The organism is Psychroserpens algicola, assembly GCF_014526325.1.
Classification (GTDB): domain Bacteria; phylum Bacteroidota; class Bacteroidia; order Flavobacteriales; family Flavobacteriaceae; genus Psychroserpens; species Psychroserpens algicola.
The window spans coordinates 173015-257935 of the sequence record NZ_JACNMJ010000004.1 but is presented as its reverse complement, the minus strand read 5'-3'; the positions used below and the strand labels follow the sequence as shown (position 1 = coordinate 257935).

Below are 84921 nucleotides of genomic sequence, written 5' to 3'. Positions count from 1 at the left end.
GATTACGCCTATTCAAACTTAGTGTCAACTTGTGGTCAAGGTGGAACGATTGCTGTCATCTATACGATTACTGATGACTGCGGAAATGCAACTACTTTAGAAGCGACATTAACCCTTGAAGATACAACACCTCCAAATTTAGATAACTGTTCTGTAACTAATCAATCTATCGAATGTTCTGGTGATGATAACGAACAATTAGCTAACGATTGGAATGCGGCGAACATTGCTGCACTTGAAACTTGTGGTACTGATACTTGTGATACCGATTTTAACGGTCAGGTGACTTCTGATTATGCGTACACGAACTTGGTTTCAACTTGTGGTCAAGGTGGAACAATTGCTGTTATCTATACGATTACTGATGACTGTGGAAATGCGACTACTCTAGAAGCGACCTTAACACTTGAGGATACTGTAGTTCCTGATTTATCAGGATGTTCGGTTGAAAACACAACTTTAGAATGTTCTGACACTGATAATGAATCGCTTGCTGATGCATGGAATGCAGACAATATTGCTGCACTTGAAGCTTGTGCTGCTGATGCATGTGATACAGATTTTACTGGTCAGGTCACTTCTGACTATGACTTTAATAACTTAAATACTACATGTGGTCCTTGTGGAACATTAAATGTAACATATACCATTACAGATGACTGTGGAAACGCAACGACATTAATTGCAACATTAACCTTTGATGATGGGACGATTCCTGATTTATCTAACTGTACTGTTGAAGACATGTCAATTGAATGTTCTGGTGATGATAACGAGCAATTAGCTAACGATTGGAATGCTTCTAATATTTCAGCATTAGAAAACTGTGCGGATGATTTAGGAATTACTGTAACATCTGATTATGCATTCACAAATCTTACGTCTACTTGTGGTCAAGGTGGAACCATCACTGTAATTTATACCATTACAGATGATTGTGGTAACGCGACAACATTAACTGCAACTTTAACTCTTGAAGATACAACACCTCCAAATTTAGATAACTGCTCAGTAACTGATCAATCTATCGAATGCTCTGGTGATGATAACGAACAATTGGCTAACGATTGGAATGCAGCTAACATTGCTGCACTAGAAACTTGTGGTGCTGATACTTGTGATACTGATTTTAATGGTCAGGTCACTTCTAATTTTGCATATTCAAACTTAGTGTCAACTTGTGGTCAAGGTGGTACGATTGCTGTCATCTACACAATTACGGATGACTGCGGAAATGCGACTACTTTAGAAGCGACATTAACCCTTGAAGATACAACACCTCCAAATTTAGATAACTGTTCTGTAACTGATCAATCTATCGAATGTTCTGGTGATGATAACGAACAATTGGCTAACAACTGGAATGCTGCTAATATCGCTGCACTTGAAACTTGTGGTGCTGATACTTGTGATACCGATTTTAACGGCCAGGTGACTTCGGATTATGCATACACCAACCTGGTTTCAACTTGTGGACAAGGTGGTACGATTGCTGTCATCTATACAATTACTGATGACTGCGGAAATGCGACTACTTTAGAAGCGACGTTAACCCTTGAAGATACCACACCTCCAAATTTAGATAACTGTTCTGTAACTGATCAATCTATCGAATGTTCTGGTGATGATAACGAACAATTAGCTAACGATTGGAATGCGGCGAACATTGCTGCGCTTGAAACTTGTGGTGCTGATACTTGTGATACTGATTTTAACGGTCAGGTGACTTCGGATTATGCGTACACGAACTTGGTTTCAACTTGTGGTCAAGGTGGAACAATTGCTGTCATCTATACGATTACTGATGACTGCGGAAATGCGACTACTTTAGAAGCGACGTTAACCCTTGAGGATACTGTAGTTCCTGATTTATCGGGATGTTCGGTTGAAAACACAACTTTAGAATGTTCTGACACTGATAATGAATCGCTTGCTGATGCATGGAATGCAGACAATATTGCTGCACTTGAAGCTTGTGCTGCTGATGCATGTGATACAGATTTTACTGGTCAGGTCACTTCCGACTATGACTTTAATAACTTAAATACAACGTGTGGTTCTTGTGGAACATTAAGTGTAACATATACCATTACAGATGACTGCGGAAATACGACAACATTAACTGCTATATTAACATTTGGTGATGAAACTATTCCTGATCTATCAAACTGTTCTGTTGAAGATACAACAATGGAGTGTTTTGGTGAGGAGAATGAAACCTTAGCTAATGATTGGAATGAAAATAATATTGTTACACTTCAAAATTGTGCTGATGATATCGCTGTAACAGTGACGTCTAATTATGACTACACTAATTTTGTCTCTACTTGTGGATTAGCTGGTAGTCTGGATGTGATTTATACAATTACGGATGATTGTGGTAACGCTACAACCCTAGAAGCAACATTAACTATAGAAGATACAACACCTCCAACCTTTACAGTTCCTGCTGACATCACTATCGAATGTGACCAAGATGCAAATGACTTAACGCTAACAGGAGATGTAACAGATGAAATAGATTTATGCTCAGGTGACTTAGAAGCTACTTTTACTGATGCTGTTGCTGATGGTGCTTGTACTAATGAATCTGTTATTACCAGAACATGGACTTTAACTGATGATTGTGACAATACTACAACCTTGATACAAACGATTACTATTCAAGATACAACGGCTCCTACTTTTACAGTGCCTGAAAGTATCGCTATAGAATGTGATCAGGATCCTAGCGATTTAAGCTTAACTGGTGATGTGACTGATGAAGCGGATAATTGTTCTACTGACTTAGAAGCTACTTTTACTGACGCTGTTGCTGATGGTGCTTGTGCTAATGAATCTGTTATTACCAGAACATGGACTTTAACTGATGATTGTGACAATACTACAACTTTGGTACAAACCATTACTATTCAAGATACAACGGCGCCTACTTTTACAGTGCCTGAAAGTATCGCTTTAGAATGTGATCAGGATTCTAGCGATTTAACCTTAACTGGTGATGTGACTGATGAAGCGGATAATTGTTCTACAGACTTAGAAGCTACTTTTACTGACGCTATTGCTGATGGTGCTTGTGCTAATGAATCTGTTATTACCAGAACATGGACTTTAACTGATGATTGTGAGAATACTACAACCTTAGTACAAACCATTACTATTCAAGATACAACGGCTCCTACTTTTACAGTACCTGAAAGTATCGCTTTAGAATGTGATCAGGATGCTAGTGATTTAACCTTAACTGGTGATGTGACTGATGAAGCGGATAACTGTTCTACTGACTTAGAAGCTACTTTTACTGACGCTATTGCTGATGGTGCTTGTGCTAATGAATCTGTTATTACCAGAACATGGACATTAACTGATGATTGTGACAATACTACAACCTTGGTACAAACCATTACTATTCAAGATACAACGGCGCCTACTTTTACAGTGCCTGAAAGTATCGCTATAGAATGTGATCAGGATCCTAGTGATTTAACCTTAACTGGTGATGTGACTGATGAAGCGGATAATTGTTCTACAGGTTTAGAAGCTACTTTTACTGACGCTATTGCTGATGGTGCTTGTGCTAATGAATCTGTTATTACCAGAACCTGGACACTAACTGATGATTGTGACAATACTACAACCTTGGTACAAACCATTACTATTCAAGATACAACGGCGCCTACTTTTACAGTGCCTGAAAGTATCGCTATAGAATGTGATCAGGATCCTAGTGATTTAACCTTAACTGGTGATGTGACTGATGAAGCGGATAATTGTTCTACAGGTTTAGAAGCTACTTTTACTGACGCTATTGCTGATGGTGCTTGTGCTAATGAATCTGTTATTACCAGAACCTGGACACTAACTGATGATTGTGACAATACTACAACCTTGGTACAAACCATTACTATTCAAGATACAACGGCGCCTACTTTTACAGTGCCTGAAAGTATCGCTATAGAATGTGATCAGGATCCTAGTGATTTAACCTTAACTGGTGATGTGACTGATGAAGCGGATAATTGTTCTACAGGCTTAGAAGCTATATTTACGGATACTATTGCTGATGGTGCTTGTGCTAATGAATCTGTTATTACCAGAACATGGACTCTAACTGATGATTGTGACAATACTACAACTTTAGTACAAACCATTACTATTCAAGATACAACGGCGCCTACTTTTACAGTGCCTGAAAGTATCGCTTTAGAATGTGATCAGGATGCTAGTGATTTAAGCTTAACTGGTGATGTGACTGATGAAGCGGATAACTGTTCTACAGGCTTAGAAGCTACATTTACAGATACTATTGCTGATGGTGATTGTCCAAATGCATATGTTATTTCTAGAACCTGGACACTAACTGATGACTGCGACAATACCACGACTTTAGTGCAAACCATCACAATTGATGATACCACAACACCAACATTTACAGTGCCAGACGACATCACGATTGAATGTAATGAAGATGCAACAGATTTAACCTTGACTGGTGATGTGACTGATGAAGCTGATAACTGTTCTACAGACTTAGACGCTACTTTTGAAGATGAAATTTCTGAAGGTAGTTGTGCAAGCGAATCTATAATTACCAGAGTGTGGACTGTGACAGATGATTGTGGAAATGCAACTGCTTTAATTCAAACTATTACAATTGAAGACACTACTGCTCCAACATTTACTGTTCCAGAAAATATTACTATAGAATGTGATCAAGATGCTGGTGACTTAACACTTACTGGTGATGTGACTGATGAAGCAGATAACTGTTCTACAGACTTAGAAGCTACTTTTACGGATTCGATTGCTGAAGGTGATTGTCCGAATGAATCAACAATTTCTAGAACATGGACATTAACTGACGATTGTGAGAATACAACAACCTTAGTTCAAACCATAACTATTGTTGATACTACAGCGCCTTCTCTTGTTGGAGAGTTAGAAGAAGTTATCGATGTGGTGTGTAGTGAGATTCCTGAAGTCCCAGATTTAGTATTTGAAGATGCATGTTCAACTAATATAACTGTTGAATTCAATGAAACATCAACTTCTGATGGTACTGAAATGGATTACGTTATTATTAGAGATTGGTTTGTAAGCGATGACTGTGGTAATGAAGCTCTATATACTCAAACCATTAATGTCACTGTTGAAAGTGAAATCCCAACAACAGATACAACACTATGTATCGCTGAAGATTTTGATTTTGATTTATTTGACCTATTAATTGGTGATTATGATATAGATGGTGTATGGACTGTTACTTCAGGTAATGCAACTATAAACGGAAGTATTTTTAACCCTTCATCTTTATTAGATTTTAACGGTGAATATACCGATGATCAATTAGGAGATTATGAATTTACATACACCTATGAAGGCGAATGTCCAGGTATGGTAACAGTTACTATTACTTTAGATGATGCTTGTGTTGTATTCCCATGTGGTGAAGATGATGTCATAATTTCAAAAGCAGTAACAGCTAACTTTGATGGTATTAATGAATTTTTCACCATTACTGGAGTTGAAGATTGTGGGTTCATTTATGAATTACAAATTTTTAACCGTTGGGGAGCAAAAATATACGACAACCCTAACTACCAAAATGACTGGAATGGTACATCTTCAAATGCTTCTGTAGGAAACTCAGACTTTGTGCCAACAGGAACGTATTACTATGTCTTAAATCTAAAAAACAGTGGACTAAAACCTATTGCAGGACCAATCTATGTTTCAACAAAATAAAAAATCTTAACCTATATGAAATTAGTCAAGTTTAACATAATCGCATTTATACTATTCAGTAGCTGGATGGGTGTTGCACAGCAACTTCCGCAGTTTACACAGTATATGTACAATACTATTTCTATAAACCCGGCTTATGCAGGAAGTAGAGAAACTTTGAGTGTTGTAGGCTTGCACAGAAGTCAGTGGGTAGGTCTCGAAGGAGGTCCACAAACGCAAACACTATCTGTTCATGCTCCAATGAGAAATGAAAGGGTTGGTTTAGGCGTATCGTTCATAAATGATGAGCTTGGATATCAAAACTTTTCATATCTCTATGGCGATTTTTCTTATACAATTCCAACAGGTGAAAACAGTAAACTTGCTTTCGGAATCAAAGCTGGTTTTACTAGTTATAGTCTGGATGCCGATTTTCAGCAATCTCAGTCTAATGACCCTGTTATTTTCGGATTTGAAAACCGATGGAAACCAAATATAGGTACTGGTCTATATTGGCATAGTCAAAAATGGTATCTCGGACTTTCAGCTCCTCGTATATTAAATACAGACTATACAGGAGATGCTGAGTTTCAGGCTTTAGAGCGAATTAGTTATTATTTTACTGGTGGCTATGTGTTTGATTTGAGTGAAAATACGAAGTTAAAACCTGCAGCGCTTTTAAAAGCAACCAATGGTGCTCCATTATCTTTTGACCTTACCGCTAATTTTTTATTCTATGAAAAATTCTGGGTTGGTGCTGGGTATCGAATTGATGAACGTGCTTCGGCTTTTAGTGGTCTGGCAGATTTTCAGGTATCAAAACAGTTACGCATAGGTTATGCCTATGAATATCCTATTTCAGACTTAAGGCCTTACACTAGTGGTACACATGAAGTTTTACTGATGTTTGAAATATTTAAGAGCAAACGTATTAAATCACCAAGGTACTTCTAAAAACAAAATCAATGATGAAACGTCCTCTTCTACCAGAATTAAATAATGCGATGATAAATTATACAAGGATGTTCCATGTGACCATTGAAAATAATAAAAAGACACACATGAAATCAAAGTTTTTAATCTTATTATTTGTGCTTAGTAGCACAATTATGATAGCCCAAGAGAAACTTGCTGATAAATTTTTTAGCAACTTTGGGTATATAAAAGCCACTGAACTTTATGAAGAAGTTCTGAAAAAAGGCGATACAAGTTTACATGTTTTGACACGTTTAGGAGATTGTTATTATAACAACTCAAAATCTGAAAAAGCAGCCTATTGGTATGGAAAAGCTTTGGAAAAATATGGTGATGACGATATCAATCCAGAATATATCTATAAACACATTCAGTCGTTACGTAGTTTGGGACATTATGATGAAGCAGATACCTGGATGAAAACCTTCATGGAAATTCAAAATAATGATAGTAGAATCAAAGGTTATAATCCTGAAAACATTGCAAAGTATAATGAATTAGCAAGTACTGAGAAAAACAAAGTAGTAAAACTGCATAATTTGCCTTTCAATACTAAATATTCTGATTTTGGAGCATTTGTTCATGATGGTCAGTTGTATTTTGCTTCAGCCAGAAATACTGATGACAAAAAACTATATAGCTGGAATCAGGAGCCGTTTTTAGATATTTATCAAGTTAAAGTTGATAAAGATGTTGATACTGTAACTTATGGAACTCCTGATTTTATAACTGCTGAAAAAGTAAACACCGACTTTCATGAGGCTTCTATTGCAATTACAAACGATGGTAATACGATGTATTTTACCAGAGATAATGTGAGTAAGAGTAATAAAAAAGTTAAGTACGACAAAAAAGGAACTACACATCTCAAATTATATAAAGCCACTTTAGTTGGTGAACAATGGACTAACATTATTGAACTTCCGTTTAATGACGAAGTGTTTTCTACAGGTCATCCAACGTTGAGTCCAGATAATAAACAATTATACTTTGTGTCTGATCGCGAAGGCGGAATTGGTAATACCGATATCTATGTTGTAGACATTGAAGGTGGAAATCAATATTCTGAACCAAGAAACTTAGGAGAAACAATTAATACTGAAGGTCGTGAAATGTTTCCTTTTGTTGCTAAAGACAGCACATTCTATTTTTCTTCTGATGGTCATTTAAATTTAGGGTTTTTAGATATTTTCAAATCTAATCTTCTAAAAGATGATACTGCTGAGCCAGAAAATTTAGGTGCTCCTTACAATAGTGGTTATGATGATTTTGCCTATTTTAAAAACACATCTGAAGCTGAAAATGAACACACGGGTTACTTCTCTTCAAACCGACCAGATGGTCAAGGTGGTGATGATATTTATAGTTTTGACGCTTCTGTATGTATTCAAATGATTAAAGGTATTGCCCGAAATTTAAATACCAATGAAATTTTAACTGGAGTTACCGTAAAACTCATCAATGAAGTTGGCAAAGTCATTGCCGAAGTTGAAACAAACGATGAAGGCAGTTATGAATTTACTGCAGATTGTAATTCAACATATACAGTAATAGGTACTAAAGAAGATTATAAGGATGATCAAAAGAAAGTAACTACAGATAATGAACATGAAAAGCTTACCGAAGCCGATTTATATTTAGAGCCATTAATAAGCAACAGCCAAATCGTTATTAATCCTATATTTTTTGATTTTGATAAATCTAACATTAGAACCGATGCACAGTATGAGCTAGAAAACATTGTAGACGTTATGCGAGCACATCCTAATATGGTGATTAAAATTGAATCGCATACCGACAGTCGTGGTCGTGATAAATACAATGAAAAACTGTCAGATAGAAGAGCAAAATCTACTATGGAGTATATCATTTCCAGAGGTATCGCAAGAGAGCGTATTGAAAGCGCGATAGGATATGGAGAATATCAGTTACTTAACAAATGTTCTAATGGTGTGAAATGTACTGAAGAAGAGCATCAATTAAATAGACGTTCTTACTTCTATATTTTAAAAGAATAATACTATTACCCTCTAAACTAAACTTGAAAAAGCAGACTTGTCATGAGTCTGCTTTTTTTATGTTATAAATTATATAGTGAGATTCATGTTATAATTATTACTACTTGTAGCAAATTAAACAACCTACAAAACATGCCTTAATGAGGTCTACTATTTGCTTATTATCTTCCTCCTAAAGCTTTTTAAGCCACACGTGTACTCTATTGAGTAATCAACGACTAACTTAGGCTTAATGACAAGTTAAATATTACGTCTTATATATAGTCATCATAGACCGAAAAAAAGCCACAATTAGAAAATTCCAATTGTGGCTTAAAATAAAGATTTGCTATTAATCAATTTTTATATCATTATCGTTTTATGAAAATATTTGTGAAATACCATCGACCTTCATCGTTTTGTTCTGCGGAAATATCAAAATCGGTAAAATCACCTTCAATATTTGCTTTATGCCCTTCACTATTCAACCAAGCATTAACCACAGATTCTGCGGAACTGAATGCATAAGCCACATTCTCTGAAACTTTTGTAGCATTGGCATTATCTATCAGGCTGTTTTTACGCTGGAAAAAATTATCATGACCAACATTGTTCGATTCTACCATATAATCGGTATGTGTATAAGCAACAGCTTTTATCGTATTATGGTTGGTTAAAGGCTCTAGCCCTAAGTTAATTCTATGAGCATTAAGAAGTTCTAAAATTTCAATCTCAATTGTTTTTGCAGCTGGAGGGACTGGTAAAGACATGTTATCAATAGTCTCTTCAGGAAAGTCTTCTGTAGAACAAGAAAACGTTAACATTGCAACTAATACCAATAAAGGTAAGTACTTAGTAGGTTTCATAACGAGGGTTATTTAGGTTTGGGATTACTAAAATAGAGACCTCATTAAGTTAAAAATGTTAATAAAATGTTAAAATCGATAAACAACATGCATTTCATCGAAAATATATGTAAAACATCGATGAAATGCACATAATTAAATGTTAAAAATGCTTTTAAGCATGTGAAAAATGTATTTAGTCGATATGCTTACATGTCAGAAGATAAAAATTCTACTTGATAATTATTCTTTTTTTCGACGTTGGATTATATATTAAATACGTTACTCTTCGGGCAGATTCTGAAGTACAAACCTCTTCTGATGTTAGTTTAAGCTGAAGACTTATTGTGTCGTTTGAAGTTTCAATATTCCCTTCATAATTCCCACAAGCATTTAAAATTCGAAAGGTTGAAACATATAATATATCGTTGATATATTTGGTTTCAATGATGCCTTGTTGTTCCTTTTTTTCAATGACGTCAAATAAGTCCTCATCGGAGTCGGCTAGTGTCGTTACTTTAAATCCTAATAAATCTGGATGCTTAAGAATAGGAGTTTCCTTCTCTTTACAAGAGAATAAGATTATAAACATACATACAACTAAAAAACACTTCATATACTATTATGGTGATAAGCGATCTAGTTTCCAATTATATTCGTTATCTAATTGATAACGCAAGCGATCGTGCAGTCGGTTAGGTCGTCCTTGCCAAAATTCGATTTCGGAAGGTTTCACAATAAATCCGCCCCAAAACTCAGGTCTAGGAATATCTTTACCTTCAAATTCATTCTCAAGCTGTTGTAAACGTTCTTCTAAGATTGCTCTATTGGCAATAGTTTCACTTTGTTGAGATACTAAAGCTCCCAACTGGCTTCCTCTTGGTCGAGATTCAAAATAGCCATCACTTAAATTGTCAGCAATTTTTTCGGCCTTACCTTTTATAATAACCTGACGTTCTGCTGCTGCCCAAAAAAAGGACAAGCATACATTTGGGTTATTAAGAATTGCTTTACCCTTTTCACTATTATAATTTGTGTAAAAAATAAAGCCTTCATGGGTAAATTTCTTCAAGAGCACTACTCTACTCTTCGGAAACCCATCGAGCCCTAACGTACTTAATGTCATCGCATTAGTCTCTCCTACATCAAAATTTTCATCTACTTCATGAAACCATTTTTGAAATAATTCCAACGGATTATCACTAACATTATCTTCATGCAGTTCTTGTTTTTCGTAGGACTTTCTGTAATTGCCTAAGTCTGTATTCATTAGAATCGATTATCGCATTTAATAGGGCCTTTTTTTTTTAGCCTCAAATATTTCATATAAATTTAGGGAATAATCCCTACTAATGAAATTTGAAACCAGTAAATATTCTAAACTTTTAGAATATAAAAAAATAGAGTTTCCATATGGAACATTCTACACCACAAGGCATTTTGTTATTTCAGAATTAAACGAAGGTATTCATGTTGATTATAACCTCGTTAGTGATTTAATCAGTGCTTTTTCCGAAGAGATAAAAAAAGGCTTAAGAATTGGATATATAGCTAACCGAATCAACTCCTACTCTTTTGAACCACAGTTATGGCTCGATTTTAATAATGAATACGACTTTTTAGTGGCTAGTGCTGTTGTATCTTATAATGATTTTAGTTACCTAAACTCTTCTCTTGAAAAACATTTTTTTAAGAAAAGTTTGAAACGTTGCCATAGTTTAGATGAGGCTATCGAATGGATGATGACTCTAGATGAGTTCCAAAAAACAATAAAAAGAAATCGATAAATGAAATTATTAGAGTCCTAATTAATAGGCTTTAGTTTAGAAATTGACATATGATAAATTGATAGTTTATGTCTCTAAAACTTGAATTCATACATCTTTAAAATCGAATACTTTTCCGTCTTTTGCTAAGTTTACAGGTTTAAAAATCGTTTCTGCTTCGGTTTTAAATGCTGTTAAATCGTCATATCGGGTTGAATAATGTCCGAGAATAAGCTGCTTCACATTGGCTTTCATTGCAATTGTAGCCGCTTGTTTAGCTGTAGAATGTTTTGTAGGTAAAGCCAGACTTTCATGCTTCTCTATAAATGTTGACTCATGATATAAGATATCTACATCTTTGATAATCGGAATCATTGCTTCATTATAAGCAGTATCACTACAAAATGCATAACTTTTAGGTGGTTTTGGATCTAAAGTTACAGAAGCATTATCTATAATATTCCCTATGTTATCAGGAACATTAGCACCTTGCTTTAATTTTCGGTAATACGCCACATCAATGTCGGCATTTAAAACCGCATTCATGTCTAACTTTCGTTCTCCAAGTTTTTCTTTAAATAAAAAACCATTTGTATAAATACGATGGTCTAGAGGAATTGTATAAACTTCAACTTTGTCATCTTCAAAAATAAGCTCAGATGATGTAGAAGATAATTCATGAAAAATTAGCTGGTAGTTGGTCCAGGATTGAGACAACTTCATTTGAAGCGTAATCACTTCTTTTAAGCCTTTTGGTGCATAGATATGCAAATCGGCTTCACGAGTTAATAATCTAAACGTTGAAACTAATCCAGCCAGACCAAAGCAATGATCACCATGTAAATGCGAAATAAATATATGTTTAATTTTTCCGAATTTAACTTTATGTCTACGCAGTTCAACTTGAGTTCCTTCTCCACAATCAATTAAAAACGTATGGTTTTTAATCTCAAGAATTTGGGCTGTCGGATTGGTGTATAATTGAGGTGTAGCGCTATAGCAGCCTAGTATGGTTAATTTCATTTATATAATAAAGTTGTTTGTTGCAGAGTCGAAACAACTTATCGAAAAACGACTCAACACTTTTAATTTAAAAGCCTAAATCACGTTCCATGTCTTCCATCTCAATAATATCAAAGGCTTCCTTAGTTGTAGGTACGACGATAATTTCATCTGGCATTTCATCTAGGTTTGCACTATTTGACACAATGACGAACGAATGTTTGGCTTTACGATGCTTATTAGATAATTGTAAAAACTCAACAATATCTTGCAGTGTTACTACATCTAGTTTTGTGATATTTACAATTATATTATTGTTTTTAAAACGCTCATATAAAACGTCTATTTTCTTTACCAGCTCAATTATTGAAGCTTTTTCTTGGGTAATAATGGTTGTATTTCCGTCTTTATCAAAAATCATATGCTTAATGTTTTATTTTGGAAGCTAATAAATAAATGACAGCCATACGAATTGCAACACCATTTTGAACTTGATCTAAAATAATCGCTTGATCAGAATCTGCCACATCACTTGTAATCTCTACACCTCTATTTATTGGACCAGGATGCATAATCGTAATGTCCTTATCCAAAGAGTTTAGCAATGCTTTATTAACTCCATATTGTTGAGTGTATTCTCGAGTAGATGGAAAATAGCTAATATCCATACGTTCATTTTGAACACGCAACATATTAGCCACATCACACCAATTTAGTGCTTTACGCAAATCGGTTTCTACTGTTACACCTAAGTCTTTTATGTATTTTGGAAGCAATGTTTTTGGTCCGCAAACCATCACATTAGCCCCTTGTAATTGTAGTGCATATATATTTGAAAGTGCTACTCTACTATGTAAAATATCTCCCACAATGACTACATTTTTTCCTCCGACTTCACCTAAACGCTCTCGAATAGAATAGCTATCTAGTAAGGCTTGTGTTGGGTGTTCATGAGCTCCATCACCAGCATTAATGATACTCGCATCTACATGTTGTGATAAAAAGACACCAGCTCCAGGATTAGGATGACGCATCACAACCATATCTACTTTCATAGACAAAATGTTATTTACCGTATCAATTAAAGTTTCTCCTTTTTTTACTGAAGACTGAGAGGCTGAAAAATTAATAACATCAGCTGAGAGCCGTTTTTCAGCAAGTTCAAATGATAACTTCGTACGTGTAGAATTCTCAAAAAATAAGTTAGCAATGGTAATATCTCTAAGCGAAGGCACTTTTTTAATAGGTCTGTTGATGACTTCTTTGAAATGATCTGCCGTTTCAAAAATCAATTGAATATCTTTTTTATTCAGATATTTAATTCCCAATAAGTGATTGACACTTAATTCGCTCATTTTTTTAGTATTCAGTTTGCATCAAAAACTCAGATGCGTTTAAATTATTCACTTTTAATTATTTACGAGATATACAGAGTCTTCTCCTTCGTTTTCCACCCAATTAACTTTCACTTTTTCTTCATTGATAGCATCTACCTGCCGACCTCTATAATTGGGTTGGATAGGCAAATGTCTGCTAAATCGTCGGTCAATAAGCGTCAGTAATTCTATTTCATTAGGTCTGCCAAACGATTGTATGGCAGTTAATGCGGCTCTAATACTTCGTCCTGTATACAATACATCATCTATAAAGACAATATTTTTATTTTCAACTATAAAGTTAATGTCAGTACTATTAGCTTCAAGAATCTTTTCACCACGTCTAAAATCATCTCTAAAAAACGTAATATCCAGATGACCTAGTTTTATATTTTTAATTTTATAATCCTCTTTGAGCATTGAAGCCAAGCGATTAGCCAGGAACTTTCCTCTGGGTTGTAATCCTATTAAAACGGTATTCGAAAAATCGTTGTGATTTTCAATAAGTTGACAAGCCAAACGATGAAGAATGATGTTTACCTCTTTTGCATTAAGTAACACTTTTTGACTCATATAGTTTTCCAAACGTATTTGGTGAACAAAGTTAAGTTAAAAATTTAGGGTTTGCAATGCTTTTATAAGGCAATAAAAAAGCCTCTCATTTCTGAGAGGCTTTTGATATTTAAAAATTCAAGGAATTACTTCTTCCCGTCCATTTTATCTTTAAGCGCTTGTAAAGCATCATTAGCATCACCTAAAGTTGGTTTTGCTTCTGCTGCCTGAGCTTCTTGCTTCTTAACAGCTGCTTTTACATTTGCCATTTCTTCTTCTTTGAAGATCGCAGTATGAGAAGCTACAACTCTTTTGAATTCTTTATTGAACTCAATGATTTTGAATTCTGCAGATTCTCCTTTCTTCAATTTACTTCCATCTTCTTTCTCTAAGTGACGAGATGGTACAAAAGCAACGATATCTTCGTTGAAGTCGATTGTTGCACCTTTGTCAACAATTTCTCCAATTTCAGCAGTATGCGTTGTTCCTAAAGCAAATTCAGTTTCATACTTATCCCAAGGGTTGTCAGTTGTTTGTTTGTGACCTAAAGATAATTTACGTCCTTCAACATCTAATTCTAATACGACCACTTCTAAAGTATCACCTACGTTAGTAAACTCACTTGGATGCTTGATTTTCTTAGTCCAAGATAAATCAGAGATATAAATCAATCCGTCAATACCTTCTTCTAATTCAACAAAAACACCAAAGTTTGTAAAGTTACGTACGATACCTGAATGCTTAGAACCTACAGGATATTTAGATGTAATATCTGTCCATGGATCTGGTGTTAATTGCTTAATACCAAGAGACATTTTACGATCTTCTCTATCTAGAGTTAAGATTACTGCTTCGATTTCATCTCCAACAGATACGAAATCCTGAGCAGAACGTAAATGTGTTGACCAAGACATTTCACTTACGTGAACTAATCCTTCTACACCTTCTTCTACTTCTACGAAAGCACCGTAATCAGCAATAACTACAACTTTTCCTTTTACTTTATCGCCAACTTTTACAGTATCACCTAAAGCTTCCCAAGGATGCTTGCTCAATTGCTTAAGACCTAACTGGATTCTAGACTTGTCTTCATCGAAGTCTAAGATTACCACGTTTAATTTTTGGTCTAATTCTACGATTTCGTTTGGATGGTTAATTCTAGACCACGATAAATCTGTGATATGAACTAATCCGTCAACACCACCAAGATCGATAAACACACCGTAAGACGTAATATTCTTAACGATACCTTCTAATACCTGACCTTTTTCTAATTGACCAATGATTTCTTTTTTCTGTTCCTCAATATCGGCTTCGATAAGCGCTTTATGAGACACTACAATGTTTTTGAATTCGTGGTTGATTTTCACAACTTTAAATTCCATTGTTTTATTTACATACTGATCGTAATCTCTAATTGGTTTCACATCAATTTGAGAACCTGGTAAGAAAGCTTCAATACCAAATACGTCAACGATCATACCACCTTTAGTTCTGCATTTTACAAAACCGTTTACGATTTCGCCAGTGTCATGTGCATTGTTTACACGATCCCATGCTTTGATCACACGAGCTTTACGGTGAGATAATACTAATTGACCAGTTGCATCTTCACGAACATCAATTAATACTTCTACTTTATCACCAACTTTTAAATCTGGATTGTAACGGAACTCATTAAGAGAAATTACACCTTCAGATTTTGCGTTAATGTCAATAATAGCATCACGATCTGTAATATGAATTACTTCACCTTCTACAACTTCGTCATCTAATGTGTCAACGAAATTTTCAGATACTAATTTTTCAAATTCTTCTAATTGTTTGTCATCAACTGGATCAATTCCTTCTTCGTAATTGTGCCAATTAAAATCTTTTAAGAATTTTTCTGGATTTGCTTGAGCCTCAGAAGTTTTAGGAGCCTCAACTGTAGTAGCTTCAGTAGTTGCTACTTCAGCTTGTTTTGTTTCTTTTTCAGACATGTGCTGAATTAAAATTTGTATTCTGCATGTTTAGAAAGGATTAAGCGATAACACACAGAAGCGTTATTGATTATAGATGTTTTAGTCCTTTTATCTTTCTAAGTCTCGCTAAAAGGAGTGCAAAAATACACTTTATTTACTATATAAACAAAATAAATATAGAATTACCTAATCAGTTGAATTTCAGAAATTAAAAATGTTAAAAAATCATGGTTTACAGTTAATCATTTTGGCACATAAATTGGTATCTTTACAATAAGTATTAACACTAAATTAAAAACACATTATTATGGTCAAAGCAAAATATCAAAGCGTATTAGACTTAGGAGAAACTTTAAACATTGAAAACGGAGACGTTAAAGTTGAAGATGGAAAACTTAAAATCTGGGGAACTACAAAAACGCAATATGAAAAAGATTTACTTTGGGATGCGATTAAGGCTGTAGGTGGTGATAGCCCTTCAGATATCATGGCCGACATTAAAGTTGCTGACACGTCTGTTTATACAAGACATACGGTTAAAAGCGGAGAAACATTAGGTAAAATTGCTAAGCAATATTATGGAAATCCTGCTAAGTATCAGGCGATTTTTGAAGCGAACTCTGATATCTTGAAAAACCCGGATTTAATTCATCCAGATCAAGAATTAATTATTCCTAACTTATAAGACAGGAAATTATAGACATCAAAAAAGCGACTTAATGTCGCTTTTTTTTATGGGTTTCATTTATTTTATCTTCGGAAAGTTTTAATATAAACTCAAATTGCTCGTCTAAAGTCATATTAGAATTATCAACTTTAATGGCATCTTTAGCCATAGATAGCGGCGAATCTTCTCTGGTCGAATCGATATGGTCTCGTGATTGCACATTTTTTAATACGTCATCATAACAGACATCATCACCTCGCTCCTTTAATTCATCATAACGACGCTGTGCTCTTTTTTCTGCGGAAGCAGTCATGAATAATTTTAATTCTGCGTCTGGAAATACGACTGTTCCAATATCTCGCCCATCCATAACAACACCTTTATCTTTTCCAAAATTTTGCTGTTGTTTCACCAATTGTGCTCTTACTTCTGAAATGGTAGCCACCTGACTCACAAATTGTGATACTTCTAAAGTTCTAATAGCACTTTCTACGTTAATACCATTAAGATATACTTCGGCAAAGCCTAGGTCTTTATTAAACTTAAAGCTAATATCTATATCGTCTAGTTGAGAAATAAGACCTCTGGTATCAAAGCAATCGGTATCAATCAAACCATTCTGCATGGCATATAAAGTAACCGCTCGATACATCGCTCCAGAGTCGACATAAACATAACCCAATGCTTTCGCAAGGCGTTTAGCTACAGTACTTTTTCCTGTAGAAGAAAATCCATCGATAGCAATAGTAATTTTTGTCATTTTCTCAAATCTATTTGCAATCCAAAGAAGTTTGCATTAGAAGCTCCAGAATATCTTGCATGTGTATAACTAAATCTCATTTTATTAAGTCTGATACCTAAACCGACAGATAATCCTGAAAAATTTCGTTGTTCTAAAATACGTAATTCTTCAGCTCTTCTGAAATTGTATCCCATTCTGATGCTAAAGCCTCGCTCTGGAAATAATTCGGCAGCAATAATAGTATGACGTAACACTTCATTAAAAAAACTTACCTTTTCCTGGGTTTGGTTGCCATCTAGATCTGTTGTAGCTCGTGCTGGATTTGAAAACCCAATTGGCCAGGCTTGTAAATTTTCAAAAGTCAAATGCCAACGCAAGGGCATATTTTCTAGTGTTTGTGACAATCCTAAATTGACTTCAAAAGGTAGTTTTTCATTTAAACCTGCATAGGTTGTGATTTGAGTTCCTAGATTTCTGACGGTTAAAGCCGCTCTAAAATCTAATTTCTCATTGATGTACATCGCTCCGAAATCGGCAGCGACTCCAATAGAATTATATTGTTCAAGCTTAGATGTAATCAGTTTTAAATTAGCACCTAAATAAAAATCGGTAAACGGAATTTGGTAGGCATAACCTGCAGAAAGAGCAGCTTCATTACCTGTAAAAGTTCCAGTAGACACGCCATTTTGGTCATATCCATCAAAGCTTCCGTAGTTAATGTAAGTCATTCCCACATGTAACGTTTGTACATGTCTATCCCAAGTGTAGGCATATGCCGCAGAGCCATAACTAATACCTCCCAAATAACTAGAATAGTTAAGTGCCAGCTGATTATCCATTTCAGGGTTAATGGTTGCCGGATTAAACAAACCACCAGTTACGTCATAATCATAATTAGTGATTACTTTTCCTCCTAAAGCGGCTTGTCGAGGTGACGAAATGAGATTAAGAAATTGATACGTCGATTCACCGCCAACCTGGGCAAAAACAGAAGTTGTCATTAACAGACAAAATATCGCGGTAATTTTCTTTAGCATATAAGTGTGCAAAGTAACTAAATCTATCTTAAAACGAATGTATGTCTATTTTATTTTTTTAAAACGGTGTTTTCTATTTTAACTGAAGTTTTTGTCCTGGTAAAATTAAATTACTTTGAAGTCCGTTTAAAGCTTTTATAGCTTCTACAGTTGTGTTGTTGCGTTTAGCGATACTATATAAGGTGTCACCTTTAGAAACAGTCCAAACTGAACTATGCCGAGCATCTGCAGTTCCAAAGTTTGCTACGCGTAAATTTTGACCGACTTTAATAAGTGTTGTTTCTAAATGATTGGCATCTTTTAATTGTCCTAAGGTCGTGTTATATAATTTCGCTAGAGAATATAAGGTTTCCCCTTTTTGAACAATATGATAATTGGTAGCACTTTTTTCATATGTAGCACTATTTTGAGAATAATTAGAAGTTGTATCGTAAACCAGAGTCGTTGCTTTTTCGGCACTTTCTGTTTTATCTGGAGTTATTAATATAACATCATCTATAACCTCTGAATCATTTTTAGAATCTGTAGATGTTTCACTTTCAGAAACTAATTGTTTTTTATAATACTGACGTAATGTATCAGGTCTGTTGGTAGTAATGGCTTTAGTACTATCTACTTTTTTTCTGGTGCTGGTATTAGTAATTAAATTGGCTTGAATTACAGTTTTGGCTTTAGTAGTATCACTTTCTACTATTTTACCATTAATAGTTTTAAGTTCTACTAACTTAACCTCTCCAGTCTTAACATTTAGTTTTGCTGGTTTTCCATCTAATACAACATCTTTTTGTGTTTCAGTTTGAGCAACAGCCCCAAAACTTGAAGCTGTTACTACTAAAACTGTAGCTATCAATCTAAAGTTTTTTTGCATTTTTTACTTTTTGGTTCGTTAATGCGAGTTTTAAGACATCACTCATGTCTTTCACATAATGAAACGTAAGTCCTTTTAAATATTCTGGCTTAATTTCATCAATATCTCGTTTATTATCTTCACAAAGTAAAATCTCTTTAATTCTAGCACGTTTGGCAGCCAGAATCTTTTCTTTAATACCGCCTACTGGTAAAACTTTTCCTCTTAAAGTAATTTCTCCAGTCATTGCCAAACTATTTTTGACCTTACGTTGTGTAAACAAAGATACTAAAGAAGTTAACATAGTCACACCTGCACTAGGTCCATCTTTTGGCGTAGCTCCCTCAGGCACATGTATATGCACATTATAATTTTCAAATACTTCAGGATTGATACCAAATTCATCTGCGTTTGCTTTGATGTATTCCATGGCAATGGTAGCAGACTCTTTCATTACTTTTCCTAAGTTACCTGTAATGGTTAAATTGCCTTTTCCTTTTGATAGAATCGATTCTATAAATAAGATATCGCCTCCTACTCTAGTCCATGCTAATCCAGTAACGACACCTGCAACATTATTATTTTCATATTTATCACGCTCCAATTTAGGTGCTCCTAAAACCTCAATCACATCTTCATTTGTGACTTTCAGGTTGTAGGTTTCTTCCATAGCAATATTTTTTGCTGCATGACGTACCATTTTAGCAATTTGCTTTTCTAATCCACGAACACCAGACTCTCTGGTATACCCTTCCACAATTTTTTCAAGCTGTGGTTTAGCAATTTTAAGATGCTTATCGGTTAAACCGTGTTCTTTAAGTTGTTTTGGAAGAAGGTGACGCTTTCCTATTTCTACTTTTTCTTCGATTGTATAACCAGTAACATTAATGATTTCCATACGATCCATCAATGCAGGTTGAATACTATTTAAACTATTAGACGTAGCGATAAACATGACTTTAGATAAATCAAATCCCATTTCTAAGAAATTATCATGAAACTCGCTATTTTGTTCTGGATCTAAAACTTCTAATAAAGCTGAAGACGGGTCGCCTTGATGCGAATTGGATAGCTTATCAATTTCATCGAGTACAAATACGGGATTAGACGTCCCAGCTTTTTTGAGGTTCTGAATGATTCGTCCTGGCATGGCTCCGATATAGGTTTTACGATGTCCGCGAATTTCAGCTTCATCACGCAAACCACCCAAAGACATACGCACATACTCTCTTCCCAGCGCTTCGGCAATCGATTTTCCAAGAGACGTTTTACCAACTCCTGGAGGTCCGTAAAGACAAAGGATTGGCGATTTCATATCATTACGCAGTTTCAAAACGGCTAAATATTCAATGATACGCTTTTTTACATCATCTAATCCGTAATGATCACGATCTAAGATTTTCATCGCGCGTTTTAAATCGAATTTATCAGTACTAAATTCATTCCATGGTAAATCAAGAAATAAATCCAAATAGTTACGTTGAATAGAATACTCTGCCACCTGAGGATTCATGCGTTGCATTTTAGATAATTCTTTATCAAAGTGTTCTGCAACTTTATCATTCCATTTTTTTGACTTAGCTCTCTGGCGCATGTCTTCTATTTCTTCACCAGACGATACACCACCTCCAAGTTCTTCCTGAATAGTTTTCATTTGCTGATGTAAGAAATACTCGCGCTGTTGCTGATTCATATCACTTTGAACCTTAGATTGAATATCATTTTTTAACTCCAATTTCTGAAGTTCAATATTCATAAACTTTAAGGTGGCTAGAGCACGCTGCTTTAAATCGTTTATTTCTAACAACTCTTGTTTTTCCTTTACGGAAAGGTTCATATTTGAGGATACAAAGTTGACCAGAAAAGAACTGCTTTCTATATTTTTAATTGCAAAAGAAGCCTCAGTAGGAATGTTTGGGCTGTCTTTTATAATTTGCAACGACAGTTCTTTAATCGATTCGATAATTGCTGAAAATTCTTCATTATCGATTGCTGGTTTAGCTTCAGGAACATCTTTAACAGTTGCCGTTAGATACGGATCTTCTGAAACCACATCCTGAATTTCAAAGCGCTTTTTCCCTTGAATAATTATCGTTGTATTGCCATCTGGCATTTTGAGCACTTTTAAAATACGTGCAACTGTACCTTTCTTGAAGATATCTTTAGCTGTAGGATCTTCTACAACTTCATCTTTTTGAGAAACAACACCAATAACTTTACTTCCATTATTAGCATCTTTGATAAGTTTTATCGATTTATCTCTTCCTGCAGTAATAGGAATTACGACACCAGGAAACAAGACTGTATTACGCAATGGTAAAATTGGTAAAGATTCGGGTAAAACTTCATTATTTATTTCAGCTTCATCTTCAGGAGTCATTAAAGGAATTAATTCTGAATTTTCATCAAAATCCTGAAATGACAAACTGTCAAGCTTTAAAAAATTAGACTTCGCCATATTATTTTTTTAGTCATTCTGTCATTAAAACGACAAAACTATAGATTTATATTTATTTTAAAAATCACATTTAACATTGATTATCAATAACTTATCAAGTAAAAGTAATTATATACCTTTATATAATTTCAATAGTTATGCCATTACCTTTTAGAATATTAAAAACTTTTTTTACTAAAAGTGTAACAAAACAAAACACACTTCATCTCTATAATAAAGCATTTGTTTTTTGACACTAACCAATCAAAATATAGAGCAGTTATTACAGCTATGTAAATTAGGCAACCAGCATGCGCAAATGGAAGTCTATAATCGATATTACAAAGCGATGTATAACACAGCACACAGAATTGTAAAAGACAATTTTGAAGCTGAAGACATTATGCAAGATTCTTTTTTAACCGCTTTCACAAAGTTGGATAGTCTTAAAGAGATTAAAACATTTGGGTCATGGTTAAAACGAATAGTCATAAACAACAGCATTCATCACTATAAGAAAAGTAATAAATATCAAGAAATCGCTTTAGATGATGTGATGTATAAAGTTGAAGATAGCTCAGGCATAACCGATGATTATGAATTTAAAAATCTAAAAGCAAAACAAGTTCTGGAGACCATGAGATTGCTTAGAGATAATTATAGAATGAGTTTAACACTCCACTTAATTGAAGGTTATGATTATGACGAGATTTGTGAAATAATGAGTATTTCATCTGCAAATTGCAGAACCATGATTTCTCGTGCTAAAGAAAGCTTAAGACAAAAATTAGAACCTTTAGCACAATATTGAAGCGAAAAGTCTTAAAGACATTAAAAAACGTATTATGAATAAAAATACTATAGATGAATTGTTTAAAAACCTAGAAGGCACTTTCGATACCGAAATGCCAAATTTAGGACATGACAATCGGTTTTTAGCTAAGCTACAACAGCAGGATACTATTGTAGAAAGTCCGCCAAAAAAGACCAGTTACTGGAAACCTTTTTTAGCTGTTGCAGCATCAATTGTAATTTGTTTAAGTGTATTTACAGTATTCGAACAGCAAGAGCCCGAATTAATGGATTTGGCGAGTATATCTCCAGAATTGTCTCAAACCCAATCCTTTTTTACAATGGCTATCGAGCAAGAACTCGTAGCTCTTGAAGCACAACGTTCTCCAGAAACTGAAGACATGATTCAAAAAGCAATGAATGCTCTCAAAGTACTTGAAGATGATTACCAGGCTTTAAAAATAGATTTGACCGAAAGTGGTAATGACAAACGTGTTATTTACGCAATGATCTCAAACTTTCAAAACCGAATAGACGTCTTAAAAAACGTTATAGAACATATTGAAGAAGTTAAAAATTTTAAAAACAACCAAAATGAAAACACAACTACTATATAAACTATTATTTGTTTTTATCTTGATTCCATCTATGGCACTGGCTACAGGTCATAAAATGAAAGGTAAACACACCAAAGAAAAAACCATTACAAAGGAATATCAGGTAAATGCTAACGCAACACTTAAAGTGGATAACAGCTATGGCAACATCAATATTACAACCTACGAAGGATCTTCCATTTCATTTGAAGTTTACATCAAAACCAATGGTGATGATTTAGAAAAAGTGCAGGAAAAATTAGACGATATCACTGTTGAGTTTAATGCTTCAAATATGATGGTATCAGCTAAAACCATATTTAGTAAAAACAAATCAAAATCCTGGTGGAATTGGGGAAAAAACAATAATGTCAATATGGAAATCAATTACATTATTAAAATGCCAATCACCAATAATGTCGATTTAAATAATGACTACGGAAGTATTGATTTAGACAAGCTTGAAGGTCGCGCAGAAATTAATTGTGACTACGGAAAAATAACAACAAAAGAACTTATGGCTGATCATAATGCCATCTCATTTGACTACACAAATAACTGTTATTTTGAATACATTAAAAGCGGAAGTATCAATGCCGATTACAGTGGCTATACTGTAGGGAAAGCTAAGAGTTTAGATATTAATGCCGATTACACAAAAACCGAAATCGAAGTTGCTGAAGATATCAATTACAATTGTGATTATGGATCTATGAAAATCAACAATGCCAACAATGTTGTAGGTAATGGCGATTACCTGACACTTCGACTAGGCACGATTTATAATAACGTAAATCTTAAAGCAGATTATGGTTCGATTAAAATTGAAAAAATGGCTGCTACAGCTGGTGATATTCAAATAGAATCAGATTACAACGGGATTACTATTGGTTACGATTCTGGGTACAAATTTAATTTTGATATCGACTTAGAATATGCCTCTTTACGTGGTGCCGATGATTTTGAATTTACCAAAAGACGTATTGAATCTACAGATAAATATTATCAAGGTTACCACGGAAGTTCTACCAGCGGAAATATGATTAGAATAAAATCTGAATATGGAAGCGTCACATTTAAAAACAATTAAAAACACAATTATAAATATAAATATCATGAAAAAATCATCAATATTAGCATTAGTTGCCCTACTGAGTTTCTCATTATCTCAAGCGCAATGGAACAAAGTAAAAGGTAATGGGAAAGTCACTACAGAACATAGAACAACTTCAGATTACCATACGGTATTATGTGCAGGTAGTTTTGACTACGTACTTGTATCAGGAACCGAAGGAAAAATTACTGTTGAAGGTGAATCTAATCTTTTGCAATATATCATCACAGAGGTTAAAGACGGAAAACTGGTTATCAAAACTGAAAAAGGTAAAAGTATTAGTCCGAGTAGAAATGAAACGATTAAAATTACCATCCCGTTTCAGGATTTAGATAAAGTATCGTTATCAGGCTCTGGAGACTTATGGAGTGAAGATACCATTTCGGCCAACGACTTAGAAGTATCCTTATCAGGTTCTGGAGATGTGATATTAGATGTAAAAACTAAAAGTGTCTCAGGAAAAGTTACTGGTTCTGGTGATGTGACATTAAAAGGTTCTACCACTAACCTAACAGCACGAGTAACAGGTTCTGGTGATTTTCATGGATTTGATCTAAATTCTGTGCACACAAATGTAGCTATAACAGGTTCTGGCGATGCAAAAGTAGTTTGTAACGGAGAATTTACAGCTAGAGTAACTGGCTCAGGAGACATTGAGTACCGAGGAAAACCTACATCACACGATGCCAAAGTATCAGGTTCTGGCAGCATCGAAAACTAAATGCCTATCATTAAATAAAAAAGCCACAAACATAACATTGTTTGTGGCTTTTTTTATATCATTTAATATCTTACTGTTTAGTATAAATAAACGTTAGATCTTCTGTAACGGTTATTGATGCATCTTCGCTTATCGCGAAAAAGGCACTTGGAACCACAATAGATAATTGGTTTCCGTTTAAAGTCCATTCTGATGTCCCGTCAACATCTGTAATACTAATTATATTTCCAGATTGTTCCCAAGTTGCACTTGTATTTTCAATTTCATCAATGCAGTTTACTGTATAGTCGTAAGAGTTTGTTGTTCCAACCTCAATATACACATCAAATTCTGCATAAGATGTACTCATGGCCACAGCAGTACCATCATTACTAAAAACAATGGTTTCATTAGTGTAGCAATCCATCTCATCTAAAAAGTTGTCACTTTCGACACCGTCATTATTTAGGTCAATAGGATTTTCACCTAACCAAGAGGTTAACAACCAGGTTCCTTCGACATCTGTAGATTGCTGATTTTCATCTAAACAATCTCCTAAAGCATCAATGGCCAATTGAACACTTCCATCATCATCACCACAAGCCAATATTTGAGATTGTAAAGCATTTCGATATGCAATACACAATTGTGTGTATGTATCTGCATTTGAAGCAGAAAAATTGACAGCAGCTTGAACAGTATTTTCTATGGCTGTAGCACAAGATGGTATTTCACCACCTCCTGTTAAATCACCATCTATAGGCTCATCTTCACAGGAAATAAACATAAACAGTGTTGTACACAACAATAGCAACAGATTCTTTTTCATAATAATTTGGATAAAGTGTTTGCACAAACATACTAATTTATTTTATAGGTATAATCAAAAAACATGTTCTCTAAAACAAAAAAACCACTATTTAAATAGTGGTTCTTAAACTTGTATAAAACATATTAATCGAAATACTCATCATCTAATGAGTAGTCAAAAGTACCATTCATACATTGAAAAGGTCCTATTTCAACTCCATCACCAGATCGCATAAATGAGAACTCAAAAGTTCCTCTAATCACACGGTCTTCTAAATTAAACTCTGTAATAGTGATTGTACCTTCTTCTTCAAATGCTTGAGGATATTCATCATTATTAAAATAAACTATACCATAATGAGGCGTTGGTGTTTCTCCAGTTTCAAAAGCATCCACAACACTATCAGCTAGAGTATATGTACCAACACTCCAGCTACTTTGAGGAATCCAGATTGTAATTTCTTTTGTAAATTCTGTTGGTGAGATATTCTGGTAGGTGCTATTTCCTTGGATTCTAATATAGTCTTCATCACTAAAGTAAGAGTAAGTTACCATACCTATGGCATTATTGAATAAATTAAATCCGTTTGGTCGCATTAGATTAAATTGTTCTCCTGCAATATTAGCAGTCATCAATGCTTCAATATTTCCTGGGTTGTTTGTAAGTGTACAATCACCTAAACCATCGATTAGTGCTTGAATCTGACCATTTTCATCGCCACACGCACTTTGTAAATTCTCTAATGCAGACTTATAATCATTACATTTTTCGGTGTAATTTAGTTCATTAGCAGTATTAAAATCTGCTAAAGCTTCAGTCACTTGCTCAGTAGCAGCATCACAGTTAGCTGGATCATCTCCGTTAGAAGAATCACTATCACAGTTTAATACGAAACACAAAGCAATAAGGCTGAAAATAAAATTTAATTTTTTCATAATTTAAAATAATAGGTTGAAGCTTCAAACATAGCATTTATTTATTAGTCTTTGGCACTCTGAACAATAAAATAATTCCTATTAAAAAGAAAATGAACAAAAACAATATTGCATTTCTCATGCTCCCTGTTACCTGATCGATTGTAGCAAAAATAACCATACCGATGACAATGCCTATTTTTTCAGCAACATCATAAAAACTAAAATATGATGTGGTATCTTCAGTGTCTGGTAAAAACTTAGAATAAGTCGAACGCGCTAAAGATTGAATTCCACCCATTACTAAACCTACAAGCGAGGCAGCAATATAAAACTGAACAGGAGTTTCCATAAAATACGCATACACACATAACAGCATCCAAATGATATTAACTACGATGAGTGTTTTGATGTTTCCGAATTTAGATGACGCTAACGAAGTTAACGTAGCTCCAACTATGGCTACTAATTGAATGACTAAAATACTTACAATAAGTCCTGTAGTTTTTGCATCGTCACCTCCCCAACTGATCTCTTCTTCTCCAAAATAAACTGCAACCAACATAATTGTCTGCACAGCCATGCTAAATACAAAAAAAGCAATCAGATAGCTTTTTAAACGCAGGTTTTGTTGCATTTGATGCCATACTAACTTAAGCTCTTTTAAGCCATTAAACACTACATCTTTTGTTACTTTATGTCCGTTAGACACTCCTTTAGGAAGGACATAAAATGTATACTGACTAAATAAAATCCACCACAATCCTACAGTTATAAAAGCGATTCTCATGGCTTCAAAAGATGCCGCATCTTTGGCTTCTTTTAACGCTTGAGTAATTTGAGCTTCAGTTCCTGTTTCTTTTAAAGTTTCAGAAATACTAATATCAAAACCAAACCAATCTGGTTTCATGACCATAGCCAGGTTTAACAATAATAAAATTACACTACCAACGTAGCCCATACTAAACCCTTTAGCACTAATTCTATCTTGTTGTTCAGGATAGGCAATATCTGGCAGATAAGAGTTATAAAACACCAGACTTCCCCAATATCCGATTAAGCCCATAAAATAAAACAAAAGACTAAGGTGAATATTATCGATACTAAACCAGTAGAGTCCAATACAACCTAGACCTCCAACATAACAAAAGAATTTCATGAAATTCTTTTTGTTTCCTACATAATCTGCAATACCTGACAATATTGGCGATGTGAATGCAACGACTAAAAAGGTAAAAGCAGTGACATACGTTATAAGAGCTGTGCTTTTAAAAACCATTCCAAAAGCAGGTACTAGCTTTTCGGTTTGAGAAACAAATAATGCTGAATAAAATATTGGAAATATCGACGACGCAATAGTCAGTGTATATACAGAATTTGCCCAATCATAGAAAGCCCAAGCATTTAATAATTTAGAACTTCCTTTTTCTAGGTGTTTCATAAGATAAAATAAAAAAAGCTGTCCTTTATTGGACAGCTTCTAAATTACTATAAATTTTAATCTTTACAATTAAAAATTACCTAAAGGTCTAAATGAGTCGACACCAAATTTCTTTGCTTCAGCTTTAGCTTTAGGTGCCCAACTTTGTAAGTTCTTAATTCTTGTATCGTTAGAAGGGTGAGTACTTAAAAACTCTGGTGGTGCTTGTCCGCCACTATTAGCCTTCATACGCTTCCACAGTTCAGCAGCTTCATCAGGATTGTATCCTGCAATTGCCATAAGGTATAGTCCGATTTCATCAGATTGAGTTTCATGGCTTCTACTAAAAGGCAGCATCACTCCTACCTGACTTCCAACACCATAGGCCTGATTAAATAAATTTCTAGACTGTTCATCTTTAATTGCAACATTTCCGGCTACAGCACCAATTTGCTGCAACATACCTGCACTCATACGTTGCTGGCCATGATTTGCTAAGGCGTGAGCAACTTCATGTCCCATGATTGCTGCAATTCCTGTTTCGTTTTGCGCTATTGGCAAAATTCCGGTATAGAATACAATCTTTCCTCCTGGCATACACCATGCATTAACGGTTTTGTCGTTTACAAGATTGTATTCCCATTGGTAATCATCTAAATATCCCTGATGTCCATTAGCATTTAACCAGCGCTCTGCAGCTACAGCTATACGTTGACCAACACGTTGTATCATGTCGGCATCTGATGTACCTGTAATGACGTTATTTTCAGTTAAAAACTGATCATATTGTGCAAATGCCGTTGGAAATAATTGTGAATTTGGCACTAATGCTAAGGTTTTATTTCCTGTAAACGGGTTTGTTGTACAAGACAAAAACAAGGCTATAACTCCTGCTGCAACAATGTTATTTTTAATTCTCATAGTTAATAGTTTTTTGTGTAAGCTAAATTTACGAAATGAATCTTTATAATTTTGACACAAAAGCGTAATATTTTGTCACATTTGAACTAAAAAAATTATTTCCCTATTAAATGAAGTTCAGAAAACTCTTTATCAATTGTCATAATTGAAATGCCATTAGTATGAACATGATCAAGAGGAATGATGACATTATCCAGCTGGATTTCCTTAATTTCAAAAGGTAAACCGTGAATTCTAAGTTCGAAAGTTTTATAATCTGCATTAAACTTTCCTTCTTTATGTTGCTGAATGATAAGTTCATTAGATTTCCCTAATAATTTAAATGTGCGATAGCTATAACGACCTTTAGTGTAATCATAACCATCATGCGCATCATCAAATAATTGTGAACGCTCTTTACCTTCTTTGAAATAGGTATCTAAAATCACAGATTCAATAACCTTCTCACCTACATATTGTTGTTTTGGGTACTTTGGAATTATAGCACCTTCTTTAACAAAAATCGGCATGCTATCAATATCTGCATCAACCCACATTTCTTTACCACCTTTTACAATCTCATCTGTCCAGAAATCGTACCAGTTTCCTTTAGGAATATACATACGACGCCCTTTTGCATTTGGTTCAAGAACCGGACAAGCCAAAATTTGATTTCCAAAGATAAATTCATCTGTTCTATAATGTGTGTGAACATCTTCTTGATCATATAACACCAATGATTTTAATAAAGGTGTTCCTTGCTCTACATAGTGCCAAAATGCGGTATATAAGTAAGGTAATAATTCATAGCGAATTTCAATAAACTTACGAACGACATCAGTCACATCTGTTCCAAATGTCCAAGGTTCTTGATCACCATGATCTCCAGAAGAATGCACTCTAAAAAATGGATGAAATATGCCTAATTGAATCCAGCGTGTGAACAATTCGCCTTGCGGTTGCTCAGCAAATCCACCAATATCACTTCCTGCAAAGCTAAATCCAGACATTGCCATACGTTGTGCCTGCACATTGGCAATCCATAAATGTTCCCAAGTTGCTACATTATCACCTGTCCAAGTCGATGTATAACGTTGTGTTCCCGAGTATGCTGAACGCGTAATCACGAATGGACGCTTTGGATAGGAGAACTTTTTAAGACCTTGATAAGTGGCTCTTGCCATCTGCATTCCATAAATATTATGTGCTTTTCTATGACTGCATGGATTACCATCATAATCATGTCTTACATCATCAGGAAACGTTTTATTAGGCACCTCCATTACTGCAGGTTCGTTCATGTCATTCCACACTCCTTTTACTCCAATGTCTTCAATAAGTTCTTTAAACAATCCTGACCACCAGTCTCTTACTTCGGGTTTAGTGAAGTCAGGAAAATAGCATTCACCTGGCCATACTTTACCTTTCATATAAGGTCCATCTGCACGTTTACAGAAATAATCTTTATCTAAAGCTTCTTTAAATACACTGTATTCTTTATCGATTTTAATTCCTGGATCGATAATAACAACCGTTTTAAATCCATCATCAGCCAGTTCCTTCACCATACGTTTCGGATCAGGAAAGTAGTCTTTATTCCATGTAAAACAACGGAATCCTTCCATGTAATCTATATCTAAATAAATTGCATCACAAGGAATTTTAAGCTTTCTAAAAGTAGCTGTTATGTCTTTAACTTTACTTTCAGGATAATAACTCCACTTGCACTGATGGAAACCTAAAGCCCATAATGGTGGTAATAAATGAGGCTTCCCTGTTAAATCGGTATAACTTTCTACGACCTCTGTCATTTCTGGTCCGTAAATGAAATAATAATTCATTTCACCGCCTTGAGCCCAAAAACTAGTTACATTTCTGCGTTCGTGCGCAAAATCAAAAAAGGAACGGAACGAATTGTCAAAAAAGATGCCGTAAGCTCTACCATGGTGTAAACCTGTATAAAACGGAATCGCTTTATAAATTGGATCTGTATCTTTTCCGTAGGCATACGAATCAGTAACCCAGTTTTCATAACGCTTCCCTTTAAGGTTTAAATGGTTGGGTTTGTCACCTAAACCGAAATAACTTTCACCATCATTAGAGGTCTTGCTCATTTTCACGATGTCACCACCATGCTCATAACTTTCCTCCCAATGAAATCCAATTTCATCCTGATTAATCGCTAAGCCATCTGTAGCATCAAATAGCTGAACTTTTAAAGTCTCCTTATCTATGTGGCAAATAAGCTTTGAAGTTAAAATTTTATAATGCGTACTTAAATCTTCAATTTCTAATTTGTTGTACCCTCGATTAGCATATTTGGTAATCGCATATGAAAAATCGTTTTCAAATTTTCCCGTCGTTGTATATCTAAAGCGCAACACACTATCTCTTACAACGGTGAGTTGTAAAATCACATCATTTTCGGTAGTGAAATATAAGGTGTCAACATCTTTTTTAAAATCTATTATTTTGGAAGGAAATAAATTCCCTTTACTTTCTAATTCCGTATTTACAATCATATAGCATTCTTTTATAGAAATGTATGTAAAAAAACGGAAAAAATAGGACGTAAAAAAACAATGTAATTAGTAATTACAACGAATTATCAACTACAACGTTTTCGAAAATGAATATTAAGAAAATCGGAAAAATACACCTTATATTTTAAGAAAATCTACACGTATTTAAACGCTACCATACCTAAAGGTGGAATAGTAATTTCGGCAGAGTGATCTCTAAATTGCCAAGCCTTTTTTTGAGATGTTAAAGGTTTGTTCTGAAATTCACCACTTCCAAAATACGTTTTTTGATCACTGTTAAACACTTCTTTGAGTTTTCCTTTCTTCGGAAGCCCAATTCTGTAATTTTCTCTAGAAATTGGCGTCATATTACACGCTACGATAATATCGTCTTTTCGCTTCTCTCCTTTTCGTATATAGACTAAAACCGAATTTTCGGCATCATTATAATCTATCCATTCAAAGCCTTCAGCTGAAAATTGCTTTTCATATAAAGCAGGTTCTGAAGCATAAAAAGCGTTTAAATCTTTAAGTAATTCCTGGACTCCTTTGTGTGGCTCATATTCAAGTAAGTGCCAATCCAAACTCTGTTGAAAGTTCCATTCTTCACTCTGACCAAATTCTGAGCCTTGAAATAACAAATTAGTTCCGGGATGCGTAAACATATAACTATATAGTAAACGTAAGTTGGCAAAGCGTTGCCATTCATCACCTGGCATTCTACCTAATAAGGAATGTTTACCATAAACCACTTCATCATGGCTTAAAGGCAACATAAAATTCTCGGTAAACGCATAGGTCATTGAGAATGTTAAATCATTCTGATGGTGTTTTCTGTAAATAGGCTCTTTAGCAAAATACTGTAAGGTATCGTGCATCCATCCCATCATCCATTTCATACCAAAGCCTAAACCTCCTAAAAACGTAGGTTTTGAGACCATTGGAAACGACGTTGATTCTTCGGCAATAGTTTGCACGTCTGGAAACATGCCGTACACAGCTTCGTTCATTTCTCTTAAAAATGACATGGCTTCAAGGTTTTCGCGGCCACCATACATATTAGGTTCCCATTCGCCTTCATCTCTACTATAATCTAAAAACAGCATTGATGCTACAGCGTCAACCCGTAAACCATCGGCATGGTATTGATCTAACCAAAAGATGGCATTACTAATTAAAAAGGACTTGACTTCATTTCTTCCGTAGTTAAAAATAAGACTCTTCCAGTCTGGATGATAACCTTTCCGCTTATCGGGATGCTCATACAAACATGAGCCATCAAAAAATCCTAATCCGTGTGCATCTTCTGGGAAATGGGAAGGTACCCAATCCAGAATGATTCCAATATCATTTTGATGTAACTTATCAACTAGTAATTTGAACGCTTCAGGATAACCAAATCGAGAGGTTGGCGCAAAGTAACCAGTGAGCTGATAGCCCCAACTTGGATCGTAAGGATACTCCATTACTGGCATTAATTCGACATGTGTAAAATTCATGTCTTTGACATAATTTACCAAGTCATTAGATAACTCTTCATAAGTCAAAAAAGTGTTGTCCTCTAGTTTGCGTTTCCATGATCCTAAATGTACTTCATATACTGAATAAGGCGCATTTAAAGCATTATGCTTTTTACGCTTTTTCATCCATTTGCTATCCTTCCATTTGTAGGGTTCGTCCCAAACAATAGAAGCTGTTTTAGGCGGATGTTCACAACGTCTTGCGTAAGGATCTGCTTTTTCAGTTTTTATATCATTATTATGGCTTTGTATTTTATATTTATAGGTACTTCCTTTACCAACATTTGGAATAAAGCCTTCCCAGATACCACTCTCATCCCAGCGCACATTAAGTTTGTGTTCGCCTTCAATCCAGTAGTTAAAATCTCCAATAACAGAGACCATTTTTGCACTTGGTGCCCAAACTGCAAAATAAGTGCCTTCAACACCATTTAAGGTCATCATGTGTGACCCCATTTTTTCATACAGTTTATAATGTTTTCCTGATTTAAATAAATTAATATCAAAATCAGTAAAAAGACTGTGTGCAATTACATTTGCCATAAGTTAGTTATTAATAATATTTGAAATTCCTTTTAAAGGAATTACTGCCCAACGCGGACGAGAATTTAGTTCGTAGCCTAATTCATAGACTGCTTTTTCGAGCATTGCATATTTCAGTAAAAATATACGCTCTTGATTATAACCAATATTTAAATTGGCTTCTTGAATTTTAATAATATAAGTTCCTAAAAAGACTCCTTTTAAGTATTGATATAAAACTTCACCAGCCTCAAAAAGGTGATTTTGTTCTTGTTTATACAATTCTATATTGTTGAAAATTGTGGCATAAATCGCATAGTGAAATGATCGAAACAAACCTGCGACATCCTTTAATGGCGGCTGTTTTACTTTACGGTCGCGTATGGTGCTTTCGGGCTCGCCTTCAAAATCTAGGATATAAAAATCATCATCCTTAACCAATACTTGTCCTAAGTGATAATCGCCATGAACACGTATGCGTTCTCCTTTTAATTTGGTCCAGTCGAAATTAACAAACCGCTTTCTAATTTCATTTTTCTTATCCAAAAATTCGTGAGCCAACTCTAAAGCAAGGCCATCGAGTTTATGCAAACTATTCTCTATGGTATTTAATCTGTTTTGAAATTGATAGAGCAACCTATTTTTTAACCAAACCGTATAATCGCCATTAAAATGTGTTGGTGTAAAGGCTGTATCTTCAAACTCACTGCCTAATGCAATGTGCATTTCTGCTGTACGCTCTGCCAGTGTTTGAATCTTAGTAAATACATTTAGTCCAACCCAGTCAATAATTTCTGGAGGCACATCGGTAATTTGTAAGCGTCCAAAGTCTTCAGTACGTGGAAGCTTGGAAATGTCTATTTTTTTATACTCTAAATTTGAAAATACTTTATGGAATTCGGTTAGCATATATTCCCAGGCGTCTCCTTGATTTTCTACCATTTCCTGCATCAAACCAATAGTAATATTGATATTCTCCTGGTCTTTTATTTGAATACTTCCCAGATAGGCTGGTGTGTTTTTAAAGTCTTTTTTATCTGATAAAAACCGACTCATTTCATAATCCGGATTTCGGTCGGCATAAATACGTCTAAAAAACTTCAACACATATTTTTCGTTATAAACAATCGAAGTATTGCTTTGCTCCATTCCCATGAATCGTGAAGACTCGTACTTGCAATCTTTAAACAGTTCGCTCTTGTGATATCGCACTCTGGTTTTATCTTTAGGAACCGCTGTTAAAATACGTTCGAACACAACTTTTCTAAAAGCTTCCAGATTTATAGCATCTATAATAAATCCTTGCTGGTCTTGAATACTAATTGGTAAAATTCGATCATCTTGAGCAAAATTCTCATCTGAAACGAAAGCTATTGGTAAAAAGTAATGCTGATAAAAAGCTTCGGTAAAATTAACTTCTAAAATAAGTCCATAATACACTTCACCATGTTGCTGAATCCTAAAATATTCAGCCAGTTCTATATATTTAAGCTGACTAGCTTTTCCGCCATACCAACGTTGTTTGATAATGTAATCTTCCAAAACATCAGACAAAAACACCTTAATAAAATTCTCATTATCAAGAAGTTCCTCCCATTTATCAGTAAAATTAAAAGGAGGTTGTAAAGCCGTTTGTTTGGAAGGTATTTTTGTCATTCCTATTTATTTATCTTAAAGATATGAAAAGGAAGTGTTGGATGCAACTCTACAAAATTCCATTCACTGTGCCAGTTATAGCTACTTCCGGTTACCAAATCTTCAACACGAAGTTGCTGTCCATGATGAATTCCTAAATCATGCATTGGTAATTGTACATTAGCTTGTTGCGAATAGTATTGATCAAGGCTTATGATGATTAACAACTCATTTGTACGGTTTTGATTCCACTTATAAAATGCGAGTAGATTATCATTTTCAACTGTACAGAACTTAATGTTATTGGTTTGCTGTAAAGCTTCATTTTCATGTCGAATAGCATTGATTTTAGATATCAATAAGGTCAGTTTATTGTCCTTGAACCAATCGTAATGTTTGAGTTGAAACTTCTCAGACATGTAATACTCTTCTTTCCCAGGAATCGCATCACTAATCATTTGCTCAAATACTGGTCCGTAAATACCAATACTAGAACTCAGTGTCGCTGCCAAAGCATAACGCTGAAGGTACTTAGACTCGTTAGCACCTTGTAAATGAAACGGATTAATATCTGGAGTATTTGGCCAGAAATTAGGTTGCATATAGTCACGCATTTCGGTTTGAGTCAACTCATTCATATAAGTAATCAACTCATGCTTGTTATCTCTCCAAGTAAAATAGGTATACGACTGCGAATATCCTTCTTTAGCTAGACGTTGCATCACTTTAGGCTTGGTAAATGCTTCTGCCAGAAAAATCACATCTGGATGTTTTTTCTTGACTTCGGAAATGAGCCAGTTCCAGAAATAGTAAGGTTTTGTATGTGGATTATCAACACGAAACACATGAATTCCACAATCAATCCAATAGAGCATTGTATCTAAACACTCTTTCCAGAGGTTTTTGTAATCTTTACTTTCCCAGTAAATAGGCAAAATATCCTGATATTTTTTTGGTGGATTTTCAGCATATTGAACAGTACCATCAGGACGCCATTTAAACCAATCGGGATGCGACGTAACCCAAGGATGATCAGGAGCTGCTTGCAAAGCGTAATCCATTGCTATTTCAATATTGAGATCTTTGGCTTTTTTAATCAGACGTTTAAAATCTTTAACCGATCCTAATTGTGGATGCAAATCTTTATGACCACCATGTTTAGAACCAATTCCCCAAGCAGAACCAACATCGCCATCATGAGCTTCGGTTGTATTGTTTTTTCCTTTTCGGTTTACTTCTCCAATGGGATGTACTGGCGGAAAATACAAAGTATCAAACCCCATTTGTGCCACTCTAGGCAATACACGCTCACAGTCTTTAAAGGTTCCGTGTTGTCCTTCCACTTCCGAAGCAGAACGCGGAAAAAATTCATACCAAGTACTAAACCTTGCTTTTTTTCTATCGACATAAATCTCAAACGTTTTTGATTCATTCGCAAGATGCTTTTCAGGGTATTTCACGAAAATCTGATGAAGTTCCTGACTTTTCGCTGCACTGACAGCGGCATTATAATTGGCTTCAGAAGCAAAATCATTTATACAGGATTGCAAAAAATCCTTTTCTTCTTTAGAGGCTTTATTTAATAAAGGTTCTAAAAGCGTTATCCCTTCTAAAAGTTCAGATTTCACATGTTGATTATCGTCAATCTTGCGTTCTATACCATGTTGCCAGTTGAGTGCATAATCAACCCAACCTTGTACTTTGTAAGCATAAAATCCTTGTTTCTCTACAGAAAAAGTTGCCTTCCACTCATCATTTTCAATATGCTGCATTCGTACCTCATTCCATTTACGCTGACTCTCATGTTTGTACAAAACAGATGCAGCAATCACATCATGTCCGTCAACTAAAACGTGAGCATCTACGTTAACAATTTCATTTACTACGCGTTTGATAAAAAACTCTCCTCCATTGATTTGAGGAGAAACCGCATCAATGACTACTCGACTTTGGTTTTGCATATTGTTGGTTAATTAGTATTTAGAATGTGAAATTAATAAATTTAGTGGCAACTCGCATTAATATCGTATGATATTTGAATTTACAACGTTTTCGTAAGTTATCTTTTTTTATTCCGACTTATAATATTCAAAAAACACCTTATTTTTATACCATGAAAAAGATAATAGCACTACTCACCATTGGTTTATTTTTTAGTTGCAATTCGTCAGCTCAAAAAAAGGAAACTAAAAGCGAAAAAGTATTTCCTGTAACAAAAACTGAAACAGAATGGAAAAATGAATTAACTGCAGAGCAATATTATGTTCTGCGAGAAGCCGGAACTGAACGTCCTTTTACGAGTGCGTTAAACAAAGAATATCGTGAAGGCACTTTCCATTGTGCAGCCTGCAATACTCCATTATTTAAAAGTGAACATAAATTTGATTCTGGTACAGGCTGGCCGAGTTTTGACAGAGAAATTAATGGTAATGTAGATTTTTCTACAGATTATAATTTGGGTTATGCTAGAACAGAAGAACACTGTGCGACTTGTGGCGGACATCTAGGACATGTGTTTAATGATGGTCCCAGACAAACCACAGGAAAGCGTCATTGTATTAATGGTGTAGCGCTAAAATTTGTACCTGAAAAGTAAGCGCTAGTTAAAAATTATATAATAGCATTATAAAATCTAACTATCGTTTAGCATAGTTTTTAAGGTATTGTAATGCTATTTTTATGCTTATAAATTAAGTGTTATGGAAAATTCTTACCTAACGAGCGTCATTAAACAATTTGAATATTATAAGTCTCTCGGAGATAAAACTATTGATGCTTTATCTTTTGATGAAATTAAGAATGAGTTTGCTGAAGACTCCAACTCTATTGCCATTATTGTAAAGCATATTGGAGGAAATATGTTAAGCCGATGGACCAATTTTTTAACTGAAGATGGTGAAAAAGAATGGCGACAACGCGATGCTGAATTTGAAAACACCTTTAAAGACAAATTAGAAGTACTACAGCATTGGAACCATGGATGGGATTGCTTATTCAGTGCCATAACACCATTAACCACAGATGATTTGGAGCGCATCATATATATAAGAAATCAAGGACACACGGTTACTGAAGCGATTAATAGACAATTAGCACATTACGCATATCATGTAGGACAATTGGTGTTTTTAGGAAAGTTATGCAAAGGAAAAAATTGGAAATCATTGTCTATTCCTAAAGGAAAATCAGCAACTTATAACCAAGAAAAATTCAGTAAAGAAAAAGGTCGTAGACATTTTACCGATGACCTTTAATATTACAATTAGGTTTTGTAACTTCGTAACCTTAAAATTAAGACAATAAAAAGACTCATGAGTAAATACGATATTATAGTACTTGGTAGTGGTCCTGGAGGCTACGTTGCAGCAATTAGAGCATCTCAATTAGGATTTAAAACAGCCGTTATTGAGAAAGAGAGTTTAGGTGGTGTTTGTCTAAATTGGGGTTGTATCCCAACGAAGGCCTTACTTAAATCTGCTCAGGTTTTTGAATATTTAAAACATGCTGAAGATTACGGATTATCTGTTAAAGAATATGATAAAGATTTTACTGCAGTAGTTAAACGTAGTCGTGGTGTTGCTGAAGGGATGAGTAATGGTGTGAAGTTTTTAATGAAAAAGAATAAGATTGATGTCATTGAAGGTTTCGGAACACTTAAAACCGGAAAAAAAGTTGAAGTCGACGGAAAAGATTACAGTGCAGATCATATCATCATTGCGACTGGAGCGCGCTCTCGTGAATTACCTAGCTTACCTCAAGATGGCAAAAAAGTAATTGGTTACAGACAAGCCATGTCTCTGGAGAAACAACCAAAGAAAATGATTGTTGTAGGTTCTGGAGCTATTGGTGTTGAGTTTGCCTATTTCTATAATTCTATAGGTACTGAAGTCACTATCGTTGAATATTTACCTAGTATAGTTCCTGTTGAAGATGAAGATGTATCTAAGCAATTAGAACGTTCATTTAAGAAAAGTGGAATTAAAATCATGACTTCAGCAGAAGTAACTTCAGTTGATACTTCAGGAAAAGGTGTTAAAGCAACTGTTAAAACTAAAAAAGGAGAAGAAATTTTAGAAGCTGATTTGGTATTATCTGCTGTAGGCATCAAGTCTAACATCGAAAATATTGGATTAGAAGACGTTGGTATTGCTGTAGACAGAGATAAAATTTTAGTCAATGATTACTATCAAACGAATATACCTGGTTACTATGCGATTGGTGATGTAACACCAGGACAAGCTTTAGCTCACGTTGCTTCGGCTGAAGGTATTTTATGCGTTGAAAAAATAGCAGGACAGCATGTTGAAGCTATTGACTACGGAAATGTACCAGGTTGTACCTATTGTACGCCAGAAATTGCAAGTGTAGGTTTAACCGAAAAGCAGGCTAAAGAGCAAGGTCTTGATATTAAAGTCGGAAAATTTCCATTCTCTGCATCTGGAAAAGCCAGTGCTGGAGGAAATAAAGAAGGTTTTGTTAAAGTTATCTTTGATGCCAAATATGGGGAATGGTTAGGATGCCATATGATTGGCGCAGGTGTAACCGATATGATTGCTGAAGCCGTATTAGGCCGTAAGCTTGAGACTACTGGACATGAAGTTTTAAAAGCAATACATCCTCACCCAACCATGAGTGAAGCGGTTATGGAAGCTGTTGCAGATGCCTATGATGAAGTGATTCACTTATAAACAAATTATAATATATATTGATAAAGAAATGCGATTCTCACAGAGTCGCATTTTTTATTGAGTTTATAAACCTCAGGAAAGCATCATTAAGGCTTTAAAACCGATAACCGACTCCAAAGAATAAACCATTAGGAGAAATCACTTCAAAGCCAAGCGTGTATTTGATATGCAAATCAAATAGTTTTGAAATATGATAAGCTGTGCTTATATCACCACGCACCTTAAATTTGTTAGAGAAAAAATCAAAAAAATAATTTAGACTGGGTCCAACCATGATGTCGAAGTTTTTAGCCACCATATATTTTGTATGAATGGGCAGATTGACGAACTTAAAATCCCCAAGACCAATATACAACACCTCAGGCTGTAAAGACAAGGCTTCATCTATATAAAAATCGACAAACATACCACCATAATAACTGGTTTGAGTTTTAGGATTCGGACCGAAATTAGCTTGCTCAACATTAAAAAAAGTTAAGTTTAGTCCGCCTTTAACACCAAAAGTCGTATTAGATTGTGCTTTTAAGCTTGTACTCACTATCAGGAAGACTACTAAAGTGTTTGCAAGATGTTTGCGTATAAACATTAATTTAAAATGATTTCAATAGCTCTATTTATATAAAAATTAATCTATAAAACTACGTATTGCTAATTCATAGCTCTTTAATCCAAAACCTAAAATAACACCTTTAGCATTGCCAGAGATATACGACTGATGTCTAAATGCTTCTCGACCAAAAGTGTTAGAGATATGAACTTCAATTACTGGTGTTTCGATAGCTTTAACGGCATCGCCTATTCCTACTGAGGTATGCGTATAGGCAGCAGCATTTAAAATAATACCATCATAAGTATAGCCAACATCTTGTAATTTGTTTATGAGCTCACCTTCAATATTTGACTGATAGTGCTCAATGCTATGCTTAGGAAAGGTATTCTTTAAAGTTTCAAAAAAGTCTGCAAAAGTTACATTTCCGTAGATATTCGTTTCACGTTTACCAAGCAAATTGATATTGGGTCCATTAATAATGATAAGCTTTTTCATAAAGTAAATATATTAAAAAATGGTCATAAAAAAAGGAAGCTAAATTAGCCTCCTTTTTTTATATATGGAATTAGATATTATAATCCAAATTCAACACCTAGAGTTAAGAAACTAGCTGTAAATCCATCATCGCTAACATTTCTGTAAGCTAAAACAATATCAAGTGCATCACTTACACCATATTGAACTCTTGGATTGTAGTAGAATCCTCCTTCAGAACCATCACCTAGACCTAAAGCGTATCCTAAATCTGCACCGATTGTGAAATCATCAGAAACTGAATAACGTCCAGTTGCTCCAATTGGAATGTACTGAAAATCGTCAACTTCGATAGTTCCAAAACCACCTAAGTCAATTTCATCTCCAAATGCATGACCATATCCTGTTACAGGTCCTGCATGAAAATCTTCAGATACTTCAAATAAGTAAGCTAAGTCAACAGCAATAGCAAAAGTTGTTAAATCACCTGCATCACCTACAGGAATACCTGCATTGATACCAGCTTTGAATTCTTGAGCATTTACATTAGCAAAAGCTAAAACTGCAATAGCAGCTAAAAAAAATTTTTTCATAATAAAAGTTTTAAAATTGATTAGTACAAACTAAATACTTTTTTTTTAGATAATGAACATTTTTTAGCATCTTATTAACAATTTTATAAACAAAAAAATATAAATAATTGATTATCAATTAATTAAAATCAAATGTTATTAACATTTTTTAAGAAAATACGACAAATGACGTATATTCAAAATATGTTATTTGACAAAATTTTATAGTACTTTTAAGCTTCAAAATATAGAACTATTTGTTATAGTATACTTATGAAATGGTTAAATGCAGTTAATGATTTTAAATATTATCTTAAAATTGAGAGAGCTTTGTCTGATAACTCTATTGCAAATTACGAATTAGATGTCGAAAAACTCATTAAATATTTAGAAACTCATAATATCACAATATCTCCTATTGACATTGACTATGAACATATACAGTCCTTTATATATGAAACTTCTAAACAACTGAATTCTAGGTCGCAGTCTCGGTTAATATCTGGCCTCAGAAGCTTTTTTAGTTACTTAGTTTTTGAAGATTACAGAATAACAAATCCGTTAGACCATGTAGAGTCCCCAAAAATTGGAAGAAAATTACCAGATACTCTCGCTATCGAAGAGATTGATGCGCTCATAAATGCCATAGACTTAAGTAAAGAATTTAATGGTGTTAGGATTGGAGAACGCAACAGAGCGATTCTTGAAACCTTATATAGTTGTGGACTTCGTGTTAGTGAACTTATCAATTTAAAACTGTCTGATTTATTTTTTGACGAAGGTTTTATTAAAGTTACTGGAAAAGGTGACAAACAACGTTTTGTTCCTATTGGTGGTACAACACAAAAATATATCAACATATGGAAAGACATCAGAGCACATATTAATGTAAATCCAGCAGATAAAGACACGCTTTTTTTAAATAACAGAGGGAAACAATTAACCAGAGCTATGATTTTTACTATTATCAAAAATCTGGCAAAAGATATCCATCTTAATAAAGTAATCTCTCCACATACCTTCAGACATTCTTTTGCTACTCACCTATTAGAAAACGGAGCCGATTTAAGAGCCATTCAATTAATGCTAGGTCATGAAAGCATTACCACTACTGAAATATATATGCATGTAGATCGTTCGCATTTAAAAGATGTGCTTTTAAAACATCATCCAAGACAATAATCTTATTTTTTTGTAAGACTTAAGTGACAGATTGAAAAAAAAAGGGTCTTAATAAAAAAGCGTATTTATGAAAATGTTGTTGGAAAAATTATTTAACTACAAACCAAACACTTATAAAAAATCAAAAAAAGAAAAACCTCTTGATGATTTAAAATGGAAAATTGCTTTAGAAAATTCTGAAGTAGGCCTTTGGGATTATAATGTAGCATCAGATTATGTCTTTTACTCTAAAGAATCTAAGAACATTCTCGGCTATAAAGATCATGAATTAGAAAATTCAGCTATAGAATGGAACAAGCGTGTTCATCCTGAAGATTTAGAATCGTATTTTAAAGATTTTAATGCGCACATAAATGGTGACAATGAGAGTTATAGAAATGAGCATCGCGTACTTTGTAAGGATGGTACTTATAAATGGGTTCTTGACAAAGGAAAAATAGTAGAAAAAGATAATAATGGAAAGCCCACTCGTATTATAGGCACACACACTGATATTACCTATCGGAAACAAAAAACTGAGCAGTCTGATAAATACCTTCAATTAGTGACAACTCAAAATAAAAGGCTTCATAATTTTACTCATATCGTATCTCATAATTTAAAAACGCATATAGGAAACTTCAAAAATATACTAGAGTTTTATGACCAGTCAAATTCCGAAGAAGAAAAAACAGAACTTATCGAGCATTTAAATACAATTTCTAAATCGCTTACAAGCACCATTATTGACTTAGATGACATTATTAGTATTAAATCAAAGTCGAATGTCCAAGAACTTAATGAACGTGTCAATATATTTACATGTGTTGAAAAAATCATTGATAGTCTCGAAATAGAAATTGCCCATAATGAAGTTGCTATTTACAATTCTATTCGAAAAGATGATTTTATAATCGCTAACAGATCTTATTTAGAAAGCATCATTTACAATTTGATTTCTAACGGATTAAAATACAAATCTGATAAGCGTAAATCGAAAATTATATTACAATCTATACATTCTAAAAATGAGCTTAAAATATTAGTTGCTGATAATGGTATAGGTATCGACATCGATAAATATGAAAATAAGTTATTTGAAATGTACCAAACATTTCACGGAACTAACAGAACCGACTCAAGAGGCGTAGGTTTATATATTACTAAAACCCAGATTGAGGCGCTAGGAGGCACTATTGCTGTAGAGAGCAAACTAGATGAAGGCACAACATTTATACTTAGCTTTAAAAAAACAAAAGCACTCTAAATAGAGTGCTTTTTCTTTTATATGTTTTGAACGACATTACTTGGCAATATTTACAGCTCTTGTTTCTCTGATTACTGTAACCTTAACTTGTCCAGGATAAGTCATGTCTGTCTGAATTTTTTGTGATATTTCAAACGACAAGTTTGCAGCTTGTTCATCTGATACTTTTTCACTTTCAACCATCACACGTAATTCGCGTCCGGCTTGTATAGCATAAGCTTTGTTAACACCATTAAACCCAAAAGCAACATCTTCTAGGTCTTTTAGTCTTTGGATGTAAGAATCTAACACTTGGCGTCTTGCACCAGGTCTTGCACCTGAAATTGCATCACACACCTGAATAATTGGTGATAACAAGGTGGTCATTTCAATTTCATCGTGATGGGCTCCAATAGCATTGCAGACCTCAGGTTTTTCACCATGTTTTTCTGCCCATTGCATTCCAAGAATAGCATGAGGTGTTTCCATATCAGCTTCAGATGAAGGTACTTTTCCAATATCATGCAACAAACCAGCTCGCTTAGCTAATTTTGGATTTAATCCAAGTTCGGCTGCCATAACACCACATAATTTAGCAACTTCACGTGAGTGCTGCAATAAGTTTTGTCCGTAAGACGAACGATATTTCATACGTCCCACAAGTTTGATCAATTCGGGATGTAAACCATGAATACCCAAATCGATGACTGTACGTTTACCAACTTCAACAATTTCTTGTTCAATTTGCTTTTGTGTCTTTTTAACGATTTCTTCGATACGAGCAGGATGGATTCTCCCGTCGGTTACCAATTTGTGTAATGATAAGCGGGCAATTTCACGTCTTACCGAATCAAAGCAAGATAAAATAATAGCTTCAGGCGTATCATCTACGATGATTTCTACTCCTGTTGCTGCTTCAATGGCACGAATATTTCGTCCTTCACGACCAATAATACGTCCTTTAACATCATCAGATTCGATATTAAAAACAGACACACAGTTGTCAATTGCTTCTTCAGTACCAATTCGCTGAATGGTATTGATGATTACTTTTTTTGCTTCTTGTTGTGCTGTGAGTTTAGCTTCTTCTAAAGTATCCTGAATATAGCTCATAGCATCTGTTTTGGCTTCACCTTTAAGAGATTCTACAAGTTGCGTTTTAGCGTCTTCAGCAGATAAACCAGAAATAACTTCTAATTGCTTTATTTGACTTTTGTGCGCTTTTTCGACTTCTTCTTTTTTCTTTTCTAAAAACTCAAGACGGAAATCATAATCCTTGATTTTATCCTCTAAAGACTGGTTCGCCTTTTTGTTTTTGGCTAATTCGCTAGAAATTTGTGACTCCTTATCTCGGGTTCTCTTTTCGGCTTCAGCCATCTTTTTATCTCGAGACAAAATAACTTTTTCGTGCTCAGATTTGAGTTCAATGAATTTTTCTTTAGCCTGAAGGATTTTATCTTTTTTGATAGCTTCACCTTCACTTTTAGCTTCCTTTAAAATTGAGTTTGCTTCGCTTTTAGCGTTTTTTATGAGTTTAGACGCATTGTTTTTTTCCAATGCTTTTGCGATAATATATCCAAGTACTATGCCTAGTACTACGCCTCCAACAATCATTAAAATTGTATTCGTATCCATGTTTAGTTAGTGTTTATATATAAAAAAAGCCTACATCAGTTTTGGATTCTGTATAAACTCCTTAAAAACAAGTTTAGGGCTAACAAGCTGATCAAAAATCTGCCCAAATACTAAAACAAATTAGTATAGCAGCACGGTTTTACAACTTAAACTCACCCTTTTTAAAGAATTAACGTTGAGTTTATCAAAAAATAATAACTAATGTAGGCAGTAACCTATTGTTTATTTAAAAGAACGTTATGCACTTAAATGTGTGTGAAGCAATTGATTTAAAGCATTTAGCTTTTCTTCGACGTCTTCACTTACACTGGCTTTATCTATTGTTTTCTGTTCTACTTGAGATGCAAATTGTAAAGCACACATGGCCAGTACATCTTGTTTATCTCGCACAGAATAGTTTTGCTCAAACTGACTTATCATGGCTTCAATCTTCTTAGCTGCTTTTCGTAGACCTTCTTCTTGACTTGGTACAATGGTTAAAGGATATACTCTATTTGCTATCGATAGCTTTATTTTAAGCTGTTCTGCCATGCTTTGAAATTAACATTATTCAGATAATTGAGCAATACAATGATCAATATCTCTAATTAATGTATTTATTTTGAGCTTTGTTTCTCTGTTATTCTCGTCACTGCCCAGTAATGAATTTGCCATTTTGAGTGTTTCATATTTTTCAATCCAAGAACTAATGTCTTCTTGTTGCTGAATATTTTTCTGTTGTTGTATTGCTAATTCTTGAGAAATCTTAGCGTTGGTCTGTTTTAAAACTTCCATTTTATGCAAAACCTTACTGATTTTGTTCTCTAGTGAATCTACAATATCTTCAATTTTACTCATTTACAAATTTCAATACTGATGAAACAAAGTTAACATACTAACTGAAAAATAACAATTGTTTTTCTATTAATTTTAAAATTTATAATACTTCCTCAGTGATAATCGCTAATGGTAAAGCTGTTAGCTTTATACTTTGTCTCTTTTTAATAAGTTTTTGTTTGTTATTTTAGGTTTTTTACTAATATTGACTTCTATATGTTCAAATGAACTTATATAGAATATTTTCTATATTAAATTAAAATCAATATTTTTACGTTAATAACATTAACGTAGTCTATTATGAATATGAAATATCTTTTTGCCTTAGTCTTTATCGGTCAATTTTGTTATAGTCAATCACCATATCCACAAGATTATTTTAGAAATCCTCTGGACGTAACTTTAGTTCTTTCTGGTTCTTTTGCCGAATTACGTTCCAATCATTTTCATTCTGGTCTAGATATCAAAACACAACAGCGAACAGGTTTAAACGTATATACAGCTGCCGAAGGCTATGTTAGCCGCATCAAGGTTTCTCATTATGGCTACGGAAAAGCGCTTTACATAACACATCCAAACGGTTATGTGAGTGTGTATGCGCATTTAAAAAAGTTTGCTCCTGAAATTGAAAAATATGTTAAGGCCTGTCAATATGAAAAAGAAAGTTATGAGGTAGAAATGTTTCCTTCTCCTAACGAATTACCTGTAGCTGCTGATGAGGTTGTTGCGTTTTCTGGAAACAGTGGGAGTTCTGGTGGACCACACTTACACTTTGAAATTAGAGATAATGAAGAGCGCCCTATCAATCCTATGCTCTTTGGAATTGATATTAAAGATACTAAACGCCCTTTTATTTCTGCCGTTTATGCCTATCCTAAAAACCGAAATTCACACGTCGAAGATTCAAAGACGCGCAAAGAATTACGTTTAATCCCTTTAAAAAACGGCGATTATAATACCGAACCCATTGAAGCTCTTGGTGAGATAGGTTTCGGAATTGTAAGCTATGACCAGCAAGATCTGGCACATAATAAAAACGGACTCAACAATATTCAAACCTTTTACAATGGTAATAAGAGTTTTGAAATGGATTTTAAACGTTTCAGTTTTAATGAAACCAGACATCTTAATCGTTATATCGATTTTGAAATTTTCAAAGAAAAAAAATCCAGAGTACAAAAATTATTCGTTCAGTCTGGCAACACTTTGAGCATGCTAAAAGATGTTGATAATCATGGGTATATTAAAGTTGAAGACAGTACAAATTCAGTATACAAAGTACGTTTGCGTGATTTTAAAGGTAATGAAACCTGGCTTTCAATTCCTATAAAAGGAAAACCTGCAAAAGAAGTTCTTGAAGCTCCAGAGTTAAAACCTAACACCTATATTTTAGCCAATCAAGTCAATGAATTAGAACAAAATAACGTTAAAGTTTATTTTCCTAAAAACACCTTTTATGACGATTTTCATATTGCTTTTGACGTTTCTAATGACACGTTAAAACTACATAGAGATGTCGTTCCATTAACCAAAAGTTACACCATTACTTATGATATTAAAAACTATGCAGATGACGAAAAAGATAAATTATTTATAGCCAGTTTGTATGGCTACTATCAAAGACCAAACTACATAAGTACCAAACGCATTGGCAATTTATTATCAGCAAGAACTAAATCTTTAGGAACATTCGCTTTAGCAAGAGATACTGTTAGTCCGACAATTCAACCAGTCAACTTTCAAGATGGAAAATGGTTAAGTAAACTCTCCCACTTAAAAGTTAAAATTGATGATGATTTATCAGGCATAAGCAACTATCGGGCAACTATTAACGGACAATGGATTTTAATGGAATACGATTATAAAAAAGACACCTTAACTTATGATTTTCAAGACAACATAAGTACAACGACTGAAAATAATCTCAAAATAATTGTTACCGATAATGTTGGAAATAGTACTACATTTGAGACAACCTTTTATAGAAAATAAAAAAAAACACCTTTTGAAGCTAAATATCACACTACTTATTACCCTATTGGGTTTTTCGTTTTTCGGAATATCCCAGACCGCTACCATTAGAGGGATTATTTTAGATGATGGAAATCTCCCAATATCTGGAGTTAATATCAAAGCAGGGAACAACGGAACAACCACTAACGACAATGGATTTTATATTATAAAAATCCCTTCGGATACCGATATCACTATTGTTTACACACATATTGGTCATAAACGTGTTGAGGCGAAGTTCAATTTAAAGAACGGACAAGAAATTGAGTTCAATCCTGTGATGAATGTTGAAATTGAGCAAATTGCAGCTGTGGTCATAAACGGAAACACGAGGCAGCAGGTAGATGGTGTGGTCACCATAACTCCTGAAGTAATTAGAACAATTAAAGGTGCGCAGCCAGGTGTAGAGAATATTTTAAAAACTTTACCTGGTGTTAATATTTCAAATGAATTAAGTACGCAGTATTCGGTTCGCGGTGGAAACTTTGACGAAAACCTGGTTTACGTTAACGAAATTGAAGTGTATCGTCCCTTTTTAATTCGTTCGGGACAACAAGAAGGTTTGAGCTTTGTCAATACCGATTTGGTTCAAAATGTAGATTTTTCCGCAGGTGGATTCCAAGCAAAATATGGTGATAAACTGTCTTCTGTTTTAGATATTACCTACCGAAACCCAGTTCGTTTTGGTGTTCGGGCAGATGCAAGTTTACTTGGTGGAAGTGTTGCTGCTGAAACTGTTAGCAAGGATTCTAAGTTTTCGGGTATTGTTGGATTACGTTACAGAGATAATAGTTTACTCATTAATTCTCTTGAAACTGAAACTAATGTAAGACCTGTTTTTGCTGATGCTCAGACATATTTGACTTATAAATTCTCAGATAAATTTCATTTAAATTTCCTCGGAAATGTATCACTCAACAAATACACGTTTAAACCTAAAAACAGACAAACAAATTTTGGTACTCTTGACGAACCTATAGCGCTTTTGGTCTTTTATGAAGGCCAGGAAAAGGACCAGTATTTAACAACCTTTGGAGCTTTTAAAGGTAACTATTTTGTAAATGATGATTTAACCTTAAAACTCATCGCTTCGGCATATCATACAACCGAAGAAGAGTATTTCGATATTTTAGCACAATACCGTCTTGGTGAAGTTAACAGCAATATTGGAGATGAAAACCTAGGAGAAGTTGAATTTTCAGAAGGTATAGGCTCTCAACTAACACATGCCAGAAACGATTTGGATGCACTTATCTTTAATGTAGAACACAAAGGTGATTATAAATTAGATGACGAAAGTACACTAGAATGGTCAGTGAAATATACACACGAAGACATTAGAGACCGTTTGGTAGAATGGGAAGTTATTGATAGCGCAGGTTTTTCGGTAAGACCACCAATATTTGATTTTTCTAACGAGCAACCTTACGAACCTTTTGAAGGTCCGCTGGTCGCATTTCAAAATGTAAGAGCTACAAATGCGGTTCAAATTGATAGACTGCAAGCGTATGCACAATGGAGCAAACGTAGCATGTTAGGCGAAAACGAAGTGTTTTACAATGCTGGTGTGCGTGTTCACAATTGGACCGTAAATAGTGATGTTCCAAATCAGGAAGGCGTCTCCTCCTCTACTCAAACCGTATTTAGCCCAAGAGCTCAATTTGCTATTAAGCCCAACTGGGAAAAGGATATGTTATTCAGAATTGCTGGTGGCGTTTATTATCAACCTCCTTTTTATCGCGAGCTACGTGACTCTTCAGGTGTTGTACAGCCTGATGTTAAAGCTCAAAAATCATTTCATCTGGTACTGGGTAATGAATATAGTTTCAGACTTTGGGACCGTCCATTTAAGCTCGTTTCCGAAGCCTATTACAAACATTTAAGTGATGTTAACCCTTACACCTTAGAAAACGTTAGAATTCGTTACAGAGCCAAAAACAATGCTGAAGCCTATGCCTACGGATTAGATTTAAGGCTTAACGGAGAGTTTGTTCCAGGTACTGAAAGCTGGTTTAGTTTTGGGTATTTGAAAACTGAAGAGAATATTGATGATCGCGGATTTATAGCTCGACCAACAGATCAACGTTTAAAATTCGGAATTCTATTTCAGGATTATGTGCCAAATATTCCTGATTTAAAAATGTATTTAAATCTCGTTTATAACACTGGTGTTCCTGGAGGTTCACCTAGTTATGCAGATCCTTATGATTTCCAAACCCGATTACGTGATTACAGACGTGCCGATTTAGGAATATCGTATGTTTTAGTTGACCCAAATAAAACCTACACCTCAAAATGGAAACAAAAGCTTAAAGAACTCTCTGTTGGCGTGGAGATTTTCAACATGTTTAATGCACAAAACACCATTACCAACACTTGGGTTCGGGATGTGTATAGCAAACGTCAATTTGCCATTCCAAATTTTCTAACACCTCGCGTATTTAATGTGAGAGTATCGACTCGTTTTTAAATGAAAAAATTACTGTTCATCATATGTCTTTCTGTTTATAGTTTATCAGCTTCAGCACAAACTAAATCCTTAAAAAAATCGATTCAAACCTTAAACACATATCTTACGGTATATGATTCACTTCGATCTCATGGCGAGCATTACTATACTCCCAAATTCTTAAAACTAACTCGTGAAGACTTGATTAAAGAGTTTGATGAACCTGTAAAAATTACAGACTCACTAGGAAATTTTGATGCTATCGGGATTATTCAAAGTAAAATTGAAGAATCTCTCAAACAGGTTTTAGCTCACAAAAAAGCTGTAACACTTGATTTAACAACGGCTTTCAATGATAATCTGGCTGTTGTAAAATCTGATGACAACAAACTATATAACTTTTCTATTGATGGTAAAGCCGGAGGCTCTTATCAGTTTCGTGAGTCATGGATGTTTTACTTAAACGAAGATCATTTTATTGAATCTCGGGTTTACGATGTTTGGAAGGCAAGAGAACAACAAGATCCTGCAGTTTTTGAAGGCAATGGCTATAACGATATACGATCGTTTACACATTCAGGAACAACTTATTACGTACTTATCGGAAATGTGAGAACTTGTGGAGCATGTTATGTTGATTATGTTTCTTTGGTACATTTTGAAACAAAGGATTTTGTTTTAGACTTTGAGTACACCATAGACTCTAGGTTTTACGACCAGAAAATCTTTTTTGACAAGGCCTCTAAATCTCTTTCGGTATTTTATATAACCGACGATTTATCAGAAGACTGTTTTTGCTCTAATGAAGAATACAATACGTACTGGACAGGTGGTACTTCTAATGATGGCGAGAGAGATGCCGACGGACAGCTTAAACCTAAGTCATGCAGCTGTTTATTTGAATTTAATGGCAAAACTTTCAAACTCTCAAAACGTTGTATGGAAATTATGAACGAAGATGATTAATCTGTAATAAACGCCTTTAAGACTTCTATCACATAATCAACTTCTTCTTTTGTATTGTACTTACTAAATGAAAAACGCACTGAAGGTCGCTTTATATGCTCATCATCTAAAATTTCAGTAAGCACATGAGAGTTTTGCGAACTTCCACTCTGGCAAGCACTTCCTCTAGAACAAGCAATCCCTTTTAAATCTAATTGAAATTGTAGCAAGCTTGCTTTTTCAGGAGCCATTGGTAAGCAAACATTTACTAAAGTATAGGTGCTTTTTTCTGAATCTTCACATTGACCATTAAATGACACATTAGGACACGCAGCTTTGAGTTGCTCTATAAAATATGCTTTAAGCTCTTGAATATAAACACGCTCAGCATCGAGATGTATATAAGACATATGTAAGGCTTCATCAAGTCCAACAATGTTATGAATTGATTCGGTGCCTGCACGTAATCCTCTTTCTTGTTCGCCTCCAAAGATAGTTGCTCGTAGTCCGCTATGTTTACGAAGAAACGCAAAACCAACACCTTTAGGGCCGTGAAACTTATGAGCACTGGCAGCAAGGTAATCAATTGGAATATCTTGCAAATCGAGTTTATAATGCCCAACAGACTGTACAGTATCACTATGAAAAAGGGCATCATACGATTTGCACAAAGTTGCTACCGCTTTTAAATCTAACTTGTTTCCAATTTCATTATTCACATGCATCAAAGATACTAACTGCTTAGAGTTAGATTTCAGCAAGGATTCTAAATGTGTTATACTCACATCGCCTTTGGCATTCAAGTCCACATGTTTAACATCAATTCCGTACTCTTCTACAAGCTGATCAAGAGTGTGTAAGATCGCATGATGCTCTATTTTAGAGGTTATAATGGTTGTCACACCTAAGTCTCTTACAGCACTTCTAAGGACTAAATTATCTGCTTCAGTGCCTCCGGATGTGAACACAATTTCTGCAGCAGACACATTAAAATGTGATGCAATTCGTTTTCTGGAAGATTCGATTAATGCTTTAGATTGTCTTCCGTAAGAATGTGAAGATGAAGCATTTCCAAAGTTAAATTTCATTACTTCAGTCATACGATCAATCACTTCATCACGAATACATGTGGTCGCAGCATTATCAAAATAAACCGTTTTCATAACTATTCAATTATACTGCAAAGATGCAACATTAATACTGTTTTTAAAACTTATAAAACAAGGCAACAAAATAATTTGTTAAAGCAACACGTTAAACAATCAAATCTTTTATTTTTGCTTTAAAATCTATGACAATGCGACAATTTTTTTATATCTGTGTATTAGGACTCTTAGCTCTTTCTTGTGATGATGGTGATGTTTTTACAGTAGATTTAGAATTTGATGAAGTCCTAGAACGTTGTGGTGACGACGATAGTGACAGCTATGTATTGTATGATTCTAAAACAAACCCTAACGAATCCTTAAGTCTTATTTTCCCTGTAAATGATGCTACCAGAGCAATTTTCAATCCAGAGTTTAGTGGAGATACAGTAGAATTAACAATCAACGAAAATACCATACGCTTCAATTACAGAACCTATGACGGAGATCCTGAAGACTTATTATGCCAAGAAATCCCAGAACCTGGTACGAGCATAGTTAATGATTATGAAGCTGGATCTGGAGCTCAAGCAATATTTGTATCTACTTTTGAAGATGATGACAATGATGGAATTCCTTCGGAATATGAAGGCAGAGGCGCTCAGGCCGAAGATGGTACTTATCCTGATGCACAGGATACCGATGGCGATGGTTTAGCAGATTACATTGACGAAGATGACGATAATGATAATATTTTAACTTCGGCTGAAAACCCAAATTTTGATGAAGACACCGAGCTTGATAATGCTTTAGATTCTGATGGAGATGGTATAGCTAACTACCTTGATAATGATGACGACGATGATGGTGTGTTAACGAGAAACGAAGATACCGACGATGTAGGCATTTCACCCTTAAATGATTTTGATGAGTCTGGAGGTGTTAATAATGTTCCAAGGTATCTTGATCCTATGGCAACTGATGAATTTATTCAAAATGAATCTTTAGAAACCGATTATACCAGATCTATCTCTGTATATGTTACCATTATAAATGCAAATATTGAGATTTTAAATACAGACGAAATTATTTTAGGCACCTACACACTTTCATTCACCTTACCTGAGGATGACGACTAGCATTATGGGTTTATATTTTGATAGATATACACTTCAGTAGCACCTAAACCATATTTTTGATAATCGGCAGGATAAAACTTAACATTATCATACCGACCAAAAAGATACTCCAACTCTGCTTTTAGCACGCCTTCGCCTACGCCATGAATAAATACAACCTTTTGAATACGCTTTTTTATAGCAAATTCTAATTTATGTCTCGCAGTATCCAGCTGCAGGTTGAGCATATCATAATTATTCATATACTTGTTTGATGTCGTGATTTGATGAATGTGTAAATCGACCTCCATCGCTGGAAGATTTCGCTCTTTAGGTTTAACTTTTACCGATTTACGTTTTTGAAACTGTTCTTTTTCGCTAATTACAGTATTGAGATCAGTATTCATAAACACGTTCGAACTAAAGGATTTAGCTTTAATAACTTCAGAAATTGAAAACTCCATTTCAAAACCGTCAAAAGTTTCAATAGTAAGATTATTGTCAGAAATTTTAGTGACGACTCCGGTTATATCATCATCTAAAACAGAAACTATATCACCAATTTTAAAACTCATTACAACTCCTCTTCTTGATCTTTTTTACTTGGAATGCGTCGAGAGACACTATAAATCCCAATCATTAAAACTGCGATTCCAGCAATCAAAATATACTGATTTTGATCGGCTTCTGCTTGAGCGTAAATAGCTATAATTCCGCCAATTACGATTAAAATATAACTCACAAATCTAGGCATAAGTACGTTTGTTATCGGAAATAGTTTAATATTCATCGAAAATACGATTTTATGAATCTAAATCTATCATTTAATGTGTATTTTTTGGCTATATTTGAAATAATCCCTACGTATTTATTAATAAATATGACCTATTAAATCCATTGAATATGAGAAATCATGTACTATTATTTTTTGCAATACTTTTATCGTTTTGTGCTTCTGCTCAATTAACGGTAAGACAATCATCATATATTTTTGTAGATGGCGCAGGCTTTACTGATGCAGCTGGAGTAGCACCTTTATTTGTGACCGATGAAGTGAATATTGTTGAGCCAGGTAGCCGCATCTATCTTAGAAATGAAGCTCAGATTATTCAAGGAACTGGTACTACTGGAAATTCTGGAGAAGGAGAGCTTAGTGTTTATCAAGAAGGAAATACCAATCAATGGGCTTATAATTATTGGTGTTCGCCTATTGGTAACAATTCAAACACTAATGGTAATGAAGCTGCGAGAGTTAATTTGATTGATGAATCTACTGGCTTGACATCAAGTGTTGATGCCGCTTTTATAACTGCCTACAATGGAACTTCATCTCCACTTACTATCTCTAGTCGTTGGCTATATACATTTGTAGTTTCCGATGAATATTCAGAATGGGTAAGCATCGATGAGACCTCAAATATACCAACAGGTCTAGGATTTACTATGAAAGGCATGGGAACTTCTTTAGTTGCTGGTGCAAGTTCTCAACGTTATGATTTTAGAGGAAAACCAAATAGTGGTACTATAACAAATAATATTGCTTCAGAGCAATTTACATTCATGGGTAATCCATATCCTTCAGCTCTTGATGCTGCTGATTTTTTATGGGATCCTCAAAATGTAAACCTAGATGAAGTCAACCCTGTGGTTCCGTCTACAACTGGAGCTTTGTATTATTGGGAACAGGCACCAAACTCTAACTCACATTACATTGAGGATTATGTTGGAGGTTATGCTTCTTATACTTGTACTCAACCTGATGGATCTGATAACATAGTAGAATCTTTTGTTGCAGCTCCATATCAATTCCATCTATCTGATGGGTCAGTTGCTGGAACTCCACCTGCTGGGTCAGGATCTCATGTAGCTAGAAGATATATCCCTATTGGTCAAGGATTTATGGTAGAAGGCGCAGTAGGAATACCATCTACTAGCTTAGTTTATGTTAAAAATTCACATCGTAATTTCTACAAAGAAACATCAACTAATAGTGAGTTTTTCAGAACTACCTCAGATAATAATGATGATAATACAGTAGATAGTCAATATGATGAGAATGGTTATTTCTTAGTTCCTTCAGAATATAAACGCTTTAGAATTCTAACGAGTTTTAATGATCTATACTCAAGAGAGCTACTTGCAAATTTTCATAGCAGTGCTACTGAAGGCTTTGACTATGGATTAGAAGCAAAAATGCCCGAATCTAATGCATCTGATATAAACTGGATTCAAGACAATGAAAACTATGTAATTCAAGCACATAACTTTGAGCTTGAGCTTAGAATTCCATTAGTTTTAACTCTTGAAAATCAACAGTTGTTAAGATTTGGAGTTTTTGATGTACAAAATTTTGATGTATCACAGCCTATATTTTTACATGATATAGATGAAAACATTTATGTGGATTTAAGAACACAAAATTACAGTATCAATTTACCATCTGGAATATATGATTCACGTTTTGAAATTACGTTCCAGTCTGAAACATTGAGTACTACTGAAATTACTGACGAAGATTTTGATGTCTTCCAGAATACTAAAGATTCTGTATTAACCATTTTAAATCCTAATGGCCTTGATATCCAGTCGGTATCTGTATTTGATATTTCAGGAAAAAGCGTCATAAGCGCTACACATGTTGGTAACCAATCTAATTACCACTACTCAACCAAATCATTGAGTGACGGTGTTTATGTGGCGTCAATTCATACTGAAAATAATCAAGTGATTTCTAAAAAAGTAATTATAAAGAACTAAATTCTCTTTGTTCTATTTTTATTATTTTTGAGACAAATGTATCTATATGATGTCTCCAGAGGACTACATGCTACCATGTTTGAATAAAAAAATTTTCGGATTGGATTGTATGGGTTGTGGTATGCAACGCTCAATAGCATTCATCCTTAATGGTGACTTTGTTGCAGCATTTCATATGTACCCAGCCATATATAGCTTAATTGCATTGATAGCTGTCATCTTCATAAATTACTTTAGAAATTTTAAGCATGCTTATAAAATTATTATTATTTTGGCACTAATGAACGCTATATTAATAGTTGGCAACTTTATCTTTAAAACTTTTTTTAACTAATCATAAAACACATGAACCAACATCAAGAACCATTACAAAACGCAACACTTATTTTAGTATTAGGAATTTTATCAATATTAACCTGCTGTTGTTATGGAGTGGTTGGTATTGTCTTAGGTGTTGTCACCTTGGTACTCGCAAATAAGGCAACTGCTACTTATTCAGAAAACCCAGAATTATACACTGGATTTCAAAATGTAAAAATCGGAAAAATATTAGCTATCATAGGATTGGTCTTAAGTGTACTGTATTTAATTTTAACCATTTGGGCAATTATGACTTTTGGTTGGGAAACATTACAAGACCAAGAGTTAATGCAAGAAAAATTACGTGAGATGATGGATCAATAGTATGATTTAAATTTCCATAAAAAAAACCTCAATGTACATTGAGGTTTTTTTTATAACTTAAAGTTGAAATTCTTAAACTTCAAATTGCTTTAATGTTTTTATTATAATTGAGACACAATCTAAAAGTTCTTCTTTTGTCATCACTAAAGGAGGTGCAAAACGAATGATGTTACCATGCGTAGGTTTTGCTAATAAACCGTTATCACGAAGAGCTAAACAGATATTCCAGGCTGTATCACTTTCTTCATCATCATTAATAACAATCGCATTTAACAAGCCTTTTCCTCTTACAAGATTTACAATAGAACTTGTTTCGATATATCTATTTAATTCACTTCGGAATAATTCTCCAAGCTGGTAGGCGTTTTCAGCTAATTCTTCATCACGAACAACATCCAAAGCAGCCATTGCAACTGCAGCAGCAATTGGATTACCTCCAAAAGTACTACCATGATTTCCAGGCCTAATCACATTCATGATAGGATCATTAGCCATCACAGCACTTACAGGATACGCGCCTCCAGACAAAGCTTTACCTAGAATTAATATATCAGGTTTAACCTCAGGAGTTCCTGAACAATTCTTGTTTTCACAACTACAATTACCACAGGCTGCTAATAAGCGTCCAGTTCTTGCTATTCCTGTTTGCACTTCATCAGCAATAAACAATACATTATAGGCTTCACATAAGGCTTTAGCTTTTGCTAAATAATCGTCACTAGGAACATACACTCCAGCTTCACCTTGAATAGGCTCAACCAAAAATCCCGCTACATTAGAATTGCTTTTTAATGCTGCTTCAAGAGCTTGTAGATTATCATACTCGATTTTTATAAACCCGTCAGTATATGGTCCGAAGTTCTTTCTGGCTACAGGATCGTTACTAAATGAAATTATCGTTGTTGTACGTCCGTGAAAATTATTTTCACATACAATAATTTGAGCCTCGTTTTCATCAATACCTTTGACTTCGTAAGCCCACTTTCGACAAATTTTCAAAGCTGTTTCAACAGCTTCGGCTCCAGTGTTCATAGGTAATAACTTGTCGAAATTGAAATACTCAGAAGCATATTTCTCATATCTACCAAGCATGTCATTATAAAATGCTCTGGACGTTAAACTCAAAGTTTGTGCTTGAGTTGTCATTGCATTTACAATTTTAGGGTGACAATGCCCTTGATTTACTGCCGAATATGCAGATAGGAAATCATAATACTGTTTTCCTTCTACATCCCATACATAGACACCTTCTCCTCTACTCAGTACTACTGGTAATGGATGGTAATTGTGTGCGCCATACTTGTTTTCTAAATCGATCGCTTGTTGCGAAGTTAATTGGTCTAAAACAGCCATTTTTATTTAGTTTTAATTAAAAAATAACCATTCCTTCTATACCTTTATTTTTTCGAAGAATCCGAAAAAGCAGCGTGGGAGAGAAATCATCCCTAGAACTGGCAAATTAATAATTTTAAACTATGATTTAAAATCTTATTACGAAATTTTTCCTGACAAAGAGGAAACTTGCAATTCTAGGCGTTTCATTTCTCTCAGAATTGCATTTTTATCCATCTGCATCCAAGCAAATATTTTTAGCATGCTTACACCTATTAAAAAAACTACACTACCTAATCCCCATTTTAATAGCGCTTTGATATCTGTAGTATCAAAAAAATTAACAACACAATACAGGAATAATCCAAAGAATACCAAGGTCATGATATTCATTAAAATGATAATCCATTTATTCTTTCCTGTAAATAAGCCTCCGAGCATACCAAGTACATTTTGCTCTTCAAGGTCATCATAGAACTTTGCTTCTTCTTCGGTTAATGTGTCTTTAATCAATTGGTCAATATCGTCCATTTGTGTTTTCATAATTCAATTATTTAATTAAATCACAGTAAATAACTGCGATTACTATTTATAGTGTTTGTGTTTTAAAATTAGTTTTAATGCTTCTCTTGCATGAAACAACCTCGATTTTACTGTTCCAACAGAAATATCCAACATCGCGCTCATTTCTCTTAAAGAATAGTTTTCATTATAAAAAAGTCTCACCACAAGTTGTTGTTGCTCAGGTAATGTTTTAATCGCTTTTAATAACATTTCTTTTAATTGTGTGCGATCGTCATTTACTTCAGCAGTAGAATTAGGCTTATTTTTTAATGCATTAAGTTCTAACCGTTCTCTACTTTGCTTTCTAAATGCGTCCATAGCTTTGTTAAATACAATTCTAAGAGCCCATGGTTTAAAACTTGATGGATTTTGAAGTGTATGTAACTGAGCAATGATTGTACTCCAGCTCTCTTGCGCTACATCTTTAGATAAATCGGCATCTTTAACAATCCAGTATGCCTTTTTACAAAAAATTAAATGCCAACGTTCAACCAATAGTGCCAAAGCCTGCTGCTCGCCTGCTAAATACGATTTGATTAACTTTTTATCGCTATGTTTGTTTGTATTCAATTATGTTTAATTGCTCCTTTTCTTTTATATAAATATCTTAAACACGCTACCCATAGATTATAAGAAGTCGTCGTTTCTGATGAGGAAAAATGCTGCTCTACTTTGTCAAAAGCATCTTCAATAAGCGCATCATGCAGCCATCGTATGATAAAAACCCATAAGAAAGTTGCTTTTACAGACTTTGTTTCCATTTTAATGTCATGCCTAATTTCAGTGGTCGTTACACTCTCCTCCTTGATGGTCAACTTATGTATTCCTTGGAAGCCAATAGGTTTAGTAAACTGAAATTTAATATAAAACCCTGGTTTAAAATCTACAACGGTATACCTGATTCGCCCATGACCGCCTTGACTTTCAATTTGCAAGCCATCATTCAATCGCATTGCTGGCCACTTTTCTTTGGGCCAAATTTTATCTTCGGAAGTTGCCAATGTCTGAAATAATTTAGCAATTTCAGTTTTAGGTTGGTGTATTAATCGCTGATGTATATTTATCACTTTCATACTCTAAAGACGTCGAAAAAACGAAAAGGTTCATTTTATTTTGAAGTTTTATAAAGATAATTGTATTTCGGTATAGTTTATCTCTTGCGATTATTATTTTTGCATCATGGCAAGACGCAAAACTAAACGACAAATTTTCGAACACATCGAAGTCATCGATGCAGGCGCAAAAGGAAAAACAATTGCTAAAGCTCCTGATGGCCGCGTAATTTTTTTACCCAACGCTGTTCCTGGCGATGTTGTAGATGTACAAACCTTTAAAAAGCGTAAGGCATATTTTGAAGGAAAAGCCATAAAATTTCACACCTTATCTACTAAGCGTACAGATCCTAAATGCGAGCATTTTGGTGTTTGTGGTGGCTGTAAATGGCAAGATATGGATTATAAATTCCAGTTAGAATACAAACAAAAGGAAGTGACTAATAACCTGGTGCGTCTCGGACATCTAGAATTACCAGAAGTCACACCTATTTTAGGCTCTGCCGAACAGTATTTCTACCGTAATAAAATGGAATTTTCATTTAGTGATAGTCGTTGGCTAACAATTGAAGAAGTACAATCTGATGAAGATTTAGGTGATAGAAACGCTCTCGGTTTTCATATTCCTGGGATGTGGGATAAGATCTTAGATATTAATAAATGCTGGTTGCAAGAAGACCCGTCTAATGCGATTAGAAATGCCGTTAAATCGTTTTCTGTGACCAATGGTTTAGAGTTTTTTAATACGCGCAACCAAACAGGTTTACTTCGTACGATGATGATTCGTACATCGTCAACTGGTGACCTTATGGTAATGCTTCAGTTTTTTAAAGACGATAAAGAAAAACGTGAGTTACTCCTCGACTACATCGCTGGCACATTTCCGCAGATCACATCATTACAATATGTTATAAACGAAAAAGCTAACGATACAATTTACGACCAGAATGTCATTTGCTATAAAGGAAAAGACTACATCTTTGAGGAGATGGAAGGTTTAAAGTTTAAGATTAATGCGAAATCATTTTACCAAACTAATTCTGCTCAAGCTTATGAATTATATAAAATCACACGAAATTTTGCAGGCTTAAATGGTGACGAACTCGTGTATGATTTATACACAGGTACAGGAACCATTGCGCAATTTGTTGCCAAACAAGCCAAGCATGTAGTTGGTGTAGAAGCCGTTCCTGATGCCATTACAGCTGCTAAAGAAAACGCACAATTAAATGGCATTGAAAACGTTGACTTTTATGTTGGTGATATGAAAAATGTATTTAACGCAGAGTTTATTGAGCAAAATGGAGTTCCAGACGTGATTATAACTGATCCGCCTCGTGACGGAATGCATAAAGACGTTGTTAATCAAATATTAAATATTGCGCCAAAAAAAATAGTTTATGTAAGTTGTAACAGTGCAACCCAAGCTAGAGATTTGGCACTAATGAAAGACCTTTATAAAATCACAAAAACTCAGGCTGTCGATATGTTTCCGCAAACACATCATGTTGAGAATGTTGTACTTTTAGAAAAACGTTAATTAAATTTTAGATATTGAAACGAATAATAGCCCTTTTCAGTTGTATCACACTCATAGCAGTTATAGCTTTGAGTTGTGAACGTGATGATATTTGCGCTGAATCTACGTTAACGACACCACATTTAATCATTCGATTTTATGATATTAATAACCAGGACGAGACCAAACAAGTCAGACAGTTAGAAATTAAGGGGCTTGATGACGATGGTGTTCCATTAGATGGTGATCCTATTCTTACAAGAGTTAACACCGACTCAATTGTTCTCCCGTTACGCTTTCAGGAAGAAAACCTAATTACGACTACCCGTTTCCAACTGGAAAGCGATGCTGATTATGGTGATAATGAAAACCCTGATAATGATTCTAACATCGATATTATAGCAGTAACTTATACACCTGAATTCATTTATGTGTCAAGAGCATGTGGCTATAAAAGCATTTTTGAAATAGGACCTACTGGAAGTATTATAAGAGAAAGCGATGCCGATAACTGGATTGTAAATACTGAGATTTTAAACGAAACTATAGACAATGAAAACGAAGCACACATTATTATTTATCACTAGTATGATAATTGTGATGTTGTTTCCGTTAACATCACAGGCGCAAGACGAAGACAATACATCAGTATCAGATACGCTTATTTACAAACAGAAATACGGTATCAGACTAGGTGGTGATGTTGGTAGAATCATTCGATCTGCTGTTGACAAAGATTATACAGGTTTTGAAATAAATGGAGACTATCGCTTAAGTAAAAATCTATATATAGCTGGTGAACTCGGAACTGAACAACGCCGCATTGCAAATACGTTTTTAGATGTCACAGCTAACGGAAGCTATTTTAAAGCAGGTATTGATTACAACACCTATACCAACTGGCTGGATATGCAAAATATGATATATACAGGCTTTAGAGTTGGTGTAAGCAGTTTTAGCCAAACCATTAACAGTTTTACAATATATAATACCGATCAGTATTGGGGAGAGCAATACTCTGAGAATCCTGGTACTGAAATTAAAGGTCTTACTGGAATCTGGGCCGAATTAATTGTAGGTTTTAAAGCTGAACTCTTACCTAATTTATATGGCGGCTTAAATGTACAACTCAAATCGATGATTAGTCAAGATCAACCTCCAGGATTTGAAAATCTTTATGTTCCTGGATTTAATCGAACGTATGATAGTGGTCGTTTTGGTATTGGTTTCGGGTACACGATATCGTACTTAATTCCTATTTATAAAAAAGACAAAAAAGTCGTTATTGAAGAGGATAAGTAAATACGACTAATCGTATTCTCATACATTAGTTAGTCATATACTTTCCTTTCTTACTACCTTCATACATGATATACTTCACAAAGCGCGATTCTAATTTAGCATTGAATAAATGAATTTTTCTTGAAGGTCGTAATCCAACATGCTTTAGCGCATCTAAATTTGATGTAATAAACCAGGCTTCAGTTCCGGGATATCCTTGTTTTAAGGTATCTCCAATTTCCTTGTAAAATGTTTCCATATTGATATCCAGACGCTCACCATAAGGCGGATTAAATACCATATGTAATTTTTGATCTCCTGATTTTTCTGTCTTGAAAAAATCGTCATGATGAATCGTTATGAAATCATCAAGGTGCGCATTTTTAATATTGGCTTTGGCTTTTGATACTGCACTAGGCGATTTATCATAACCTATCATTTTATGATGAAAATCTCTGGTTTTACTAAGTAAGGACTCTTCTATTTTTTCAAAAAGGTCAACATCCCAATCTTGCCAACGCTCGAAGGCAAATTCTTTACGCATTAAATTTGGCGGAATATTACAGGCTATCATAGCAGCTTCTGCCAATATAGTACCACTACCACACATAGGGTCCATAAAATCAGATTGTCCATCCCATCCTGATAACATGACTAAGCCTGCTGCCAGCACTTCATTAATAGGTGCTATATTTGTGGCTGTTTTATATCCGCGTTTGTGCAGTGATTCTCCCGAAGTATCCAAAGAAATGGTACAAACTTGTCTATCGATATGAACGTTGATTTTTAAATCCGGAAAGCGCAAATCAACATTAGGTCGTTGTCCGTCGGTATCTCTAAATTTGTCAACAATAGCATCTTTGGTTTTTAACGCCACGTATTTGGAATGTGTGAATGCTTTAGAATGTACTGTTGCATCTACAGCCAGGCTACCAGTAGGTTTAAGAAATTCATTCCATGGCATTTTATAAACACGATCATATAAATCCTGTTCATTTACGACACGAAAAGTTTTAATAGGCTTAAGAATTTTTATAGCAGTACGAAGTGACAGATTTGCTTTATACATAAAGCCTTTATCTCCAACAAAACTCACATTTCTAACGCCTTTTTTTACTTCCATAGCGCCTAATTGAATGAGTTCACGTTCTAATAATTCTTCAAAACCATATAAGGTTTTTGCAACCATTTTATAATTATTCTCCATGCTGTACGACTAATAGGTAGCAAAAATAAAGTATTTTTGTGGTTTCAAAGATGATTTAAAGAGATTACTCCCTAAGTTTTGGGATGATGTGAATTACTTATGACAGAAAACACGCAACAATGGTATGCTTCATGGTTTGATACACCGTTTTACCACATTTTATATAAGGATAGGGATCATGTAGAAGCACAGCAGTTTATGGATAATCTCACCGAATATCTTAATATTCCTGAAGGTGGCGACATTTTAGATTTAGCTTGTGGTAAAGGCAGACATTCGGTTTATCTAAATAGTTTAGGCTACAACGTAACTGGTGTTGATTTATCTGAAAATAGCATAGCCTATGCTAAGCAGTTTGAAAATGACACACTTCACTTTGAAGTTCATGATATGTGTAAACCATATAAAACACAGTTTGATGCTGTATTTAATATGTTTACCAGCTTTGGATATTTTGAAAAAGAAACGGATAATCTAAAAACTATTGAAGCTATTAAAGCTAATCTTAACGCTTCTGGTTTTGGAGTTATCGATTTCATGAACAGCAATTATGTTATTAATAATTTGGTTCCTGAAAATGTAAAAACCGTTGGTGGTATTGATTTTATTCAGAAAAGAAGCCTTAAAGATGGGTATATCATTAAGGATATTTCATTTTCTTCTGAAGGTGAACATTTCAATTTTCAAGAACGTGTAAAAGCATTTACATTGGAAGATTTTCAAATCCTTTTTGAAAAAGCAGGTGTCCATTTACTGGATGTCTTTGGAGATTATAAACTTAAGAGGTATGATGCAAACACATCTGAACGCCTAGTCATGATTTTTAAATAATGCAGTCGTATTTACTTCCCATATTAGCTGTAGGCATAGGAATTGCTTTAGCATTGGTTACCAAGCAAAAAAACACCATTTATACAAAACTCCTACTCTCTTTTAGTGGTGCTTTTTTATTAGCACTCACACTTTTTGATTTACTACCAGAAGTGTATGATCATCTTGAAGCCAAGACCACAGGATTGTTTATCATGTGTGGTATCTTATTACAAATTGTTTTAGAATTTTTTTCAAAAGGTGCCGAACATGGTCATGTTCACATTCATAAAAGTGAAACGAACTTCCCCTGGCTTTTATTTATTAGCTTATGTTTACATAGTTTTTTAGAGGGGTTTCCTATACATGAACATAATGATATGGTTTATGGTGTTCTGATTCATAAAATTCCAATTGCTGCTTTAATTTCGGCTTTTTTAATCCAGTCGAGTTTCAGCAAACTACAAATAGCTAGTTTCTTAATAATCTTTACTTTAATGACTCCCTTAGGAACTTATATTTCTAATGCTACAGATCTTAATCATGTACATTTAAACAAAATAAATGCTTTAGTCATCGGTATCTTTTTTCATATTTCTACAACCATTTTATTTGAAAGTAGCGAAGGACATAAATTTAATCTTTCAAAGTTAATAGCAATTATCTTAGGCGTCGGAATCGCATTTACCATCTAATTATGTTTTCAAAAGAAGAAAGTCGCATTCTCAGACAAGAATTCTGGACCAGTTTTGGCAAGTCATTTCCCAGAAAATGGATTCTCTATGATACGAAAATTAAAGGCTTCTCGTTTAAGTTCCATTTTGATACCAAAAAGGCGTTGGTCGCTTTAGACCTTGAGGATGATTTAGAAAACCGTATTAACTACTGGGAAAAACTTAAATCATTAGAAACCTTACTTCGAAATGAGTACTTACCAGATGTCATTTATGAAGAAGAATACTACCTTGACAATGGTAAAGAACTGTCAAGAATTTATGTTCCATTAGATCACAAAGTTTCTATACATAATAAGCAAACCTGGCAAGAGGTTATGGTCTTTTTCAACACTACAATGGGAAAGTTTGAAGATTTTTTCGAAACCTATCGAGATATTTTAGAACCATAGCTAACACTATTGAAGCCTTTTTCTTCAAAAACTTTCATAACACACTGCACACATAAGCTTATTAAGCTCAACCCTTAAATTTTCTGATGTAAATGCTGGGAATAATTCTCTAAAATTCAAAACTATTATTATATTTAGGTGGATAATAGTAGTGCCTTTAATTATGAAAACATTTTTAAGCTTATTGCTTTGTATAGTTTTAATATCTAGTTGCGAATCAACTAAAGATACCGATGTTTTTCATTCTGAAAACTGGAATAAACGTCAGATTGACTTGTCCTCTAAAGATTCATTAAACTACGGAAAATCATACCTGTCTATCTATTCTCAAATTTATAGCATTTCTCAACATAAAACGCATAATCTGACTGCTATGGCAAGTTTGAGAAACGTAAGTGACCGAGATACAATTTACTTGACGAGTGCAAAATATTACGATACGCATGGCGTTTTACTTAGAACCTATTTTGACACTCCTATATTTTTAGCACCTCTTGAAACTACCGAAATTATTATTGACGAACTCGATATTGAAGGTGGTACAGGTTCAAATTTTATTTTCGAATGGCTTATTCCTGAAGATAGTCCTGAACCTCTATTTGAGGGCATTATGAATTCTACTGTAGGTCAACAAGGTTTGTCGTTTACTACGCAAGCTGTACGTTTAAAATAACAACTATTTATACATCTTAGTTTCTGGTAATGTAACATTCGTAGGTTTATACAGACCTATAGTTCAAATTATAAAGTATGAACGGAAGTTTAAGCCAGTTTAAAGCAACCCAAAGACGAAGAGCCGATCGCAAAGAGCAAGCTAAAGGAAAGTTCAGTAAAAATCACCTGAATTATAAAGATTCGGAATCGAAAACCGAATACAATTTTCCGTCTTTAGAACATGACGAATTAGAAAATCTTAAGCATTCTATTAAAGCCAATTTAAAATCTGAGAAACGCAAAAACTTTAGTATTGTTTTCAGCTTGACAGTGATTATCGTAATATTCATCTATTTTTTTGTTTTATCCTAGAAATCTTGATGGCATTTATCGACAATCTGATTTAATCGCTTAATTGCTAATTTCACGTTAATTTCAGTATCATATAACATTTCATAATATTCATTTTGAGTGAACACCTGAGCTACAAAGTCGTTATATTCAAAAGGCAACAGACCTAATGATTTGTAATCTGAATCATCAGTATTATGACGATAGTTGTAATACTTGTATGTAAGAATTCCTTTTTCTAAAGTATATTCAAAATTAAAACTGACTGTTCCGATATAATTCTCAGTATCATTTATACGATAAGGAAATTGCCATTCGCCTTTTAAATATGATGCTTTTGAAGGCTCCTTACTAATATATTGCTCCTCAACGCCAAATAAGATCAGATTATCAATAATGCATTGAAACATGATAGCATCACTCTTTTGAGAGTTAATTCTCAGCGAGCCTACTGACTGAATTTTGCCCTCGTCATCAGCTGACAACACAACACTATTTAAAAAATCACGTTCTGAATATTTATTAACTTCGGAAATATCAACTCTAGGATCTACAAGGTAAAACTGATTCTGATATTCAATCATTCCAAAGGAAAAATACTTGAATTTCTGATGTTCTATAGTTCCAAATATCCTAACAACTCCAATTGTTTTATCAAAGGCATCATGTTCATTTAAAACTTCATAACTCACAGAGTTAAAATCTAAATCAAACAATTTTGTTTTCGACACCATCTTTGAAAATTTTGTCATAAAATCATTTTCAATGGTTTGTCTGTAATTATCAGATAAATCTAAAAATGCTTGTTGCTCCTGCTCTTTAGTCCATTCGGAAGCATATAACTTTTTTAAGTTTTCCCAAACGGCTGCTTCAGGAATGATAAGTGTTTTAAATAGGTCGGCGTCATTATTTCTCACAGACTTTAAAATAAGATTGCCAAGCTTTTCGTGTGTTTTCTCTTGAGAAGAAACAGATAAAAACGACATGACAATTAAAATAGAAAAAAGAATCTTTTTTAAATTCATAATATTTTAAATCACATAATAGTAGACCATAAAAAAATGACAAACAGCTCCACCAAGAACAAACACATGCCAGATGACATGATTATAAGGTATTTTTTCAATGGCATAAAAAATAATACCTAAAGTATAAAAAGCTCCTCCTGCGAACAAAAGGTAAAGTCCGTTAGTAGCAATTCTATCTGCTAAAGTAGAGAAATCGAAGACAATAAGCCAACCCATCACGAGGTATAATAGTGTTGAAAATGTTTCAAATTTTCCGGTAAAAAATAGTTTTAAAATCACACCAAAAGCAGCGATTCCCCAAACGACCCAAAAGAGTAGCCAACCTAAACTATCTGGCAGCATAATAAGAAGCACTGGTGTATAAGTTCCTGCAATGAGTAAGTAAATACTAATATGATCTACAATCCTGAAATAGTGCTTGCGTTTTTCTCCTGTTACGGCATGATAAAATGTAGACGCTAAGAACAATACGATTATAGAAACACCGTAAACAATAACGCTAAATAAAGCATAAGGTGTTTCTTTTTTTAGAAACACGATAAGGAGTACCAATCCAGCAATACCGAGAACAGCACCAATACCATGACTCCAAGCATTTAAACGTTCTTCGAAAGCGGTTTGAATGCGCATTAATTTTTGGTTTCTGCAGTTGCTTTGTCATTCAGCCATTTGTCGGTAAGATCATAATAATCGAAATCGATGGCAGGTTCCTGACGAATTAATTGACGGTTTTGAAAAGCTCGTTCTAAAATATCTTCAATTAAAAAATCCTCTTTAACTTCAATAGGGTTAAATTCTCGCTTTAAGGAGATATCAAAAAGGTTAGCTGTACTGTTAAACCAAAATGCACGCCATCCATTACGCAATTCTTTAATGAGCTCAAATGTCGTTTTTCCTGTTTGGCGATGGATAAGCTTCACTAAGATTTGCCCTTCAGTTTTGGTTAGTTTTTTTAATTCAGCAGAAAATTCTTCTTCAATATATTTTTGAATTTTTTTGGCGTATTTTTTCTTCTTGCGTTTACTGTCTAAAGTTTCCAAGCGTTGGTTCAAACTGGTTAAACGTTCGGCTGCTAATTTTGCATAAGGATACACTTTTAAAGTTTTACGCTTTAATATTAAATACTTGATACGCTCTTCCTTACTGGAAAATTTCAGCTTATTAAGTAATAACACCTCATTTAAATCAATGGCTGTTTTTGGAATTGAATCCCCTTCAACGTAAATGTACTGCACAGCTGTAGAGTCTTGTTCTACAGGTTCTATCTGAGAAAAGACAAGCATTGGAAAACACAATATGAGATATAAAAATGACTTCATGTTTAAGACTTATCTAAAATCGTTCCAATTGTAATGGCTTTAGATTTCAAAATTAAGTATTTACTGCTTTTAAAACCTTTATTTCTTGTTAATATTGTGAATAAATTTTGATTTAATTTAATATAAAAAACCCACAAATAACAACTATTTATGGGCTTATCTCATACAATCTTTACCTATAATTGCTGTCGGTTATCATTAGATTGTGTATCGATTAATTTATTATATGGGTCTACACCTACTTCAGTTGGTTTTTGATCAACTATAATGGTGAGCTTGTTATTAATTTTAGTGATTTTATGTTTTTTCAAATATAAAACCCGTTCTTTCTTTTGACCATCAATATCATCTTCGGTGAAGATTCCAACATCAATATAATCTTCTAATTGAACAGATAAAATTGGTGTTTTCTTTCCTTCTGCTAAATAAGAAATTGAATCTCTACCTGGCTCAGAATAGTAGCGTCTTCCCTTTTCATTATTACGATATTTACTCACGTTAAATTCGATATCAACTTTAAACTTACCATTATCCATTTCAGTAATATTAGCATCTTCGATACGATTATCATAGAGCGTAATGGTTTCAAACATATCCTTGATAACATATTGCAAACTATCTGGCGTCACAGCTTTAATATGGTTAACCATGTCTATTGAAGTCGTATAAGGTGGCTCTTGAAATTTTACTTTTTCCACATAAGTTTTTAGCGTATTATTCAGAACATCTTCTCCTATATAATCGCTTATAGCATAAAACACTAAAGAGCCTTTCTGGTAACGTATGTAGCCTTGTCCGTCGTTATACATTAACGGTTTTTCACGCTTGCTTTCGAAGGTTCTGGCAGTTAGATAATCGTCTAAAGATTTCTTTAAAAACTTACGCATTTGAGTTTTACCTAACTCTTTTTCAAGAACTTTTAATGCCACATACTCTGATAAACTTTCCGATAGCATGGTTGCTCCAAGAACATCAGCACCAATCACCTGATGTGCCCACCATTGATGCGCGACTTCGTGTACAGTTATCGCATAGGTATAATCAATACCTCCTTCTTCACTATCATCGACATCTGCAATAAATCCGGCATCTCCAGCAAACGGAATCGTATTTGGAAACGACTGTGCAAAACTTCCACTTGGGAATTCTACAATGCGGAGTTGTTTGTGCTGATACGGACTAAAATTTTCGCTGTTATATGCCAGAGACGCTTTCATACCTTCCATCATACGATCAAGGTTGTACTCATGACCTTTGTGGTAATAAATTTCGAGATTGACATCATTCCAAGTATCACGTTTCACCTCATATGCTGCGGAATTATAAGCGTAAAAGTTTAAAATTTTGCTATCCATTTTATAATAAAAATAACGACGCCCATCTTCAACCCATTCTTTCTGAAGATAACCAGGCGCTATAGCAATTTGGTCTTCACTGGTACTAACCGTAGTTTCAAAATCAATCCAATCACTATCTTTAGAAATGTAAGTATTCCCTAAAGCAGTAGAGTCTGAAGGATGTGGTCGTAACTCATTAGGTGGTAAATCGTACTTTTGACGTGTTTTATTATCGGTAAGTTCTCGATTTTCACTATAACCTAAACTAGGAAACAGCTGCATATTATTGATAAATGTTCCATTAGCTCTAATAGGAGAATTCCTTGTGATTAAAGTATTAGGTTCATTTTTAACAGTAAAATTTAACACCATCGAATCACTTGGTTTTAATGGTGTTTTCAACTGATAAATATCAAAATCATATACGGTGTCTTCAAGCACAAGAGTGTTTTCTCGATCAAACTCAAATGTACTTACATAATCGTTATGATTTAAAAATATACTATCGATAGCCTGATTTGTTTTGTTAACCATTACATAGGTTCCTGAGGCTTCAAAATCTCTCGACTTTGGAAATATATGTACATCTGTCTTAACCGATACAATTCTGGGCTGTGCGTTATTTTGATACTTTTTATAGGTCTTTTCCCAATCAACTCTGAGTTTCTCTATCTGTTTGGACGAATATCTCGTATTTTCAATATTAGTCTCTTTAAAAATTCTAAATCCTAAGGTTAAAAACCCTAGAAGTAATACCATAGAAGTAATAACAACTGGAAGTTTGTAACGCTTTTTAGCAATAGATAAACGCTCTTTAAAAGAATGTGGTAAACCTCTTACCCAAAATAATCCTGCAATAACCACTAAAATTAATCCTGCCAGAACCCAATACGCCTTATACAATAAATAACGTCCCAGAGAATCGCCATAACCATTCATGTCATTGTAACCAAATCCTGGACCTTCATTATATTTGAACAAGTCATTTTCTACACCTGCTAAAGTTAAAAATGGGATTCCGATAGAAATCACAATTAGTATAAATAATCCTAAATACAGATTCCTTACCAGAGTATGTAAGCATAGGGCTAAAAATGCCCAGATAACATAGTTGATGAGTTTTAATCCCAATAATTCTTTGAGATATAGTCCTACTTCAATATCGTAATATCCTTTATATAATTGAAATGCGATACCTGCAACCATGATGATTAAAAGCAATAGAATTTGCATTTTAATCACAGCTATAAGCTTAGATAAAAACAGCGTCCAGTTTGGTACTGCAGTCGTATCCTCTAGTCCGTTCATTCGAAAGGTTTTACTTCGATTGACGAGAACTCCAGTATATAAAAATGTACATATATTTATAGACAAAACAAAGATGCTTCCTCCTTGTAGCATTCGCCAGGTTCGAGGATAAGTTGGTGTTCCAAAAGCATTTCCAACATCAATTAATACCACTAAAACCAAAAGTAGTCCTACAAGAACAATAGATATAAAAGGCCAGTTTTTAACAATATACTTGAATTCGACATTAGAAACTTTCCATGCTGTTTTTAAGTTTTGCAGAAAAGAATAATCAAAATTAACCTTTGGTAAATTTATTCTGGTAATACCACCAAAATTACTTTTAGTTGAACGCTCTCCTGTTTTTCTTTTAAATAATGAAAATGAAAGCGCATTTTGACTAAAAGTGAAATATTTATAGACAAGTCCGAATATCAAACTAGCAACTCCCAGCCATATTAATCGATTATAGAGAATTAACTCTTTAATAGGGATATGTAATTCATTTTGTTCGGAAATAGTCCAATATCTCGTATAGTATTGTGCTGCAGCTGCTCCATAAGGATCAACCAAAGCAGCAAAATACCGATGCTCAGGATTTGATAAAAAGCTTTCTGTAAGTCCTTGAACAAAAAACAATAAGACGATAGTTATAAAACCCGCAGCGATATTTCGGGTAAAAGTAACTACTGCAAATACAATGGCTCCAAATAAAATAATATTAGGTAATATAAATAACCAATAAGTATCGAAATAAGCTTTGAAATTAAATGAGGTTACCAAATCCGGGTTTGTGCCAGGCATTCTAAATCCTATAAACATTCCTATGCCTATAGCCAATACAATGCAGGTTACGACAAGAATAGAACTAAAAAACTTTGCAAATAGATAATTGGCTTTAGTAAACGGATAGGAATATAAAATGGTATGCATCTCACTTTTATAATCGCGATACACCGATACACCAATAATTGAAGGAAACAGAAAAAATATTAAAATAGATAAGCCGTTAAATAAATTGCTGACCCCATAAGGCGAGTTCACAATTCGTGAAGAGCCAGTCGTTGCAGTGATACTATCAAAAATTCCTGCTGAAGTTGCTGCAATAAAAAGCGCTAAAAAAAAGAAAATTGCCATGTAAATATATACAGCAGGCTTTTTTATCCAATAGTTTAGCTCATGAAAAAATATAGTAGAAAACATAATGTACTTTTTTAATTTAGTTGAAATTGATTTAGCTTAAAACTGGTTCATCTTGTTTTAAGGCTATAAAGTACACGTCGTCTAATTGAGGTTCAGAGGCTTTAAAATCGTCATCTGGCTGAGCATTTGCATACACTCGTATGTTTAGCGAATTATCTTCATTATAATTTGATGACAGAATATTGTATTTAGCTTCATTGGCTTCTAAGTCATCTCTATCAATCACTTTAGTCCAAATTTTCCCTACAAGCTCTGCTCTGGCTTTCGAAGGTGTTGATTGCTTTAAAATTCGTCCACCATTCAAAATCGCCATCTCGTTACATAGCTCTTTAACATCTTCTACTATATGTGTCGAAAAAATGACAGTACAATTGGTACCTACCTCTCTAAGTACATTTAAAAATCGATGTCTTTCGGCTGGATCTAAACCTGCTGTAGGCTCATCAACTATAATAAGTTTCGGGTTATTTAATAACAGTTGCGCAATGCCAAAACGCTGTTTCATACCTCCAGAATATCCTGCAACATTTTTCTTTCTGACATCGTATAAATTGGTAATTTCTAAAACCTCATTCACTAAAGCTTGTCGCTCAGATTTTGAGCTTACGCCTTTTAAAGTTGCAAAGTAATCTAATAAAGCTTCTGCTGACATTTTAGGATACACACCAAAGGATTGTGGTAAATAGCCAAGCACTTTTCTAAGCGCCATTTTATCTTCTAAAACATTGATTTCTCCAAAAGTAATAGATCCAGAATCCGGACTTTGTAATGTCGCAATAGTTCGCATTAAAGAGGATTTACCAGCACCATTTGGCCCCAATAAACCAAACATTCCTGTTCCTATTTCAATATTGAGGTTATCGATGGCTTTAACACCATTTTTGTATGTTTTTGTTAAATCTTTAATGACTAGCTTCATTCTAATATAAATTTGATGGTTTCTTAATTGTAGGTATTGGTGTAAAAATACTTCATTTTGTTACAAATTTTCGATGCTTAAGATTTAAATACTGAATAAATCCTTTTATTTTTACGAAAACTGAAACATAAACATATATGGCTACAAAAAGTATACTCAATAAAAAATCAATTGATTTCCTTGAAAAATATTTAAATAATGCTGCTCCAACAGGTTATGAATGGGACGGACAAAAGGTGTGGATGGACTATCTAAAACCTTATGTAGATGAATTTATTACTGATACCTACGGAACTGCTGTTGGTGTCATCAACCCTAAGGCAAAATATAAAGTCGTGATTGAAGGGCATGCCGACGAAATTTCTTGGTATGTAAACTATATTTCTGATAACGGACTCATATACGTAATTAGAAATGGTGGAAGCGATCATCAAATTGCACCTAGTAAAATTGTAAACATACACACAAAAAAAGGGATTGTAAAAGGTGTATTTGGATGGCCTGCAATTCACACCAGAAGTAAAGCAAAAGAAGAACCGCCAAAACCTGATAATATATTTATTGACTGCGGCTGTACAACTAAGGAAGAAGTTGAAAAATTAGGCGTTCATGTAGGCTGTGTTATTACTTATCCAGACACATTTCATATTCTGAATAAAAATAAATTTGTCTGTCGTGCACTTGATAACCGAATGGGTGGATTTATGATTGCTGAAGTGGCGCGTCTTCTAAAAGAGAATAAAAAGACTTTACCATTCGGACTTTATGTTACGAATTCTGTTCAAGAAGAAATAGGATTACGTGGCGCACAAATGATTACTGAAACTATCAGACCTAATGTTGCTATCGTTACCGATGTTACGCATGATACCACAACACCTATGATTGATAAGAAAAAGGAAGGTCATCTTGAACTTGGTAAAGGTCCTGTAGTGGCTTATGCTCCTGCTGTACAACAAAAATTGAGAGATTTAATCACTGATACTGCCGAAGCTAAGAAAATTCCGTTTCAACGTTCTGCACTTTCTAGAGCAACAGGTACAGATACCGATGCCTTTGCCTACAGCAATGGTGGCGTGGCTTCTGCACTAATTTCTTTACCATTACGTTATATGCATACAACTGTAGAAATGGTACATCGTGATGATGTTGAAAATGTGATTAAGATGATTTATGAAACTTTACTGAAGATTAAAGATGGGGATACATTTTCATATTTTGAATAATTAAAACATGATTTTAAAACATCAAAAGCATCTTTTTAACATTGAAGATCACATTACTTATTTAAACACTGCCAGCCTCTCTCCTTCTTTTAAAGCTGTTGAGCAGGCTGGAATTGATGCGGTTTTACAAAAGAGCCAGCCTTATACCATTCCGTCTTCAGATTTTTTTGATCCGGTGACTGAGCTTAAAGGCTTATTTGCCCAACTTATTGATGTTGACGAATCTGAACGCATCGCCAGTATTCCTTCTGTTTCCTACGGAATAGCGACAGTTACTAATAACATTAAACTCAATTCTGGAGACGAAATAGTAATCATTGAAGAGCAGTTTCCGAGTAATTATTATGCCTGGAAAAAACTGGCTGACACCTATGATGCCAAACTGATTACAGTTGCCAATCCGAATTTAAAAACGTACAACGCCAAACAGTGGAATCAAGACCTTCTTGATCACATCACCAACAAAACGGCTGTTGTGGCACTTGGAAATATCCATTGGTCCAACGGCACAATTTTCGACTTAAAAGCCATAAGAGCTAAAACCAGAAAGCACGACGCATTATTAATTGTTGATGGCAGTCAAACTATTGTAGCCTTTCACTTTTCTGTTAAAGAAATTCAACCTGACGCTTTAATTTGTGCAGGTTACAAATGGTTATTCGGACCATATGGTTGTGGCTATGCCTATTACAGCAGTTATTTTGACGATGGCGAACCTATTGAAAATAACTGGGCTAACCGGTTACACAGTGAAAAATTATCTGATTTAACCAATTATGAACCCCAGTACAAACCGTTTGCAAATCGCTATGCTGTTGGTGAAAGTGGAAATTTCATTTATGTGAAAATGCAAATCGAAGCCTTAAAACAAGTGATAGATTGGACTCCAAAAGCTATTCAGGAGTATTGTAAATCGATATCCTATAAAGCCGTAGCGGAACTTACTGGTTTAGGTTTTCAAATTGAACATCCCGATTATCGGACGCATCATTTATTTGGAGCAAAACTTCCTGAGCATATTGATATTAAAGACTTAAAAACAGTGCTTCAAGAACAAAACATTTTTTTATCCTTTAGAGGATCATACATTCGCATTTCTTGTCATCTGTTTAATACTAAATCTGATTTTGACACTTTAGTGAATGTCATTAAATCAATCCTTTAAAAATTAGCTTTTGGAAGAATATATCGACATCGTAGACCGAAACGGACAACCAACAGGTGTTTCTGCATTAAAGTCAGAAATTCATGCCAAAGGTCATTTACACAATACGGCTCACGTTTGGTTGTATACAGCAGAAGGAAACATTCTTCTTCAACAACGTGCGGCTTCAAAAGCTATTTGTCCGCTACTTTGGGATGTTTCTGTAGCTGGCCATATAGATGCTGGAGAAACTCCAGAACAAGCAGCTGTTAGAGAAGCCAAAGAAGAAATTGGCATCTCCATTAACGAAGCTCAGCTCATTAAAATTGGAGTGTTTGAATGTTTTCAATCCTATCCTAACGGCATCATTGATAATGAATTTCACAATACGTTTGTAGCTAAGATCGCGGTAAAACTAGATGCGCTTCAACCTCAAAAAGAAGAAGTGGAAGCCTTAAAATTTGTATCTATCGACCAGTTCAATCAACTACTAAAACATTCTGAAGCTAATAATCATTTTGTTTCAAGTAACAAATCCTATTACGAATTTGTAGTTGCTGCCATTAAAACCAGAATGACGCGCTAATTTTCACTATATTTTACCTATGATTAATCTACTCTTACTAGCTATTGCTCCTATTTTTATCATCATTCTTTATGTCTATTTTAAAGATAAATATGACAAAGAGCCTAAAGGTTTATTACTGGCAAGTTTCCTATTGGGCGCCATAGTTAGTATTGTCGTTACAACCATCATTTATCTGGGTTTTGATATTTTATTACCTCTTAACGATAGCTTTAGTGTGCCACAACAATTTGTGAAAGCCTTTCTGGTTGTTGGTCTTACTGAAGAATTTAGTAAGTATATAATTGTGAGGTTTTTTGCCCAACCTAAAAAAGCATTTAATGAACCTTTTGATGGTATTATGTATGCCGTTATGGTATCGATGGGGTTTGCGGCTACAGAAAATGTATTTTATGTTTTAGAAAGTGGTTATATTACTGGGTTTTTAAGAGCCTTTACTGCGGTTCCTGCTCATGCTACCTTTGGGATTTTAATGGGCTATTTTATGGGAAAAGCAAAGTTTTCTAAGTTTAGAATCCGACTTAATTTACTAGGCTTACTCCTAGCAGTAACATTTCATGGGTTTTATGACTTTTTCTTATTTATAGATTTTATTCCTGGCATCTGGACAGGCGCCATTATATCTCTAATTCTCGGTATTATTTTATCGCACAAAGCCATTAAAAAACATCAGGACGATTCACATTTCAATCCAGATAATAATCAATAAACAAGTCATGAGTTTCTAAATATGAGATCGTAAATTCACATTTACGAAAACGTTATAATTCGTTACCTTTACCAAAATTTAAAATTCATTTCAATGCGTCAATCGTTTAAAGTAAATGTCAATACATCATTCGATTTTGATATTTCAGAAACCGACAGTTCTAAACTCAATAGCATAAAAACTTCAGCTAATACCTATCATGTTTTGCATGACGACACATCTTATAAAGCTGAAATAACCGCTTCAGATGTTAATAAAAAATCATATGAAGTAAAAGTTAATAACAACACTTATAATATCAACATTTTTAACGCTTTAGATTCTTTAATAATAGACATGGGATTTGAAATAGGAAGCTCAAAAATTGTCAATGACATCAAAGCGCCAATGCCTGGTCTTATCCTTGAAATAAATGTAAAAACAGGACAAGAAGTCAATGAAAATGATCCGCTTTTAATCTTAGAAGCCATGAAAATGGAAAACGTTTTAACCTCACCTAGAACAGGTGTTATCAAATCTATTTCTGTTGAAAAAGGAAATGCTGTAGAAAAAAACCAACTATTAATTGAGTTTGAATAACATGAAAAAAATATTAGTTGCAAATCGTGGAGAAATAGCCATTCGTGTTATGCGAACGGCAAAAAAAATGGGAATTAAAACGGTTGCTGTTTATTCAACAATCGACAGACAATCACCGCATGTAAAATATGCAGATGAAGCTGTTCTTATTGGTGAAGCACCTTCTAATCAATCGTATTTATTAGGTGATAAAATTATTGAGGTTGCTAAAAACTTAAATGTCGATGCAATTCATCCAGGATACGGATTCTTGAGTGAAAATGCTGATTTTGCTGAATTATGCGAAAGTAATAACATCACATTTATTGGTCCGAAATCTCATGCCATCCGAATCATGGGAAGCAAATTAGCAGCAAAAGAAGCGGTTAAAGCTTATGATATCCCTATGGTTCCTGGTACAGATGAAGCCATAACAGATATCGCTGAAGCCAAAAGTATAGCTAAAGACATCGGGTTCCCAATCTTGATAAAGGCCTCAGCTGGTGGTGGCGGAAAAGGCATGCGTATTGTAGATAAAGAAAGTGAATTTGAATCGCAAATGGATCGCGCCATTAGTGAAGCTGTGAATGCCTTTGGTGACGGCTCCGTATTTATTGAAAAATACGTCACTTCGCCACGTCATATTGAAATTCAGGTTATGGCCGACACCCATGGCAATAGTATTCACTTATTTGAACGTGAATGCAGTATCCAGCGTCGTCATCAAAAAGTTGTAGAAGAAGCGCCATCGAGTGTCCTCACACCAGAACTACGCTCCAAAATGGGTGAAGCAGCCGTTAGAGTTGCCAAAGCTTGTGATTATGTTGGTGCTGGTACCGTCGAATTTTTACTTGATGACGATCATAATTTCTACTTCCTTGAAATGAATACACGTCTCCAGGTTGAGCATCCTGTATCTGAAATTATCACGAATACCGATTTGGTCGAATTACAAATTCGTGTGGCTCGTGGTGAGGTTTTACCTTACCAACAAGAGGACTTAAAAATTCATGGCCATGCACTGGAATTGCGTGTGTATGCTGAAGATCCTTTAAATGATTTTCTACCAAGTGTCGGCACATTAGAAACTTACAAATTACCTGAAGGCGATGGAATACGTGTGGATAACGGATTTGAAGAAGGCATGGAAATTCCGATTTATTACGACCCGATGATTTCGAAGTTAATTACCTACGGAAACACCAGAGATGAAGCCATTGCCTTAATGCTGAAAGCAATTGACAATTATCACATTGAAGGTATCCAAACCACATTACCTTTTGGAACTTATGTTTGTGAGCATGACGCCTTCCGAAGTGGGAATTTCGATACGCATTTTGTAAAGAAGTATTATTCAGCTGAAAAATTATTAGAACAACAGCAAAATGAAGCTAAAATTGCAGCATTAATTGCTGTTCAACGGTATTTAGAAGAACAAAAAATACTTCGCATTCCGAATTAAGAAAAACAACAAGTATTCCGTATCAAAAAACGTAATAGAAAGCGACACGGAATCATAACTTAAGACATCCATTCTGATTTACAGTCAGAATCATAAAATCCGAAAACAACGTATGGATTCAAAAATTAAAACGCTAAACGACAAACTAGAACAGGCCTACTTAGGTGGCGGACAAGCGAGAATTGACAAACAACACCAAAAGAAAAAACTCACTGCTAGAGAACGCGTCATGTATCTTTTAGACGACCAATCATTTGAAGAAATTGGCGCCTTGGTAACACATAGAACCAAAGACTTTGGTATGGAAAATCAGAAGTTTTATGGCGATGGTGTCGTGACTGGTTACGGAACAATTGACGGACGCCTCGTGTATGTCTTTGCTCAGGATTTTACCGTTTTTGGAGGTTCGCTTTCAGAAACTCATGCTGAAAAGATTTGTAAAATCATGGATTTGGCAGTTAAAGTTGGTGCGCCTGTGATTGGATTGAACGATTCTGGTGGTGCCAGAATTCAGGAAGGTGTGCGTTCGCTTGGTGGTTATGCCGATATTTTTTATCGCAATGTACAAGCTTCGGGTGTGATTCCGCAAATTTCAGCCATCATGGGACCATGTGCTGGAGGTGCCGTTTATTCGCCTGCTATGACCGATTTTACGATTATGGTAGAAGACACCAGCTATATGTTTGTTACAGGTCCGAATGTTGTAAAAACAGTCACCAATGAAGAAGTTACTAGTGAAGAACTTGGTGGCGCCAGGACACATTCTACTAAATCTGGTGTGGCTCACAAAACCTCATCAAATGATGTAGAATGCTTAGAAGATGTCAAGACTTTGCTGAGTTATTTACCACAAAATAATACAGAATCGCCTGAATTATTAGCATATAAATTGGAAGACGAAGTTAGAGATAGCTTATCCGATATCGTACCCGATAATGCGAATAAACCTTACGATATGCATGAAGTTATTAAAGGTATTATTGATGAAGATTCGTTTTATGAAATTCATAAAGATCACGCCGAAAATATCATTTGCGGTTTTGCGCGTTTAGGCGGAAGAAGCATCGGAATTGTAGCCAATCAACCTATGTTTTTAGCAGGTGTTTTAGATGTTAACAGCTCCAAAAAAGCAGCTCGTTTTGTTCGTTTTTGCGACTGTTTTAATATTCCGTTGCTTGTATTAGAAGATGTTCCGGGCTTTTTACCAGGAACCGATCAAGAATGGAATGGGATTATTGTTCATGGCGCGAAACTATTGTACGCCTTCAGCGAAGCAACAGTACCTAGAGTTACTGTCATTACACGAAAAGCCTACGGAGGCGCTTACGATGTAATGAATTCAAAACATATTGGTAGCGATATGAACTTTGCCTGGCCAAGTGCCGAAATTGCGGTAATGGGTGCTAAAGGTGCTGCGGAAATTATCTTCAAAAAAGAGATTAAAGCTGCGGAGGACAAAGAGGCAAAATGGAAAGAAAAAGAAGCCGAATATGCACAATTGTTTGCCAATCCTTACAGTGCTGCCGAACGTGGATTTATTGACGAAGTTATTCTTCCGAAGGATACACGTAGAAAACTCATCAAGGCTTTTGCAATGTTAGAAGATAAAGTTGTTGATACTCCCAAACGAAAGCACGGGAATATTCCGTTGTAAGCAAATAAATATTGTGAAGTTTTTAATTTTTTAACATATTTTGTTAGCTATTCTTTTGTAACATCGGAAATCACTACATAAATCAATTTCATCCTCATGTTGAAAATTAACACTTAGGTATGATATTATTAGATAATTTTGAATCGGATATATTAATAGTTAAGATCGTGAGATAATGTAAAAAAAATGGACTAAATCCTTAGAGGATTTATTCTAATATGTAAAACCTAGTTACAAAATTATTATAAACGTTTAGAGCTAACATAAACACTAATAAAGATCTTAATTTACATCTAAAGTCTTTATCTTGTCGTATATATTTGATAAGCTCTAAAAATATAGAAACTTAAATTTTTAATGAAAAAATTAATAAAATATCGCATCTTTTTTTTACTTGCTCTTGTTTCCTATTTTGGTGTAAGTCAAGAGTCGTTACCCTTAAAGGATATTGAAGATATTGATACCATATCAGAAATTCAAGATAAAGAACTCCAGCTTCTTTTAGAATCTGAAATAAATGCTAACCCAGTTTGGAAAGGCTTAATAGCTAAAAACTTGATGTCAATTGGTATCGTTGATCTAAGCACAGAAGGTCATTATAAATACGCTGGAATCAATGACAATCATATGATGTATGCAGCTAGCCTGCCTAAAATTGCTATCTTATTAGCAGCTATGGATGCCATTGAAAATGGTGAATTGGTTTATTCAAAAGAAGTAAAAAAAGATTTACGACTAATGATAAGTAAATCAAACAACCAGGCCTCTACAAGAATGATTGATCGCTTAGGTTATGAAAAAATCGAAAGTGTATTAAGGTCTCCGCAAAATAGATTATATGAAGAAGAAGAAGGAGGTGGTCTTTGGGTTGGTAAACGTTATGCCGCTGGAGGTAAACGCTACCCTGAACCTATGAAAGGTCTAAGTCACGCTGCCACTGCCAAACAAGTGTGCCGTTTTTATTATCAGCTAGCTATGGGCAACCTGGTTAGTACTGAACGCTCGAAGGAAATGTTAGATATTATGAAAGATCCTGCTTTACATCATAAATTTGTAAACACATTAGATAAGATTGCTCCTAATGCCACTATCTATAGAAAATCAGGATCTTGGAAAAACTGGCATGCTGATTCTGCTTTGGTTTGGGGTCCTAAACGGAAGTATATTATTGTCGCATTAATTGATAATGACTTTGGTGAAAAAATCATAAGAGATTTGGTAGTACCTGTTGAAAAAGTTTTAAAAAAGTCGCGATTATCTCCAAAACAATAAAGCTTGCTAAAAACCCTTATAAATAAAACATTTGGATTAAGAGATGGTGAAATATACATCTCTTTTTTAATGCAACTGTATATATTTATAATCATTACTGTACTACTTATTGTAAAGCCAACAATTAATGCTTTATTCTTATCGCAATTAGGTGCAGACAATTTGCCTTATGGTTATTTACTTGTGGCTTTAGTTGCAGTTATAGCTTCATACTTTTATAACAAATTAATTCAAAAATTCTCGCTTAAGAAGGTAACTGCAATTTCACTAATCTTTTTTAGCCTGGCATTTTTAGGCCTTAGTATTATCTTACAATATTCTCTTTTAGATGACTGGGTATTATATCTATACTATCTGGGTGTTTCGCTATTTGCTGTTATGGCTACCTCTCAATTCTGGGTTCTCGCCAATATGGTTTTTAATGCCAGAGAAGCAAAGCGTGTCTTCGGATTTATTGGTGCTGGCGCTATAGCTGGAGGCGTCTTTGGAGGTTACTTAACTAGTCTTATCGTATCAAGTTATGGTAATAAAGAAGTTATTTTACTTGCTGCTTTACTGGTGTTGTGCTGTATTCCTTTAATGCATCTTATATGGAAACTAAGAGTTCATAAATTAAATACATTTATTAGAGTTCAAAGGAAGTACAATGAAGATACTATTGAAACAAGTTCATTCAGATTAATCTCAAATTCAAAACACCTTACCTATTTAGCTCTCATCACTGGAATTAGTGTTATTGTTGCCAAATTAGTAGATTTTCAATTTAGTGATTTTGCAAATAAAGCCATTTCAGATCCTGATCATCTCGCTTCTTTTTTCGGGTTTTGGTTTTCGACATTTAATGTAGTTGCATTGGGCATTCAACTATTTCTAACCAATCGCATTTTAAGCCGTTTGGGTGTCGCATCTACATTATTGATCTTACCTTTTATAATTGCTTTGGGAAGTTTGTTATTTCTAACGTTCCCTGAATTATGGGTACTTATTATTATCAAGGGGTTCGATGGAAGCTTTAAGCAATCCTTAAACAAGGCAGCTGTTGAATTGTCAATTATGCCAATCCCTTTACACATAAAAAATCAGGCAAAGTCTTATATTGATGTTGCTGTGGATAGTATCGCAACTGGTATTGCGGGTTTCATGCTAATCTTTCTCATCAGAAAACTTAATCTAAGTACATCGTATATCACTATAATTATCCTATTGTTTGTTTTTATATGGATTATCCTTATCTACAAATTGAGAGAAGCATATTTTAATTCCTTTAGAACGAATATTCAACGTACTCTAGAAAACACTGAAAATTCAGCTAAGCCCAAATTTGAAACAACTCTTAAAGCAGCGCGTAAAATTTTAAATCATGGTCAGGAATATCAGATTCTTAATTTACTTGAATATTTAAATTCCAATAAGTTAAATGCTTTAAAACCGAGTATTATTGGTTTATTAAACCATCCTTCTAATAAAATAAAAGTTGCTGCAATACAACAATTCTACATATATGACAGAGGAACTGCTTTAAATCAAGTAGAACCTCTCGTAAACTCTAATGATGATCAATTAGTATTTACAGCTCTAGAGTACATTTTAAATCACTCATCAATAAATGAGCACAAGTTTTTTAATACGTACTTAAATCATGAAAGTGACTATATATCTAATGCAGCATTACTATGTTTAGCAAAAGAGGCTCCTGCAAATCAAAAACTTGCACTCCAATTTGATTTGTACAATAGAATCGAAGATCGTGT

General features: G+C 34.4%; 77 protein-coding genes and 1 other RNA gene (1 of these 78 running past the window's edge). 38 read left to right on the top strand and 40 right to left on the bottom strand.

What is annotated here, in order from left to right; all coding sequences use genetic code 11:
- The first annotated feature begins 21 nt into the window (after positions 1-21).
- The 3 genes from H7350_RS10875 (at position 22) to H7350_RS10865 (ending at position 8717) form a co-directional block, all read left to right on the top strand.
- Positions 22-5745 carry a T9SS type B sorting domain-containing protein gene (locus H7350_RS10875; RefSeq protein ID WP_204345936.1) on the top strand — a complete coding sequence of 1908 codons (5724 nt, stop codon included), beginning with the start codon at positions 22-24 and terminating at the stop codon, positions 5743-5745.
- A 15-nt stretch (positions 5746-5760) separates the two neighbouring features.
- On the top strand, positions 5761-6678 hold the full coding sequence (locus H7350_RS10870; RefSeq protein WP_204345935.1) for a PorP/SprF family type IX secretion system membrane protein: 918 nt from the start codon (positions 5761-5763) through the stop codon (positions 6676-6678).
- A 107-nt stretch (positions 6679-6785) separates the two neighbouring features.
- Positions 6786-8717, top strand: a complete 1932-nt coding sequence (locus H7350_RS10865) for an OmpA family protein (protein WP_204345952.1) — start codon at positions 6786-6788, stop codon at positions 8715-8717.
- A 350-nt stretch (positions 8718-9067) separates the two neighbouring features.
- Here H7350_RS10865 and H7350_RS10860 read toward each other — a convergent pair whose 3' ends face one another.
- The 3 genes from H7350_RS10860 to pdxH form a co-directional block, all read right to left on the bottom strand.
- Entirely contained in the window at positions 9068-9562 is a 495-nt protein-coding gene (locus H7350_RS10860) for a CAP domain-containing protein (protein ID WP_204345934.1), read from the bottom strand.
- A 211-nt stretch (positions 9563-9773) separates the two neighbouring features.
- On the bottom strand, positions 9774-10133 hold the full coding sequence (locus H7350_RS10855; protein WP_204345933.1) for a hypothetical protein: 360 nt from the start codon (positions 10131-10133) through the stop codon (positions 9774-9776).
- 30 nt (positions 10134-10163) lie between these two features.
- Positions 10164-10811, bottom strand: coding sequence for a pyridoxamine 5'-phosphate oxidase (pdxH, locus tag H7350_RS10850; RefSeq protein WP_204345932.1), 648 nt, complete (start codon positions 10809-10811; stop codon positions 10164-10166).
- An 82-nt stretch (positions 10812-10893) separates the two neighbouring features.
- Here pdxH and H7350_RS10845 point away from each other — a divergent pair, with 82 nt between their 5' ends.
- Positions 10894-11328 (top strand): hypothetical protein, encoded by a 435-nt coding sequence (locus tag H7350_RS10845; RefSeq protein ID WP_204345931.1) that lies wholly within the window; start codon positions 10894-10896, stop codon positions 11326-11328.
- Between the two features lie 87 nt (positions 11329-11415).
- Here H7350_RS10845 and H7350_RS10840 read toward each other — a convergent pair whose 3' ends face one another.
- The 5 genes from H7350_RS10840 to rpsA all read right to left on the bottom strand — a co-directional run bounded on the left by H7350_RS10840 (position 11416) and on the right by rpsA (position 16219).
- On the bottom strand, positions 11416-12330 hold the full coding sequence (locus H7350_RS10840) for a ribonuclease Z (protein WP_204345930.1): 915 nt from the start codon (positions 12328-12330) through the stop codon (positions 11416-11418).
- A gap of 67 nt (positions 12331-12397) precedes the next feature.
- Complete coding sequence (locus H7350_RS10835; RefSeq protein ID WP_204345929.1) at positions 12398-12730, bottom strand: ribonuclease Z; 333 nt, start codon at positions 12728-12730, stop codon at positions 12398-12400.
- A gap of 4 nt (positions 12731-12734) precedes the next feature.
- A complete protein-coding gene (locus tag H7350_RS10830; RefSeq protein WP_204345928.1) occupies positions 12735-13664 on the bottom strand; it encodes an aspartate carbamoyltransferase catalytic subunit in 930 nt (309 codons plus the stop codon).
- A gap of 54 nt (positions 13665-13718) precedes the next feature.
- The gene (gene pyrR, locus H7350_RS10825; protein WP_204345927.1) at positions 13719-14258 is read right to left on the bottom strand and encodes a bifunctional pyr operon transcriptional regulator/uracil phosphoribosyltransferase PyrR; all 540 of its coding nucleotides are present in this window, start codon (positions 14256-14258) and stop codon (positions 13719-13721) included.
- 125 nt (positions 14259-14383) lie between these two features.
- The gene (gene rpsA, locus H7350_RS10820) at positions 14384-16219 is read right to left on the bottom strand and encodes a 30S ribosomal protein S1 (protein ID WP_204345926.1); all 1836 of its coding nucleotides are present in this window, start codon (positions 16217-16219) and stop codon (positions 14384-14386) included.
- Positions 16220-16508: 289 nt separating this feature from the next.
- Here rpsA and H7350_RS10815 point away from each other — a divergent pair, with 289 nt between their 5' ends.
- The gene (locus H7350_RS10815; RefSeq protein ID WP_204345925.1) at positions 16509-16886 is read left to right on the top strand and encodes a LysM peptidoglycan-binding domain-containing protein; all 378 of its coding nucleotides are present in this window, start codon (positions 16509-16511) and stop codon (positions 16884-16886) included.
- Positions 16887-16917: 31 nt separating this feature from the next.
- On the opposite strand, the gene cmk is transcribed toward H7350_RS10815, so the two are convergent.
- The 4 genes from cmk to lon all read right to left on the bottom strand — a co-directional run bounded on the left by cmk (position 16918) and on the right by lon (position 21952).
- Entirely contained in the window at positions 16918-17628 is a 711-nt protein-coding gene (gene cmk, locus H7350_RS10810) for a (d)CMP kinase (RefSeq protein ID WP_204345924.1), read from the bottom strand.
- Positions 17625-18647 (bottom strand): type IX secretion system protein PorQ, encoded by a 1023-nt coding sequence (porQ, locus tag H7350_RS10805; RefSeq protein ID WP_204345923.1) that lies wholly within the window; start codon positions 18645-18647, stop codon positions 17625-17627. The genes cmk and porQ overlap by 4 nt, the downstream gene beginning before the upstream one ends.
- A gap of 73 nt (positions 18648-18720) precedes the next feature.
- Positions 18721-19515, bottom strand: coding sequence for a LysM peptidoglycan-binding domain-containing protein (locus H7350_RS10800; protein WP_204345922.1), 795 nt, complete (start codon positions 19513-19515; stop codon positions 18721-18723).
- The gene (lon, locus tag H7350_RS10795; protein WP_204345921.1) at positions 19499-21952 is read right to left on the bottom strand and encodes an endopeptidase La; all 2454 of its coding nucleotides are present in this window, start codon (positions 21950-21952) and stop codon (positions 19499-19501) included. The genes H7350_RS10800 and lon overlap by 17 nt, the downstream gene beginning before the upstream one ends.
- A gap of 229 nt (positions 21953-22181) precedes the next feature.
- On the opposite strand from lon, the gene H7350_RS10790 reads away from it, so the two are divergent.
- From H7350_RS10790 to H7350_RS10775, 4 genes are read left to right on the top strand one after another with little or no spacing between them, the layout of a single operon-like run.
- Positions 22182-22742 (top strand): RNA polymerase sigma factor, encoded by a 561-nt coding sequence (locus H7350_RS10790; protein ID WP_204345920.1) that lies wholly within the window; start codon positions 22182-22184, stop codon positions 22740-22742.
- 34 nt (positions 22743-22776) lie between these two features.
- On the top strand, positions 22777-23340 hold the full coding sequence (locus H7350_RS10785; RefSeq protein ID WP_204345919.1) for a hypothetical protein: 564 nt from the start codon (positions 22777-22779) through the stop codon (positions 23338-23340).
- Positions 23318-24409: a DUF4097 family beta strand repeat-containing protein gene (locus H7350_RS10780; RefSeq protein ID WP_204345918.1), complete on the top strand. Its 1092-nt coding sequence runs from the start codon at positions 23318-23320 to the stop codon at positions 24407-24409. Before H7350_RS10785 ends, H7350_RS10780 begins: the two co-directional genes overlap by 23 nt.
- Before the next feature lie 25 nt (positions 24410-24434).
- The gene (locus H7350_RS10775; RefSeq protein ID WP_204345917.1) at positions 24435-25154 is read left to right on the top strand and encodes a head GIN domain-containing protein; all 720 of its coding nucleotides are present in this window, start codon (positions 24435-24437) and stop codon (positions 25152-25154) included.
- 70 nt (positions 25155-25224) lie between these two features.
- Here the strand turns inward: H7350_RS10775 and H7350_RS10770 are convergent, their stop codons facing one another.
- From H7350_RS10770 to H7350_RS10735, 8 genes are all read right to left on the bottom strand, one after another.
- Positions 25225-25962, bottom strand: a complete 738-nt coding sequence (locus tag H7350_RS10770) for a hypothetical protein (RefSeq protein ID WP_204345916.1) — start codon at positions 25960-25962, stop codon at positions 25225-25227.
- 125 nt (positions 25963-26087) lie between these two features.
- Positions 26088-26879, bottom strand: coding sequence for a hypothetical protein (locus H7350_RS10765; protein ID WP_204345915.1), 792 nt, complete (start codon positions 26877-26879; stop codon positions 26088-26090).
- A 37-nt stretch (positions 26880-26916) separates the two neighbouring features.
- Positions 26917-28299, bottom strand: a complete 1383-nt coding sequence (locus H7350_RS10760) for an MFS transporter (RefSeq protein WP_204345914.1) — start codon at positions 28297-28299, stop codon at positions 26917-26919.
- 69 nt (positions 28300-28368) lie between these two features.
- Positions 28369-29199, bottom strand: a complete 831-nt coding sequence (locus H7350_RS10755) for a M48 family metallopeptidase (RefSeq protein WP_204345913.1) — start codon at positions 29197-29199, stop codon at positions 28369-28371.
- Positions 29200-29294: 95 nt separating this feature from the next.
- The gene (locus H7350_RS10750) at positions 29295-31700 is read right to left on the bottom strand and encodes a glycoside hydrolase family 31 protein (protein WP_204345912.1); all 2406 of its coding nucleotides are present in this window, start codon (positions 31698-31700) and stop codon (positions 29295-29297) included.
- A gap of 155 nt (positions 31701-31855) precedes the next feature.
- The gene (gene glgB / locus H7350_RS10745) at positions 31856-33763 is read right to left on the bottom strand and encodes a 1,4-alpha-glucan branching protein GlgB (RefSeq protein ID WP_204345911.1); all 1908 of its coding nucleotides are present in this window, start codon (positions 33761-33763) and stop codon (positions 31856-31858) included.
- Between the two features lie 3 nt (positions 33764-33766).
- Entirely contained in the window at positions 33767-35398 is a 1632-nt protein-coding gene (locus tag H7350_RS10740; protein WP_204345910.1) for a maltokinase N-terminal cap-like domain-containing protein, read from the bottom strand.
- A gap of 2 nt (positions 35399-35400) precedes the next feature.
- Positions 35401-37338 (bottom strand): alpha-1,4-glucan--maltose-1-phosphate maltosyltransferase, encoded by a 1938-nt coding sequence (locus H7350_RS10735; RefSeq protein WP_204345909.1) that lies wholly within the window; start codon positions 37336-37338, stop codon positions 35401-35403.
- Between the two features lie 152 nt (positions 37339-37490).
- Here H7350_RS10735 and msrB point away from each other — a divergent pair, with 152 nt between their 5' ends.
- From msrB to lpdA, 3 genes are all read left to right on the top strand, one after another.
- Positions 37491-37973 carry a peptide-methionine (R)-S-oxide reductase MsrB gene (gene msrB / locus H7350_RS10730; protein WP_204345908.1) on the top strand — a complete coding sequence of 161 codons (483 nt, stop codon included), beginning with the start codon at positions 37491-37493 and terminating at the stop codon, positions 37971-37973.
- Positions 37974-38076: 103 nt separating this feature from the next.
- Entirely contained in the window at positions 38077-38631 is a 555-nt protein-coding gene (locus H7350_RS10725) for a DUF1572 family protein (RefSeq protein ID WP_204345907.1), read from the top strand.
- 57 nt (positions 38632-38688) lie between these two features.
- Positions 38689-40065: a dihydrolipoyl dehydrogenase gene (lpdA, locus tag H7350_RS10720; RefSeq protein ID WP_204345906.1), complete on the top strand. Its 1377-nt coding sequence runs from the start codon at positions 38689-38691 to the stop codon at positions 40063-40065.
- Between the two features lie 94 nt (positions 40066-40159).
- Here lpdA and H7350_RS10715 read toward each other — a convergent pair whose 3' ends face one another.
- The 3 genes from H7350_RS10715 to H7350_RS10705 all read right to left on the bottom strand — a co-directional run bounded on the left by H7350_RS10715 (position 40160) and on the right by H7350_RS10705 (position 41682).
- On the bottom strand, positions 40160-40651 hold the full coding sequence (locus H7350_RS10715) for a porin family protein (protein WP_204345905.1): 492 nt from the start codon (positions 40649-40651) through the stop codon (positions 40160-40162).
- 39 nt (positions 40652-40690) lie between these two features.
- A complete protein-coding gene (locus H7350_RS10710) occupies positions 40691-41110 on the bottom strand; it encodes a type II 3-dehydroquinate dehydratase (RefSeq protein ID WP_204345904.1) in 420 nt (139 codons plus the stop codon).
- 77 nt (positions 41111-41187) lie between these two features.
- The gene (locus H7350_RS10705) at positions 41188-41682 is read right to left on the bottom strand and encodes a hypothetical protein (protein ID WP_204345903.1); all 495 of its coding nucleotides are present in this window, start codon (positions 41680-41682) and stop codon (positions 41188-41190) included.
- A gap of 252 nt (positions 41683-41934) precedes the next feature.
- Here H7350_RS10705 and xerA point away from each other — a divergent pair, with 252 nt between their 5' ends.
- Together xerA and H7350_RS10695 are read left to right on the top strand one after the other, a co-directional pair.
- Complete coding sequence (gene xerA, locus H7350_RS10700; RefSeq protein WP_204345902.1) at positions 41935-42843, top strand: site-specific tyrosine recombinase/integron integrase; 909 nt, start codon at positions 41935-41937, stop codon at positions 42841-42843.
- A gap of 67 nt (positions 42844-42910) precedes the next feature.
- Positions 42911-44089, top strand: a complete 1179-nt coding sequence (locus tag H7350_RS10695; protein WP_204345901.1) for a sensor histidine kinase — start codon at positions 42911-42913, stop codon at positions 44087-44089.
- Positions 44090-44125: 36 nt separating this feature from the next.
- Here the strand turns inward: H7350_RS10695 and rny are convergent, their stop codons facing one another.
- The 4 genes from rny to H7350_RS10675 form a co-directional block, all read right to left on the bottom strand.
- Positions 44126-45703: a ribonuclease Y gene (gene rny, locus H7350_RS10690; protein ID WP_204345900.1), complete on the bottom strand. Its 1578-nt coding sequence runs from the start codon at positions 45701-45703 to the stop codon at positions 44126-44128.
- A gap of 54 nt (positions 45704-45757) precedes the next feature.
- A non-coding RNA gene (gene ssrS, locus H7350_RS10685) (6S RNA) lies at positions 45758-45884 on the bottom strand.
- Positions 45885-45940: 56 nt separating this feature from the next.
- Complete coding sequence (locus H7350_RS10680) at positions 45941-46234, bottom strand: cell division protein ZapA (protein ID WP_204345899.1); 294 nt, start codon at positions 46232-46234, stop codon at positions 45941-45943.
- Between the two features lie 15 nt (positions 46235-46249).
- The gene (locus H7350_RS10675; RefSeq protein WP_204345898.1) at positions 46250-46540 is read right to left on the bottom strand and encodes a hypothetical protein; all 291 of its coding nucleotides are present in this window, start codon (positions 46538-46540) and stop codon (positions 46250-46252) included.
- Positions 46541-46825: 285 nt separating this feature from the next.
- Here H7350_RS10675 and H7350_RS10670 point away from each other — a divergent pair, with 285 nt between their 5' ends.
- The 3 genes from H7350_RS10670 to H7350_RS10660 are packed head-to-tail and all read left to right on the top strand — an operon-like array spanning position 46826 to position 51947.
- Positions 46826-48511: a M23 family metallopeptidase gene (locus H7350_RS10670; RefSeq protein ID WP_204345897.1), complete on the top strand. Its 1686-nt coding sequence runs from the start codon at positions 46826-46828 to the stop codon at positions 48509-48511.
- Complete coding sequence (locus tag H7350_RS10665; protein WP_204345896.1) at positions 48465-51002, top strand: TonB-dependent receptor; 2538 nt, start codon at positions 48465-48467, stop codon at positions 51000-51002. Before H7350_RS10670 ends, H7350_RS10665 begins: the two co-directional genes overlap by 47 nt.
- Positions 51003-51947, top strand: coding sequence for a hypothetical protein (locus tag H7350_RS10660; protein WP_204345895.1), 945 nt, complete (start codon positions 51003-51005; stop codon positions 51945-51947).
- On the opposite strand, the gene H7350_RS10655 is transcribed toward H7350_RS10660, so the two are convergent.
- Entirely contained in the window at positions 51944-53089 is a 1146-nt protein-coding gene (locus H7350_RS10655; protein ID WP_204345894.1) for a cysteine desulfurase family protein, read from the bottom strand. The genes H7350_RS10660 and H7350_RS10655 overlap by 4 nt on opposite strands.
- A gap of 134 nt (positions 53090-53223) precedes the next feature.
- Here H7350_RS10655 and H7350_RS10650 point away from each other — a divergent pair, with 134 nt between their 5' ends.
- Positions 53224-54150: a hypothetical protein gene (locus tag H7350_RS10650; RefSeq protein ID WP_204345893.1), complete on the top strand. Its 927-nt coding sequence runs from the start codon at positions 53224-53226 to the stop codon at positions 54148-54150.
- Positions 54151-54152: 2 nt separating this feature from the next.
- On the opposite strand, the gene H7350_RS10645 is transcribed toward H7350_RS10650, so the two are convergent.
- Entirely contained in the window at positions 54153-54704 is a 552-nt protein-coding gene (locus tag H7350_RS10645; protein ID WP_204345892.1) for a Smr/MutS family protein, read from the bottom strand.
- Positions 54704-54883 (bottom strand): hypothetical protein, encoded by a 180-nt coding sequence (locus tag H7350_RS10640; RefSeq protein ID WP_204345891.1) that lies wholly within the window; start codon positions 54881-54883, stop codon positions 54704-54706. The genes H7350_RS10645 and H7350_RS10640 overlap by 1 nt, the downstream gene beginning before the upstream one ends.
- Before the next feature lie 149 nt (positions 54884-55032).
- Between H7350_RS10640 and H7350_RS10635 the strand changes: the two genes are divergently transcribed.
- From H7350_RS10635 to H7350_RS10625, 3 genes are read left to right on the top strand one after another with little or no spacing between them, the layout of a single operon-like run.
- Positions 55033-56886 carry a T9SS type A sorting domain-containing protein gene (locus H7350_RS10635; RefSeq protein ID WP_204345890.1) on the top strand — a complete coding sequence of 618 codons (1854 nt, stop codon included), beginning with the start codon at positions 55033-55035 and terminating at the stop codon, positions 56884-56886.
- 46 nt (positions 56887-56932) lie between these two features.
- Positions 56933-57220 carry a DUF2752 domain-containing protein gene (locus tag H7350_RS10630; RefSeq protein ID WP_235989331.1) on the top strand — a complete coding sequence of 96 codons (288 nt, stop codon included), beginning with the start codon at positions 56933-56935 and terminating at the stop codon, positions 57218-57220.
- A gap of 11 nt (positions 57221-57231) precedes the next feature.
- Complete coding sequence (locus H7350_RS10625; RefSeq protein ID WP_204345889.1) at positions 57232-57570, top strand: CCC motif membrane protein; 339 nt, start codon at positions 57232-57234, stop codon at positions 57568-57570.
- 72 nt (positions 57571-57642) lie between these two features.
- Here H7350_RS10625 and rocD read toward each other — a convergent pair whose 3' ends face one another.
- From rocD to H7350_RS10605, 4 genes are all read right to left on the bottom strand, one after another.
- A complete protein-coding gene (gene rocD, locus H7350_RS10620; protein ID WP_204345888.1) occupies positions 57643-58923 on the bottom strand; it encodes an ornithine--oxo-acid transaminase in 1281 nt (426 codons plus the stop codon).
- Positions 58924-59061: 138 nt separating this feature from the next.
- Positions 59062-59445, bottom strand: coding sequence for a DUF6768 family protein (locus H7350_RS10615; protein ID WP_204345887.1), 384 nt, complete (start codon positions 59443-59445; stop codon positions 59062-59064).
- Positions 59446-59487: 42 nt separating this feature from the next.
- Positions 59488-60036 (bottom strand): RNA polymerase sigma factor, encoded by a 549-nt coding sequence (locus H7350_RS10610; RefSeq protein WP_204345886.1) that lies wholly within the window; start codon positions 60034-60036, stop codon positions 59488-59490.
- Positions 60033-60539, bottom strand: a complete 507-nt coding sequence (locus tag H7350_RS10605; protein WP_204345885.1) for a hypothetical protein — start codon at positions 60537-60539, stop codon at positions 60033-60035. Before H7350_RS10605 ends, H7350_RS10610 begins: the two co-directional genes overlap by 4 nt.
- Before the next feature lie 106 nt (positions 60540-60645).
- Here H7350_RS10605 and rlmD point away from each other — a divergent pair, with 106 nt between their 5' ends.
- Genes rlmD through H7350_RS10590 form a run of 3 tightly spaced genes read left to right on the top strand, consistent with a single transcriptional unit; the run spans position 60646 to position 63339 of the window.
- Positions 60646-62058 (top strand): 23S rRNA (uracil(1939)-C(5))-methyltransferase RlmD, encoded by a 1413-nt coding sequence (gene rlmD / locus H7350_RS10600; RefSeq protein ID WP_204345884.1) that lies wholly within the window; start codon positions 60646-60648, stop codon positions 62056-62058.
- 14 nt (positions 62059-62072) lie between these two features.
- On the top strand, positions 62073-62624 hold the full coding sequence (locus tag H7350_RS10595; RefSeq protein WP_204345883.1) for a DUF6452 family protein: 552 nt from the start codon (positions 62073-62075) through the stop codon (positions 62622-62624).
- Positions 62590-63339, top strand: a complete 750-nt coding sequence (locus tag H7350_RS10590; protein WP_204345882.1) for a DUF6048 family protein — start codon at positions 62590-62592, stop codon at positions 63337-63339. The genes H7350_RS10595 and H7350_RS10590 overlap by 35 nt, the downstream gene beginning before the upstream one ends.
- A 25-nt stretch (positions 63340-63364) precedes the next feature.
- Here the strand turns inward: H7350_RS10590 and H7350_RS10585 are convergent, their stop codons facing one another.
- Positions 63365-64525: a THUMP domain-containing class I SAM-dependent RNA methyltransferase gene (locus H7350_RS10585; protein WP_204345881.1), complete on the bottom strand. Its 1161-nt coding sequence runs from the start codon at positions 64523-64525 to the stop codon at positions 63365-63367.
- Between the two features lie 99 nt (positions 64526-64624).
- Between H7350_RS10585 and H7350_RS10580 the strand changes: the two genes are divergently transcribed.
- The 5 genes from H7350_RS10580 to H7350_RS10560 all read left to right on the top strand — a co-directional run bounded on the left by H7350_RS10580 (position 64625) and on the right by H7350_RS10560 (position 67487).
- Complete coding sequence (locus tag H7350_RS10580; RefSeq protein ID WP_204345880.1) at positions 64625-65356, top strand: SAM-dependent methyltransferase; 732 nt, start codon at positions 64625-64627, stop codon at positions 65354-65356.
- Positions 65356-66030 carry a ZIP family metal transporter gene (locus tag H7350_RS10575; protein WP_204345879.1) on the top strand — a complete coding sequence of 225 codons (675 nt, stop codon included), beginning with the start codon at positions 65356-65358 and terminating at the stop codon, positions 66028-66030. Before H7350_RS10580 ends, H7350_RS10575 begins: the two co-directional genes overlap by 1 nt.
- 2 nt (positions 66031-66032) lie before the next feature.
- Positions 66033-66461 (top strand): DUF4268 domain-containing protein, encoded by a 429-nt coding sequence (locus H7350_RS10570; RefSeq protein WP_204345878.1) that lies wholly within the window; start codon positions 66033-66035, stop codon positions 66459-66461.
- Between the two features lie 163 nt (positions 66462-66624).
- Positions 66625-67134, top strand: coding sequence for a DUF3124 domain-containing protein (locus H7350_RS10565; protein ID WP_204345877.1), 510 nt, complete (start codon positions 66625-66627; stop codon positions 67132-67134).
- Positions 67135-67211: 77 nt separating this feature from the next.
- Entirely contained in the window at positions 67212-67487 is a 276-nt protein-coding gene (locus tag H7350_RS10560) for a hypothetical protein (protein WP_204345876.1), read from the top strand.
- Here H7350_RS10560 and H7350_RS10555 read toward each other — a convergent pair.
- The 5 genes from H7350_RS10555 to H7350_RS10535 all read right to left on the bottom strand — a co-directional run bounded on the left by H7350_RS10555 (position 67484) and on the right by H7350_RS10535 (position 74559).
- Positions 67484-68491: a hypothetical protein gene (locus H7350_RS10555; protein ID WP_204345875.1), complete on the bottom strand. Its 1008-nt coding sequence runs from the start codon at positions 68489-68491 to the stop codon at positions 67484-67486. The two genes, H7350_RS10560 and H7350_RS10555, sit on opposite strands and share 4 nt — an antisense overlap.
- Positions 68492-68497: 6 nt before the next feature.
- On the bottom strand, positions 68498-69124 hold the full coding sequence (gene trhA, locus H7350_RS10550; RefSeq protein WP_204345874.1) for a PAQR family membrane homeostasis protein TrhA: 627 nt from the start codon (positions 69122-69124) through the stop codon (positions 68498-68500).
- Positions 69124-69813, bottom strand: coding sequence for a DUF4294 domain-containing protein (locus H7350_RS10545; RefSeq protein ID WP_204345873.1), 690 nt, complete (start codon positions 69811-69813; stop codon positions 69124-69126). The genes trhA and H7350_RS10545 overlap by 1 nt, the downstream gene beginning before the upstream one ends.
- 176 nt (positions 69814-69989) lie before the next feature.
- On the bottom strand, positions 69990-73640 hold the full coding sequence (locus H7350_RS10540; RefSeq protein WP_204345872.1) for an ABC transporter permease/M1 family aminopeptidase: 3651 nt from the start codon (positions 73638-73640) through the stop codon (positions 69990-69992).
- Between the two features lie 31 nt (positions 73641-73671).
- Positions 73672-74559, bottom strand: a complete 888-nt coding sequence (locus H7350_RS10535; RefSeq protein ID WP_204345871.1) for an ABC transporter ATP-binding protein — start codon at positions 74557-74559, stop codon at positions 73672-73674.
- Positions 74560-74696: 137 nt separating this feature from the next.
- Between H7350_RS10535 and H7350_RS10530 the strand changes: the two genes are divergently transcribed.
- The 9 genes from H7350_RS10530 to H7350_RS10490 form a co-directional block, all read left to right on the top strand.
- Positions 74697-75785: a M42 family metallopeptidase gene (locus tag H7350_RS10530; protein ID WP_204345870.1), complete on the top strand. Its 1089-nt coding sequence runs from the start codon at positions 74697-74699 to the stop codon at positions 75783-75785.
- 7 nt (positions 75786-75792) lie between these two features.
- On the top strand, positions 75793-76950 hold the full coding sequence (locus H7350_RS10525; RefSeq protein ID WP_204345869.1) for an aminotransferase class V-fold PLP-dependent enzyme: 1158 nt from the start codon (positions 75793-75795) through the stop codon (positions 76948-76950).
- 10 nt (positions 76951-76960) lie between these two features.
- A complete protein-coding gene (locus H7350_RS10520; RefSeq protein WP_204345868.1) occupies positions 76961-77515 on the top strand; it encodes an NUDIX hydrolase in 555 nt (184 codons plus the stop codon).
- A 22-nt stretch (positions 77516-77537) separates the two neighbouring features.
- A complete protein-coding gene (locus H7350_RS10515; RefSeq protein WP_204345950.1) occupies positions 77538-78224 on the top strand; it encodes a YhfC family glutamic-type intramembrane protease in 687 nt (228 codons plus the stop codon).
- A 93-nt stretch (positions 78225-78317) separates the two neighbouring features.
- The gene (locus H7350_RS10510) at positions 78318-78803 is read left to right on the top strand and encodes an acyl-CoA carboxylase biotin carboxyl carrier protein subunit (protein ID WP_204345867.1); all 486 of its coding nucleotides are present in this window, start codon (positions 78318-78320) and stop codon (positions 78801-78803) included.
- A 1-nt stretch (position 78804) separates the two neighbouring features.
- Complete coding sequence (gene accC / locus H7350_RS10505; protein WP_204345866.1) at positions 78805-80244, top strand: acetyl-CoA carboxylase biotin carboxylase subunit; 1440 nt, start codon at positions 78805-78807, stop codon at positions 80242-80244.
- A 112-nt stretch (positions 80245-80356) separates the two neighbouring features.
- Entirely contained in the window at positions 80357-81898 is a 1542-nt protein-coding gene (locus H7350_RS10500) for an acyl-CoA carboxylase subunit beta (RefSeq protein ID WP_204345865.1), read from the top strand.
- A 357-nt stretch (positions 81899-82255) separates the two neighbouring features.
- Positions 82256-83170 (top strand): serine hydrolase, encoded by a 915-nt coding sequence (locus tag H7350_RS10495; RefSeq protein ID WP_204345864.1) that lies wholly within the window; start codon positions 82256-82258, stop codon positions 83168-83170.
- Between the two features lie 3 nt (positions 83171-83173).
- Positions 83174-84921: the 5' portion of an Npt1/Npt2 family nucleotide transporter gene (locus tag H7350_RS10490; RefSeq protein ID WP_204345863.1), read on the top strand. Its footprint extends 1087 nt past the window's final position; 1748 of the gene's 2835 nt are visible here — the first part of the coding sequence; the start codon lies at positions 83174-83176; the stop codon falls past the right edge of the window.

Excerpts from the sequence above, each read along its gene's own strand:
- H7350_RS10870 (WP_204345935.1), top strand. The coding sequence starts at position 5,761 with ATGAAATTAGTCAAGTTTAACATAATCGCATTTATACTATTCAGTAGC.
- H7350_RS10865 (WP_204345952.1), top strand. The coding sequence starts at position 6,786 with ATGAAATCAAAGTTTTTAATCTTATTATTTGTGCTTAGTAGCACAATT.
- H7350_RS10860 (WP_204345934.1), bottom strand. The coding sequence starts at position 9,562 with ATGAAACCTACTAAGTACTTACCTTTATTGGTATTAGTTGCAATGTTA.
- H7350_RS10855 (WP_204345933.1), bottom strand. The coding sequence starts at position 10,133 with ATGTTTATAATCTTATTCTCTTGTAAAGAGAAGGAAACTCCTATTCTT.
- pdxH (WP_204345932.1), bottom strand. The coding sequence starts at position 10,811 with ATGAATACAGACTTAGGCAATTACAGAAAGTCCTACGAAAAACAAGAA.
- H7350_RS10845 (WP_204345931.1), top strand. The coding sequence starts at position 10,894 with ATGAAATTTGAAACCAGTAAATATTCTAAACTTTTAGAATATAAAAAA.
- H7350_RS10840 (WP_204345930.1), bottom strand. The coding sequence starts at position 12,330 with ATGAAATTAACCATACTAGGCTGCTATAGCGCTACACCTCAATTATAC.
- H7350_RS10835 (WP_204345929.1), bottom strand. The coding sequence starts at position 12,730 with ATGATTTTTGATAAAGACGGAAATACAACCATTATTACCCAAGAAAAA.
- H7350_RS10830 (WP_204345928.1), bottom strand. The coding sequence starts at position 13,664 with ATGAGCGAATTAAGTGTCAATCACTTATTGGGAATTAAATATCTGAAT.
- pyrR (WP_204345927.1), bottom strand. The coding sequence starts at position 14,258 with ATGAGTCAAAAAGTGTTACTTAATGCAAAAGAGGTAAACATCATTCTT.
- rpsA (WP_204345926.1), bottom strand. The coding sequence starts at position 16,219 with ATGTCTGAAAAAGAAACAAAACAAGCTGAAGTAGCAACTACTGAAGCT.
- H7350_RS10815 (WP_204345925.1), top strand. The coding sequence starts at position 16,509 with ATGGTCAAAGCAAAATATCAAAGCGTATTAGACTTAGGAGAAACTTTA.
- cmk (WP_204345924.1), bottom strand. The coding sequence starts at position 17,628 with ATGACAAAAATTACTATTGCTATCGATGGATTTTCTTCTACAGGAAAA.
- porQ (WP_204345923.1), bottom strand. The coding sequence starts at position 18,647 with ATGCTAAAGAAAATTACCGCGATATTTTGTCTGTTAATGACAACTTCT.
- H7350_RS10800 (WP_204345922.1), bottom strand. The coding sequence starts at position 19,515 with ATGCAAAAAAACTTTAGATTGATAGCTACAGTTTTAGTAGTAACAGCT.
- lon (WP_204345921.1), bottom strand. The coding sequence starts at position 21,952 with ATGGCGAAGTCTAATTTTTTAAAGCTTGACAGTTTGTCATTTCAGGAT.
- H7350_RS10785 (WP_204345919.1), top strand. The coding sequence starts at position 22,777 with ATGAATAAAAATACTATAGATGAATTGTTTAAAAACCTAGAAGGCACT.
- H7350_RS10780 (WP_204345918.1), top strand. The coding sequence starts at position 23,318 with ATGAAAACACAACTACTATATAAACTATTATTTGTTTTTATCTTGATT.
- H7350_RS10775 (WP_204345917.1), top strand. The coding sequence starts at position 24,435 with ATGAAAAAATCATCAATATTAGCATTAGTTGCCCTACTGAGTTTCTCA.
- H7350_RS10770 (WP_204345916.1), bottom strand. The coding sequence starts at position 25,962 with ATGAAAAAGAATCTGTTGCTATTGTTGTGTACAACACTGTTTATGTTT.
- H7350_RS10765 (WP_204345915.1), bottom strand. The coding sequence starts at position 26,879 with ATGAAAAAATTAAATTTTATTTTCAGCCTTATTGCTTTGTGTTTCGTA.
- H7350_RS10760 (WP_204345914.1), bottom strand. The coding sequence starts at position 28,299 with ATGAAACACCTAGAAAAAGGAAGTTCTAAATTATTAAATGCTTGGGCT.
- H7350_RS10755 (WP_204345913.1), bottom strand. The coding sequence starts at position 29,199 with ATGAGAATTAAAAATAACATTGTTGCAGCAGGAGTTATAGCCTTGTTT.
- H7350_RS10750 (WP_204345912.1), bottom strand. The coding sequence starts at position 31,700 with ATGATTGTAAATACGGAATTAGAAAGTAAAGGGAATTTATTTCCTTCC.
- glgB (WP_204345911.1), bottom strand. The coding sequence starts at position 33,763 with ATGGCAAATGTAATTGCACACAGTCTTTTTACTGATTTTGATATTAAT.
- H7350_RS10740 (WP_204345910.1), bottom strand. The coding sequence starts at position 35,398 with ATGACAAAAATACCTTCCAAACAAACGGCTTTACAACCTCCTTTTAAT.
- H7350_RS10735 (WP_204345909.1), bottom strand. The coding sequence starts at position 37,338 with ATGCAAAACCAAAGTCGAGTAGTCATTGATGCGGTTTCTCCTCAAATC.
- msrB (WP_204345908.1), top strand. The coding sequence starts at position 37,491 with ATGAAAAAGATAATAGCACTACTCACCATTGGTTTATTTTTTAGTTGC.
- H7350_RS10725 (WP_204345907.1), top strand. The coding sequence starts at position 38,077 with ATGGAAAATTCTTACCTAACGAGCGTCATTAAACAATTTGAATATTAT.
- lpdA (WP_204345906.1), top strand. The coding sequence starts at position 38,689 with ATGAGTAAATACGATATTATAGTACTTGGTAGTGGTCCTGGAGGCTAC.
- H7350_RS10715 (WP_204345905.1), bottom strand. The coding sequence starts at position 40,651 with ATGTTTATACGCAAACATCTTGCAAACACTTTAGTAGTCTTCCTGATA.
- H7350_RS10710 (WP_204345904.1), bottom strand. The coding sequence starts at position 41,110 with ATGAAAAAGCTTATCATTATTAATGGACCCAATATCAATTTGCTTGGT.
- H7350_RS10705 (WP_204345903.1), bottom strand. The coding sequence starts at position 41,682 with ATGAAAAAATTTTTTTTAGCTGCTATTGCAGTTTTAGCTTTTGCTAAT.
- xerA (WP_204345902.1), top strand. The coding sequence starts at position 41,935 with ATGAAATGGTTAAATGCAGTTAATGATTTTAAATATTATCTTAAAATT.
- H7350_RS10695 (WP_204345901.1), top strand. The coding sequence starts at position 42,911 with ATGAAAATGTTGTTGGAAAAATTATTTAACTACAAACCAAACACTTAT.
- rny (WP_204345900.1), bottom strand. The coding sequence starts at position 45,703 with ATGGATACGAATACAATTTTAATGATTGTTGGAGGCGTAGTACTAGGC.
- H7350_RS10680 (WP_204345899.1), bottom strand. The coding sequence starts at position 46,234 with ATGGCAGAACAGCTTAAAATAAAGCTATCGATAGCAAATAGAGTATAT.
- H7350_RS10675 (WP_204345898.1), bottom strand. The coding sequence starts at position 46,540 with ATGAGTAAAATTGAAGATATTGTAGATTCACTAGAGAACAAAATCAGT.
- H7350_RS10670 (WP_204345897.1), top strand. The coding sequence starts at position 46,826 with ATGAAATATCTTTTTGCCTTAGTCTTTATCGGTCAATTTTGTTATAGT.
- H7350_RS10665 (WP_204345896.1), top strand. The coding sequence starts at position 48,465 with ATGTTGGAAATAGTACTACATTTGAGACAACCTTTTATAGAAAATAAA.
- H7350_RS10660 (WP_204345895.1), top strand. The coding sequence starts at position 51,003 with ATGAAAAAATTACTGTTCATCATATGTCTTTCTGTTTATAGTTTATCA.
- H7350_RS10655 (WP_204345894.1), bottom strand. The coding sequence starts at position 53,089 with ATGAAAACGGTTTATTTTGATAATGCTGCGACCACATGTATTCGTGAT.
- H7350_RS10650 (WP_204345893.1), top strand. The coding sequence starts at position 53,224 with ATGCGACAATTTTTTTATATCTGTGTATTAGGACTCTTAGCTCTTTCT.
- H7350_RS10645 (WP_204345892.1), bottom strand. The coding sequence starts at position 54,704 with ATGAGTTTTAAAATTGGTGATATAGTTTCTGTTTTAGATGATGATATA.
- H7350_RS10640 (WP_204345891.1), bottom strand. The coding sequence starts at position 54,883 with ATGCCTAGATTTGTGAGTTATATTTTAATCGTAATTGGCGGAATTATA.
- H7350_RS10635 (WP_204345890.1), top strand. The coding sequence starts at position 55,033 with ATGAGAAATCATGTACTATTATTTTTTGCAATACTTTTATCGTTTTGT.
- H7350_RS10630 (WP_235989331.1), top strand. The coding sequence starts at position 56,933 with ATGATGTCTCCAGAGGACTACATGCTACCATGTTTGAATAAAAAAATT.
- H7350_RS10625 (WP_204345889.1), top strand. The coding sequence starts at position 57,232 with ATGAACCAACATCAAGAACCATTACAAAACGCAACACTTATTTTAGTA.
- rocD (WP_204345888.1), bottom strand. The coding sequence starts at position 58,923 with ATGGCTGTTTTAGACCAATTAACTTCGCAACAAGCGATCGATTTAGAA.
- H7350_RS10615 (WP_204345887.1), bottom strand. The coding sequence starts at position 59,445 with ATGAAAACACAAATGGACGATATTGACCAATTGATTAAAGACACATTA.
- H7350_RS10605 (WP_204345885.1), bottom strand. The coding sequence starts at position 60,539 with ATGAAAGTGATAAATATACATCAGCGATTAATACACCAACCTAAAACT.
- rlmD (WP_204345884.1), top strand. The coding sequence starts at position 60,646 with ATGGCAAGACGCAAAACTAAACGACAAATTTTCGAACACATCGAAGTC.
- H7350_RS10590 (WP_204345882.1), top strand. The coding sequence starts at position 62,590 with ATGAAAACGAAGCACACATTATTATTTATCACTAGTATGATAATTGTG.
- H7350_RS10585 (WP_204345881.1), bottom strand. The coding sequence starts at position 64,525 with ATGGAGAATAATTATAAAATGGTTGCAAAAACCTTATATGGTTTTGAA.
- H7350_RS10580 (WP_204345880.1), top strand. The coding sequence starts at position 64,625 with ATGACAGAAAACACGCAACAATGGTATGCTTCATGGTTTGATACACCG.
- H7350_RS10575 (WP_204345879.1), top strand. The coding sequence starts at position 65,356 with ATGCAGTCGTATTTACTTCCCATATTAGCTGTAGGCATAGGAATTGCT.
- H7350_RS10570 (WP_204345878.1), top strand. The coding sequence starts at position 66,033 with ATGTTTTCAAAAGAAGAAAGTCGCATTCTCAGACAAGAATTCTGGACC.
- H7350_RS10565 (WP_204345877.1), top strand. The coding sequence starts at position 66,625 with ATGAAAACATTTTTAAGCTTATTGCTTTGTATAGTTTTAATATCTAGT.
- H7350_RS10560 (WP_204345876.1), top strand. The coding sequence starts at position 67,212 with ATGAACGGAAGTTTAAGCCAGTTTAAAGCAACCCAAAGACGAAGAGCC.
- H7350_RS10555 (WP_204345875.1), bottom strand. The coding sequence starts at position 68,491 with ATGAATTTAAAAAAGATTCTTTTTTCTATTTTAATTGTCATGTCGTTT.
- trhA (WP_204345874.1), bottom strand. The coding sequence starts at position 69,124 with ATGCGCATTCAAACCGCTTTCGAAGAACGTTTAAATGCTTGGAGTCAT.
- H7350_RS10545 (WP_204345873.1), bottom strand. The coding sequence starts at position 69,813 with ATGAAGTCATTTTTATATCTCATATTGTGTTTTCCAATGCTTGTCTTT.
- H7350_RS10540 (WP_204345872.1), bottom strand. The coding sequence starts at position 73,640 with ATGTTTTCTACTATATTTTTTCATGAGCTAAACTATTGGATAAAAAAG.
- H7350_RS10535 (WP_204345871.1), bottom strand. The coding sequence starts at position 74,559 with ATGAAGCTAGTCATTAAAGATTTAACAAAAACATACAAAAATGGTGTT.
- H7350_RS10530 (WP_204345870.1), top strand. The coding sequence starts at position 74,697 with ATGGCTACAAAAAGTATACTCAATAAAAAATCAATTGATTTCCTTGAA.
- H7350_RS10525 (WP_204345869.1), top strand. The coding sequence starts at position 75,793 with ATGATTTTAAAACATCAAAAGCATCTTTTTAACATTGAAGATCACATT.
- H7350_RS10510 (WP_204345867.1), top strand. The coding sequence starts at position 78,318 with ATGCGTCAATCGTTTAAAGTAAATGTCAATACATCATTCGATTTTGAT.
- accC (WP_204345866.1), top strand. The coding sequence starts at position 78,805 with ATGAAAAAAATATTAGTTGCAAATCGTGGAGAAATAGCCATTCGTGTT.
- H7350_RS10500 (WP_204345865.1), top strand. The coding sequence starts at position 80,357 with ATGGATTCAAAAATTAAAACGCTAAACGACAAACTAGAACAGGCCTAC.
- H7350_RS10495 (WP_204345864.1), top strand. The coding sequence starts at position 82,256 with ATGAAAAAATTAATAAAATATCGCATCTTTTTTTTACTTGCTCTTGTT.